We start from the raw sequence: 96,855 nt of genomic DNA, 5'->3' as shown, positions 1-96,855 counted from the left end.
GGTCAAGGGTGGAGCGAAGCTCCATCGCGAAGCGACGCGACCGAAGGGAGCGCCCTTGACGGACCGACCCGGCACGGAAGGACGATGGGACTGACGGGAAACCCCCAGACCCTCCCTGATACCGCTTCATCGAAGCCCGCCCACCGAAGCCACCCCCACCCCTCCCCGCTCCCGCTCCCCTACAGGTATTCGCGAGCGAACTCGACCGCCCACTCGATCGCCGCCACCGGGACGCTGCCCGCCGCGGGGTCGATGGTCAGGCGGGCGGCCTCCCAGCCCTGGCCGTGCTCACGGAAGATCGCGAAGTGCCCCTCCTCCAGGGTCCCCTCCGGCCTGACCAGGAACTCGATCGCCCGGTCGTCCCCATCCGTGCCGACCGTGGTGATCGCCATGTCACCGACTACGAAGTCCACTGCCCCGTGCCCCTTAGTTGCCGCCGTTCAGGCATCGCTCGCCCTGGTTCAGGGCACCAGCCTCCCCCGCGGCCCGGCCCGCCGCATGAGTGCGCGTACTCAGCCCGGGTACTCAGCCCACGGAGTCGATCCACGTGAACCGATCCGCGCCGCGACCCCGTACCCGTCTCGGTACTCAGCCCGGACACAGCCCCCCGCACGCCCCATCCCCGGGCGCTCGCGCCCCCGACCGCAGGGCACCCGCCCGGGGTGACGAGGGCAACACCCGGTTTTCCGCGCAGCTCGGCGCACCCATTCCGCAGGCCGGTCGCGGCTGCGGCCCCGGATTCCAAGGGAAGAGCGCGCGCCTACCCGCCCATCGCGCCAATCGGGATAAATCGACCCTCGCGTCTCTCAGGTAAAAGGCAGGTCCAGCCCGCACCCGGCCCCGTAAGCTCCCGTCATGCAGGTGATCCAGTCAACGAAACTCGCCAATGTCTGCTACGAGATCCGCGGCCCCGTGCTCGAAGAGGCGATGCGGCTCGAAGCAGCAGGTCATCGCATCCTCAAGCTCAACACGGGCAACCCGGCGGCCTTCGGCTTCGAGTGCCCGCCGGAGATCCTTGAGGACATGCTCCGCAACCTGGGCTCCGCCCACGGATACGGCGACGCGAAGGGCCTGCTGTCCGCGCGCCGTGCGGTCATGCAGCACTACCAGACCAAGGGCATCGACCTGGACGTCGAGGACATCTACCTCGGCAACGGCGTCTCCGAGCTGATCACGATGTCGATGCAGGCACTGCTCGACGACGGCGACGAGGTGCTGGTCCCGGCGCCGGACTACCCGCTGTGGACCGCCTCGGTCTCCCTCGCCGGCGGCACGGCCGTGCACTACCGCTGCGACGAGCAGGCCGACTGGATGCCGGACCTCGCCGACATCGAGCGCAAGGTGACCGACCGCACCAAGGCGATCGTGATCATCAACCCGAACAACCCGACCGGCGCGGTGTACGACGAGGAGATGCTGCGCGGCCTGACGGACATCGCGCGCCGCCACAACCTGGTCGTCTGCTCGGACGAGATCTACGACCGGATCCTCTACGACGGCGCCAAGCACTTCAACACGGCGGCGATCGCTCCGGACGTCCTGACGCTGACCTTCAACGGCCTGTCCAAGAACTACCGGGTCGCGGGCTACCGGGCCGGCTGGATGGCCGTGTGCGGGCCGAAGAAGCACGCCACCGACTACATCGAGGGCCTCACGATCCTCGCCAACATGCGCCTGTGCGCGAACATGCCCTCGCAGCACGCGGTGGCCACCGCGCTCGGCGGCCGGCAGTCCATCGAGGACCTGGTCCTGCCCGGCGGACGGATCCTGGAGCAGCGCAACGTCGCGTACGACCTGCTCACGAAGATCCCGGGCGTGACGTGCGTGAAGCCGAAGGGCGCGCTGTACGCCTTCCCGAAGCTGGACCCGACCGTTTACAAGATCAAGGACGACCGGCAGATGGTCCTGGACCTGCTGCGGGCCGAGAAGATCATGGTCGTGCACGGGACGGGCTTCAACTGGCCCGAGCCCGACCACTTCCGGATCGTGACCCTGCCCAACGCCAAGGACCTGGCGGACGCGGTGACCCGGATCGGGAACTTCCTGGAGGGCTACAGCCAGGCCTGAGCGCACCGATCGCGCCACGGGCACACACACCGGCCAACATCAGGATCCAGCTCAACTTTAGAACCAATCCAATGTAGGATGGTCTCCTGACCACGCAGGAGGCCTCCTCATGTACGAGCCGATCCGCACGAAGCCGGTCGTCCAGCGCATGGGCGGCGCCACGGTCGACTACCCCCACCGCAGCCGCGCCGAAGCACTGGACATCCAGCTCGCCGGCCACCTCGCAGCCCTGCTCGCCGTCACCGACGAACTGGGGCTCGACGAGGCCGCCGACGCGATCGCCGCCCAGGTCGCCCGGCTGCGCGGAGCCCAGCCCGCCCGGGCGCCGCAGGCCGGCCGGGTGTCCGGGGCCGACGCGGGGGACGACGCCGCGCTGCACCGCCGCGCGCACGACCTCGCCGCCCGTGCACTCCTCGTCGCCGCGTCCCGCGCCGACACCACCGTCGCGATCCTCGCCGCCGAGCGCATGGACGCGCATGCCGCCGCACTGGAGTCCCCGGACCTGGCCGGCGTCCACTAGACGGCCCCGGTCCGGGGCCGCGGAGGCTCCGGACCGGGTGCCATGGCCGATGCGGTCGGCCCTTCCGGTACCGTCCTGCCGTCGACCGCGGGGCCATGAATTGGACAGATCCCCGTGCTCCGAACACGATGTTGGCTGAAACATCGCGGCAGCACGGGGGAGGCCGCTCATAGGGACCATCTCCTCCACTCCGCTTCGTCCCCGATCGAGCCCCTGGAGAGATGCGCCAATGAGCTTCGGCGATCCGAACAACCCCTACGGCCAGCAGCCCCCGCAGGGCCAGCCCGGCTACGGCCAGCAGGCCCCGCAGGGCGTCCCCCCGCAGTACGGCTACCCGCAGCAGCCGGCGCCCGGCGCCGCCCCGCAGTACGGCTACCCGCAGCAGACTCCGCCGCCGGCGAACTACGGCGCGTACCCGCCCCCCGGCATGCAGGGCATGCCGGGGATGCCGGGCGGGATGCCGCCGCTGGCCCACTGGGGTCTGCGCGTGGGCGCGTACCTGCTCGACCTGCTGATCATCGCCGGTCCGATGTACGCGCTGATCGGCCTCGGCGCGGCGTTCGCCGGCAACGAGGCGGGCGACTCGATCGCCGGCGTGTTCAGCCTCGTCGGCTTCCTGTACGCCATCGGCATGGGCCTCTTCCAGCTCCACAAGGAGGGCACCACCGGCCAGACCCAGGGCAAGAAGATCGTCGGCATCAGCCTGCACCGCGAGGCCGACGGCTCCACGCTCGGCTTCGGCATGGCCTTCGTCCGCAAGCTGGCGCACGCCCTGGACAGCATGGCCTGCTACCTCGGCTGGCTGTGGCCCCTGTGGGACGCCAAGAAGCAGACCTTCGCCGACAAGGTGTGCAGCACGGTCGTCGTCAGGGTGCGGTGACGTCCCACGCCTGAGCGGGCACCCGCCTCGCCCGCCGGGCAGGCCTGACCCGCCCCCCGAGCCCCACCCGCCGGGGTCCGCCGCCCGTCAGGGTGCCGTGGCCCCGGGCGTCGGGGCCGCCGGCGTGAACTCCGCGCCGGCGACCCCGCACCAGGGCACCGTCGCCACCGGCCACACCGGCCCGACGGCCTCCCCGTACTCGGTCGCGGCCGGGGCCACGCCCGGGATGCGCACCAGCGCCTGCGCCGCGCGCCGTCCCGGGTCGGCCTCGGCCCGGTCGCGGAACTCCACCGTCACCACGTACGCGCCGACGCCCTCGCCGCGCCCGGTCGCCTCGACCGCGGCCGTCACCCGCCGGCTGGCCGGGTCCACCCGGCAGCCGGTGACCCGTACGTCCTCCACCGCCGCCCGCGGCGGCTCCGCCTGCGGTTCACCGCCGCTCGCCCACACGTACAGGCCCAGCGGGGCGAACACCAGCAGACCGGCGATCGCCACCAGGCCGACCAGCCAGCCCTGCCACTTCAACGCGCTCACGCCCATGCCCCCGATCCTCCCGGGCGGCCGCCCCGCCCACCAGCACCCGCGAACTCACACAGCATTTCGAAGTGGGACCGCCTGGACACCTGCCGTTCACTCAAGACGGCGCGGAATGTGGGTTTCCGTGAGCACGCTGCACCCGTGAGACGCATCCTAGGAATCGTCCTGGGCCTCCTCCTGATCGGTGGCGTGCTCTACGTCGCACTGCAGGGGCAGGATCACCCAGAATCCACGGCAACGAAGACCGTGCGTGGCGTCATCGGATCCGAGAAGGCGGAGTTCTTCCGCGACCCGGACGTCGTCAAAGCCCTTGCCGCCAAGGGCTACCTCGTCAAGACGGAGACCTCGGGCTCCTGGGCGATGGACCAAATGGCCCTCAAGGAATTCGACTTCGCCTTCCCCGGCAGCAGCGAACCCGCCAAGGAGGTCGCGGCGGCGGTCGGACTCAAGGGAGCCCAGGAGACCAGGCCCTTCTACTCCCCGCTCGTCGTGATCGCCCGCCCGAACGCGGCGGGGGTACTGGCGGCGGGCGGCCTGGCCACCCTGACGGGGAAGAACTCCGGCACCCTGCTGATGGGCCCCTTCCTCAAGGCAGCCGCCGAGGACCGCACCTGGCAGCAGCTGCCCGGCGCCCCCGCCCATCCCGAGCTGACCGGCACGGTGTTCGTCAAGACCACCGACCCGGCCTCCTCCAACTCCGGCGCGCTCTTCCTCGCCGCCGCCTCCAACGTCGCCAACGCAAACACCGTCGTCTCCGACGACGCCGGCATCGAGCGCACCGCACCCCTGATGCGCAAGCTGATCTCCGTCCAGGGCGCGCTGGAGACGAGCAGCGACGACCCCTTCCGGGCCTTCATCAGCGGCAGCGGCGAACCGCTGATCCTGGTCTACGAGTCGCAGGTGGCCTCGCTGCTGCTGCAGAAGCAGGACCCCGGGGAGATGGTGGTGCTCTACCCGGACACCACCGTCAACACGGCGCACACCTTCGTCCCGCTCAGCGAGGACGCGCGGGAGCTGGGCACGCTCCTCGCCACCGATCCGAAGCTGCGCGAGCTGGCCGTGCTGCGGGGGTTCCGGCCGCAGGACGGGGTGGCCGAGTTCACGGCCGCGACCGCTCCGCACGCCGACCGCCTCAACCCGGCACTGACCGGGATCCGGCAGGTCGGCACACCCACCGTCAAGATCCTCATGGCGCTCGCGCAGCGCGCCAAGGGCTAGGGGGACTCGCACACCATGACACTGACACCTCCCGAGGACGCTCCGCTCGTCCTCAGCGCTCCCGAGCCCGTCGCGCCCGTCCGCAGGGACCGGGCCGCCGGCCTCGTACCCCTCCAGGACGGCGTGCGCGAGGAGATGGCCCGCCGGGCCGGGGAGTACGTCGACTCGCTCGCCGGGATCGACGCCCGCTCCCCCGAGTTCGCGCAGCGCATCGGTGAGATCACCGCGCTCGGCTCGGCCGACATCCGCAGCTCCGCCCAGCAGTCCAACCGGATGCTGGAGCGGGCGGTGCGCTCCCTCGGCTCCGACGGAGGCGGCGACGCCCAGGCGCGTGTGGCCGGCTCGCTGGTCGAGCTGCGGCGCACCGTCGAGGACCTCGACCCGCGGGACACGCCCGCGAAGGGGGCCCGCAGGCTGCTCTCGAAGCTGCCCGGCGGCAACAGGTTCCGCGACCACGTGGCGAAGTACGCCTCCTCGCAGGCCACCTTGAACAGGATCGTGGGTGCGCTGCGCAGCGGCCAGGACGAGCTGCGCCGCGACAACGCGGCTCTGCACACCGAACGCTCCCGGCTGTGGGAGACGATGGGCAGGCTCCAGGAGTACGCGGTCCTCACCGAGGCCCTGGACGCCGCCGTCGGGCAGCGGGTCGCCGAGGCCGAGCGCACCGATCCGCGGACGGCGGACGCGCTGCGCGCGGACGTGCTCTTCCCGGTCCGCCAGAAGCACCAGGACCTGCTGACGCAGCTGGCGGTCTGCGCCCAGGGCTACCTGGCGATGGACGTGGTCCGGCGCAGCAACGACGAGCTGGTCAAGGGCGTGGACCGGGCGGCGACGACCACCGTCTCGGCGCTGCGCATCGCGGTGATGCTGGCCTCGGCCCTGGACCGCCAGCGCACGGTGATGGAGCAGGTGGGCGCCCTGAAGGGGACCACCGAGGACCTGATCCGCGGCAACGCGGACATGCTGTCGACGCAGAGCGGCGAGATCCAGCGGATCGCGGCCGATCCGGCGGTGGGCGCGGAGACGCTGCGGACGGCCTTCGCGCAGATCTACCGGACGCTGGACGCGATCGACACGTTCAAGGTGCAGGCGACGCAGAACATGGCCGCGACGGTGGAGTCCCTCGCCGGTGAGCTGCAGAACGCGTCGGCGTACCTGGCGCGGACCCGGACCGCGGACGCGGCCGAGGGCGGTGCCCTGTGAGGGGGCGCACCGGCCGCGCCTGGATCGCCGCCGCGGTCCTCGCCTCGCTCGTGGGCGCGGGCGGCTGCACCTCCGGAGGGGGTACGGCCGGGCCGGAGCAGACGGCGTACCGGGAGGGCGTGCTGCGGGTGCTGGCCTCCAGCGAGCTCGCGGACATGGAACCGGTGCTGGAACAGGCCCGGAAGGCGACCGGGGTGACGGTGAAGCTCACCTGGTCGGGGACGTTGGACGCCGCCGACCAGGTCGCCTCCGGGGAGGCCGACGGCAAGTACGACGCGATCTGGCTGTCCTCCAACGACTACCTGAGGCTGCGGCCCGAGGCCGCCGGGAAGCTGTCCAGCGAGACGCCGGTGATGTCCTCGCCGGTCGCGCTGGGGGTGAAGCCGCAGGCGATGGCCCGGCTCGGCTGGAAGCCCGGGGAGGTCACCTGGCCGGCGGTGCACGAGGCCGTGACCGCGGGGAGGCTGACGTACGGGATGACCGACCCGGTGCGGTCCAACTCCGGTTTCTCCGCGCTGGTCTCCGTGGCGTCGGGGCTGTCGGGGGCGCAGGCGGCGCTGAGCGACGCGGACGTGAGGGCGGCAGCGCCCCGGCTGAAGGAGTTCTTCGCCGGGCAGAGGCTGACGTCGGGGTCGTCGGGCTGGCTGGTGGCCGCGTACGGCAGGCGCGGGGACGTGGACGCGCTGGTGAACTACGAGTCGGTGCTGCTGTCCATGAACCGTGACGCGAAGGGCGGCGGGGAGCCGCTGACAGTGGTCCGGCCGCGCGACGGCGTGGTGACGGCGCACTATCCCCTGACCCTGCTGACGTCGGCTCCGGCCGGGGCCCGTGACGCGGGGCGGGCGCTGACGGACTACCTGCGGGGCGCCGAGGCGCAGCGGGCGATCACCGACCGGACGCTGCGCCGCCCGGTCGCGGCGGGGGTGGCGCCGGCGGCCGGGCTGGACCAGGAGAAGCGCCGCGAGCTGCCGTTCCCGGGGTCGCGGTCGGTGGCCGACGGGCTGCTGGCCAGTTACGAGAACGAGCTGCGCCGGCCGTCGCGGACGGTGTACGTGCTGGACACCTCAGGGTCGATGGGCGACGAGGACCGTATCGGCCGGCTGCGGTCGGCGCTGACCGATCTGACGGGCAGTGGCAGTTCGGGGACCGGGCGGCGCTTCCGGGACCGCGAGGAGGTCACGCTGCTGCCGTTCGGATCGAAGGTGAAGGAGGTGAACACGCACGTGGTGGAGCCGGGCAATCCGGGTCCGGCCCTGGAGGCGATCCGGCGGGACGTGCAGGCGCTGGAGCCGGAGGGGGGTACGGCGGTCTACGGCAGCCTGGAGGCGGCGTACCAGCAGCTGGGCAAGGGCGGCGCGGACGCCTTCACCTCGATCGTGCTGATGACGGACGGCGAGAACACCGAGGGCGTGGGGGCCGGGCACTTCGACTCCTTCTACGCGGCGCTGCCCGAGGCGCAGCGGCGGACGCCGGTGTTCGCCGTGCTGTTCGGCGACTCGGACCGCAAGGAGCTCACCCACATCACCGAACTGACCGGGGGGCGGCTCTTCGACGCCACTGGCGGGAACGGTTCGCTGGCCGGGGCCTTCGAGGAGATCCGTGGCTACCAGTAGGCGCGCGGCCGGGGTGCTGAGGTACCTGGAGTCGAAGAAGAACCTGGCCGGCTGCGCCTGCGGCGTGGCCGGCCTGGCCCTCACCCTGGCCGGGGCGGCCGGGGCGTACTGGCCGGTGGTGGTGGCCGGACTGTACGGGGCGGGTGCGCTGCTCGCGCCGCCGGAGCGGACGGCGCCTCCGGCGTTCGATCCGCGGGAGGAACTGGGCGTGCTGCGCGAGGACTTCCGGCGGCTGCGGGAGTACGTGGCCGAGGTGGAGGTGCCGGCGGGTCCCGGTGAGGCGCTCGCACAGCTGCTGGAGCTGTACGGGGCGCTGCTGGAGCCGGGGTGGGTGGCCGATGTGCTGGTCACCGATCCGGAGGCGGTGCACGCGGTGTCCCGGGGGGTGCGGCAGGACGTGCCGGAGAGCGTGGACGCCTACCACCGGACGCGGTGGTGGAGCCGGATGGCGCCGGGCGGTGACTCGCCGGAGCGGCACCTGGAGCGGCAGCTGGGGTTGCTGCGGGAGGAGGCGCGACGCGTAACGGCGGGCCTCCACGAGGTGGAGGCCCGCCGTCAGCAGACGCACACGACCTACCTGGAGGAGCGCGGACGCTCCTGACCGGGCGGGTCGGTGCTGCGGTGGGCGCCGCTTGGTCGGGGGCTCCCACAGCGGTGGGACGCCGCTTGGTCGGGGGCTCCCACGTTCATCGGCCCTTCTTCAGGGCGTGCCCTTCTGCGAGGGCGTGCCCTTCTTCAGGGCGTGTCCCGGCTCAGCCCAGGCGCTCCACGAGGGCGTGGTACTGCTCCCACAGCTCCTTGGGAGTGTGGTCGCCGTAGGTGTTGAGGTGCTCGGGGACCAGGGCGGCCTCCTCGCGCCAGACCTCCTTGTCGACGGTGAGGAGGAAGTCGAGGTCCTCGGCCGGCAGGTCGAGGCCGTCGAGGTCGAGGGAGTCCTTGGTCGGCAGGATGCCGATGGGGGTCTCGACGCCTTCGGCGGTGCCGTCGAGGCGGCCGACGATCCACTTCAGGACGCGGCTGTTCTCGCCGAAGCCGGGCCACACGAACTTGCCCGCGTCGTTCTTGCGGAACCAGTTGACGTAGTAGATCTTCGGGAGCTTCGCGGCGTCCGCGGAGGCGCCGACCTTGACCCAGTGGGCCATGTAGTCGCCCATGTTGTAGCCGCAGAACGGCAGCATGGCGAAGGGGTCGCGGCGCAGCTCGCCGACCTTGCCCTCGGCGGCGGCGGTCTTCTCGGAGGCGATGTTGGAGCCGATGAAGACGCCGTGGTTCCAGTCGAAGGACTCGGTGACCAGCGGCACGGCGGAGGCGCGGCGGCCGCCGAAGAGGATCGCGGAGATCGGGACGCCCTTGGGGTCCTCCCACTCGGGGGCGATCGTCGGGCACTGTGAGGCCGGGACGGCGAAGCGGGCGTTGGGGTGGGCGGCCGGGGTCCCGGACTCCGGGGTCCAGGCGTTGCCCTTCCAGTCGATGAGGTGGGCGGGGGCCTCTTCGGTCATGCCCTCCCACCAGACGTCGGAGCCGTCCGGGGTGAGCGCGACGTTGGTGAAGACGGTGTTCGCGTACATCGTCTTCATGGCGTTGGCGTTGGTGTGCTCGCCGGTGCCGGGTGCGACGCCGAAGAAGCCGGCCTCGGGGTTGATCGCGTACAGGCGGCCGTCCTCGCCGAAGCGCATCCAGGCGATGTCGTCGCCGACGGTCTCGACCGTCCAGCCGGGGATCGTGGGCTCCAGCATGGCCAGGTTCGTCTTGCCGCAGGCGCTCGGGAACGCGGCGGCGATGTACTTCGACTCGCCCTGCGGCGGGGTGAGCTTGAGGATGAGCATGTGCTCGGCGAGCCAGCCCTCGTCGCGGGCCATGACCGACGCGATGCGCAGGGCGTAGCACTTCTTGCCGAGCAGGGCGTTGCCGCCGTAGCCGGAGCCGAAGGACCAGATCTCGCGGGTCTCGGGGAAGTGCGAGATGTACTTGGTGGTGTTGCAGGGCCACGGCACGTCGGTCTGGCCCTCGGCGAGCGGAGCACCGAGGGTGTGGACGGCCTTGACGAAGAACCCGTCGGTGCCGAGCTCGTCGAGGACGGGCTTGCCCATGCGGGTCATGGTGCGCATGGCGACGGCGACGTAGGCGGAGTCGGTGATCTCGACGCCGATCGCGGAGAGCTCGGAGCCGAGGGGGCCCATGCAGAACGGGACGACGTACATCGTCCGGCCCTTCATGGAGCCGCGGAAGATGCCCTTCTCGCCGGCGAAGATGTCCTTCATCTCCGCGGGGGCCTTCCAGTGGTTGGTCGGGCCCGCGTCCTCCTCCTTCTCGGAGCAGATGAAGGTGCGGTCCTCGACGCGCGCGACGTCGGAGGGGTCGGAGGCGGCGTAGTAGGAGTTCGGGCGCTTCGTCTCGTCGAGCTTCTTGAACGTTCCCTTGGCGACGAGCTCCTCGCACAGGCGCTCGTACTCGCCCTCGGAGCCGTCGCACCAGACGACGCGGTCCGGCTGGGTGAGGGCTGCGATCTCGTCCACCCAGGAGATCAGCTCCTGGTGGGTCGTCGGGATGGTGGGAGCCGCGTTCTCGCGCGCCACGATTGCTCCTTGTTGAGGGGTTTGTTTGGTGTTGGCCCCGTGGGGGCTGCGACCCGGACGCTTCGCGCTCCGCTCATCCGGTGTCGACCGCACTCATCTGATCATCCGGTGGATGTGCGCATATGTCCAGAGGGCCTCTCACGTGAGCATTGCCACGTCCGTCAATCTTCCGTAAAGGCGATCAGCCGGAACCTACGGACCCGTAGGTAGCATGGCGCGCATGACTTCTGACGCCGCCGTCCCGGCCACCGACGCCGCCGTCCCGGCCTCCGAGGCCGCTGCCGCACCGGCCTCCGGGGCCTCCCCCGTCATCGAGGCCGCAGAGGCCGTCGAGTCCGCCATCGAGGCCAAGCCGCTGCTGCGCGGCTGGCTGCATTTGGGGATGTTCCCCGCCGTGATCGTCGCGGGCCTGGCCCTCATGGCCTTCACCGACTCGACGCGCGCCCGCGTCGCCTGCGGGATCTACATCCTCACCGCCTGCCTGCTCTTCGGCGTGAGCGCGGTCTACCACCGCGGCACCTGGGGACCGCGCGGCGAAGCCGTCCTGCGGCGGCTCGACCACGCCAACATCTTCCTGATCATCGCGGGCACCTACACCCCGCTGACCGTGCTGCTGCTGCCGCCGTCGACCGGCCGGACCCTGCTGTGGGCGGTGTGGATCGCCGCCGCCGCCGGCATCGCCTTCCGCGTCTTCTGGGTCGGCGCCCCGCGCTGGCTGTACACCCCCTGCTACATCGCCATGGGGTGGGCGGCCGTCTTCTTCCTCCCCGACTTCCTGCGCACCGGCGGCATCGCCGTCCTGGTCCTGGTGATCGTCGGCGGTCTCCTCTACAGCGCCGGCGGCGTCATCTACGGCATGAAGCGGCCCAACCCCTCCCCCCGCTTCTTCGGCTTCCACGAGGTCTTCCACTCCCTGACCCTCGCGGCCTTCGTCGCCCACTACGTCGGCATCTCGCTCGCCGCGTACCAGCACTGAGCCGCCCGCGGGCCGGGCACCCGGCGGGTCGCCCCGGCCCGGCGGGCGGGGGCGACCCGCCGGGGCGCCACCGTCCATCCGTCAGGGACGCGCCGCCCCCACCTGCTCCGCCAGCTCGGCCGGGTCCGTCGTGGGCCGCGCACAGACGAAGTGCCGGCACACGTACGCCGCCGGCAGACCGTTCACGAGCGTACGGCCGGCCAGCAGCGGGAACTCCCCTTCGCCGTCCTCCGCGGTCTGCGGCTCGCCGACCGCCACCACCGCACCGGGAGCGGCCCCCAGCAGCGCCGCCCGGTGCAGCGCCGCCCGCGCCGGATCCTCCGGGTGTCCGACGACCGCCACCTCGCGCGGCCCGTCCAGGAGCGCCTCGGCGACCGACAGCCCGTGCCCGATGAAGCGCGGCACGCGCGGACCGAGCGCGTGCACCACCGCCAGCGCCCGCTCCGCCGCCGTACGGTGCGCCTCGGACCCGGTGTGCGCGGCGTACGACAGCAGCGCGCCCGCGGCGGCCGTCCACCCCGACGGCGCCGCCGTGTCGGTCGGGTCCTGGGGCCGGCGGATCAGCTTCTCCGCGTCGTGCGCCGTGTCGTACAGCGACCCGTCCTCGGCGGTGAACCGGTCCAGGACCAGGTCCACGAGGAACCCGGCGAACTCCAGCCAGACCCCTTCGCCGGTCACCGCCGCCAGGGTCAGGAAGCCCTCGGCGACGTCGCCGTAGTCCTCCAGCACCCCGGCGTTGGCGCCCACCCGGCCGTCCTTGCTGGTCCGCGCCAGCCGGGCCCGGCCGGCGGCCGCGTCGAAGTGCACCCGCACCAGCAGGTCGGCCGCCTCGGTGGCCCGCTCCACCAGGTCGGGCCGCTCGAAGTACGCCCCGCACTCCGCCAGCGCGGCGATGGCCAGGCCGTTCCAGGCGGCGACGACCTTGTCGTCCCGCCCGGGCGCCGGCCGCTGCGACCGCGCGGCCAGCAGCCGCGCCCTGATCCCGGCGATCCGCTCGGCGTCCACCGCGGGCCCGTCCTGCGGCAGCTGGAGCACCGACCTGCCGTGCTCGAAGGTGCCTTCCTCGGTCACCCCGAAGTACCCGGCGGCGAGCGCCCCGTCCTCCTCCCCCAGCACTTCGCGCAGCTGGGCGGGCGTCCAGGCGTAGTACGCGCCCTCCACGTGCCCGCCGGTCACCGCGTCCTCGCTGTCGGCGTCGAGCGCGGAGGCGAAGCCGCCCTCGGCGGTCCGCAGCTCCCGGACCATGAAGTCGGCGGTCTCCAGCGCCACCCGCCGCGCCGACTCAGAACCGGTGGACCGCCACAGGTGGGCGTAGACCCGGCAGAGCAGGGCGTTGTCGTAGAGCATCTTCTCGAAGTGCGGGACCACCCACTCGCGGTCCACGGAGTACCGCGCGAACCCGCCGCCGAGCTGGTCGTAGATCCCGCCCCGGGCCATCGCCTCACAGGTGTCGGCGGCCATCTGCAGCGCCCCCTCCGCACCGGTGCGGGCGTGGTGGCGCAGCAGGAACTCCAGCACCATGGACGGCGGGAACTTTGGGGCTCCGCCGAATCCGCCGCGTGTGGCGTCGTACTCCCGCGTCAGCCGGAGCAGTGCCTGAGCGAGTTCCTCGGGCCCCGGTGTCCCGGCCCTCCCGTAGTCCAGCTGCCGTCCGGCCAGGTCCTGCGTGATCTTCCGCGCGACGTCGGCGACCTCGTCGGGCCGGCCCGTCCAGGCGGTCCGTACGCCTTCGAGTACCTGCAGGAAGGAGGGCATGCCGTGCCGGGGCTCGGGCGGGAAGTAGGTCCCGAAGTAGAAGGGCTCGGCGTCCGCGGTGAGGAAGACGGTCATGGGCCACCCGCCCTGCCCGGTGGCGGCCTGCACGGCCTCCATGTAGACGGCGTCGACGTCGGGCCGCTCCTCCCGGTCCACCTTGATGTTGACGAAGTGCTCGTTCATGTAGGCGGCGGCGAGCTCGTCCTCGAACGACTCGTGCGCCATGACGTGGCACCAGTGGCAGCTGCTGTACCCGACGCTCAGCATCACCGGCACGCCGCGCTCGCGCGCCTCGGCGAAGGCCTCGGGCGACCACGGCCACCAGTCGACGGGGTTGTCCGCGTGCTGGAGCAGGTACGGCGAGGTCTCGTTCGCAAGGCGATTCGGCATGTCTCCATCCTGCCGCACGGGCCCGGATCACCGCCGTAGGAAGGTGGCCAGGTCGCGGGTCCGGGCGTCGCGGGTCCCGGTGCCGGTACGGGACGCAGGGCGCGGGGTGCGGGCGGGGCGTCGGGTCATCGGAGCACGGCGGCACGGGAGTTGGGAGGGCCCGGGCGATGGGGCAGGGGTGGTCGCTTCCCTCTGAACCAGCTCAGATTCCCTCGCGCGCGGCACAGTCCCGCACGACACTTGGGGGACGTTGCCGGAGCTCTTCGAGGGGGATGCCGATGCGGGACAGCCATCGCGGTGAGGCCGAGCGCCTGTTGGAGCGGGCTGTGGACGAGGCGGTACGGAGGGGGGCGGGCTCGGCGGAGGCCGCGGGCGGGGCCGTGGACGGGGCTGCTCTGCTGGCACGCGGGCGGGAGGCCCTGGACGCGCTGGCCGCGCGTGCGGCACCCGAGTACGAGACGTACGTACGGGCGCTGGACGAGGCGGCGGCCGGGGAGCAGTCGCTGGGCGAGGCGTTCCGGCGGGGGGACACCTCGACGGCGGCGCTGGTGACGGCGGTGGCCGCGGCGGCGGCCGTCGGGGCGGACCTGTCGCTGGGTGTCGCCGCGGGCACGGCGCTGACGGCGGGCGCGGTGGTGGGGATCGCGGGCGCGGTGGCGACGGTGGCGAGGGTGACGGCCCGGCACGTGCCCGCCGCGCATCGGCGGGCGGGTGAGCTGGGCCGCCCCGGTGGGGCGGAGCAGTTGAGGCTGCAGTGGCTGTCGGCGCTGGAGGTGCGCGGGATACGTCCGTTCCTGGAGCAGCAGCGGGCGGTGGCCGCGGCGGCGCGGTTGCCGCGGCCGGTGGCGGCGTCGTCGATGCGGGCGCCCGGGGGGTTGCGCGGGGTGGACCGCAGCGCGGAGGCCAGGCGGCGCAGTGCGCTGGAGCAGTCCTTCGGGCAGTTGCCGGACGTGGCGGGGCGGTTCGCGGGCCGGCGGGCGGAGTTGACGCGGATCGCGCAGTGGGTGCAGGCGGCGCGGGCGAGTACGCAGACCCGGCCGGTGGTCGTGGTGCTGTACGGGGAGCCGGGGGTGGGTCGGACGGCGCTGGCGCTGCGGGCGGCGCACGCGCTGCGGGACCAGTTCCGGGGTGCGTGTGTGGTGGACATGCGGGGTGGTGCGCCCGGCGGCGGGCCCGGGGAGGCGCCGCTGTCGACGCGGGAGGCGCTGCTGCACCTGATGAACCGGCTGGGTGCGCCGCGCGAGCAGTTGCTGTTCCGGGAGGGGGCGTCGGCGGAGCAGCAGGTGCGGCGGCTGGGCGAGCTGTACCACCAGCACCTGCGGGGGTTGCCGGTGACGGTGCTCCTCGACGACGCGGCGGATGCGGAGCAGGTGCGGATGCTGGTGCCGGAGCGCTCGGAGAGCCTGGTACTGGTGACGGCGCGGGAGCCGTTGGAGCTGCCGGGGGACCTGGCGGCGTGGGTGCATCAGCTGCCGGTGGAGCGGCTGGACGCGGACGGGGCGGCGGAGCTGGTGCGGGCGCTGGCGCCGGAGGCAGCCGCGGGCACGGGAGCCGTGGGGGGCGCTGCCGGGGTGGCGGCGGTGGTGGAGCTGGGCGGTGGGCTGCCGCTGGCGTTGCGGATGCTGGCTCCGCTGGTGCGTGACGGCGGGGTCGTTCCCGCGGCGGGGGCGGCCGGGCTGCATCCGGTGGAGGCAGCGCTGCGGGCCGCCGATGCCCGGCTGGCCGAGCCGGCGCGGCTGCTGCTGCGGCGGCTGCCGCTGGCGGGTCGGGCGTCGCTGGGCGGTGCGGCGGCGGCCGCGCTGGCCGGCGTACCGGAGCAGGCGGCGCTGGGGACGCTGGAGGAGTTGTGGGAGGCCGGTCTGATCGAGCGGGTCCGGGGGCAGCGGTTCCGGATGCATGACGCGGTACGGGCGTACGCGGCGGCGCGGCCGGCGTCGGACGAGGACCGGGCGGAGGCGGTGGCGGCGCACGAGCGGTTGATCCGCGACTACGCGCAGCTGGCGGACTCGGTGATCCGGATGGTCGACGGGAAGATGTCGACGCGGGCGAACCACTTCGGGGGGCACGGCTTCGTCTCGCTCGATGCGGCGCTGCGGTGGCTGGACGACGAGTCGAGTGTCATCACGGCGGCGCTGCGGCAGTCGGAGGGGGTGGACCAGCAGGCGGTGCTGGACCTGCTGGGGGCGTTGTGCGATTTCTGCCTGCTGCGCGGCGACCTGTACCGGCTAGGGGAGATCGACGAGCTGACGCGGGCGGTGGCGGCGGAGGGCCGGCCGGACCGGGCGGGGCCGCAGGGCCGGCTGGTGCGGTCGGTGCAGTGGCGTACGGGTATCGCGGCGCGGCAGCTGGGGGAGCTGGACAAGGCCCGGACGACGCTGACGTCGGTGGTGGACCAGTACATGGAGGCCCATCAGGAGGCGGGGGCGGCGATGGCGCTGGTCTCGCTCGGGATCACCCTGCACCACCAGGGGAACCTGCCGGAGGCGGCGGTGCGGATCCGGGAGGCGCTGGTGCTGCAGGAGCCGGCGGAGCTGGCCGGTGACCGGGCGTGGGGCCTGCACGCGCTGGCGGCGGTGGAGCGGGACCTGGCGCACCTGGCGGAGGCGACGCGGCTGCTGGAGGAGTCGCTGGCGCTGCACCGGGAGAGCGAGAGCGTGCACGGGGAGGCGTGGGCGCACTTCCAGCTGGGTCAGGTCCACCTGCGGTTCGGTGAGGTGGAGCGGGCGGAGAGGAAGCTGGAGCTGGCACTGCAGTTGTACGGGCGGACCCGGGACGACCGTGGTGAGGCGTGGGCGCTGACGCAGCTGGGCCGTGCGCGGGTGGTGGACGGGGACCCGGGGCCGGCGGTGGAGCGGCTGCGGGAGGCCCTGGCCCGGCACCGGGAGGCGGAGGACGCGCGCGGCGAGGCGTGGACGCAGTACTACCTGGGACAGGCGCTGGAGGTGGGTGGGGAGCGGGACCGGGCGGTGCGGGAGCTGGAGCGGGCCCGGACGATGTTCTCGCGGATGCGGGACGTGTACGGACTGGCGCACGCCCGGCACCAGTCGGGCCGGGTGACGCGGGACCAGCGGGCGGCGCAGACGGGGAACCTGCGCAATTCGGGGTTCGCGCGGCAGCTGCTGGTGGACGCGCGGGCGGATTTCCAGCGGATCGGGCTGGCGCACGGCGAGGCGTGGACGTGTGTGGAGCTGGCGGTGGTCGACGCGGGGAACGGGCGGCTGTCGCAGGCGCTGGGGCTGTGCGAGGAGGCCGTGCGGCTGTTCATCTCGTACGGGGACCGGCGCGGGGAGGACTGGGCGCGGTTCCTGCGGTGCACGCTGCTGCCGTACGTGGGTGCGGGGGTGCCGGAGGAGGCGCGGGCGGAGCTGGCGCGGCTCGTGGCGGCGCCGCACCCGGCGCGTGACGGGCGGCTGGAGGAGTGCCTGGAGACCTACGGGGTGGTCCTGGGCCGGGGTGTGGACCCGGCCGAGGGCTGGCAGGCGTGGCGCCTGGGCCTGGTCCCGAACCTGCACTCCCGGGAGATCATGGGCGTTCCGCGCCCCTGACCCGGCCGGCCGCCCGGCGGCCCCGGCCCCGGGTGGCGTCGGTGGCCCGGCCCGGCGGCCGCAGGCGGCCTCCGCCCGGCGGCCGCGGGTGCGGTCGGCCGGCCCGGCGGCCGCGGTGCGGTCGCCGCGGCATGGCGGCCTCGGGCCCGCGCGCCCGCGCGCGGTCCGGCGGCCCCGCCGGGGCGGGGCGCCGTACGGGTCGGTGGCTAGTTCGTCGGCTTCGGGGCGGGGGCCGGGGGTTCCGGGGCTTCCTCGAATTCGACGCGGCCCATGTGGCGGTTCATGGACTTCATCAGGGCCCACACGCCGAGTGCGAGGGCCGCGAACACGAGGAAGCCCAGGATTCCGGGGGTCACCTTGTCCTTGTCGAAGGTGTCACCCGCCAGGGGGAGGAGCTGGGTCAGTGCTGCCTGGGTAGCGCTCATGGCTAGGCATTCTCCCGGATGCCCGCGAAGAGGTCGGACTCGGGGAGGGAAGTATCCACGAGCGACTTCGCGAGCTCGTACTCCTCGGTGGGCCAGACCTCCTTCTGGACCTCCATGGGGACGCGGAACCAGCCCCCGTCGGGGTCGATCTGCGTGGCGTGCGCGATGAGCGCCTTGTCACGGATCTCGAAGAAGTCGGCGCAGGGGATGTGGGTGGTCAGGGTCCGCTCCTTGCGCTCGAACTCCTTCCACCGCTCCAGCCACTCCCCGTAGGGGGACTCCAGGCCGCGCGCGAGCATCGCCTCGTGCAGGGCGATGGTGCGCGGCTTGTTGAAGCCCTGGTTGTAGTACAGCTTCTGCGGCTGGTGGGCGGGGCCGTACTCGGCCTCGGGGTACTTCTCGGTGTCGGCCGCTCCGTCGAAGGCGACCATGGAGATCTTGTGGGTCATGATGTGGTCGGGGTGCGGGTAGCCGCCGTTCTCGTCGTACGTGGTGACGACCTGCGGCTTGAAGGCGCGGATCTTCTTGACGAGCTCGCCGGCGGCCTCGTCGACGTCCGCGAGGGCGAAGCAGCCTTCGGGGAGCGGGGGCAGCGGGTCGCCCTCGGGGAGGCCGGAGTCGACGTAGCCGAGCCACTCCTGCTCGACGCCCAGGATCTGGCGGGCTTCCTCCATCTCCTTGGCGCGGACCTCGTGGATGTTCTCCTCGATGTACTTGTCGCCCTGGAGCTTGGGGTTCAGTACGGAGCCCCGCTCGCCGCCCGTGCAGGTGACGACCATCACGGGGACCCCCTCGGACACGTACTTGGCCATCGTGGCCGCGCCCTTGCTCGACTCGTCGTCGGGGTGGGCGTGGACGGCCATCAGTCGAAGCTGCTCGGTCAAAACAGGATCCTCTGCGATTCGGCGCGACACTCGGCTTCTATAGTGACCGAACTGGGGGACGGAAAATTCCAGGGGCGACCCGGTGGCCCCAGCCTCCCCAGCGAGAGGAAATGATCATGAGCGCGGTGCGCGAGGGACTGCCCGAGGGCCGTTACGGCCGGTCGGCGGACGAGCGTACGGACCGGAAGCTCAAGATCATCGGAGCGGCTCTGGGCGCCGTGCTGCTGGGCGTGATCGGCTGGATCGGCTGGGACTACATCGCCGGACGGAGCGTGAGCGCCGAAGTGATCAAGTTCCAGGTGATGTCCGACACCGAGGTGAAGGTGCACCTGGAGGTCCGCAAGGACGCCTCGGTCACCGGTGTCTGCACCATGGTGTCGCAGGACGAGGAGCATGCCGAGGTCGGCCGCGGCGACTTCGTCTTCGCGCAGCCGTCGTCACGGGTGGACGAGGTCGTCTCGCTGAGGACCACCGGCCGCGCCACCATGATCGAGCTGGTCGGCTGCCAGCCCGCCGCCTCCGCCGGCTGACGCGCGACGGCCCGCGGACACCCCCGGGCACGCCCTCCGCCTCCTCCCCCGGCAGGGGCTTGGGAGTGCGGTCCGCGGGGCAATGGCCCTCTGGGGTCCTCCCCCTTTTCTTCCCGAATTGTTAGGCTCGTGGTTTCGCCCGCCGCTGGCGGGCGTGTAGTCCCCTGTACCGACGAGGAGCACCCGTGACCCAGACGAGCGAGAGCGTCACCTGGCTGACCCAGGCGGCGTACGACCAGCTGAAGGCGGAGCTGGACTACCTCTCTGGTCCCGCCCGCACGGAGATCGCCGCGAAGATCGCAGCCGCCCGCGAGGAGGGCGACCTGCGCGAGAACGGCGGGTACCACGCGGCCAAGGAGGAGCAGGGCAAGCAGGAGCTCCGGGTCCGCCAGCTCACGCAGCTCCTGGAGAACGCCAAGGTCGGGACCGCGCCGGCGTCCGACGGCGTAGTGGCGCCGGGCACCCTCGTGAGGATCGCCTTCGACGGCGACGAGGACGACACGATGGAGTTCCTGCTGGCGTCGCGCGAGTACGCGTCCGGCGACTTCGAGACGTACTCCCCGCAGTCGCCGCTGGGCACGGGCGTCATGGGCAAGTCGATCGGCGAGGACGCCGAGTACGAGCTGCCGAACGGCAAGAAGGCCTCGGTGAAGATCCTGGACGTCAAGCCCTTCACCGGCTGATCACTCTCGATCCCGGCGGGTCGCCCGTTCGCGCTCGCGCGTCCCGGATCCGCACATGATGCCCGGCCGGTTCTCCGGCCGGGCATCACGCATGTGCGGGCCGGCCTACGCGGTCGCCGACCGGTACTTGCGGACCGAGAGGGACCGGAAGACCACGATGATCAGCACCGACCAGAGGACGGACGCCGCGACCGGGTGCTGCATGGGCCAGGCGTCCGGGACCGGATAGCCCGGGGGCAGGTTCCCGAAGAGCTCGCGGCAGGCCTGCACGGTGGCGCTGAAGGGGTTCCACTCCGCGATGGTCCGCAGGAACGGCGGCATGTTCTCGGAGGGGACGAAGGCGTTCGAGATGAAGGTCAGCGGGAAGAGCCAGATCAGCCCGCCGGAGGTGGCCGCCTCGGGCGTGCGCACCGACAGGCCGATGAGTGCGCCGATCCAGGAGAAGGCGTAGCCGAGCAGGAGCAGCAGGCCGAAGCCGGCGAGCACCTCGCCGGCGCTGGTGTGGGTGCGCCAGCCGACGAGCAGGGCCACGACGGCCAGGACCACGAGGGTGAGCGACGTCTGCACCAGGTCGGCGAGGGTGCGGCCGGTGAGGACCGCTCCGCGGGCCATGGGCAGGGAGCGGAAGCGGTCGATCAGGCCCTTGTGCATGTCGTCGGCGATGCCCGCACCGGCGCCGGCGGTGGCGAAGGTGACGGTCTGGGCGAAGATGCCGGCCATCAGGAACTCGCGGTAGGCGGCGGGCGAGGTGCTGCCGCCGACGCTGATCGAGCCGCCGAAGACGTAGCTGAACAGCACGACGAACATGACCGGCTGGATCACGCCGAAGATGATCATCTCCGGGATCCGGGACATCCGGATCAGGTTCCGCCTGGCGATCACCAGGGAGTCGCCGATGCCTTGGGCGAGCCCGCCGCGCGGGCTCGGTGCCGCGAGGTCCGGGCGCGGGGAGGTGGTGGTCACTTCGCCGCCTCCTTCCGGGCCGCCCTGCGGCCCCCGGCCCCGGCACCGGTCTCTCCCCCGCTGCGGCCGTCGCCGTCGCCCGCGCCGTTGCCGTCGTCGGCCGCCCCTTCCGCCGCGTGGCCGGTCAGGGAGATGAACACGTCGTCGAGGGTGGGGCGGCGCAGGCCGATGTCGTCGATCTCGATGCCCCGGCCGTCCAGTTCCCGGATGACCTCGGCGAGCAGCTTGGCCCCGCCGGACACCGGCACGGTCAGCTTGCGGGTGTGCTCCTCGACCGTCGTCCCGCCCTTGCCGAAGCCGGCGAGGACCTCGCGGGCGGTGGCGATGTGGTCGCGTTCGTGGACGACGACCTCGACGCGCTCGCCGCCGGTGCGCGCCTTGAGCTGGTCGGAGGTGCCGCGGGCGATGACCTTGCCGTGGTCGACGACGCAGATGTCGTCCGCGAGGTGGTCGGCCTCCTCCAGGTACTGGGTGGTCAGCAGCAGGGTGGTGCCGCCGGCCACCAGTTCCTGGATGATGCCCCACAGCTGCTGGCGGTTGCGGGGGTCGAGTCCCGTGGTGGGCTCGTCCATGAACATGACGGGCGGGCTGACGACGAGCGCGGCGGCGAGGTCGAGGCGCCGGCGCATACCGCCGGAGTACGTCTTGGCGGGCCGGTCGGCGGCGTCGGCGAGGTTGAAGCGGTCGAGGAGCTCGGCGGCCCGCGCCTTCGCCGCCTTGGCCCGCATCTGGTACAGCTGGCCGACCATCTGGAGGTTCTCGCGGCCGGTGAGGTATTCGTCGACGGCCGCGAACTGGCCCGAGAGGCCGATGGCGCGCCGGACCTCGTTGGGGTGTTTGAGCACGTCGATGCCGGCGACGACGGCCCTGCCGCTGTCGGGGCGCAGGAGGGTGGTCAGGACGCGTACGGTCGTGGTCTTGCCCGCTCCGTTCGGGCCCAGCAGGCCCAGGACGGTGCCCTGCGGGACGTCGAGGTCGACGCCGTCCAGAGCCCGTACGTCGCCGAAGGCCTTGACCAGACCCTCGGCGTATATAGCACCTGGCATAGGGATTCTCCCAGTGTGAATGGGGCCAGTGGGGTCACGCTATTCGGGCATTCATCCGCAAATCCTAGGGGCGCGGCGCGGGGTCCGCGCGGCCGAACGAGTGGGGGGCGGGTGGTCGCGGCGGGCGCCGTGGGCACGGTCGAGCGCGGCCGGGTCGTCCCGCAGAGCAGGCCTAGCCCATCACCTTGTATCCGGCCCCGTGCAGCGTGCGCGCCACCTCGGCGCAGTGCTCCGGCCCCTTGGTCTCCAGGTGCAGCTCCACCTCCACCTCCGTGAGCCCCAGCTTCGGGTCGGTCCGTACGTGGCTCACGTCCAGCACGTTCGCATCCACCACCGACAGCACCCCCAGGAGCCCGGCCAGCGCCCCGGGCCGGTCGGCCACGCGCAGGCGCAGCGACAGGTACCGGCCCGCGGCCGCCATGCCGTGCCGCAGGATCCGCTGGAGCAGCAGCGGGTCGACGTTGCCGCCGGACAGCACGGCCACCACCGGGCCCGAGCCGTACAGCTCGGGCTCGCTCAGCAAGGCCGCCACCGTACTGCACCCGGCCGGCTCCACGACGAGTTTCGCCCGTTCCAGGCACAGCAGCAGTGCGCTGGAGAGGGCGTCCTCCGACACCGTGCGCACGTCGTCGAGGAGTTCGGCGATGATCCTGAACGGGACGTCTCCGGGGCGGCCCACCTTGATGCCGTCGGCCATCGTGCTGGGGCCGTCGATGGAGACGGGGTGACCGGCCCTCAGGGAGGGCGGGTACGCGGCGGCGCCCGCCGCCTGCACTCCGACCACCCGTACGTCGGGCCGCAGCGCCTTCACCGCGACCGCGACCCCGGCGGCGAGCCCGCCTCCGCCGAGACCGACGAGGATGGTGCGGACCTCCGGGCACTGCTCCAGGATCTCCAGACCCACCGTGCCCTGCCCGGCGATGATGTCGCGGTGGTCGAAGGGGTGGATGAACACCGCGCCGGTGCGGTCCGCGTACTCCTGGGCGGCGAGGAAGGTCTCGTCGACGACCTGTCCGTGCAGGCGTACGTCGGCCCCGTACTCCTGGGTCGCCGCGACCTTGGGCAGCGGCGCCCCGACCGGCATGAACACGGTGGAGCGGACCCCGAGGAGCGAGGAGGCCAGGGCCACGCCCTGGGCGTGGTTGCCGGCGCTGGCGGCGACGACGCCGGCGGCGCGCTGCTCGGGGCGCAGGCCGGCGATGCGCACGTAGGCCCCGCGCAGTTTGAAGGAGCCGGTGCGCTGGAGGTTCTCGCACTTGAAGTGGACCGGCGACCCGGTGAGGGCGGAGAGGTGCCTGCTGCCTTCCATGGGCGTGACCCGGGAGACGCCGGACAGCATCTTCTGAGCCCCCCGGACGTCGTCGAGGATGACCTGCGGGACGGGCTGGGGCACACGGTAGTTCATGCCGTCAGTCTCGCAGCCCGGCCGCGACCGGGCCCTGAGCGTCCACGGAGGGAAGGGGCGCGGGCCGCCGGTCCGAGGGGCGGGATCTCGCCATCCGGGACGGCCGCGGGACGGCCGCCCGTGCAGGCCGTACCAGTTCTCGTACGAGGCGTACGAGCCGCCGCAGGGCCGCGTACTCTGTCCCCCATCCTTGTCGGACCCACGCGAAGAGAGCCCACGGCCATGCCTTCCTCCCCGGCCAATTCCGATCTGCCCGTGCCGGCCGATGCGCCTGCCGGAGCCGGTCTCCTCGACGCGCTCCAGCACCAGGTGGCGGTCTTCGCCCGCCGCGCCGAGCAGACCCGTCTGGGCGGCGTGGGCCAGGCCCGCAACTCGATGGACCGCGCCGCCTACCTGCTGCTCAACCGGCTCGACCTGGAGGGCCCCATGGGCGTCAAGGCGCTCGCCGGGGGCATGGGCATCGACTCCTCCACGGTGACCCGGCAGGTCGCGCCGCTGGTCGACGGCGGCCTGGTCAAGCGGACCTCGCACCCGGAGGACGGGCGGGCCGTGGTCCTGGCGCTGTCCCCGCGAGGGCTGGCGCGGCTGGAGGAGGTGCGGTCCTCGCGGCGCGAGTTGATGGCCCGGGTGACGGAGGGCTGGAGCGAGGACGAGCGCGAGTCCTTCACCGGACTGCTGACGCGCTTCAACCTGTCGCTGTCGGAGCTGATGGCGGCCGTGACCGAGGCCGGTCCCGCCTCCTGAGCGGAGTCTGTCCGTCCTATTGACCTGACGGGTCCCACCGGCCGCACTATGTGAAGATGCGGGCGGTTGATCAACAGGCGGGCTCCTACGCGGAGTTCGAGGCCTTCGTCGCGGGCGCGGCCGGGCGGCTCCTGCATGTCGCGGTGCTGCTCACCGGAGAGCCGGAGTCGGCCCGCCGGCTGCTCGCGGGCGCGCTGGCGCGTACGTACGCGCACTGGCGGCGGCTGCGCGCGGACGACCCGTACGACTTCACCCGTCACGAGCTGTGCGCGGCCTTCGCCCGCACCGGCTGGCGCCACCACGGCGGGACCGGGGTGCTGGCGCGGCTGAGCCCGGCGGAGCGGCTGGTGCTCGTCCTGCGGCTCTACGAGGGGGTCGCGGAGGAGGTCGCGGCGGCGCAGCTCGGCATGCCGGTGGAGCGGGTCCGCGTGCTGTGCAACCGGGCGGTGTCGCTGATGCGGGTCCGGGAGGCGGCGTGAGCGGGCTCCCGGACCGCAAGGAAGCGCAGGTCAAGCAGCTCCTGGAGGGCCCTTACCCGGTGGTGCCGACGGGCCTTGCCGCGGGGGCGGCGGCCCGCGGGGACCGGCTCCTGCGGCGGCGCCGGGCGCTGCGCCGGTTCGGCTGGGCGGTGCTGTTCGCCGCGGCGGTGGCCTTCACCGTGTGGGCCTCGCTGACCCGCCCCTGGGCGGGGCCCCCGACGGACGTCTCCCCACCCCTGGAAGGCTGGTGACCCCACCGGCTGCACCGCGCGTCCCCCCGCCAAGGCACGGAGCGCCACGGCCGGCGAGGCGGAGGGACCCCGCCGGGCCGGGCAGGTGTCGGTCCGGCGGGGTGCGCGGGGTGGTCAGCCCAGTGCCTGCGTCAGGTCCGCGATGAGGTCGTCGACGTTCTCGATGCCCACCGACACCCGGATCAGGTCCGCGGGGACCTCCAGGGCCGAGCCCGCCACCGACGCGTGCGTCATCCGGCCCGGGTGCTCGATGAGGGACTCGACGCCACCCAGGGACTCGGCCAGCGTGAAGATCTTGGTGCGGCCGCAGATCGCGACGGCCTCCTCCTCGCCACCGGCGACCTGGAAGGAGAGCATGCCGCCGAAGTTGCGCATCTGCTTCGCGGCGATCTCGTGGCCGGGGTGCTCGGGCAGGCCCGGGTAGAGGACCTTGGTGACCTTCGGGTGCCGCTGGAGCACCTCGACGATCCTGGCCGCGTTCTCCGCGTGCCGGTCCATGCGCACGGCGAGCGTCTTGATGCCCCGCAGCACGACCCACGAGTCGAACGGCCCGGCCACTGCGCCCATCGCGTTCTGGTGGTAGGCCAGCTCCTCGCCGAGCGCCTCGTCCGCGGTGACCAGCGCGCCGCCGACCACGTCGGAGTGCCCGCCGATGTACTTCGTCAGCGAGTGGACGACCACGTCCGCGCCCAGCGCCAGGGGCTGCTGGAGGTACGGCGAGGCGAAGGTGTTGTCCACGACCAGCTTGGCGCCGGCCGTCCGCGCGATGTCGGCGACCACGGCGATGTCGGTGATGCCGAGCAGCGGGTTGGAGGGGGTCTCGACCCAGACGATCTTCGTCTTCGGGGTGAGTGCGGCGCGTACGGAGTCGGCGTCGGAGGTGTCGGCCACCGACCACTCCACGCCCCAGCGGGAGACGACCTTCGCGAAGAGGCGGAAGGTGCCGCCGTAGGCGTCGTTGGGGATGACCACGTGATCGCCGGGGGCGAGCAGCGTACGCAGCAGGCAGTCCTCGGCGGCCAGTCCGGACGCGAAGGCGAGGCCGCGCCGGCCGCCCTCCAGTGCCGCGAGGTTCTCCTCCAGCGCGGTGCGGGTCGGGTTGGCGCTGCGGCTGTACTCGTAACCGCCGCGCAGGCCGCCGACGCCGTCCTGCTTGTATGTGGAGACCTGGTAGATCGGGGGCACGACCGCGCCGGTCAGCGGGTCCGCCGTGTTGCCCGCGTGGATCGCGCGGGTCTCGAAGCTCTGGTGCTCGTGGCTGTCGTCGCTCATGGTCCGATGCTATGCCCAGGCCCGCTGTGCACCCCCCCTATTGGCCTGTCGCCCCCTCGGTCTGGTTCGCTGGAGGCATGGAGATTCTGTGGTTCCTGTTCGCGATGCTCATGATCGTGTTCATCGTCGGCCCGTTCGTCCGGCGCCGGCGCGGCGGCATCCGCCTGGTCGCGCCGGGCAGCCCCGACGCCGCCGATCCCGCGAACTACGGGTTCGACCGCCAGGAGGACCTCGACATCCGCATCCCCGGGCCCGACCAGGACCTGATGGACGCCCTCGACAACGTGCGGCGCACCGGGCAGTGGCAGGCGGCCTCGCAGCTGCTCGCCGGGACCCCCCGCGAGGGTGAGCGGCGCTGGCAGCGCGTGCAGGCCTTCGGCGGCTCGGCGGCGCTGGAACTGGCGGCGCAGCCGGGTACGGGCGCGCAGTGGCTGAAGGCGTGGCGGCTGGAGGCGGACAAGGACGCGGGCGGCGCGCAGGTGCACGCCGAGTTGCTGGTGCAGCAGGCGTGGCGGCAGTCGGGCGGGGTCGGCTCCGAGGACCACCGGATCATCCTGGAGGAGGCGCGGGAGGCGTGCCGCAGGGCGGCGCTGCTGGCGCCGGGGGACCCGGTCCCGTACATCACGGAGCTGGCGATCGCCCGGGGACTTGCGTACCCGGAGGCGCAGTTCGACGAGCTGTGGGCGAAGGTCATCGACCGGGCGCCGGAGCACATGGGCGCCCACCTGGCGGCCCTGCACTACTGGTGCGCGAAGTGGCACGGCTCGCGGGAGAAGGCCGACGCCTTCGCGCACGCCGCCGCGGCCCGCGCCCCGCAGGGCTCGCTGCTGGCGGCGCTGCCCCTGTTCGCGCTGTACGAGAACCTGCCGGACATGATCCTGAGCAGCGGTTTCCACCGCAGTGAGGCCGTGACGCGCGCCGTGGAGGGCGCCCTGTACGCGGTGCACACGGCCCGGCAGGACGACCCGATGCTGGCGCACGTACGGCACCTGCTGCTGATGTTCCTGGTGAACATGGAGCGCTGGGCGGAGGCGATGGAGCAGGTCCGGCACGTCGACGGCTACGTGGGCGCGCTGCCGTGGTCGGCGGCGGAGGACCCGGCGGCGCAGTACGCGGTGTACCGGGCGCTGGCGGTCGCCGGCTACGAGGCGAACGGCGGCTCCCCGGCCACGCTCCCCCAGTAGCGGGGGCTACGCGCGGGTACCCCCACCGCGGACGGCGACGAACGGTTGCCCTCGTCAACGCCGACACCGCGATCATGGTGGCGTGGGATGCCTGTGGGGCAGGAGGGGGGCAGGGCGGGGAATCCCGGCCCGCCCGCGTCCGTTGTCCCTTCCACAAGGAGGGAATCCATGTTCTCGTACCGCCGTACGCCCGAGCTCCCCACCCGCGAGGAGGCCCTGACGGGCCGCGCGGAGCCGCTGTTCGCCCTGCCCGAGAAGCACACCGTGCTGGGCAATCCGCTGGCCGGCCCGTATCCGGCCCACCTGGAGGTCGCCGACTTCGGACTGGGCTGTTTCTGGGGCGCGGAGCGGAAGTTCTGGCAGACCCCCGGGGTGTGGACCACGCTGGCCGGCTACCAGGGCGGCTTCACCGAGAATCCGACGTACGAGGAGGTGTGCTCGGGCCTGACGGGGCACACCGAGGTCGTCCGCGTGGTCTTCGACCCCGCGCAGGTCTCCTACGCGGCCCTGCTGAAGCTGTTCTGGGAGTCCCACGACCCCACCCAGGGCTTCCGCCAGGGCAACGACGTCGGCACCCAGTACCGCTCGGCGGTCTACACCCACTCCCCCGCCCAGCAGGCGACGGCGGAGGCCTCCCGGGCCGCCTACCAGCAGGTGCTGTCCTCCTCGGGCTACGGCCCGATCACCACGGCCGTCCTGCCGGCGTCGGACCGCCCGTTCTGGCCGGCGGAGGCGCACCACCAGCAGTACCTGGACAAGAACCCGGGCGGCTACTGCGGCATCGGCGGGACGGGTGTCTCCTGCCCGATCGGTGTGGCCCCGGCAGCCGGCGAGTAGCCGCCAGGCGGTCCCCGCCGGCGCGCGGCGGCCTCCGGGCCCGTGCGGAAGCGGGCGGGGACCCGCGGGACGGCGGGTTCTGGCGCCCTAGAGCTTGATCTGGAAGATGCCGACGCCGCGCTCCCGCCGGTGGCCGAGCGCCTCGTTCACCGCCCGCATGGGGCCGTTCTCGTCGGCCACCGTCGTGGCGATGCGGCGCAGCCGCGGGTATCGGGCGGCGGCCTGGACGGCCATGTGCCGTTTCACGGCGCGTCCGAGGCCGCGGCCGCGGTGGGCGGGGACGACCACCGTGTCGTACTGGACGGCGCCGGTGCCCGCGGGGTCCGGCAGGACGATCTCCGTGTAGGCCGCCACTTCGCCGTCGGGGGTCACCGCCGCGACGGTGACCATCTCCCCGCCCCGGTCGAGGATCAACTGCTGGAGCGTGTGCAGCCGCTGGGCGGTCCACGTCTGGATGCGCTCCTCCATGTCGCCGGTCGGTGCGTCCTCCATGGCCGCGTGCGCGGCCGCCGCCGCGGGTGCCCACGCGTCGGGGACGAGGCCGTGCCAGGTCAGGAGTTCGTAGCCGGGCGTCTCGGGGGCCGGGGCGGGTCCGGCGGGCGGGAGGTCCTGCACGTACCAGGCCATCGGCAGGACGTTCGTGAAGCCCAGCGCCTCCGCGAAGGCCTGACCGGGTCCGTCGAGGGTGACCATGGCGGCGACGGAGGTCCGGCCCTGGGCGAGCAGTTCCTCGCGGACCCGCTCCCACAGGGCGGTGCCGACGCCCCGGCGCCGCTCCTCGGGGCGCACCGTCAGCACGTCCAGGAAGGCGTTGTGCGTGTTGCCCTCCTCGGTGAAGAGCAGCAGGGCCGCCACGCCCGTGTCCTCGCCGGCCGTCCACAGCACGGCCTGCCGCGCGCCGGCGTCACGCGCAGCCGCCCGGCGACCTCCACCCGGGAGGGTGCGGGCAGCTCCGGGCAGTCGGCGGCCGCGGCGGAGGCCAGGACCGCCAGCCAGGCGTCCACCTCGGCGTCGGTCGGGGGCAGGGCGAGGGCGCGGATCGTCATGGGCCGAATCTAGGGGGTGTCCGGACCTGCCGCCCCGGAGTTTTCGGCCGCCCCGGGGTCGTCGGCCGTCCCGGGGTCTTCGGCCGCCCCGGGGTTCGGCCCGCCTCCCCGGCGCCGCCGGGGACGGCGGACGGCAGGGAACGGCGGACGGCGGGGAACCCGTGAGGATTCCCCGCCGTCCCGTGCGGTGCGTACGCGTGCCGGCCGCGTCCTGTGTCAGGCGGCCGAGCCTGCCTTCCACTCGGCCCAGCTCATGTTCCAGCCGTTGAGGCCGTTGTCCGGCTTGATGGTCTTGTCCGGGGAGTTGACCACCGTGACGACGTCGCCGATGAGCGAGTTGTCGTAGAACCAGGCGGCCGGCTGGTTCGGGTCGCCCGCGCCCTTGACGTCGTTCAGGCCGACACAGCCGTGGCTGGTGTTCACGCTGCCGAAGATCGAGTCGGCGCCCCAATAGTTGCCGTGCAGGAACGTCCCGGAGGTCGACAGGCGCATCGCGTGCGGGACGTCCTTGATGTCGTACTCGCCCTTGCCGTCGGCGTCGGTGAAGCCGACGGTCGCGCCGTTCATCCGGGTCTCCTTGAACTTCTCGGAGATCACCATCTGACCGTTGTAGGTCGGGTTGGCGGGGGCGCCCGCGGAGATCGGGATGGTCTTGATGACCGCGCCGTCCCGGGTGACCGTCATCTTCTTCGTCTTCGCGTCGACCGTGGAGACCTGGCTGCGGCCGATCTTGAAGGTGACGGTCTTGCTCTGGACGCCCTGGACACCGGGCGCGCCCTGCACGCCTTCCAGCGCCAGCTTCAGCGTGACGGTCGAGCCGGCCTGCCAGTACTGCTCGGGGCGGAAGTCCAGGCGCTGGGCGCTGAACCAGTGGCCGACGACCTCCTGACCGCTGCTGGAGGAGACGGTGATGCCCGCCTGGACGGCCTTCTTGTCCTTGATCGCCTTGTTGAAGGTGATCGAGACCGGCATGCCGACGCCGACGGTCTGGCCGTCCTCCGGCACGAAGGAGGCCACGAAGCTGTTCTCCGGGGAGATGGTCGTGAAGGAGGCGTTCTCGTGCGCCTCCTTGCCGTCGGCGTCCTTGGCCGTCGCCGACAGGGCGTACTTCGTCGAGCGCTTCAGGGCGCCCTTCGGCTTCCAGCTCTTGCCGTCGGCGGCCATGTCGCCGGCGACGGCCGTGCCCTCGCTCGTCTTGAGCTCCACCTGCGTGAGCGTGCCGTCGGTGACGGCCACGTTCGCCGAGTCGTTGAGACCGACGTTGGTCGCGCCGTCCTTCGGCGTGATGGTGATCTTGGCCTTCGAGGCGTCCTTGGCCGCTGCCGCGTCCACGTCCGCCTGGGACTTGCTGGCCTCCCCGTTGCCCTTCGGGTCGCCGCCGCCCTCGTCGTTGCACGCCGAGAGCACCAGTACGCCGCCGAGCACGACGGATATGGCCGCCAGGGCCCTTCTCCGCCGCTTGCTGTCCGTCCTCACACGCCACTCCATCGTTGCCGGGAACCCCGAGACCGCCGTCCCGGGGTTGGCCCGGCAGGGGGACGCAGCCCCCTGCCTGGTCCTGACAACGCGTTAACGGCGCCGGCCGGTTCCACATTCCGTTGGGATGTGGGCAACCGCACGGTCAGGCGTTGTCGGGTTCTTCGTCGAAGTCCCCATCTTCCTCGTCGAGGTCCCACTCCATCGACTCGGGGTCGTATTCGACGGGCTCGCTGCTCCAGGAGGCCTGCGCCAGCTCCACCCCGGGGATGTCGAGGACCAGGTCGGTGGGGTCGACGAGGTAGGCGAGGGCCTCCGATTCGTCCTCCCGGACGGCGGCTTCCGCATGGCTGCGTTCCTCGTCCGGCATGAACTCGTCGGCCTTGATGTGTTCGAGCGCGGCTCCCGTGAGCGCCTGGGCGTCCGGCACTTCAAGTACCAGATCCACCCGAAGTCGTACATATCGTGATGTCTCAGAAGGGTTCATACGACGGAGAGTAAGCCCGCGGAAGCCCTGACTTTCCCACGACCCGCCCCTTTCCGTAGCATCACCGCACACGGCCAATTCGCTGCTGCCACAAGGGGGATCGCACCGTGTCCGCACGGCGACCGCTGCTCACCGCTCTCGGAGCGACCACCCTCCTCGCCGCCCTGTGGTTCGTGCCCTCGGCTGGTGCGACCGCGCCGGACCCGGCGGAGAGAGCCTCCGGCGTACCCGCGGGCGCGAACACCGCGGTCACGGCCGACGGGGCGGCGGCCACCGGGACCATCACGGGCTCGGCCCCTTCCGCTTCCGGCGCTCGGGCGCAGTCCCTCTCGCTCGCGGACACCGGTTCGGTCGACACCACCCCGTACCTGCTGGGCGGGACCTTCTGCCTCGGTGTCGGGGCTGCCTTCGTGGCCTTCTCGGTGCGCCGCTCCCCCGGGGCGTGACCCCGCGGCAGCCGGCTCGCGGGCACAGGGCAAACGAACGGCGGGGGCCGCTCCGGGATCCGTCCCGGGGCGGCCCCCGCCGTTCGTGCGGTACCGATGCGGAGGGTCAGGCGAGCGGGCCCGTCACCGACTCCACCGCGGCGACCAGCCCGCCCGTACGGACGAACTCGTCGGCGGCGGCCAGGTCGGGGGCGAGGAAACGGTCCGGCCCCGGCCCCTGCACGCCCGCCGCGCGTGCTCCGGCGATCGCGGCGAGGCTGGCCGGGGCGGCCGTCAGCCCGTGCCGCAGTTCGATGGCGCGGGTGGCCGCGTACAGCTCGACGGCGATGATCCGCGTCAGGTTGTCGACGGCGGTACGCAGCTTGCGGGCGGCCGACCAGCCCATCGACACGTGGTCCTCCTGCATGGCGGAGGAGGGGATCGAGTCGGCCGAGGCCGGCACGGCGAGCCGCTTCATCTCGCTGACCAGGGCGGCCTGCGTGTACTGGGCGATCATCAGACCGGAGTCCACGCCGGCGTCCTCCGCGAGGAACGGCGGCAGGCCGTGGCTGCGGTTCTTGTCGAGCAGCCGGTCGGTGCGGCGCTCGGCGATGGAGCCGAGGTCGGCGGCGGCGATGGCGAGGAAGTCCAGGACGTAGGCGACGGGGGCGCCGTGGAAGTTGCCGTTGGACTCCACGCGGCCGTCGGGCAGCACCACCGGATTGTCCACGGCGGAGGCCAGCTCGCGGGAGGCGACCAGGGCGGCGTGCGCCATGGTGTCGCGGCCGGCGCCGGCCACCTGCGGGGCGCAGCGCACGGAGTACGCGTCCTGCACGCGCGGTGCGGACTCCTCCTGGAAGTGCCCGGTCAGCCCGGAGCCCTTCAGCACGGCGGCCATGTTGGCGGCGGAGGCGCCCTGGCCGGGGTGCGGGCGGATGGCGTGCAGCTCGGGCTGCAGGACCTTCTCCGTGCCGAGCAGCGCCTCCAGGGTGAGGGCGGCGGTGATGTCGGCGGACTTGTAGAGCCGGTCGAGGTCGGCGAGGGCCATGACCAGCATGCCGAGCATGCCGTCGGTGCCGTTGAGGAGGGCGAGGCCCTCCTTCTCGCGGAGCTCGACGGGCTCGATGCCGTGCTCGGCGAGCAGCTCGCCGGCGGGCCGGACGGTGCCGTCGGGGCCCTCGGCGTCGCCCTCGCCCATGAGAGTGAGCGCGCAGTGGGACAGCGGTGCCAGGTCGCCGGAGCAGCCGAGGGAGCCGTACTCGTGGACGACCGGGGTGATCCCGGCGTTCAGCACGGCGGCCATGGTCTGCGCCACCGAGGGGCGCACACCGGTGTGGCCGGAGGCGACGGTCTTGAGCCGGAGGAACATCAGCGCGCGGACCACCTCGCGCTCGACGCGCGGACCCATGCCGGCGGCGTGCGAGCGGACGATGTTGCGCTGGAGCTGGGCCCGCAGCTCGGGACTGATGTGCCGGGAGGCGAGGGCGCCGAACCCGGTGGACACCCCGTAGACGGGCTCGGGCTTGGCGGCCAGCGCGTCGACGATCCCGCGGGCGCGGGCGAGGGCGTCGAGCGCCTCGCCGGACAGCTCGACCCGTGCGTTGCCCCGGGCAACGGCGATGACGTCCTCGGCGGTGGTACCGGACGTCCCCACCACGACAGTGTGCATATCCATATTCAGCACCCTACGGATTGAATCGCTGCATGTCACTAGCTGGAACTGTCACGATCGCGCACCCAGCGGGCCCCTTACCCGACGGGGCCGGGCGGGGGGCCGGGCGCGGGGCGCGGCGCGGGGACTGCCGGCGCGGGCAGTGCCGGCGCCGGGCAGGCCGGCGTGGTCATGGCCGGCCGCGGAAGCGCCGCCGCTCGCCGGGCGCCTCCTCCTGGGCGGCGGCGTCCGCGAGGCGTACCACCGCCGTGTCCCGGCCCGCCACCACCGGCCCGGCCGAACGCGCCGCCTTCGCCTTGTACTGGGCCGCGTCCGCGAGGCGGAAGAGGCGCCGGGAGGACTTCAGCGGCCCGATCGGATCGCCGGTGGAGGCCACCCCGCAGGCCACTCCCTCGCCGAGCTCCAGCGCGGCGGCGCGCGTGCACAGCTCCTCGCTCACGCGGACGACGTCGTCGGCCGAGGGCCCGACCCCGACCAGGCAGAACTCGTCACCGCCCAGGCGCGCCACGAGCGCCCCGGGCAGCATGGCCCCGCACAGGCTCAGCACCGACCCGAACCGCTCCAGCAGCCGGTCGCCCATGGCGTGCCCGAGGGTGTCGTTGACCCTCTTCAGCCCGTTGAGGTCGCAGACGACGAGGCTGACGACGACACCGGTCCGCCGGTGCTCCTCCAGCGCCTCGTCCAGGCGCATGTCGACCGCCCGTCGGTTGGCGAGGCCGGTCAGCGGATCGGTGAAGGCGAGCCGCCGAGCCTCCTCCAGGCGCTCGTTCTGCGCGAGGCCGGCCGCGACGACAGCGGCGAGCACGGTGGCGAACTCCGCGTCGTCCTCGTCGAAGTCGGGCAGCCCCTCGTCCCGGGCCACATACAACTCGCCCCAGGCCCGCCCGCTGAGCACGACGGGTGCGACCACGCACGTACCGCGGCCCCGGCGGCGCAGGGCCTCGACGCGCCGCCCCGGCCGGTCGCCCACCGCGCTCTCCACCCAGGCGTGCGGGCCGCCGCCGCCCACCCACCGCTCATGGAGGAACTCGGTGACCTCGGGGAAGTCGTGCACCGGGTAGGACTCGTCCTCGGGGAACTCCTCCTCGCCCACCCGTCGCTCGCCCTCGTTGACGAGCACGCGCAGGCAACCGCGCTCGCGCTCCCACGCGGAGATCGCGGCGAACGAGCCGTCCATCGCCAGCCGTGCGCCCCGCGCGGCCGCACGCACACTGTCGCGCGGCGTGCACGCCGCGGCCATCGCCTGAGCGAGGCCCACCACGGCTCGCAGCCGCCCGTCAGCTCCCATCACCCCAGGTTAGGGACTTTTGTCTGATTTTGAGATAATTGGCGCCAGTTTTTGGCCCGCCCAAGCTCCCCCCGGCCCGCACCGCCCCCGACTCCCGGCGCCGGCCGGCCCCGGCAACCGAGGCGGGCCGAGGGCCGCAGGCGCGGCGATCCGTCCGGCCGGCCACCCACCCGGGCCGAGCCCCGGCCCGTGGCACCGGGGCAGCACCCGGAGTGGGCCGGGCCCCGGCAGGTGGGGCTACTCCCCCGGCCAGTTCGGCTTGCGCTTCTCGTTGAAGGCCGCCACGCCCTCCGCGCGGTCACCCGAGAAAGCGACCGTGCGCCACGCGGCGTCCTCGATCTCCAGACCCGCCGCCAGGTCCATCCCGTGCCCCAGGCGCAGCGCGCGCTTGGCCGCGCGCAGGCCCACCGGGGAGTTCGCGGCCATCCGCGACGCCAGCGCCAGCGCCTCGTCGGTGTCCCGGCCCGCCGGGACCACGGAGTCCACCAGCCCCAGGGACAGCGCCTCCGCGGCCTCCACCCGGCGCGCCGTGAAGATCAACTCGGCGGCCCGCGCGGCGCCCACGCGGCGCGGCAGCAGCTGCGTACCGCCGCCACCCGGGATCACACCCACCGACACCTCGGGCAGGCCGACGACCGCGGTCTCGTCGGCGACGATCACGTCGCAGGCCAGGGCCAGCTCGAAGCCGCCGCCCAGCGCGAACCCGTGCACCGCCGCGATCGTCGGCATGGGCAGCTCCAGCACACCCCCGTACGCCCCGCGCGTGGTCGGCCGCTGCCGTACCAGCTCGGCGTCCGACAGGGAGTTGCGCTCCTTGAGGTCGGCCCCGACGCAGAAGGCCCGCTCCGCCGCGGAGGAGAGCACGGCCACCCGCACGGAGCGGTCCGCGGCCAGCGCGGCGCAGGCCGCGCCGATGGCGCGGGCCATGTCGGTGGACACCGCGTTCATGGCCTTGGGGCGGTCCAGGACCAGCTCCGCGACCCCGCCCTCGTGGCGGCGCACCGCCACGAACTCCGACTCGAACTCGGACGCCATAGGACCCTCCCGGTTAACGAACGTTACGTCGGGATAGTAGGCGCTCTCCCGCCGATCGGTAGGGCCCCCGCCCCCCAGCAGTCCGGTCACAGGGCCCCGCCCGACCCGACCGCCCTACGCCTCTCGGCCACCCGGCCGGGGTACAGGCCGCTCCGGGACACGCCCCCGAGCGCCCGGGGGGTGTGGGGGCCTCGACGCACGGCGGCTTCGGCGCCGCCCGGCCGGGTTCGCCGACGTGCGACCCAAGGACCGGATCGCCGTGGCCGGGTTCGCACAGCCGGCGGGGGGGTCGGGCCCGTCTGGCGGCATCCGGCCGCAGGGCGCCAGTGCCCGGGGGCGGATGCCCGCGCCGGTGGCGCCCGATGGGTTCGGCACCGTCCGCACTCACCCGCGCAGGGCCACGTCCGCAGCGCACGGCGCCGGTGCCGGGGCGCGGGTGCCCGCATCGCCGGAGCCCGGCGGGTCAGGCCCTGCCCAGCGACTCCGGCCCGCCCAGCGGCCCCCGCCGGGCCCTCCCGCAGGCACGTGGGGTCAGCGGCGTTTGCGGCGGGTCAGGGACCAGGGTTCCACGACGCCCAGGCCGCGCACCGGGCGCTGCCACATCGGCTGGAGGGCGAACCGGTAGGCCGCGCCCTCGCCGGGCTCCGCCTCCGCCTCCTTCTCCGACACCGGTGCGGCACCGGTCCGGGACAGCTCCTCCGCCATCGCCCCGTCCACCAGGACGGCGTCCTTGGGGGCTATGGAGGTCAGCCGGCTCGCGAGGTTCACCGTGGTCCCGAAGACGTCACCCATCCGGGTCGTCACCGTGCCGAAGGCGATCCCGACCCGCAGCTCGGGCATCTGCGGGTCCGCCTCCATCGTCTCGATGAGCCGCAGCGCGATCTCCGCCGCCGTCGCCGCGTCGTCGGCGACGTACAGCACCTCGTCACCCAGCGTCTTGATCAGGCGGCCGCCGTACGCGGCCACCAGGTCCGCCGCGGTCGTCTCGAAGGACTCGACCAGCTCGCCGAGCTCCTCCTCCTCCAGCCGGCGCGTCAGGCGGGTGAAGCCCACCAGGTCGGCGAAGCCCACCGCGAGCCGCCGGTCGACCATCTCCTCGTCGTCGGCGACCTGCACCACGCGCCCGGTGGCCGCCGCCAGCTGGCGGCGCCAGACGTAGACGAGGAACTCCTCCAGCTCCGGCAGCAGCAGCTCGACCAGGGGGTACGTGACCTCCGTACGGGTCATCCCCGGCTCGGGCGGCTCCGTGAGGCCCTCCAGGAACGAGTCGATCTGCCACTCCGCCAACCGCGCCGTGGTCTGCCCGGTGGACCGGGCCACCTGCACGGCCATCGGCTCGGACAGCAGCCCGGCCTCCACCAGGCCGGCGAGCCGGCGCAGGGCCAGCACGTCGGCTTCCGTCAGCGCCCTGGCCTGGCCGATGTCGGCGAAGCCCATGGCACGCCAGAAGCGGGAGGCGAGCTCCATCGAGACCCCGGCGCTCCGGGCGGCCTGGAAGGGCGTGTACCGGCGCTCGGCCCCGAGGATCAGCTGCTCCAGGCGGATCGCGAGGGGGTCCGCCGTCGGCTGCACGGTGTGGTCCACCTCGTGGTGGGGGGTGTGCTGGTCGCGCCCGATCGGGGTGCCCGGACCGCTGGGGCCGGGGGCGGACGTGCCGGAAGCAGAGTCGTCGACGGTCAAGGGCCGCCTCCTGTCCATTCCGTGCGCACTGCCCTGCCGAACCGGATGATCACCACGAGCAGCGGGATCGCCTAAACCATACGGCAGGTGTGCCGTAGCTCACTCCCCCGCCCGGCCTCGATCCGGGCACGGCCCCCGGCCCCGCGCCGCGGTCCGGGGGGCGCGGCCGGCCCGGACCCGGCCCGGCGCGCCGGACCCCGCCGGCCGGGCCCCGCCCGGTCAGTGCACGGATCGCAGGTGGACGACGTCGCCGGCGCCCACCGCCTCGTGGGTCCCCTCGGCGGTACGGATCACCAGGCGGCCCTCGCTGTCGACGGCTTCGGCCGTTCCGGTGAGGGAGCGGCCGCCCGGCAGCTCCGCGCGCACGTGCCGGCCGAGGGTGGAGCAGCCCGCCGCGTAGGTCTCCTGGAGGCCGCTGGCGGCGGGGTCGCCCGCGGCGGCGCGCCAGTTCCCGTACCACTCCTCCAGGGACCGCAGGACGGCCTTCAGCAGCGGCTCGCGGTCGGTGACGGGGGCCTTGGCCAGTGCCAGCGAGCCGGCGGTCGGCACCGGGAGCTCCTCCTGGGTCAGGGTGACGTTGAGCCCGATCCCGACGACGATGCCGTCGGCGACCCGTTCCGCGAGGATGCCGCCGGTCTTGCGCTCCTCACCCGCCACGCCGACCAGCAGGTCGTTGGGCCACTTGAGGGCGGTGTCCACGCCGGCGGCCCGGGAGAGCCCGGTCGCGGTGGCCACGCCGGCGAGCAGCGTCAGCCAGCCCCACTGCTCCTGCGGCACGGCGTCACCGGGCTTGAACAGCACGGAGAAGAACAGCCCGGACCGGGCCGGTGCGACCCAGCTCCGGTCGAGCCGGCCCCGCCCGGCGCTCTGCTCCTCGGCGACGAGGACGGCCCCCTCGGGCAGCTGCGGCGCCCGTGCGGCGAGGTCGGTGTTGGTGGACCCTGTGGAGGCGACCACCTCCAGGGAGGTCCACAGCCCGTCCCCGGTGACGAGGGCCCGCCGCAGCGCGGCGGCATTGAGCGGCGGCCGCTCCAGGCTCGACCAACGACCCGCGGAGGTTCCGGCTGATGCATCTGATGGCGTCATGCAACCCAATGTAGGTGTGTCAAACGCCGCACTGCCGAGCGCCATGCCCGCCGATACGCTACGCACCAGTAGCCAGCAGTAGTCAATCAATTGACCAGGCAGTTGACACCATGCAGGGAGCCGCGACCCCGATGTCACATCCGTCAGAGCCGATCGACATGCACACCACCGCGGGCAAGATCGCGGATCTGCAGCGCCGCATCGACGAAGCCACCCACGCCGGTTCCGCCCGCGCCGTGGAGAAGCAGCACGCCAAGGGCAAGCTGACGGCGCGTGAGCGGGTTGCCCTTCTGCTGGACGAGGGATCCTTCGTCGAGCTCGACGAGTTCGCCCGGCACCGCTCGACCAACTTCGGGCTGGAGAAGACCCGCCCCTACGGCGACGGCGTCGTCACCGGTTACGGCACGGTCGACGGCCGACCGGTCGCCGTGTTCTCGCAGGACTTCACCGTCTTCGGCGGAGCCCTCGGCGAGACCTTCGGCCAGAAGATCATGAAGGTCATGGACTTCGCGCTGAAGACCGGCTGCCCGCTCGTCGGCATCAACGACTCCGGCGGCGCCCGCATCCAGGAGGGTGTCAGCGCGCTCGGCATGTACGGCGAGATCTTCCGCCGCAACGTCCATGCCTCGGGCGTGATCCCGCAGATCAGCCTGGTCGTCGGGCCCTGCGCGGGCGGCGCCGTGTACTCGCCCGCGATCACCGACTTCACGGTCATGGTCGACCAGACCTCGCACATGTTCATCACCGGCCCGGACGTCATCAAGACGGTCACCGGTGAGGACGTGGGCTTCGAGGAGCTGGGCGGTGCGCGGACGCACAACAGCACGTCCGGCGTCGCGCACCACATGGCGGGCGACGAGAAGGACGCCATCGAGTACGTGAAGTCGCTCCTGTCCTACCTCCCGTCGAACAACCTCTCGGAGCCCCCTGCCTTCCCGGAGGAGGCAGACACCGAGGTCAGCGACACGGACCGCGAGCTCGACGTGCTGATCCCGGACAGTGCGAACCAGCCGTACGACATGCACACCGTGATCGAGCACGTGCTGGACGACGCGGAGTTCCTGGAGACGCAGTCGCTGTTCGCGCCGAACATCCTGACCGGTTTCGGCCGCGTCGAGGGGCACCCGGTGGGCGTCGTCGCCAACCAGCCGATGCAGTTCGCCGGCTGCCTGGACATCGACGCCTCCGAGAAGGCCGCCCGCTTCGTGCGGACCTGCGACGCCTTCAACATCCCGGTGCTGACCTTCGTCGACGTGCCCGGCTTCCTCCCGGGCACCGACCAGGAGTACAACGGAATCATCCGGCGCGGCGCCAAGCTGATCTACGCCTACGCGGAGGCCACCGTGCCCCTGATCACCGTCATCACCCGCAAGGCCTTCGGCGGCGCGTACGACGTCATGGGCTCCAAGCACCTCGGCGCGGACCTGAACCTGGCCTGGCCCACCGCGCAGATCGCCGTCATGGGCGCGCAGGGCGCGGTGAACATCCTGCACCGCCGCACCCTGGCCGAGGCCGCTCCCGAGGAGCTGGAGGAGACCCGCGCCCGGCTGATCACCGAGTACGAGGACGCGCTGCTCAACCCGTACACGGCGGCCGAGCGCGGTTACATCGACGCGGTGACGATGCCGTCCGAGACCCGGGCGCACGTGGTGAAGGGGCTGCGGCAGCTGCGCACCAAGCGGGAGTCCCTGCCGCCGAAGAAGCACGGCAACATCCCCCTCTAGTCCCTCCAGGAGGTCACCGTGGTGATCAAGGTCGTCAAGGGCAATCCGACCCCTGAGGAGCTGGCCGCCGCACTGGCGGTGGTCCGGGCACGCGCGGCGCAGCTGGCCGCGGCGACGCCGCCGGGCGCCCCGCAGGTCGCGGACGAGTGGTCGACGCCGGCCCGGGTGGCGCGGCGGCGGCTGCCGCAGCCGGGGCCGCGGGCCTGGGGCCGTACGTATTGGCCCGGATAGCCGGATGACGTGAACGCGGGGCGGCGCCTGAGTACCCGTACTCAGGCGCCGCACCCGTTCCCGGGGCCAGGATCGGAACATGCTCTGGTCCGACCCGAAGAACGAGCCGCCCGAGGAGATGCGCGACGCGCAGGCGATGATCCGGCGGCTCACCGTGGTGCTCGCCCTCGCCATGCTCGTGGTGGTGTACGTCCTCGGCGTGAGCCACTTCTGAGCCGCCCCCGGCCGCACCTACGATGGCGGGCATGACTGCCACGCCCCAGCCCCCGAACGCCCGCAAGGTCGTCCTCGCCTCCGCCTCCCCCGCCCGGCTGAACCTGCTGCGGCAGGCAGGCCTCGCCCCGCACGTGATCGTCAGCGGCTTCGACGAGGACACCCTGGACCACGACGAGCCGGCCGCGCTGGCGCTCGCGCTGGCCGAGGCGAAGGCGGCCGTGGTGGCCGGCCTGGACGAGGCCGCCGGCGCCCTGGTGATCGGCTGCGACTCGGTCCTGGAACTGGACGGCGAGGCGCTGGGCAAGCCCGCGGACGCCGACGAGGCCACCGCGCGCTGGAAGGCGATGCGCGGCCGGGCCGGTGTGCTGCGGACCGGGCACTGCGTGATCGACACGGCGACCGGGCGGCAGGTGTCGGCCACGGCGTCGACGACGGTCCGCTTCGGCGAGCCGACGGACGCGGAGGTGGCGGCGTACGTGGCCAGCGGTGAGCCGCTGCACGTGGCGGGTGCGTTCACCCTGGACGGGCTGTCGGCGCCGTTCATCGACGGCATCGACGGGGATCACGGCAATGTGATCGGGCTGTCCATGCCGCTGCTGCGCTCCCTGCTGGGCGAACTGGACGTGTCCATCACGGACCTGTGGGCTTGAGCTCCCCGGGCGGCGGCGGACCACCGGCGTGCCCGGGCGGGCCGCCGCCGTCGCCCTCGCGGCGCTCCGCCCTCTCGCCGTCCTGCCGGGCGGCGGGGTACAGGGTCAGGATCAGGACGAGCAGGCACAGGATCAGCATCAGGGTCACGAAGGCTGCCCAGCCGACCAGTCCGACGGCGAGCATGCCGAGCACCGCGTGGGTGACGGCGGCGCTGATGAGCACGACGCGGGCGAAGCGGCCCGGGGAGCGGTCGCGCAGCGCGGTGGCGGCGGCCAGCACGGCGCACAGCAGCAGGAAGGCTCCCATGCCCGCGCCCATGGCGTAGGTGGCTTTGGACATGACCTCCGGGTCGCTGCCCGCGATGGACATCGACTGGTTGGCCGTGGTGCGGCCCAGCACGATGTGGACGAGCACGAGCACGGCGGCTTCCGCGACCAGCACGATCGCGGCCAGTCCGGCCACGAGTCTTCGCAGCACCATGCGCCCACCCCCCACGTGTCACAAGCCTGTTCGACGCCTGGAGGCTACTAACGGGTAGCTCCGTGGACAAGACGTCGGCGGCGGTGGGATTGCGGTTCCTCCAGGCCTACGGTGCGCGCCGGAGCAGGTCCAGCCGGTAGGTCTCGCCGTAGCGGCTCACGTCCCTGCCGTCGACCTGGACCGTCCCCGGAACGGCACGGAACGCCTCGTGGACCCCGCGGCCGGTCATGACGTCCCCGGGCCCCTCGTGCACCCAGTGCGCGAGCAGCAGGTGGCCGCCGGGCCGCAGCCGGGCGCGGATCCGCCGGGCGGCGAGGTGCAGGTCCGCGTCCGACAGGTAGTAGCCCACCTCGGACATGACGACGAGGTCGAGGTCCGCCTGTCCGTCGGACAGGTCCTCGGGCACCCGCAGCGTCGCGAAGGAGACGCCCTCCAGGTCCGCGCAGGTGGCGCGGGCCTGTTCGACGGCGGCGGCGGAGCAGTCGGTGGCGAGCAGCTCCTCGCAGTGCGGGGCGAGGAGCCGGGTCAGGGCGCCCGCGCCGCAGCCGATCTCCAGTGCGGAGCCGAAGCGCCGCCCGGCGGGCAGCAGGGACGCGGTGTCGGCGAACTTCTCCTGCTCGTAGGGCTTGTGGAGGGTGCCCCAGGGGTCGGTCCGGGAGCGGTAGGCCCGGTCGAAGTGCGCGGTGGACACCGAGGTGCGGCGGGTGGCGGACATCAGGGCTCCGGGGTGTGTGCGGGGGTGTCGGCGGAGTGCTCCAGCTCCCAGACGAGTTCGGCCTGGAGGGGGCCGGGCCTGCGCAGGAACGGGCCGTGGCCGACGGCCACTGCGGCGAGTTGCGAGCCGTGGCAGACGATGGCGGCGCGCTTGGCGGCCCATTCGGCGTCGTCGAGGCGGACGTCGTAGGCCACCCGCATCCGGTGGCGGGCGGCGGTCTCGCGCAACGCGCCCCCGTACGCGGGGTCGACGGTCAGGCGTTCGACCGCGGCGTCCGTGCCCCACCGGCGCACGGCGCCCGTGTAGGGCAGGTCCGCGTAGACGTACGGCCGGGGGCCCGCCGGGTCGGCGAGTGCGGCGAGCGCCTGGTCGCGGACGGCCGCGTGGTCCGGCTGGTTGGTTCCGAGCGGCACCAGGACCCGGGTGTCGGGGTGCAGCTCCCGCAGGAGTTCGTCCAGTCCGGCGAGGGGGGCTCCGCCGTCGCGGTACGGACTGTCGGCATTGGGCAGGGCGAGCTGGTCCGCGCCCATGAGGGCGCAGGCCCGCGCGTCCTCCTCCAGGCGTACCCGGTGGGCCTCCCCGGCCGTGGCGAAGCCGCAGCCGGCGTCCCACCAGGAGGCGGGGGCGCCTGCGGGCGGGGCGCCGCCGTGGACGGTGACCACGGCGGCGGGGCCGTCCAGCCGGCCCAGCAGGCCGGCGACGGACAGGGCCGCGTCGTCGAAGTGCGGGGAGAGGACCACCGTGCGCCAGCGCGGCGAGGTCACCGCTGGTCCTCGTGCGTACGGTCGAGGCCGCCGTCCCCGGCGGCGGCGCCTGCCGTCACACCGGCGGCGTCGAGCAGGAGTCCCGTCGAGGTCTTGCCGAAGGGTCCGGCGATGTACTCGGCGAGAAGCCGGCGGGCCTGGGCCTTGTCGGCCTCGGGTACGGCGTCCGGCAGGACGAAGGTCGGGTCGGTGCGCTTGAGCTCCTCGACGGCCGCGTAGTACTCGTGGCGCAGCAAGCCCCACACCGCGCCGTCGTGGTGGCGGCCGTCGAGGTAGAAGTACTCGCGCAGGATGCCCTCCAGGGTGAAGCCCACGCCGGTCACCAGCCGGAGCACGTTCTTGTTGTAGAGCGCCGTGGTGAACTGCACGCGGTGGGCGTTGCGGGCGTGGAAGAGGTGGTCGATGAGGAGGTCGAAGGCCTCGGCGCCCAGGCCTCGGCGCCACAGTTCGCGGTCGCCGATGGCGCCGCCGAGGACGTAGCCGCCGACCGGCCCCTGGGCCTTGAAGTGCACGGCTCCGACGGTGCGGTCCTCGGCGTCGCGGACGGCGAACTGGCGCAGGCCGCCGCTCTGGTCGAGTCGGCGGAACTCCTCGGCGGTGACGACGTCCCCGTCGGTGGCGGCCATTACGGCGGCGGGGGCGTCGGGCCCGAACCACCGGGCCATCAGCTCGTAGTCCTCGTCCCTGGGCCGTTCGAGCCTGACGAGCTTGCCCTGCATGGCGACTCCCTGAATGAAGGTTCTGGATGGGTGGAGGGGTGGCGGTCAGGTGTGTGCCGCGGCGGGGGCGGCCGACGCGGCCAGGCGTTCCAGCCGGTCGGCGGCCTCGGGAGCGGCTCCGGCGGAGCGCAGTTCGGTGCGCATGCGGGCGGCGTTGGCGCGGATGCCGGGGTCGCCCATGACCCGTAGGAGGGCTTCGCGCAGGGTCTGCGCGGTCAGCCGGTCGCGGTCGAGGCGTACTCCGAGGCCCAACCGGTCGATGCGCTCGGCGACGGCGGTCTGTTCGTGGGTCTGCGGGACGGCCACCATCGGGGTCCCGTGGAGGAGGGCCTCCATGGTGCTGCCCATGCCGCCGTGCGTGACGAAGGCGTCGGCGTGGCGCAGGACGGCGAGTTGGGGGAAGTGCGGCCGGGCGTCGACGTGGTCGGGCAGCGGGCCGAAGTCGGCGGGGTCGAGCCCGGGGCCGTAGGCCATGACCACCTGCCAGGGCAGGTCGGCGACCGCTTCGGCGCACATGCGGAAGAAGTCGGGCCAGTCGTAGCAGGCGGTGCCCAGGGCGATCAGCAGCACCGGCCGGTGGTCGGCGGCGGGGCTCCAACCGCCCTGGAAGCCGCGCTCGCCGGCGCAGGGGCCGACGAAGGCGAAGCGGTCGTCGAAGGTCTCCCCGCGGTACTGGAAGGACCGCGGCAGGAAGACCAGGCGCAGCGGCTCGGTGTGGCCGAGGAAGTCGGCGGCGGAGGTCGCGGGCAGGCCGTGCGCGGTGAGGAACCGGGTCAGTTCCCGGACGAACCGCAGGACCCCGGGGTGCAGCGGCTGGTCCGCGAGGAACTCCGCCTCCAGGGAGAAGTGCTCGTTGGACACGAAGGAGGGCCACATCTCGGCGGCCGGGAGGTGCCACCGGGCGGCGAGCACGCGGCCGGCCCAGGCGATCCCGTCGTAGGCGATGAGGTCGGGCCGGTCCTCGGCCCAGGCTTCGGCCAGCACGGGCAGGGCGGCCTCGGCCTCCCGCAGGAAGTCCGTCGGCGAGATGTCCAGGCCGTCGTCGGTGAGGGCGTCGTCGACGGGGTTGCGGTAGACGACGGGCTCCGCGCCGACGGCCCGTACGGTCTCGGCGAACGCCTCGGTCACTGCGTAGGAGACCCGGTGACCGCGGCGCACCAGCTCTTCCACGAGGCCGAGGGTGGGGTTCACATGGCCGTGCCATGCGATCCCCACGAACCCGACGTGAAGCGGCATGACTCCCCTTTCCATTCGTTGACAAAACTTGACTGCCGACTGAGCATATTCGACAGATCATGACTTTCGGTAGAGGGGTGGGGATGACGACAGGAACCAGGGGGCCCGCCGCCGTGCGGTGGCACCGGGCGCTGGCCGGCACCGACGGGGCGCGGGTGGCCGCCTTCCCGTGGCCGACGGCGGTGGAAGCGGAAGCAGGAGCGGAAACGGCAGCGGCATCGGCTTCCGCGCCGTCCGTGCACCGCAAGCCCCAGGACGCGGCCTCCGCAGCCCTCGCAGCCGCCTTCGGCTCGCTGCCGCCGGACCTGCGCGCGACGGCCGCGCTGTACGTCCTGTGCCACGACTACGGCACCTGGGCAGCCCGGCGCTTCGTCGCCCGCTGCCACGACCCCGCCCGCCGGCTGCGGCCCTCGGACTCCGTCGGGATGGAGGCCTCCGAGCTGGTGCGCACCTGGCTGACCGCCGCCGAGCATCGCGGGGACTGCTACCTGCTGGCGCAACCACCGCTGCCGGGCGCGGAGTTCACCCCTGCTGTCGGCGTCGGGCGCCCGGCCGCCGTCGTACTGGACCTGATCGTGGTCCCCGGCGAGGACCCGCGCGACGCGGACCACCTCGCCCTCGCCACCGCATGGAAGGCGTCCGGCCTGTGAGCGACATCGTCATCAGCGGCCTCGGCCTCGTCACCCCCTTCGGCCAGGGCGTGGAGCCGTACTGGCGGGGCCTGCTCGGCGGACGCTCCGCCCTCGCGGCCGCCCGCCGCTTCACCTCACCGCCCTACCGGGGCGAACCGGTCGGCGAGGTCCCCGAGCAGGGGCCGGGGGCGGGAGGCGCGACGACGCGGCCGGGACCGGGGCCGGAGGAGGGCCCCCGCAAGAGCGCCTACGCGCGAACCGCGCTCCGCGAGGCGCTGCACGCGGCCGGCCTCGCCCGGCTCCCGGACGGCGCCGCCGTGCTCCTCGTCGGCCAGGCGCCCCTCCCCCCGCCGGATGACGGGTGGCACGGTCGGCGGGCCGTCGACGAACGGGAGTTCCTGGGCCCGGACCCGGAGGAGGTCCTCTCCGGGGTCCTCGCAGGCCCCGGCCGGCAGCCCGCGCACCTCTCGCACGCCTGCGCCTCCGCCGTCTTCGCCGTCGGATACGCCCGCGAGCTGCTGCGCTCGGGCGCCGCGCCCGTGGCCGTCGTGGTCGGCTCGTCGGTGCTCAACCGGTACGAGTACGCCAGCATGGACGTCGTCCGGGCCGTCGGCCGCACCGCCGCCCGGCCCTTCGACGTGGACCGGGCGGGCATCTCCCTCGGCGAGGGCGGTGGCGCCGTCGTCCTGGAGGGCGCGGCGCAGGCCCGCGCGCGGGGGGCGGCGGCCGACCTCGTGGTCGCCGGCGCGGCCTGCCGGGTGGCCGGCGCCAAGTCCGCAGCGTCCGACACCGGGCGGATCGCGGCCTGCATGCGCGCCGCCCTCGACGACGCCTCGGTGGACGGGCTGGACCACGTCCACGCGCACGCGACCGGGACCGGTCAGGGGGACGCGGCGGAACTGGCCGCCGTCGAGGCCGTCGCCGCGGACTGCGGCGCCCGCGCCCTGCCCGTCAGCTCCCACAAGGGCGCCATCGGCCACCTGCTGCACATCTCCGGGGTACCGGCGATCGCCGCGGCCGCCGGGACGCTGCGCGGCGGCGTGGTCGCGCCCACGGCCGGCCTCACCGTTCCGGAGCCGACCGACCGGGTGGTGCTGCCCACGGTGCCGATGGAGGTCGCCGGTGCGCGGACGGCCGCCGTGAACAGCTTCGGCTTCGGGGGCAACAATGCCTCGCTGGTCCTGCTGCGGCGGTGAAGGACGGGTCGCTCCGCCCGCGGGGGCCGGGCGGAGCGACCGGCACCGGGGAGGCGGCCGAACGGGATGCGGGCGGCCGGGATGTGTCCGGCCGGGACGGGCGGGCGCTGCGGCCGGCGGCCGACCCGGCCACCCGGGCCCGCAGTGGGGGGCCGGTCAGGCGGCCGCCACGCCGATCATCCTCCGCAGGGCCGCCGTGTCGGTCTTGCCGTTCGCGCTCAGCGGGAAGCGGTCGACGACGTGCACGGCGTTGGGCTGCTCGTATTCCGCCAGGTGCGGCGCCATCCGCCGGCGCCACTGGGCCGGCGAGCCCCCGTCGGGGTCGGCCACGACGAAGTGCAGGGTGCAGCCGCGCCGCAGGTCCTCCACCGCCAGCGCCTTGACCTGCCGGCCGCAGGCCTCGGCCTTGCGCTCCAGGCTCTCCGGGTACAGCGTGAAGCCCGAGCGGTGCACGGCCTGGTTGCGCCCGACGACGTACAGGTGGCCCTCGGCGTCGAAGTGCCCGAGGTCGGCCGTCGGGTACCAGGAGCCCTGCGGTACGGGGTCGAGCGTGCCGTCCTCGCGCAGGCGGCCCTCCATCAACCCCGGTGAGCGCACCTCTATCCCGCCGAGTTCGCCGGGGGCGGCCGGTGCGCCGTCCGGGCGGACGACGCGTACCTCCACGCCGGGCAGCGGCCTGCCGCAGCCGGTGGGCGCCTGCGGGGTGGCCAGCGCGACGTTGCCGAGCTCGGTGAGTCCGTACCCGTCGAGGAGGGGCCGGCCGAGAACGGCCGGGAAGGCCTCCGCGAGGGGCGCGGGCAGCGGGGCGCCGCCAACACCCCAGACGCGTACCCGGCGCAGCGCGGCACGCAGCTCGGGGCGGCGGCGCACCACGCCGAGCAGGGAGTGGTAGGTGGACGGGGCCGCGTCCACGGCCGTGACGCCGTGCTCCACGGACTGGGCGAGGGCCACGTCGAGCCGCTGGTAGGGGGTGACGGCCAGGGTGCAGCCGGCCAGCCACCACAGCAGCACCACGGACAGCCCGTACTGGTGGGAGAAGGGCAGCAGCGGGGCCAGCACGTCGTCGGCGCGGTAGCCCATGGCGGCAATGGTGCGCCGGGTGTTGTCGTGGAGGGCGCGCCCGGACTTCACGATGCCCTTGGGCGGGCCGGTCGTCCCCGAGGACCACAGCACCACGGCGTCGGTGCGGGCGAACCACGCGGCGAGGTCGACCTCCCCGCCGTCGCCCTCCCCGTCGGCCGGGGTGGAACGGGCGCCGAGGCCGGGATAGTCCAGCACGCACTCGCCGGGGAAGTCGGCGGCGTCCGCCGGACGGGTCAGCAGCCAGCGCGCCCGTGCCCGGCGGGCGGCGAACCGCCCGTCCGCGGCCGTCTGGCGGTGGTCCACCGGCACCAGCGAGGCGTCCAGGTGCATCAGGGCGAGCAGGGCGACGACGTAGTCGACGGAGTTGTCGCCCTTGACCAGGACCCGGTCGCCGGGGCCGACGCCGCGTCCGCGCAGCTCCCCCGCGGCGGCGAGCACCCTGCGGGTGAGCGCGGCCCCGGTGAGCGTGCCGGCCGCGTCGGCCAGCGCGGGGGTGGGGGCGGCGGCCGGCCGGCCGGGCGGAGCGGCCGGTGCCGTCCGGGCGGTCGGTGTGCCGGTCGTCGTCGCGGTCACCGCTGTGCTCCTTCCTGCGTTTCCCGTTCCAGCAGCGGGGTGCGCGGGTCCCAGTGCGTGCCCAGGGCCTGGTCGCGGCGGCGGCGGGCGATGCCGGAGAGCGCCTCCAGGACCACCCGGTTGCCCAGGTAGGCGGTGATGTCGGCGTGGTCGTAGGGGGGTGCCACCTCGACGACCTCGACGCCGACCACGGGAAGTTCGTAGGCGATCCGGCGCACCGAGTCCAGCAGTTCGCGGGAGGTCAGTCCGCCCGGCTCGGGTGTGCCGGTGCCCGGCGCCTGGCCGGGGTCGACGACGTCCACGTCCACCGACAGGAACACCCCGTCGCAGTCGTCCATGGCGACGGCGAAGGCCTCGGTGAGGCAGGTCTGCAGCCCGCGCGCGGTGATCTCGGACATCTCGTACGAGCGCATGCCCTCGCCGGCCATCCAGCGCAGCGTCTGCGGGCCGGGCCAGTAGCCGCGCAGCCCGATCTGCAGGAAGCGGTCGCCGCGCACCGCGCCCGACTCGATGAGCTGCCGCATCGGTTTGCCGTGGCCGTACAGCGGGCCGTCCTCCACCTCGCCGGTGTCGGCGTGGGCGTCGAAGTGCAGCATCGCGATGCGCCCGAAGCCGTGGTGGCGCGCCAGCCCGCGCATGTCGGGGAGCGCGATGGTGTGGTCGCCGCCGAGCACGACGGGGATCGCGCCGAGCCCGGCCGTCATCCGCACCGCCCGCTCGATGCTGCGGATGCTCTGCGCGATGTCGCCGGAGTAGCAGGGCACGTCCCCGGCGTCGTAGACCTTCAGTTCGGTGAGCGGGTCCACGCCCATGGCCAGGCTGCGGCGGGCGCCGTTCTGCGGCAGGTAGCAGGCCTGGCGCATCGCGGACGGGCCGAAGCGGGCGCCGGGCCGGTGCGAGGTGCCGCCGTCGAAGGGGGCGCCGAGGATGACCACGTCGGCGTCCTCGGGCGGGTCGGACAGGTCGAGCCGCGGGACGCCGAGGAAGGTGATGTCGGGCCCGTGGGCGGATCCCAGGTGCTGCACGTCAGCTTCCGATCATGTGGTGGCCGCCGTCCGCGTGGACGATCTCTCCCGTGGTGGCGGGGAGCCAGTCGGACAGCAGGGCCAGGCAGGTACGGGCGACGGGGGTCGCGTCGGCGGGGTCCCAGCCGAGAGGGGCGCGGGCCGCCCAGTCGGTCTCGAAGGCGGGAGCGTCGCCGCCGATGCCGCGGGCGGCCAGGGTGCGCACGGGGCCGGCCGCGACCAGGTTGACCCTCGTGCCGTCGGGTCCCAGCTCGCGGGCGAGGTAGCGGCTGCACGCCTCCAGCCCCGCCTTGGCCACGCCCATCCAGTCGTAGCCGGGCCAGGCGCGGGAGGCGTCGAAGTCGACGCCGACGACGGACGCACCGGGGCGGAGCAGGGGCCGGCAGGCCACCACGAGGGCCTGGAGGGAGTACGTGGAGGTGTGCAGGGCGGCGGAGACGTCGGGCCATCCGGCGGTCATGAAGCCGCCGTCGAGGCATGCGGCCGGGGCGTGCGCGATGGAGTGCAGCACACCGTCGACGCCGTCGAGGTGCTCGCCGACGCGGTCGGCGAGGGTGGCCAGCTGGTCGGGCGCGGTGACGTCGAGTTCCACGACCGGCGGTTCGTGGGGCAGTCGGCGGGCGAGCCGCTGCACCAGCGAGGTGCGGCCGTACGCGGTGAGGACGATCCGCGCGCCCTCCTGCTGGGCGAGGCGGGCCACCGCGTACGCGATCGAACTCTCGGTGATCACACCGGTGATGACGAGTCTCTTGCCGTCGAGCAGGCCGCTCATCCGGGTCTCTCCCTCACGGTCCTTCGGGGGCGCCGGGTCGGTCCGGCGCGCACAACGCGCGTGACGCGCGGAAATGGACGAGCTCCGGGGCCCGCCCCGAAGGGCGGGACCCGGAGCTGCTCAGCCCGTTCAGCAGTGGTTGCTGGCGGTGCTGGCGACGCGCGTGGTCTCCTCGGCGGGGACCTCAAGGCCCTGCAGGTCGAGAACGATCGACATGGTGTTTCCTCCTCTCCGATGTGTCGGGGTCAGTGGACGACCGGTCGGCGGGTGCCGTCCGGAACTCAGGGGGCGTGGTGGTCCACGCCGGTGGGGCGGTCCGTGCGCGGCGCCAGGAAGGGCAGGAAGTCCCGCCGTCCGTCCAGTGCCGCGGTGAGGGCCAGCAGGATGCCGGGGCCGCCGGTGGCCAGGTCCATCGAGATCCGGCGCAACTGCTCGCCGGGGAAGGCGAGGTGGCCGCGGTAGGACAGCGCGTGCCAGTGCAGTCGCGACAGGTGTCGCGCCACGGCCGTCGCGGGTGCCGTTCCGGCGGCGCCGGTGCGCAGGCACGCGAGGGTCGCCAGCAGGCCGGCCCGGCCGCCGAACAGGTGCGGCTCGACGGTGAACTCCGGCTCGGCGGCCCGCACCAGCAGCGGCAGCGCCTGTGCCAGTCGGGCGTCCGGGCGGTGGGCGAGGACCTGGTCGGCCACCAGGGCGATGCCCGCGCTGCCCACCTCCAGGTACGGCAGCAGCCGGAACCCGCCGTCCACCTGGAGGGAGCCGTCCTCGGCGGCCCCGCACAGGTCGAGGTCGTGGTGGAGGGCCCGGACCGCCAGGTCGAGGTGGGCGGCGTCCGCCGTGTCCTCGTACAGCCGGAGGAAGAACAGGGCGGGTCCGGACCAGCCGCGCAGCAGCCCGGCCCGACTGCCGCGGCCGGGGCCGGCGGCGATGCCGGGGGCGGTGCCCAGGGCGATCGCGGCGGCCATCCGGTCGGCCAGGTCCAGGGCGCGGCGCCGGTGGTCGTCGCGGCCCGTGCGGGCGGCGGCGTCCAGCAGGTCCAGGCCGATGCCGGCCGTGCCGCGCTGCAGGCTCAGGTCGCTCAGCGCTGCGACGGCCGGGGCACAGCGGTCCAGCAGTGCCTCGGCCGCGTTCCGGTGGCCGAACTCCCGCAGGACGTGGGCGACTCCGTGCGCCCCGTCGTAGAGGCCCGGCCGGGACGGCGGTCGCCGGTCGGCGGCCGCGAGCAGCCACTCCTCGTGCTCGGGGAAACGCCCCGCGCCGCTGGTGTGCAGGGCCCACAGGACGCCTGCCGCACCGTGGGCGAGGTTCAGCCCGTCGGTGAGGAACTGCCGGACGTCGCCGGGGAAGAGCCGGTCCTCGCGGTCGGGGGTGGCCGAGAGCAGGACGGCTTCCGCCAGGGACTTGCGTACCGAGGCCCAGTCGGGCCGGGCCTCGTCCAGGTCGACGCCCGGCCTCTCTCGGAGCACGGGCGGCACCCGGTCGAGGGCCTGCTCGGTGGGGGCCAGTTCGCGGCGTACGGCGTCCAGGGTGCCGGCGGGCAGGGCGAACCGCCGCTCGGCGATGTCGGCCTGGCGCACGCCGCGTCCCGGGTCGAGCTCGGCCAGCCCGGTGAGCGGGAACAGCAGCCACAGGCGCAGGGCGGCCAGGGCGTGCCGGTCGATGGCGAAGCCGGTGCGTCCGGCTCCGGCGAAGCCGGGGTGGCCCAGGCCGAGCCGGTCGGCCTCCTCGACGGGGACGGCGAGTTCGAAGTCGACCAGCGCGACGCGGTCCTCGTCGTCGACGAGGATGTTCGCCGGGTGCAGGTCGCCGAAGACCATGCCGCGGGCGTGCACCTCGGCGACGAGCCGGTCGATGCGGTCGGCGACGGCCTGCGCCCGGCGGGCGTAGGCGGCGAGTTCCTTGTCGGACGGACCGGCCTTGGTCAGCGGGTAGTGCCGGGCCAGCCAGCCCTGCAGCGTGTCGCCCTCCAGGTGCTGGACGGCGAGGAAGTGGTGCTCCCACACGACGCGGTGCTCGTACAGGGCGGGGATGCCGGGGATGCCGGCGAGGTGTTCCATGGCCCGGCGCTCCCGGGCCAGGCGGGTCACCGCGTCCCGGCCGCGGCCGTCGAGGCCCGCGTGGGGGCGGCCCTCCTTGAGGACGACCTGGCGGCCTTCGGCGTCCGTCGCCAGGTAGACGCCGCCGCCGTTGGAGAAGTGCAGGGCCCGCTCGACGCGGTAGGGGAAGTCGGCGGCGGAGCCGCTCGCCTCGCGGGCCGCGAGCTGTTCGGCCAGGAAGGAGGGCAGCTCGATCCACTCGGGCACCTCGAACACGGGACGGCGCCGGTCGGGGACCAGGGTGCCGTCGGGGCGTTCGATCGCCGCGACGGGGGAGCCGTCCTCGTCGGTGCACCAGCGGGCGACGAAGCCGCCGTAGCGCACGTGCAGCGGTCCGGCGTTCCAGCGCAGGTCGGTGAGGATGTACGGACCCGCCTCACCGTCGAGGAGGGTGCCCAGGTCCTCCAGGGCGCGGCGCAGCTGCTGCTCGTCGCTCGGGTAGATGGTGACCAGCTTGCCGCTGGAGGAGCGGGGTGCGTACTTGAGGCTGTGGGTGGTCAGGACGTCGACGCTGCGCAGGAACTTGAACGGCAGTCCCTCGCGGGTGCAGTAGTCCCACGCGGCGTCGACGATGCGGCGGGCGTTGTCCGGGAGGCCGGAGATGTGGATCTTCCAGCCCTGCTGCGGCATGGCGTGGCCGATCGGCGTGTGCACGATCCACACGTCCATCTCGCGGCGCTCGAAGCCCTCGTGGGCCGGGGCGCCGGTCTGGGCGAACCAGGAGGTGTCGTCCTCGCTGTGGCGGCCGGCGATGTCGTAGAAGACGCGGTCGGCCTGGCAGTACTCCTCGGGCTGCGGCCTGGTGCTGGTCATCGCTTCCCTCCCTGGGGCTCCGGCTCGGACGGGGACGGGGACAGTGACGGCTGCGGGGCGCCCCCGGACGGGGCGCGCAGGACGAGTACGGCGTTGTGTCCGCCGAATCCGAAGGAGTTGCTGAGCACGGTGCGCACGGCGTGGGGACGCGCGGTGTGCGGCACGTAGTCCAGTTCCGTGTCCTCCGGGTCGTCGCAGTTCACGGTCGGCGGCACGATCCCGTCGCGGATCGTGTGGAGCGCGGCGATCAGCTCGACCGCTCCGGCGGCGCCGATCATGTGACCGGTCATCGACTTGAGCGAGCTGATCGGGACGCGCAGGGCGTGGCGCCCGAAGACGGCGCGGATCGAGGCGCTCTCGATGCGGTCGTTGAGCTGGGTGCCGGTGCCGTGGGCGGAGATGTGGTCGATCTCCTCGGGCCGTACGCCCGCGTCGTCCAGGGCGTCCGTCATGGCCTGACGGGCGGCCAGTCCCTCGGGGTGGGGGTGGGTGGAGTGGTAGGCGTCGGTGGTGGCGCCGTAGCCGGCCAGTTCGGCCAGAACGGTGGCGCCGCGGCGGTGGGCGTGTTCGGCGGATTCCAGGACGACGATGCCGGCGCCGGCGCCCATGACGAACCCGTCCCGGGCGCGGTCGAAGGGGCGGCTGGCCCGGCCGGGTTCGTCGTCGCGGCGGGAGAGCGCACCGGCGTTGGCGGCCGCGCCGAGGTCGAGGGGGTTGACGGCGTCGTCGGCTCCGCCGGCGATGACGACGTCCGCGTAGCCGTGGCGGATCATGCGCAGGGCGTCGCCGATGCAGGTGGCGCCGGTCGCGCAGGCGGTGGCGGTGGCACCGGAGGGGCCCCGCGCACCGAGCCGGGCGGCGATCTCGCCCGCCGCGCTGTCCAGCGAGCCGCTGGAGGCGAGGTAGGGGGTCATCCGGCGCCGTCCGTGGTCGCGCAGGTCGTGGACGGCCGCCTGCATGAGCTGGCCCGGACCGTAGCCGGAGCCCACCAGGACGGCGGTGCGGGTGGCGCGTTCGGCGTCGACGTCCAGTCCGGCCTGCCGCACCGCCTGGAGGGCGGCGGCGAGGGCGAACTGGGCGTACCGGTCGAGGCGGCGGCCCTGCTTGTTGGGCATGTACGGCTTCGGGTCGAAGTCCACGACCTCGCCGGCGAACCGCGTCGGAAGGGTGGCGGCGTCGTAGCGGGTGATGGTGCGGATCCCGCTGCGGCCGGCCCTGGCCGAGGCCCAGAACTCCTCGGTGGTGCAGCCGATGGGGGAGACGACACCGCTGCCGGTGATGACCACGCCGTGTTCCCGGGAACGAGCCCGTGTCTGCGCCATGTCCGCCTCCCTCCCTGACTGTGGTGAGCATCAACAGCCGTCCGGCGAGGGCCTGTCGGGGCTGCCTGCCGGGCTGATGACCAAACATTGACACACTCTCGACCCACGAGTCAAGAAATATGACTGAGCGATTCTCCGGGCGAGCCCTACCAGCAACCCTTCGCGTTGACGAGGGGCCGTGCGTGCTGTTCACTGTCGACTTCATGGATAGTCATGGACTTGACTCAAGAGTCATGGAGGGTTGATATGCCGCGCTGGAGCACACTGTTACTCGATGACGCCTCCCTCGCCGAGATGCCGAAGCTCCCCCTGCGGGACGTCCTCCGGCACGCCGACCTCGTCACCGAACAGCAGCCACAGCCACAGGCTCTCTACGAGCGCTGGGAGAAGCAGCAGTGGTCGGCCCGGGCCATCGAACTGGGGCCGGACCGCGAGGACTTCGACAAGCGGCTCCCCAAGGCCGCGCGCAAGATGATCGAGGAGTCCATCGCCACCTTCATCATCGGCGAGTACACCGGCCTCGACCTGCTGGGCCCGATCCTCACGGGAGCTCCGGAGGAGCGCGACCACCTCTACCTCGGTACGCAGATCGCCGACGAGACCCGCCACACGCAGCTGATGCTGCGCCTCGGCGAGGAGGTCCTCGGCCTGGACCCCGACCCCGGGCGGATGCTGGTGCAGGCGTGGAACATGGTCACGCCGGCCCACCAGGAGCTGAGCCGCGTCGAGACCGAGGTCATCAGGGAGCTGCAGCAGCACCCCTCGGACTACCGCCGCTGGCTGCGCGCCGTGGCGCTCTTCCACCTGATCACCGAAGGCGTCCTGGCCCTCGTCGGACAGCGCGCCATCGTCAACTCCCTGCACGGCGTGCCGCTGCTCGCCGGGGTGAAGGCCGGCTTCACCGCGATGTGCCGCGACGAGTCCCGGCACGTCAGCTTCGGTCTGCACGCGCTGCGCCAGGGCGTGCAGGAGGGCTACGGCGACGACATCCGGGAGATCATCGAGCTCGCCGCGCCGATCGCCCTCAACATCGAGGAGGGCGGCGAGGCCGACTCGGCCCCGCAGGGACTCACCATGAAGCAGCTCGGCATCGAGAGCCTGTACCGCCAGCTGCGGCTCATCGGCATCGAGAAGAAGTTCGCCGACCACGTCGTCGACCTCTCCGCCCCGAAGCCGCCCGCCGAAGAGGACCGCTGAGCCGCGCCCACCGCCGCGACCGCGGACCCGGCCCGCGCCGCTCCGCGCTCCCCGGCCCCCCAGCCACCACCACCGCCACACAACCCGAGAGAGGTAACCGCCATGACGCGTGAAGACATCATCTCCGGCCTCGCCGAGATCCTGAACGAGGTCGCCGACGTGGAGCCGGCCGACGTGACCGAGGAGAAGTCCTTCATCGACGACCTCGACGTGGACTCCCTGGCGATGGTCGAGGTCATCGTCGCCGCCGAGGAGCGCTTCGGCGTGAGCCTGCCCGAGGAGGAGCTGAAGGAGCTCCGGCTGGTCTCCGACATCGTGATCCGGATCGAGAAGCAGCTGGCCGGCTGACCGTCCGTTCCTCCCGCCGCTGCTTCGGCCCGCCCCGACCCGGGGGCCGGAGCGGCGCACCCACCCACTCCCGGACTCGACCGTACGAGCCCGGGCCAGGAGGCACCATGAGCGACGACCGGGTCCTGGTACGCCGGGCCCTTCGCGCCCTGTTCAGCCCGCTCGGCTGCCCCGACCCCCACCCCCTCTACGCGGTGCTCCGCGAGCGGGCCCCCGTGGCCCGGCTGCCCGACGGGACCGTGGTCGTCACCCGCCACGCCGACTGCGACCGGGTGCTGCGCGACCCGCTCTTCCGGGTCGAGGACGACGAGTGGATCGCCCGCACGTGGCCCGAGGGACCCGAGCACCTGGCCGTCCACTCCCTCATGGGCGAGATGGTCAACCAGAACTCGCCCCACCACGAACGGCTGCGGCGCCTGGTCGGCCGGGCCTTCACCCCGCGCCGGGTGGAGGGCCTGCGGCCGGCGGTGGAGCGGCTGACCGACGCCCTGCTGGACGACCTCGCCGCACACGCCGCGACGGGCCCGGTCGACCTGATGGAACGGCTCGCCCTGCCGCTGCCCATCACCGTCATCGGCGAACTGCTCGGCATCCCCGAGGAGGACCGGGCCTGGTTCGGCCCGCGCGTGCGGGACATCACGTCCGCCATCGAGAACAACCTCACCGGCCCCGACCTGGAGCGCGCCGACGCGGCGACCGCCGAACTGTGGGACCGGCTGGGCCTGCTGGTGGCCCAGCGACAGGCCGATCCGCGCGAGGACATGGTGAGTACACTCATCGCGGTCCGCGACGCGGACGGCGACCGCCTCACCCGTCGCGAACTGCTGGCCAACATGGTCCTGTTGTACTCGGCGGGCTACGAGACGACGAGCAACCTCATCGGCAACGGCACGGCCACCCTCCTCGACCACCCCGGGCTCCTCGACCGCCTGCGCGGCGAGCCCGACAACGTGACCGCCTGGGTCGACGAGATGCTGCGCTTCACCCCGCCCATCCAGATCGCCTCGCGCTGGACCGGCGAGGACACCGAACTGAACGGGGTGCCCATCGGGAAGGGGACCCAGGTCGTGGCTCTCCTCGCCGCGGCGAACCGCGACCCCGAACGGTACGAGTCCCCCGACACGTTCCTGCCGGGCCGGCCCGTGTCCGGCTCGCTCAGCTTCGGCGCCGGTGCCCACTACTGCCTGGGCGCCGCCCTCGCCCGGATGGAGGCCCAGGTGGTCTTCCCCCGGCTGCTGGCCCGCTTCCCGCACATCGCGCACGCCGGCCCGGCCACGCCGCGGACCCGCCTCACCTCGCTGCGCGGCTACGACCGGCTCCCGCTGGAGCTGCATTGAGCCCGGACGGGCGCCGGCCCGGGGCAGGGCGCCCCGGGCCGGATCCGCGCGCCGGCGTACGGCAGGGCTACGACTTCGCCTTCTTCTCCCGCGGCCAAATGGTGTACGACCACGACCAGATGGTGTCGATCACCCAGATGGTCAGCCAGATCCGGCCCAACCAGACCAGCGGCCCCCGCTGGTCGTCGGGCACGCTGCCGTCGGTGATCTGCCATATGAGCCAACTGGAGTCCAGCGCCCACAGGACCAGCTGCCCCAGCACGAACGCGGCCGTGTGGACGTACCAGTCCCGGCGCTCCTTGCGGGCGTGCTCCTTGGGGCCCAGCGAGGGCTTCGCCGAGGGCTGCGCCGGTTCGGGCTTGCTCGTGTCCATGTCTTCTCCGTCCTCTCTCCTGTGTACGGTCTCCGGCGCGGCGCCGGCCCCCGCTCCGGCCGCGGACGCGGACCGGGACCTCTTCCCCTCCGGCGGCAGGCGCAGGACGCGGACCGCGAACGGCACCACGACCGCCCCCACGGCGGAGGTGACGGCGGCCGCCGCGCAGGCGGCGACCCAGCCGAGTTGCTCGTAGAGCACGCCCATCACCAGCGGGCCGACCACAACACCGGCCAGTCGCGCGCTCTCGTACAGGCCCATGCCCCGGCCGATCCGACCGCCGGAGGCGGCGGCCACGGTCGCCTGCTCGACGGGGATCTGTGCCGCGAAGCAGGCGGCGGCCACGGTCCAGAACACGGCGATCGCGAGCGGCGTGGCGACGACAGCGAGTCCCGCCGCGAACAGCGTGCCCGCCGCGAACGAGGCGACCATGGTCGGGGTGCGGCCCAGCCGGTCCGTGAGGTGGTGGGTGTGCTCCGGCAGCAGCACGAACACCACGAAACCGGGGGCGAAGACCAGTGCGATCTCGTTCGGGGACAGCTCCAGGTCCCCCTGCAGCCGCAGCAGCAGCAGCATCCACAGCCCGGCCTCGGCGGCGGCCGTCACCGCGGACACCACCATCAGCGGCAGCAGCCGGCGCTCCGCCGCCCCCCGCCGCAGCGGCCCCCGCGTCCGGCGGTCGCGCCCGGCTGCGGGGCGGGCCGGCCGTCCGCCCGGACCGCGCAGCAGGAGGGCCATGGCCAGGACGCAGGCGACGGCGCCGAGCCAGAACAGGGCCGGATAGCCGGTCCGTTCCAGCAGTGAGAACGTCACCAGGTAGCCGACGAAAGCTCCTTGCCCCTCGGCGGACAGCAACTTCCCGTAGGCGGCCGTCCCGTCGCCGTCCGCCGCCTCCCGTCCGGTCCAGGCCCGCAGCGCGACCCAGAACAGCGCGCCGCCCACGCCGCCCAGGCCGGCCGCGGCGAAGGCCACCGGCAGGGTGTCGGCGAGCGCATATCCCGCGAAGGACAGGGCGTACAGTCCCGCCCCGGCCGCGGCCACCCGCCGCTGGTCGAAACGGTCGGCCAGCTCCCCGGCCAGGGGGCGCACGAGAAGGGACAGCACCGCCTCGAAGGCGATGAGCGCGCCCACCACGGACGGCCCGGCCCGCAGGGTCGAGCCGGCCCACAGGGGTAACAGGAAGTCGAGCACCTCGGCCGGGGCGCTCGCGAACAGCGCGGCCGACAGGACACGGCGGCCCGCCGGGTCCGTCGGCGTCTTCGTGCCGGCGCTCACCCTTCGAGCACCGTCTTCGGGGTGATCACCCGGGTGGGGATGGACTTGTTGGTGATCCGCGCGAACATGTTGCGCGGCCCCGGGATCCACACCTCGTCGACCTCCGCCGCGTGCAGGCCCCGCAGGATGGTCTGCCAGTGGACAGGTGTGGTCCAGCCGTCCAGCAGGTCCTGCTTGATCTCCTCGGGGTCGGTCAGGAGCCGCCCGTCGACGTCGGACAGGACCGGGACGTCCGGGGCGTTCCACGGCACGGTGCCGTAGACCTCGTCGTGCAGGCGGGCGCGCAGCCCGGAGACGGCCGAGCAGTGCTCGGCGCGGTTCATCGTGTAGAAGGGGAATCCGCCCTCCTCGCGTACCCGCTGCTCGAACCGCTCCAGGGTGCGCATCGACGCGGACACCGCGTGCACCTCCTCGTCGAGGACCACCGACAGCTCGATCCACTCACCGCGTGCACGGGTCTCCTCGACCAGCCGCTGGACGGTGTCGTGCGGGAGCCGGTAGAAGAAGTGGCAGCCGATCGGCTCGGTCAGCGACGCGAAGTAGTCCGTCTCGACGGCGACGCTGCGCCGGATCAGCTCCAGTGCGTCCGGGTAGGTCAGGGCCCCGGCCCGGACGGCGGCCATGAAGGCGCCGAAGCTCTGCCCGCCGCAGACGGCGGGCCGGCCGCCGTGGCGGTCCTGCGCGCAGTCGGCGAGGGCGAGGGTGAGCGCCATGAACCCGCTCTCGAAGACCTCCCATTCGTAGATGGACGCCTCGCGGTAGGCATCGGCCAGGGAGTAGCCCAGCACCTCGTCGGCTTCGGCGAATCTGCGTCTGGCGTGGTCGTTCGTGGTGACGAACTCGCTGATCGCGTCGAACCGGGTGGGAATGAGCCCCGGGAAGAAGAGCGCTACGGCCATTGCCTCGTCCTTGTCTCGCAGTCGTTCATTCGTCCTCGCGCAGCGGGAAGTCGCCGCCGGCCCCGGAGGTTCCCGGAGGACTGTCGGCGAGGGACACTCCCACCTCGACCACTCCTGTCGTGTTGTGCTCCACGCAGTGCCGCCATGCCGTATGGAGGACGCCGTGGAGATCGCCGGGGTTGTCGACCCGCCAGTATCCGAGTCCGTACGCGTGGGCCAGGCCCGCGGATCCGGTCGGGCGGTCGGAGGTGAAGGAGAACCGGGAGCCGGGGCCCGAGACCCGGTCCAGGTTGGTCTGCAGCCACCCGTAGCCGCCGTTGTCGAGGACCACGTACAGCAGGGACACGCCCGTGTCGGCGACGGTGGGCAGCTCGGAGCGGAAGAGGTTGAAGGCGCCGTCGCCGACGACCGCGACCACGGGCCGGTCCGGCTGTGCCAGGGCGACGCCCACGGCGGCCGCGGCGCCGAAGCCGAGCGGTGTCTGTTCGCTGGGCACGACGGACCCGCCGAGGGACCCGCAGCTGTAGTGCGGGTGGAAGTACGACCACATGTCCTGCAGGCCGTTCTCCTGGACGAGGACGCGCGTGTCGGGCACCGCGTCGGCGAGGGCCGTCAGCACGCGCGCCACGGGTACGCCCGCGGCCGGTCCGGCGGCCGCCGCGTCGGCGGCCGCCGCCCGCTCGGCCGCACGCACGGCGTGTGCCTGCCGTACCGCGCGGATCCGCCCGGTCCAGTCGGTGTCGCCCGCGGGCCGGTCCAGCATCCGGGTCCAGGCCGCGACGGTCCGCTCGACATCGCCCAGCACGCCGGTGCCCGGCCTGCCCGTGACCAGGCTCTCCTCCCCCGCCACCACCTGGATCACCGGCAGGTCGGCGGCGTTCGGCCAGCCGAAGGTCGCGGTCTCCTCCAGCCGGCTGCCGAGCGCGACCACCAGGTCGGCCTCGTGCCACAGCCGGTCGGCGGGCGCCACCGTGTAGAGCCCCGACACCCCGCAGAAGAGGGGATGGTCCTCGGCGAAGGTGCCCCGGCCGGAGGCGGTGGTGAAGACGGCGGCGCCGAGCCGGTCGGCGAAGTCCTCCAGGAGGCGGCCGGTGTTGCGGTGCCGGGCGCCGCCGCCGACGAGCAGCAGGGGCCGCCGGGCCGTGGCGATGGCGTCCGCGGTGGTCCGCAGGACGTCGGGGTCCGGGGTCGGCCGCTGCGGGGCGGCGGGCCGCCAGGGGCCGGTCCGGGTGACCGGTTCCGCGGCGATCTGCTCCGCGATCTCGACGTACACGGGGCCGGGCGTGCCGTTGACGGCGACGGCGACGGCCTTCTCCAGGACGCCCGCCAGCCGGTCGGGGTGGTCCACCCGGGCCGCCCACTTGACGTAGGGGCGCACCGCGGCGAGCTGGTCGAGTTCCTGGAACGCGCCCGTGCCCAGCCGGTCCAGGGCGGTGCCCCCGGCGATCAGGACGACGGGCGCGGCGGCGGAGGCCGCCTCCAGCACGCCCGTGAGGGTGTTGGTCAGGGCCGGGCCCTTGCCGACCGCGCAGATGCCGGGCCGGCCCGAGGCGAGGGCGTAACCGGTCGCCATGAACAGGGCGTTGCGCTGGTCCCGGCACAGGACGAAGCGGATGTCGGTGCCCTCCAGGGCGCCCAGCAGGTCCATGTCGTCGCCGGGCAGCCCGAAGACCGCGCCGGTGCCGAGGTGGTGCAGGTGGTCGGCGACGGCGTGCCAGGCGCCGGGGTGGGTGCGGTCGGTCATCGGCCGGCCGCCGGGAGGTGCTCGGCGACGGCCTTGGAGACGAGGACCGGTTCGGTCCACATCTGCGTGCCGTCGGTGATGTAGTTCGCCATCCGCCCGTATCCGCCGAAGGGCGCGTTGCCGTCGTCGATGGACAGCAGGGTGGTGTCGACGGTGACGGTGGTGCGCCGTCGCAGGGCCTCGACGAGGGCGGGGGCGTCGCCGTAGACGCTCGATCCGAGGGCGCGTTCGGTGAACACCGCGGTGGTGAGGGTGGCCGCCAGGGCCTCCGGGTCGCGGTAGCCGACGACGTTGAAGACCGGCGCGAAGAACTCCGGCACCGGGGTCCGCGGCGTCACCTCCTCGCCGAGGACGACGGTGGGCTCCATGCGGCGCTCGCGGAAGTCGACGTGGCCGCCGTGGACGATGGCGCGGCGGTTGCGGGCCAGGAACTGGGCGGCCTCCTCCAGTGCCCCGTCGTAGAAGACGGGCCCGTAGTCGGCGTCCGGGTCGGTGTAGGGCCCGTAGCGCAGGGCCTTGAGCTCGGTGACGAGGGCGTCGAGGAACGCGTCGAGGAGGTCCTCGTGGACGCAGAACAGGTCGGGGCCCAGGCAGTCCTGGCCGGCGTTGTGCATCCGGATCTCGACGGCGTCGCGGGCCGCACTGGCGAGGTCGGCGCCCGGGGCGACGACGAAGGGGTTGACCCCGGAGCCCAGGAAGAGGAACAGCTGGCCCGGGGCGAGCTGGGACCTGATCTGCTCGGCGTTGCGGTAGGCGCCGGTGAAGACGACGACGTCGGCCGGCCGTACGTGCTCGCGCAGGAACTCCCGCTGACTGGCGTTGGTCAGCTCGATCGGCAGCCCGTGGTGCGCGGCGAGCAGCCGGTGCAGCCGGCCCATCTGGTCCTTGACCTGGCTGGAGGGGCGGAAGACCAGGCGGTCCGCGTAGAGGGCGGGCACCAGCAGGTACAGGGCGTACGAGTAGAGGACGACGTTGGACGGCATGTAGACCGCCAGTCGCGGGACCCGGCCCGGCCGGTACCTCTCGAACTCGTCGAGCGCGCCGTCCAGCGTGGCGATGGTCGCCTCGATCTCGTACCCGGCGGCGCGGTGCGTGGAGATCTCGCAGAGCAGGTCGTGGACGGCGCCGGGGTCGCGGGCCAGGAAGTCCCGGACGGCGCGGAGTGCCTCCAGCCGTCCGGGGTCGGGGACCTGCACCGGCTCGTCGAGAGCGGTCGGCCAGGCGGGAGCGGAGCTCATGTATCCCTCCTCGGGGCGGAGTCCATGGAGAGCCAGCGTCAACCCCCAGTCATTGATTGTCAAGTTCAGTCATGGCTATCACGGCGATCGGTCGGCCTGCATCCCCCGGAGCGCGGGCGCCGCCCAGCAGCAGCAGACGACCAGCAGATACGCGCAGGCGAGGGTCACGAGCGCAGGGCGCAGGCCGGCGGCGCCGACGAGCACCACGGTCAGCGAGGCCCCCAGCGGGACGGCGACCAGTCCGGCCGTGTCGACGGCCGTCGTGACCCGCCCGTACTGCTCGTGCGGAACGCTGCGTTGGAGCACAGCGGTCCGCACCGGGCCCACCGGAGCGGCGAAGGCGCCGAGCAGCGCGAGCAGGACGGCTCCCACGGTCAGGGAGGGCAGGGCGGCCAGCGCGCCGACCAGCAGGGCCACGCCGAAGCCCGCGCCGAGGTACGTCCGGCGGGCTCCGAGCCGGTGCCCGGCGACGGCATAGCCCACCGTGCCGGCGACCGCACCCAGCCCGAATGCGGTGAGCAGGACACCGAGGCTCGCCGCGCTCCCCAGGTGCTGGTAGGCGTACGTCACCAGGACCACGCCGGCCAGACCGCTGTCCAGCCCGTTGAAGGCGGTCCCCGACAAGGCCACGGCCCGCAGCAGCCGGTGCTCGCGCAGGAGCCGCAGCCCCGACCGCAGCTCGACCAGGTAGCCGCCGACGGCCCGCGCGCCCCGCGGCCCGGCCCGGCCCGCCGTGATGCAGCCGGCGACGAGGGCCGCCGCCGCGAGGCAGGCCGCCGCGTCGACGAGCAGGACGTGCGCGACGCCGAACAGGGCGACCGCGGCTCCCCCCAGGGGCGGCCCGCACAGCTGGGCGACCTGGTGCACTCCGCCGAGCAGCGCGTTGCCCCGCTCCAGCGGCATGTCCGCGTCGGCGGACAGCTCGGGCACCAGACCGGTCACGGCCGCGGTGGCCGGCACGTCCAGGGCGTTCGCGGCGACGACGAGCGCCGCGAGCACGGGGAAGTCCAGCGCCCCCAGTGCGTGCACGACCGGAATGCACGCCGCTCCGATACCGCCGACCGCATAGGAGGCCGCAGCCGTTGCCCTAAAACCCCAGCGGTCCACCAGAGGGCCGGACACGAATCCCACGGCTGCGGAAGCGACGGCCCCGAGCGCCACCAGGAATCCGGTCTGCGCCACGCTGCCGGTCGTCTGCAGCACGAACCACGGGACGGCCACGACCATCATGGCCTCGCCGACCGAGGCGACCGCCACCCCGCCCAGCAGCACATACACGCCCCACCGGCGCCGCCGCCCCCGCCGCCCATCGATTGTCATGGGTATTGACATTAACATGACTCGAATGTGACTACGTGAATACTCCAAGAATGCGCAAAAATCGACACCGGTACCCGACTCCGCCTTACAGCACGAGCCCTGTCAGGTAGAATCCCCTGTCACGCTCCGTAAATATCCGTCCACCCTCCACCACACAGCGAGCCGAACCTTGACGATCGAGCAGCCAGCATTCGGGAAACGCGTCCGGGAAAGCCGTCGCACCCAGGGCCTGTCCCAGGGCGACCTCGCCGGCGAGGGCGTCTCGTCCAGCTATGTGTCGCTGGTCGAGAGCGGGCACCGGATCCCCAGCCTCAAGGCCGCCAAGGTCATCGCCGGGCGGCTCGGGGTGACGGTCGAGGAGCTGTGCGAGCCCGAGGCGCAGGACCGGCAGCGCACCCACCGGCTCCAGCTCGTCGGCATGCTGGTGGCCGCCCGCTCCAGCCAGCTGGCCGGCGACTGGGCCGCGGCCCGCAGCCAGCTCGACGCCGTCGTCCGGCAGGCCGGTGACGGCGGATTCGACGAGGTGCGCTGGGAGGCCCGCTGGGAGCTCGCCACCGTGCTGGACCGCCTCGGCGCCGACGCCGACCGCGAGGCGGTCCTGCGGGAGCTGCTGGACGATCCGATCACCACCGCCGCGCAGCTCATGCGCACCCGCGCCGCGATCGAGCTCGCCGACCTGCACCGGCGGACGGGACGGCTCTCCGAGGCCGTCACCTTCGCCGAGGACGCCTCGGGCGCCGCCGCCGGCCTGGAGCCCGGCCGGCCCGAGCGCGTCCAGGCCCAGGTCGTGCTGCTGACGGCCTACGTCGAGAGCGGCGAGTGGCACCGCGCGAAGAGCCTCGGCGACACCCTGCTCGAAGAGGTGCCCTCGGTGGCGGCCGAGCCGCTGCGCGCCTGCGCGCTCTGGGCGGCGGCCGGCGCCCGCCACCTCGCCGGCGGCACAGAGGCCCTCGGCCTGCTGGCCGAGGCCGACGCGCTGCTCGGCCGGTCGGACGACATCCGGCTGCGCACCCGCCTGGCCCGGGCCCGCGCCCTGCTGGCGCTCGCCACCGGCGACCCGACCGCCGGGGCCCTGCTGGACCGGGTGCGCAGTGCGCCGACGCCGGGGTCCGCATCCGCGGCGCAGACCTGGCTCACCGCCCTGGAGGCGCTGGCCGTCGTACGGTCCGGGCAGGCACCCGCGAGTGAGGCGTCCGCGGCGGCGGATGCGCTCGACCCCTCCGCGCTGGACCCGCTCGACCGGGCGCGCTGCACGGTGCTCCGGGCCCGCGCCCGGAGGGCTGCGGACCAGGAGGAGAAGGCGGCCACGGACCTCAGGGCGGCGGCCGAGGGGTACGAGAAGGCCGGCGCCGTCCGGCTCGCGATGGAGACGTGGCGGGAGCTGAGCGCCCCCGGCCACGTCACCGGCGTCGACCCGCACGCCGTCCTCATGCCGTAGCGGGCTCCGGACATCGCAGTCTGCGCAGCACCGCGCTGCGGACGGGGGCGGAGGCCGCCACGGCCACCGCCGTCCCCGCCCCGGCGGGCAGGTCCCTCACGTACGCGACCCCGCTCCCGCCGAACGGCCCGGACGCGGGCACTGCCACCCGGCCGTCCGGCCCGGCGGCCAGCACGTCCACCTCGGCGGCGCGCGCGAGCGCTCCGCGACCGGCCAGGCGGAGCGCCGCCTCCTTTCGGGCCCACAACCGGGCCAGCACGAGAGGTCGCCGTCCGGCCGCTGCCGCCCCCGCGAAGGCACGTTCCGTCCGGCTGAAGGGCAACAGGGCCTCGGCCTCCACCGAGCCCGGGACGCCGACCGCGCTGAGCGCCACCGACAGCCCCCGGGCGAGGGCCACGAGCAGCCCTCCCTCGTCCCTGCAGACCGCGATCCCCAGCGGCCCGGCGTCCCATCTCTGCCGCCCCAGGTCGTCCCGGGCGAGGCGGATGTCGTCCGGCGGCCGCATCAGCAGACGGCCGAGCAGGGCGCGGACGGTCCGGTCGTCGTCCGCGGAGCCGCCGCGGGGCGGCCGGCGGACGGGCCCGGATTCGCTCCCGTTCAGGAGGGAGAAGACGTGGACCTCGCCCTCACCGACGTCGTACGGGCGGTCCGGCCGCCACCATTCCTCGGCTAAGTACGCTGCCCGTGCATCCTCTTCTGGTCGATGTATGTCATAGAGAAGATCATCCCCCGGCAATTTTCCCTCACATCTTCATTTGCATTCGCCCGGGAAACGGTGCGCACCGTCACCGGGGGAATGAAATGGGTTTTCATGGAAGCGCCCGGTCAAAGCGCTCTTTTGTCAACCGCCCGGCACCGCAGCGCGCGGCGTCGGGGGCGAAAATCCGCCCACGGGACGCCCGGTAGGCTCCGCGCTGTGCCCCGCGGCCGCCCCGCAGCCACTTGCCTCGGCCCGCCCGGCAGGGCACACGGAACAGCAAACCTAACCTGGCGTGTTCACCGCAGTCAACATCGGCAAGGGCCATCTGACTCGGGCTGACCGGCAGTCATATTTCTTTGAAGGATTAACCGCTGACGCTCCGTCCCTCAGCGCCTTCCGGACACCCGCGACCGGTCACAAAGCCCGCGTGGCCTGAAATACCCGCTCGTTCGGGGGAGTGTGTCGGTGCCCCCTCGGCACCTCCCCCTCTTTGCGGCCGCGACGGAGAGCGGCGGCGGTCGCGCGGGCGCCTGTACGGACCCCCGGAGAGCACCTCGCGGCGGGTCGGCGCATCACGGGGCCCTCGCCGCCGGCATCCCGCCCGCGCCGCGCGCCCACCCCGGCCCGCCTCCGGTGTCGACCGTCCGGAGTACACGTCCGGCGCGCTGGCGTCCGTAGGGACCGCCGTCGGCCGCATACCTGTGGGTACGGTGTTGTCCCCGGTTCGCCCTGCGGACGACGGAGCTACCAATCAGTAAACAAGGGGACAACTCCTCTCTCGCCAGCAAAGAAAACGTGGGCCGTTCGTAGGGACTCGACAAAGAATCACCCGGGGCCGCTGACCGGGGAGACAGAGACCTCGCATACATGACGGGGTTACTGTGCAGTCGGGGATCCCCCTGACCTGGGGCGCCACAAGGGTTCCCCGGTGGAGCGGGCCTCGCATCACACTCTGTGTGGGCAAGGTCACCACCTGGGAAGGGTCGAAAGGCCGTGTGGGCAGTCCCTAAACTCAGCTTGTTTCAAGGAGGGAGCCATCGTGCGCAAGGTGCTCATCGCCAACCGTGGCGAAATCGCTGTCCGCGTTGCTCGGGCCTGCCGGGACGCCGGGATCGCGAGCGTAGCCGTCTACGCCGACCCGGACCGGGACGCTCTGCACGTCCGCGCGGCCGACGAAGCTTTCGCGTTGGGCGGTGACACCCCGGCCGCCAGCTACCTGGACATCTCCAAGGTCCTCCAGGCCGCCGCCGACTCGGGTGCGGACGCCATCCACCCCGGATACGGCTTCCTGTCCGAGAACGCCGACTTCGCCCAGGCCGTGATCGACGCCGGTCTGACCTGGATCGGCCCGCCGCCGCAGGCCATCCGCGACCTCGGCGACAAGGTGGCCGCCCGCCACATCGCCCAGCGCGCCGGCGCGCCGCTGGTCGCCGGCACGCCGGACCCGGTCTCCGGGGCCGACGAGGTCGTCGCCTTCGCCAAGGAGCACGGCCTGCCGATCGCCATCAAGGCCGCCTTCGGCGGCGGTGGCCGCGGTCTGAAGGTCGCCCGCACCCTCGAAGAGGTGCCGGAGCTCTACGAGTCCGCCGTCCGGGAGGCCGTCGCCGCCTTCGGTCGCGGCGAGTGCTTCGTCGAGCGCTACCTGGACAAGCCGCGCCACGTCGAGACCCAGTGCCTGGCCGACTCGCACGGAAACGTCGTCGTCGTCTCCACCCGCGACTGCTCCCTCCAGCGCCGCCACCAGAAGCTGGTGGAGGAGGCGCCCGCGCCGTTCCTGACCGAGGCGCAGAACGCGGAGCTGTACGCCGCGTCCAAGGCCATCCTGAAGGAGGCCGGCTACGTCGGCGCCGGCACCGTGGAGTTCCTCGTCTCCGCCGACGGCCTGATCTCCTTCCTGGAGGTCAACACCCGCCTCCAGGTCGAGCACCCGGTCACCGAAGAGGTCTCCGGCATCGACCTCGTCCGCGAGATGTTCCGCATCGCCGACGGCGAGGAGCTCGGCTACGGGGACCCGGTCCTGCGCGGTCACTCCATCGAGTTCCGCATCAACGGCGAGGACCCGGGACGCAACTTCCTCCCGGCGCCCGGCACGGTGACGAAGTTCGTCGCGCCGACCGGCCCGGGCGTCCGCCTCGACGCGGGCGTCGAGTCCGGCTCCGTCATCGGCCCGGCCTGGGACTCCCTGCTGGCCAAGCTGATCGTCACCGGCGCCACCCGCGAGCAGGCGCTGCAGCGCGCCGCCCGCGCGCTCGCCGAGTTCGAGGTCGAGGGCATGGCCACGGCCATCCCGTTCCACCGCGCGGTCGTCGTCGACCCGGCGTTCGCCCCCACCGACGGCAGCCCCTTCACCGTCTACACGCGGTGGATCGAGACCGAGTTCGTCAACGAGATCCCGGCGTTCACGGCTCCGGCCGCTGAGGAGGCCGAGGAGGAGCCGGGCCGCGAGACGGTCGTCGTCGAGGTCGGCGGCAAGCGCCTCGAAGTCTCGCTGCCGTCCTCCCTCGGCATGACCCTGGCCCGTACGGCGGCCGCGGGCGGCGCGAAGCCGAAGCGCCGCGCGGCCAAGAAGTCCGGTCCGGCCGCCTCCGGCGACACGCTCACCTCGCCGATGCAGGGCACGATCGTCAAGGTCGCCGTCGAGGAGGGCCAGCAGGTCACCGAGGGCGAACTGATCGTCGTCCTGGAAGCGATGAAGATGGAGCAGCCGCTCAACGCGCACCGCTCCGGCACCGTCGTGGGCCTCACCGCCGAGGTCGGCGCGTCCGTCACCTCGGGCGCCACGATCTGCGAGATCAAGGACTGACGTCCCGGCCCGCAGCACCACGCGAAGGCCCCGCCCGGTCGACCGGGTGGGGCCTTCGCGATGTCCGGGACGTCCCGGGGTGGGGTGTCCGGTGCCGGCCGGGGGTGTCCGGCCGGCCGGGGTGGCTACCGGCGCCGCATGTCGGCGACCCGGGCCCGCTCCGCCTGCTGCTCCAGCATCCCGCCGGGCGCACTGCGCAGCTGGGCCGTGGGCCCGCCGCGCCGCTGCACCGGCAGCGGCGACTCCCGGCGCGGCCGTCGCCCCTGCATGCCGTCCACCGCTCCGGAGGCCACAGGTCCGCCGGCCACGGTGATCTGCACGCCCTGGTCGGCGAGGGCCTGGAGCTCCGTCGCCGCACGGTCGTCGTGCGGCGGGGGCTCGTCCGTGACCAGACGGGTCATCACGTCCGTCGGTACGGTCTGGAACATGGTGTCGGTGCCCAGCTTCGTGTGGTCGGCCAGCACCACCACCTCCCCCGCCGCCTGCACCAGCGCCCGGTCCACGCTGGCGGACAGCATGTTGGACGTGGACAGCCCGCGCTCGGCGGTCAGGCCGCTCCCGGACAGGAAGGCCCGGGACACCCGCAGCCCCTGGAGGGACTGCTCGGCTCCGCTGCCCACGAGGGCGTAGTTGGAGCCGCGCAGGGTGCCGCCGGTCATCACCACCTCCACGCGGTTGGCGTGGGCCAGGGCCTGCGCGACGAGCAGCGAGTTGGTGACGACGGTCAGCCCGGGCACGCGGGCGAGCCGGCGGGCCAGCTCCTGGGTCGTGGTGCCCGCGCCGACGACGACGGCCTCGCCCTCTTCCACGAGGCCGGCCGCGACATCGGCAATGGCGGTCTTCTCCGCCGTCGCGAGATGGGACTTTTGCGGAAAGCCGGACTCCCGCGTGAAACCGCCCGGCAAGACCGCACCGCCGTGCCGGCGGTCGAGGAGTCCTTCGGCCTCCAGTGCCCGCACGTCCCGCCGTACGGTCACTTCGGAGGTCTGGACGACGCGGGCGAGCTCCCGGAGCGACACCGCTCCGTTGGCCCGCACCATTTCGAGGATCAATTGGCGACGTTCTGCAGCGAACACGAAACTGACAGTAACCCCAACGACCGTCTGCTTTCAGCTCTTTGCGCCGGAATACCGAAGTTGTCCATCAGGCGGGGCGACTAGTGGTATACGCAACCCGATACTTGGGTGAACGTCTCGCCACGCGACCGCGCCCCGTCCCAAATCCCCTATGTGGTAAGGAGGTTGGCCGCGCCTACGCCTCGCCGCCGGCCTTCCGGGTGTGCAGCTGCCGGGCCACCTCGGCGATCGATCCCGACAGCGAGGGGTACACCGTGAACGCGTTTGCGATCTGCTCGACCGTCAGATTGTTGTCGACGGCGATCGAGATCGGGTGGATGAGTTCGCTCGCGCGCGGCGACACGACCACACCGCCCACCACGATGCCGGTGCCGGGGCGGCAGAACATCTTCACGAAGCCGTCCCTGATGCCCTGCATCTTGGCGCGCGGGTTGCGCAGCAGGGGGAGCTTCACGACGCGGGCGTCGATCTTGCCGGCGTCCACGTCCGCCTGGGTGTAGCCGACGGTGGCGATCTCGGGGTCGGTGAAGACGTTCGAGGACACCGTCTTGAGGTTCAGCGGAGCCACCGCGTCGCCGAGGAAGTGGTACATCGCGATGCGGCCCTGCATGGCCGCGACGGACGCGAGCGCGAAGACGCCGGTGACGTCACCGGCGGCGTACACGCCGGGCGCGGTGGTGCGCGAGACCTTGTCGGTCCAGATGTGCCCGGAGTCCTTGAGCCGGACGCCGGACTCCTCCAGGTTCATGTTCCGCGTGTTCGGGATCGCGCCGACCGCCATCAGGCAGTGGCTGCCGGTCAGCACCCGGCCGTCCGAGAGGGTGACCTCGACCCGGTCGCCGACCCGCTTGGCCGACTCGGCGCGCGAGCGCCCCACCACGTTCATCCCGCGGCGCCGGAAGACGTCCTCCAGGACGGCGGCGGCGTCGGGGTCCTCGCCCGGCAGGACGCGGTCGCGGGAGGACACCAGGGTCACCCGGGAGCCCAGTGCCTGGTACGCGCCGGCGAACTCGGCACCGGTCACGCCGGAGCCGACCACGATGAGCTCCTCGGGGAGCTCCTCCAGGTCGTAGACCTGCGTCCAGTTCAGGATGCGCTCGCCGTCGGGCTGGGCGTCGGGGATCTCGCGCGGGGTGCCGCCGGTGGCGATGAGGACGGCGTCCGCCGTGAGGATCGTCTCGGTGCCGTCGGCGGCGGTGACGATGACGTCCCGGGTGCCGTCGATGCCCTGCGGGCCGCCCAGCTTGCCGCGGCCGCGCATGACCTTGGCGCCGGCCCGGGTGACGGAGGCGGTGATGTCGTGCGACTGGGCGAGCGCCAGGCGCTTCACGCGTCGGTTGACCTTGCCGAGGTCCACGCCGACCACGCGCGCCGCCTGCTCGATGTGCGGGGTGTCGTCGGCGACGATGATCCCCAGCTCCTCGTAGGAGGAGTCGAAGGTGGTCATCACCTCGGCGGTCGCGATCAGGGTCTTGGACGGCACGCAGTCGGTGAGGACCGACGCCCCGCCCAGACCGTCGCAGTCCACGACGGTCACCTCCGCACCGAGCTGGGCGCCGACCAGCGCCGCCTCATACCCGCCGGGTCCGCCGCCGATGATCACGATCCGGGTCACGAAAAGTCCGCCTCACGTCTACCCGGCCGGCTGCCGCCCCGGCCGGCGGTCCGGGGGGTCTCCCCGGGGGATGCATTCCGTGCTCCATTGTCCCGCACGCTCCGAGGTGCTTCGCGCCCGGTCCCCGCCGGGGACTCCGTCCGGGTGCAGCCCTGCCTGGCACACGTCCCCGGCCGCCCCTCCCGTACCCTCGACCTCATGTCGCTCTACGCCGCGTACGCCGGCAACCTCGACCCGCGGCTGATGACGCGCCGCGCTCCCCATTCGCCGCTGCGCGGCACGGGCTGGATCAACGACTGGCGGCTGACGTTCGGCGGCGAGCAGATGGGCTGGGAGGGTTCCCTCGCGACGATCGTCGAGGCCCCGCGCCACCAGGTCTTCGTCGCCCTGTACGACATCGCCCCCCTGGACGAGGACTCGATGGACCGCTGGGAGGGCGTCGGGCTCGACATCTACCGGCGCATGCGGATCCGGGTGCACACGCTGGACGGCGACGAGGCCGCCTGGTGCTACGTCCTCAACGGCTACGAGGGCGGCCTCCCCTCGGCGCGCTACCTGGGCGAGATCGCCGACGCGGCCGAGTCCGCGGGCGCCCCGCACGACTACGTGATGGAGCTGCGCAAGCGCCCCTGCTGATGCCCCCTGCCGGGTCCCGCGCACGCGGAGGACCGGTCACCTCCAGGTCACGGTGGGTGGCGACGGACATATGGTCGGAAACGACAAGACAACGATCCGAGCATCGTGAGCTGCGCCATCTACGCGCGTAGGCAATGAGCGGCTACGCTCGTCTGCGTGAACGCATCTGTTACCGATCCCACCGCCGCCGCCGACGCCGCAGCCGCCCGCCTGCGCGAGCTCACCGGCGCCGAGACCCACGATGTCGCCCTCGTCATGGGCTCCGGCTGGGCCCCCGCCGCCGAGGCCCTGGGCGCCCCCGAGGCCGAGTTCCTCGTCACCGAGCTGCCCGGCTTCCCGCCGGCCGCCGTCGAAGGACACGGCGGCAAGGTCCGCTCGTACAAGATCGGCGACAAGCGCGCGCTGGTCTTCCTCGGCCGCACCCACTACTACGAGGGCCGCGGCGTCGCCGCCGTCGCCCACGGTGTCCGCACCGCCGTCGCCGCGGGCTGCAAGACCGTCGTGCTGACCAACGGCTGCGGCGGTCTGCGCGAGGGCATGCAGCCCGGCCAGCCGGTCCTGATCAGCGACCACATCAACATGACGGCCACCTCGCCGATCATCGGCGCGAACTTCGTGGACCTCACGAACCTCTACTCGCCCCAGCTGCGCGCGCTCTGCAAGGAGATCGACCCCTCCCTGGAGGAGGGCGTGTACGTGCAGTTCCCCGGGCCGCACTACGAGACCCCGGCCGAGATCAACATGATCCGCGTGATGGGCGCCGACCTCGTCGGCATGTCCACCGTGCTGGAGGCCATCGCCGCCCGCGAGGCCGGCGCCGAGGTGCTCGGCATCTCCCTGGTCACGAACCTCGCGGCGGGCATCTCCGGTGAGCCCCTCAACCACGAAGAGGTCCTCCAGGCCGGCCGGGACTCGGCCGCGCGCATGGGCAAGCTGCTGACCCAGGTCCTCGCCCGCATCTGAGGCCCGGGACCGTACGAGAGGTAAGGCGGAAGTAGTGCAGGAACAGGACGATCTGATCACCCGGGCGCAGGCCTGGCTGGCGGAGGACCCCGACCCGGAGACCGCGGCCGAGCTCGAAGCGCTCATCGCGGCGGGCGACACGGCGGAGCTCACCGCCCGCTTCTCCGGCACCCTCCAGTTCGGCACCGCCGGACTGCGCGGTGAGATCGGTGCGGGCCCGATGCGGATGAACCGCAGCGTGGTCATCCGGGCCGCGGCGGGCCTCGCGGCCCACCTCAAGGCCCAGGGGCACGCCGGCGGCCTGGTCGTCGTCGGCTACGACGCCCGCTACAAGTCGGCGGACTTCGCCCGCGACACCGCGGCCGTCATGACCGGCGCCGGCCTGCGCGCGGCCGTCCTGCCCCGCCCGCTGCCCACGCCCGTCCTCGCGTACGCCATAAGGCACCTGGGCGCCGTCGCCGGCGTCGAGGTCACCGCGAGCCACAACCCTCCCCGGGACAACGGCTACAAGGTCTACCTCGGCGACGGCTCGCAGATCGTCTCCCCCGCCGACACGGAGATCGCGGCGGAGATCGCCCGCGTCGACACGCTCGCCTCGGTCCCCCGCCCGGAGTCCGGCTGGGAGGAGCTCGGCGACGAGGTCCTGGAGGCCTACCTGGCCCGTACGGACGCCGTCCTGACCCCCGGCTCGCCCCGGGGCGTGCGGACCGTCTACACGGCCATGCACGGCGTCGGCAAGGACGTGGTGATGGCTGCCTTCGCCCGGCACGGCTTCCCGGAGCCGGTCCTGGTCGCCGAGCAGGCCGAACCGGACCCGGCCTTCCCGACGGTGGCGTTCCCCAACCCGGAGGAGCCGGGCGCGATGGACCTGGCCTTCGCCCGGGCCGCCGAGGTCCGGCCGGACATCGTGATCGCGAACGACCCCGACGCCGACCGGTGCGCGGTGGCGGTCCCCACCGCGGACGGCTGGCGGATGCTGCGCGGTGACGAGGTCGGCGCGCTGCTCGCGGCGCACCTCGTCCACAAGGGCGCGACCGGTGTCTTCGCCGAGTCCATCGTCTCCTCCAGCCTGCTGGGCCGGATCGCGCAGGCGGCGGGCGTCGGCCACGAGGAGACCCTCACGGGCTTCAAGTGGATCGCCCGCGTCCAGGGCCTGCGCTACGGCTACGAGGAGGCGCTCGGCTACTGCGTGGACCCCGAGGGCGTCCGCGACAAGGACGGCGTGACGGCGGCCCTTCTGGTCGCCGAACTGGCCTCCGAGCTCAAGGAGCAGGGCCGGACCCTGAACGACCTGCTGGACGACCTGGCGATGGCCCACGGCCTGCACGCCACCGACCAGCTGTCGGTCCGCGTCTCGGACCTGTCGGTCATCGCCGACGCCATGGCGCGGCTGCGCGCGGAGCCGCCGGCCTCGCTGGCGGGGCTGCGGGTGGTCTCGGCGGAGGACCTCACGCAGGGCACGGAGTCGCTGCCGCCGACGGACGGCCTGCGGTACTACCTCGACGGCGCGTACCGGGCGCGGGTCATCTGCCGCCCGTCGGGCACCGAGCCGAAGCTGAAGTGCTACCTGGAGGTCGTGGTCCCGGTGGCCGAGGCCTCGGACCTCGCGGCGGCCCGGGTGACCGGCCAGGAAGTCCTGGACGCGATCAAGAAGGACCTGGCGGCGGCCATGGGCCTCTAGCGGAGCCGCCGGCCCGGTCCCGTCCGACCGGGCCGGCCTGCGGACCCTTCTCCGACGGTCCCCTGAGCCCCGGCTCAGGGGGCCGTCGGCGTACCCGGCCCGCTCCACGAAGCCTTCTCCCCGCCCGTCTCCCGGCTCCGCCCGCCCCCGGTCCTCGAACGCCGGACAGGCTGAACGACAGCCCGCCGACGCGGACGCCCGCGGGCGGAGCCCAATCCAGCCCCGCCGACGGTCGAGGCGCGGAGCCCCGATCCAGCCCCGCCGGCGCTTGAGGCCTGGGGGCGAAGCCCCCGCAACGGCAGCGGGCATGCGTGCGAGCCCGGGGCGTCCCACCCCGCGGCCCGAGCCGCCCCGCGGACCTCAGGGGGCCGGCGAGGGAGACGGGGTCGGGCGGACGATTTCGCCCAGCGTGGGGACCGACTCCGGCCGGGAGCGGACCACGTCGGTGCACTCCCACGCCCGCGGCGGATCCGCATCCGGCCCGCCCAGCACCACCGGCCCCGGCCCGGCGGACACCGCCTCACTGCCCGCCATCGTGCACACGATCTGCGACAGCGCCACCGGCGGCAGATCCTCCGGCTTGCGGCTCAGCCGCACCGTCCCCGCCGGGTCGCCCGGCCGCGGCGCGCCCGCCGTCAGCCCCGCCGGCACCCCGGTCGTGAAGCCGGCGTCCCGCTCCTCCGCGCTCGGCGTCCGCTCCAGCGCCTCCAGCAGCGCCTGCGCGGCCTGCGCGGCGGGATCCCGTACGGTGCCCTTCTCCGGCATCGGGACCATCCGCTCGACGCCCACCAGCTGCGAGCCGCAGACCAGCTCCACCGTGGCCGGGAAGCCGGGCGCCCCGCTCTGCCCGCCCGGCTGCGCCGGGGTGTCGCACGAGACCCGCGACGGTGCCGCGCCCACGTCCACCGGCACGGTCGTCGCCCGGATCCCGCAGCCCGACGTCGCGAGCAGCGCGATCCCGACGAGCGGGACCAGTACGGCCGGCACCGCCGGCAGGGCCCTACGCATCCGGATCACCACTGATCGCCTTTCGTACGTCCATCGGCAGCCGCAGGGTGAACAGCGCCCCGCCGCCCGGCACATTGGCGGCCGTGATGTCACCGCCGTGGATGTGCGCGTTCTCCACAGCGATGGACAGGCCGAGCCCGCTGCCGTCCGACTTCGGCCGGGACGCGCTCGCCTTGTAGAAGCGATCGAAGACGTGCGGCAGGACCTCCTCGGGAATGCCCGGCCCGTTGTCCTGGACGGCGATCACCAGCCAGTCCCCCTCCACCGTGACCGACACCCGCACCGGCGAGCCGCCGTGCTTGAGGGCGTTGCCGATCAGGTTGGCCAGGATGACGTCGAGGCGGCGGGGGTCGAGCCGCGCGACGATGTCGCGTTCGGCGTCGAGTTCGACCGCGTCGAGCCAGGCCCGGGCGTCGATGCAGGCCGTGACCTGGTCGGCGACGTTGACGTCGTCCAGGACCAGCTTGGCGGTGCCGGCGTCGAAGCGGGTGACCTCCATCAGGTTCTCGACCAGGACGTTCAGCCTGCGGGTCTCGCTGACCACCAGCCCGACCGCCGGGGCGATCATCGGGTCGAGGTCCTCGACCTCCTCCTCCAGCACCTCGGCGACCGCCGTCAGGGCCGTCAGCGGGGTGCGCAGTTCGTGCGACATGTCCGCGACGAAGCGCCGGCTGGCCTCCTCCCGCGCGCTCATGTCGGCGACCTTCTTCTCCAGCGCCTCGGCCGTCTTGTTGAAGGTGTGCGACAGGTCGGCGAGTTCGTCCGTGCCCGACACGTCGAGCCGGTGGTCGAGTTCGCCCTCGCCGAGCCGCCGTGCGGCGTCCCCGAGCCGCTGTACGGGCTTGAGCACGGTGCGGGCGGCGGCCTGCGCGAGGAGCGCGGAGCCGAGCAGGGCGAGGATCGTCGCGATCGTCAGGGACCAGGCGAGCGCGTTCAGGTCGTCCCGCTCCTGGGCGAGGGACTTGTACATGTAGCCGGTCGGGCCGCCGCCGACGATCCGGGTGCCGCCGACCAGGTACGGGTGGCCGCGCGGCTTCGTCCGCTGCCAGTACACGTGGTATTCGGCGTCGTTGGCGGTCGTCGTCCTCTGCCGGTCGTTGACCGCGTTCTGCAGGGACTTGGGCACGTCCGTGAGGCGGAAGCTGTCGGGTCCGGCCGCGCCGTAGATCTGCCGGTCGTCCTTGCCCTCCTGGACGAGGAGCACGCTGTAGCCGGGACTGCTGCCCGCCATGAGCTCTGCGGTGCGCTGCAGTTCCTCCGGTGTCGGGTCGACGGGCAGGGCGGCTGCACGGTTCTGCATCTCCTGCCGGAAGTCGCCGAGGGCTGCCTCCTGGACGCGGGTGAGAACGGCCTCGCGGTTGAGCCAGTATGCGATCCCCGACGCGGACACGGCGGCCGTGAGGGCGACCAGGGCGAAGACCACGAGGAGCCGCAGCCGCAGGCTGGTCCAGCGCCGGCCCGCGAGCAACGACCGGATCACTGCGGGGAGTCCAGGCGGTATCCGACGCCCCGGACCGTACGGATCAGGGTGGGCGAGGAGGGCACGTCCTCGACCTTGGCGCGCAGCCGCTGGACGCAGGCGTCGACGAGCCGCGAGTCGCCCAGGTAGTCGTGCTCCCAGACCAGCCGCAGCAGCTGCTGGCGGGAGAGGGCCTGGCCGGGCCGGCGGCTCAGTTCCAGGAGCAGCCGCAGCTCGGTCGGGGTGAGTTGCAGGTCCTCCCCGTTCTTCGTCACCGTCATGGCGGCCCGGTCGATGACGAGGGAGCCGAAGCTCGCCGAGTCGCTCGACTCGCGCTCCCCGCGGCGCAGTACGGCCCGGATGCGGGCGTCGAGGACGCGCCCCTGCACGGGCTTGACGACGTAGTCGTCGGCCCCGGACTCCAGGCCGACGACGACGTCGATGTCGTCGCTGCGTGCGGTGAGCAGGATGATCGGCAGCTGGTCGGTGCGGCGGATCCGCCGGCACACCTCGAAGCCGTCGATCCCGGGCAGCATCACGTCCAGCACGATCAGATCCGGCCGCTGCTCGCGGAGCAGCTTCAGGCCGTCCTCGCCCGTCGCCGCGGTGGCCACACGGTGGCCCTGGCGTGACAGGGAGAGTTCGAGGGCCGTGCGGATGGCGTCGTCGTCCTCGATCAGCAACAGGAAAGGCACGGGCTCATTCTGTCCCATAGCCCGTCGGGAGTTCGACCGTCAGGTCGACCGGATCGCGGGGGAGTCCGCCGGGATCCTCCCGATGGTCGCTGTGACAGTGCTGTGACAGTCGACGGACACCCCGGTTAAGTCGGCCGGGCAATCTTCTTCTCAACGCACAAGCGATCCGGAGCAGAGACACTCCACGACGGGGGGCGCGAGATGAACACGCTGCACAGCACCAGCACCAGCGCGGTTGTCACGCGGCTGCACGATGTGAACCGCCGGGCGGGTGTCCGTACCGTGTCGGTCGCCCGGCCCCGGCCGGCCCACGTCGTAGCCATTGACGCAAAGCAGTACCAGGCGGTTCCCGCCGACCGGCAGACCCCGTCCTCCACGTCGGAGGCGGAGTTCACGGCGTACGTCCAGGAGCGGCGGGCGGCGCTGTACGCGACGGCCTTCCACCTGACCGGTGACCGCTACGAGGCCGAGGACCTGCTGCAGAGCGCGCTGTTCTCCACCTACCGCGCCTGGGACCGGATCAGCGACAAGGCGGCGGTCGGCGGGTACCTGCGCCGGACGATGACCAACCTGCACATCAGCGCGTGGCGTCGGCGGAAGCTGAACGAGTACCCGACGGAGGAGCTGCCGGAGACGGCTTCCGACACGGACGCGATGCGCGGTACGGAGCTGCGCGCGGTTCTGTGGCAGGCACTGGCCCGGATCCCGGAGCCGCAGCGCACGATGCTGGTGCTGCGCTACTACGAGGGCCGGACGGACCCGGAGATCGCGGAGATCCTCGGGATCAGCGTCGGCACGGTGAAGTCGAGCATCTGGCGCTCGCTGCGGCGCCTGCGGGAGGACGAGTCGCTGAGCTTCGGCCGCGACGAGGCGGAGTCCTTCGAGGAGCTGGTCGCGTAACGCGACCTGTACGGACCATCGGGCCGGGGGGCCCGTCCTGCGGGGGTGGGACGGGGGCCGTTGGGGGGAGAAGAGGCGGGATCGAGCGGCCGGGGGTCCGCGCGGTCCCGCCTTTTCGCGTTCGCGGGTTCAGCTGTCCACGGGGGTGCGGACCCCCGCCGGCGGCCCGGTCAGGCCGCGGTCGTCGTGCGGTGGCGGCCCGCCGCGGCGGCGGCCAGGCGGCCGAGGGCCTCGTCGCGGTCGCAGGCGTGGGCGCCCAGGGCGACGTGGCGTGCCACGATGCCGCGTTCGGCGCGCATCAGGCGCAGGCCCCTGCGCAGCAGGAAGGGGACGGACTTGCGGCCCTCGCGCAGGTCGCGGGCGAGCCGGCGGCGGAACGTCGTCGAGGGGCGGCCGCGCAGGCAGATGGCGTCGGCGAGCAGGCCGAGTTCCTGGCAGCGCGCCGCCACGTCCGCGGCGAAGATGCCCTCCGCGATGAAGAGCGGGGTCCGGGCGATGTCCAGGGTGTCCCAGCCGGTGCGGGAGCTGGTGGCGATGTCGTACACCGGCACGTCCGTCCGCCCCGAGGCGCACAGTTCGGCGATCGCGGCGACGGCGCTGTCGGCGTCCCACGACAGCGGGGAGTCCCAGTCGATGTCGGAGCTGCCCTCGACCAGCGGCAGGGTGGGGTCCGCGCACTCCTTGTAGAAGTCGTCGAGGCGCAGCACGGGGAGCCCGGAGCGGGCGGCCAGGGAGGATTTGCCGGAGCCCGACGGACCGGTCAGCAGGACGACCCGGGTCGGCGAAGGAGAGGAAGAGCTCACGGGACACCAGTCTGAACCATTCCCCCGGGTAGGGGATCCTCCCGGTGACCGGTTGGTGTCCAGGAACACACCTCCACTACGCTGCGTGCGCACGCGACCACGACCACAGGCGGGATCCCATGGCACGTCACGCAGGCCGTCACGCAGGCCCTTCGACACCGAACCGGCTCCGCGGCGCGGGGCTGACCCTCTCGATGGCGGGCGCCGCGCTGGCGATGGCCGCGGGCGGCGCGCAGGCCGGTGAACTGGACGTTCCGGCGGCGGTGGCGGGTGTCACGGACCCGATCGCGAACCTCAAGGTGAACCCGCTGGCGCACACCGGTGTGGACCCGCTGGACAACGGGGTCGCCACGAAGGTCGCGGACTTCCCCGCGGTCGGCACGACGGCGGTCACCGGGATCCTCACCCAGGGCCCGTCGGTGGGCGAACTCCCCCGGGCGGCCGTCTCCTCCCTCCTGGGACCCCTCGCCCCCCGCTGAGCGCCCGGCGGGTGAGCCGAAGGCGGCGCGCCGGCGAAGGCGGACCGAGCGCGGAAAGAAGAGAGGCCCCGGCAGCGCGGGGGACGCTGCCGGGGCCGGTCTCGTGCGGGGCGGGGCCGTCCTAGTAGGACGAGCCGCCCGCGCCCAGCGACCCGGTGGGGTGCCAGACGGTCTTGGTCTCCAGGAACGCCGTCATGCGCGACGTGCCCGGGTCGGCGTTCCAGTCGTCCACAGGCTGTGGACGCAGGACGCGCTTGAGGTTGTCGGCCGCGGCGATCTCCAGCTCCTTGGCGAGGGCCGCGTCGGCGCCGGCCAGGTCGATGGCGTTGACGTCCTGGTGGGACGCGAGGTGCGGACCCATTTCGGCGGCCTTGCCGGAGAGGATGTTGACCACGCCGCCCGGCAGGTCGGAGGTGGCGAGCACCTCGCCCAGGGAGAGGGCGGGCAGGGGCGACTTCTCGCTGGCGATGACGACGGCGGTGTTGCCCGTCGCGATCACCGGGGCGATCACGGAGACGAGGCCCAGGAACGAGGAGTCCTGCGGGGCGACGACCGTGACGACTCCGGTCGGCTCCGGGGTGGAGAGGTTGAAGAACGGGCCCGCGACCGGGTTGGCCCCGCCGACGATCTGGCCGATCTTGTCGGTCCAGCCCGCGTACCAGACCCAGCGGTCGACGGCCGCGTCGACGACGGCGGCCGCCTTCGACTTGGACAGGCCCTCGGCCTCGCCGACCTCGCGGACGAACTGCTCGCGGCGGCCCTCCAGCATCTCGGCGATGCGGTAGAGGATCTGGCCGCGGTTGTAGGCGGTGGCGCCGGACCAGCCGCCGAAGGCCTTGCGGGCCGCGACGACCGCGTCGCGGGCGTCCTTGCGGGAGGACAGCGGGGCGTTGGCCAGCCAGTTGCCCTTGGAGTCGCTCACCTCGTACACCCGGCCGCTCTCGGAGCGGGGGAACTTGCCCCCGACGTACAGCTTGTAGGTCTTGAAGACGTTCAGACGCACAGAGGACTCAGACATCGAGGTAGGCCTCCAGACCGTGGCGGCCGCCCTCGCGGCCGAAGCCCGACTCCTTGTAGCCGCCGAAGGGCGAGGTCGGGTCGAACTTGTTGAACGTGTTGGCCCACACCACGCCGGCGCGGAGCTGGTTCGCGACCGCGAGGATGCGCGAGCCCTTCTCCGTCCAGATGCCGGCGGACAGGCCGTACTGGCTGTTGTTGGCCTTGGCGACGGCCTCGTCGGGGGTGCGGAAGGTCAGTACGGACAGCACCGGGCCGAAGATCTCGTCGCGGGCGACGGTGTGCGCCTGGGTGACGTTGCTGAAGAGCGTCGGGGCGAACCAGTAGCCGGCGGACGGCAGCTCGCACGCCGGGGACCAGCGCTCGGCGCCCTCGGCCTCGCCGGTGTCGGCGAGGGCGGTGATCCGGGCGAGCTGTTCCGCGGAGTTGATCGCACCGATGTCGGTGTTCTTGTCGAGCGGGTCGCCGAGGCGCAGCGTGGAGAGGCGGCGCTTGAGGGAGTCCAGCAGCTCGTCGTGGATCGACTCCTGGACGAGGAGGCGGGAGCCCGCGCAGCAGACCTGGCCCTGGTTGAAGAAGATGCCGTTGACGATGCCTTCGACGGCCTGGTCGACAGGGGCGTCGTCGAAGACGATGTTGGCGCCCTTGCCGCCGAGCTCCAGGGTGACCTTCTTGTCGGTGCCGGCGATCGAGCGGGCGATGGCCTTGCCGACGGCGGTGGAGCCGGTGAAGGCGACCTTGTTGACGTCCGGGTGCTCGACGAGGGCCGCGCCCGCGTCGCCGTAGCCGGTGAGGATGTTGACGACGCCCTTGGGCAGGCCGGCCTGGCGGCAGATGTCGGCGAAGAAGAGCGCGGAGAGCGGGGTGGTCTCGGCGGGCTTCAGGACGACCGTGTTGCCGGTGGCGAGCGCCGGGGCGATCTTCCACGCGAGCATCAGCAGCGGGAAGTTCCACGGGATCACCTGGCCGGCGACACCCAGCGGGCGCGGGTTCGCGCCGTAGCCGGCGTGGTCGAGCTTGTCGGCCCAGCCCGCGTAGTAGAAGAAGTGCGCGGCGACCAGCGGAAGGTCCGCGTCGCGGGTCTCCTTGATCGGCTTGCCGTTGTCCAGGGTCTCCAGGACGGCGAGCTCGCGGCTGCGCTCCTGGATGATCCGGGCGATGCGGAAGAGGTACTTGGCGCGTTCGGAGCCCGGCAGCGCGGACCACTTCTCGAAGGCCTTGCGGGCGGCCTTGACGGCGCGGTCCACGTCGGCGGCGCCGGCCTGGGCGACCTCGGAGAGGACTTCCTCGCTGCTGGGCGAGACGGTCTTGAAGACCTTGCCGTCGGCGGCGTCGGTGAACTCGCCGTCGATGAAGAGCCCGTAGGAGGGGGCGATGTCGACGACCGAGCGGGACTCGGGAGCCGGTGCGTACTCGAAGAGGGATGCCATGGTGATCAGTCCACCGTCACGTAGTCGGGACCGGAGTAACGGCCGGTGCTCAGCTTCTGGCGCTGCATCAGCAGGTCGTTGAGCAGGCTGGAGGCGCCGAAGCGGAACCAGGTGTTGCTCAGCCAGTCCTCGCCCACGGTCTCGTTGACCAGGACCAGGAACTTGATGGCGTCCTTGGTGGTGCGGATGCCGCCGGCCGGCTTCACGCCGATCTGGATTCCAGTCTGCGCCTTGAAGTCGCGGACGGCTTCGAGCATGAGCAGGGTGTTGGCGGGGGTGGCGTTGACGCCCACCTTGCCGGTCGACGTCTTGATGAAGTCGGCACCCGCGAGCATGCCGATCCAGGAGGCGCGGCGGATGTTGTCGTAGGTCGACAGCTCGCCGGTCTCGAAGATGACCTTCAGACGGGCCGCGCTGCCGTCGGGGCGGGCGCAGGCCTCCTTGACGGCCTTGATCAGCTCGTACGTTTCCAGGTAGCGGCCGGCGAGGAAGGCGCCACGGTCGATGACCATGTCGATCTCGTCGGCGCCGGCGGCGACGGCGTCACGGGTGTCGGCGAGCTTGACGGGCAGCGCGGCGCGGCCGGCCGGGAAGGCGGTGGCGACGGAGGCGACCTTGACGTCGGCGCCGTTCAGCGCCGCCTTGGCGGTGGCCACCATGTCGGGGTAGACGCAGACGGCGGCCGTCATCGGGGTCGTCCGGTCGGTCGGATCGGGGTTGACGGCCTTGGCGGAGAGCGCCCGGACCTTGCCCGGGGTGTCCGCGCCTTCCAGCGTCGTCAGGTCGATCATCGAGATGGCCAGGTCGATGGCGTACGCCTTGGCCGTCGTCTTGATCGAACGGGTGCCGAGGGAGGCCGCGCGGGCCTCCAGACCGACAGCGTCGACGCCGGGCAGCCCGTGCAGGAAGCGGCGCAGCGCACTGTCGGACGTCGTCACGTCAGCGAATGCGGTGAGGGTGGTGGGCATGGTCACCACATGAGCATATCTACGCGCGTAGCGACCTGTCACCCCCCTCTCCCGGTTCCGGCCGTTCCGCTACGAAATCGACACCTGCCGCCCGGTGCCCCCGTCGGCCTCCCGCGTACGCCGACCTCGTGGGCCGGACGGGCGTGGGGCAGAATCGACCCCATGAGCAGCCAGCAGCCGACCGATGAGCCGGTCTACGCGGACCGGGTCTACCGCTCCTCCATGGGCGTCGTCTCGGGGGTACTGCTGCTCGCGCTGACGGCGTGGCTCTGCGGGGACGCGGTGGTGCGCGGCTCGGGCAACACCCCGTGGATCGCGCTGGCGGTGGCGCTGTGCGTCGTGCCGCTGGTCGTGGCGTTCACGATCCGCCCGGCGGTCTTCGCCAACGACGACCGGATGCGGGTGCGCAACCCGTTCCGGATCATCGAGCTGCCGTGGGCCGCCGTGGACGCCGTGCGGTCCGGGTACTCGGCGGAGGTGCTGGCCGAGGGTGCGAAGTACCAGCTGTGGTCGGTGCCCGTCTCGCTGCGCGAGCGGAAGAAGGCCAACCGGCAGCGCCTGCGCCACGAGGGCCTCAGGGACCGGGAGCAGCGGTCCTCCGGGCGCTCCCCGGGCGAGAAGGCCCGCGTCCCGGCCGAACCGATGCGGGCCAGTGCGGACCGGATCGTCGACGAGCTCCAGAGGATGGCCGAGCGCGGTGCGGAGCGGCCCGGCGCGCAGGGCAGCGTGCGCGTGCAGTGGTCGTACGAGATCATCGCGCCCGCGGTCGCCGGCGCGGTGCTGCTGATCGTCCTGCTCGCCACCCGCTGAGCGGTGCGGCGGAGCGCGGACGGCGAGGTGCCCGTGGCCACACCCGAGAGCGGAACCGGGGCTGCCGGGTGGCGCGTCCTCGCAGGTGTGCAGCGTCTTGAGGCCGACGGCAGTCCCGCCGGCGCCACCGCGATCCCCCTCCGTCTGCGACTCCTGGCCGGGGTCCTGCTCGCCGCCCATCTCCTGGTCGTCGGCTGGCTGACCCTGAGCCCCCTGGACGTCCCCTGGGCGGCCGCCGGCAATCTGACCCCGCTGGAGGGGATCCGGGCCGATCTCGCCCTCGGGCCGCTGGAGGCCGCGCGGCGGATCGGGGAGGGGCTCGCGCTGCTGGCTCCGCTGGGGGTGCTGGTGCCGCTGGTCAGCGGGCGGCTGCGGCTGTCGCGGCTGGCCGCGTGGTCCTCCCTGGTGCGGACGTCCGCGGCGGGTGCGCTGGTGTCGCTCAGCATCGAGATGCTGCAGAGCGGGGTCCCGGGCCGGGTCGTCGACGTGGACTCCGTGCTGCTCAACACCCTCGGGGTGCTGGTCGCGCACGCCGCCGTCGTACCGGCGCTGCGAGCGCGGCTGCGCCGCTCACGCGCCGTTCATCAGGGGGACACCCCGAGGATTTCCAGGGTCGGGCTCGGCCCCTGGACCGACGTCCTGTCGGCGGTCCAGCGGGAGTATTGAGGCATCGAAAGCGGTCCCGACGAAGGAGAACCCCATGAGCGCCCTGGTCCGCCCCCGTGACAGCCGTTGGATCGGCGGAGTCTGCGCCGGACTCGCGCGGCGTTTCGGAATCAACGCGAACACGATGCGGGCGATCTTCGCCGTGTCGTGCCTGCTGCCCGGCCCGCAGTTCCTGGTCTACATCGCTCTGTGGGTCCTGCTGCCGAACGAGAAGTCCGCCTCGGCCGCCTGGTGACGGGTCCGCTCAGCCGGCCTTCCCGATCTTCTCCAACTGCTTGTCGGTCACTTCCTGCGGCACCTGGGTCTTCTGCTGGGCCGCCGCCACGTTGAGCGCCATGAGCCGCACGACCGTGGCTCCTTCACGGACGACGACCAGGTGGACCTGCGCGGAGACGCCCTGGGCGGCTGCGGTCGTGGTCCAGCTGACGCTCTCGTCGCCGCTCGTGCGGTAGTCGACGGCCCGTACGTCGCGGTAGCTGCCGGTCTGCCGGTCGACCGTGGCGGCGAAGCCCGTGCCGCAGGCGGCGACGGCGGCCTTGAGCCGGGCGATCAGGGCCTTGGCGTCGCTCTCGGAGTAGGAGCTGACGGAGGCGGAGACCGCGAGGCCCATCTGCTTCTGGGATCCGATGCCCCGGTTGACGGTCTCGCGGGCGGCGGGGTCCGGCTTGTCGCCCATGATGTCGGCCAGCGGCTGGCAGGCCTTCTTGTCGGCCTGCGGCTGCCCGTCGGGGGCGTTCGGGTTCTTGCCCTGGGCGGAGATCTGGTAGCCGGGCAGGTCGCCCTGGGCCAGCGCGGACCGCTCCAGCCTGGTGCCGCCGGTCTTCGCCGGGGACGGTCCGGACGGGTCCGGGGACGCCGCGGGGGCGCCGGCCGCGCCGGCGGCGGTGCCCTCGGAGCCCTTCGGGTCGGGGGACCGGCCCGTCGCGGGGGTGTCCGTACTGCTGCACCCGACCGCCGCGATCAGCAGGGCCGGGACCAGCGCGACCAGAGTCGCTCGTGCCTTCATGCGCATGACCGAGAACCTCATACCCCGTGCGTCGGCGGGCAGTTGGTGGTGATCGTGGCACACCGCGCGGCGGCACACACACCTCGTCGAAGAGACGTGCGGCCGCCGCGCGTGCGTTCGTACGTGTCGCGTCGACGTCAGCCGTTGAGGGCGCCGGTGACCGGGCCCAGCAGCCCGGTGACGGCGGCGGTGGGGTCGCTCGGCTGTCCCTCTTCGGTCTTCATCTGCTGCTGGCTGGTGACGCCCTCCAGCGCACCGGTGGCGGTGCCCAGCGCATCGGTGATGCCGATGGCGGGAACGGCGGCGGATGCGGTACCGGCGGCGACGGCGGCGAGAGCGGCACCGACGGCGGCGGCACCGAGGAACTTGGCAGCTGACTGCTTCATGAAAGGTATTCCTTGCGACGGGGAATTGAGCGGCTCCGCAAACTAGTCACTTCAAACCCCCGCCCGCAAACATCCTTTTATACGAGAAAGCGCCCGGGATTTGTCGCTCCCGGGCGCTCTCCGTACGTCATGCCATGGCCTACGGCGAGACGGAACCGCTGGTGGAAGCGGTCTGGCGGAACAGCCACTCCGACTTCAGCTCGGCATAGCCCGGCTTGATCACCTCGTTGATCATGGCCAGTCGTTCATCGAAAGGAATGAACGCGGACTTCATCGCATTGACGGTGAACCACTGCATGTCGTCGAGGGTGTAGCCGAAGGTCTCCACCAGGTGCTCGAACTCGCGGCTCATGCTGGTGCCGCTCATCAGGCGGTTGTCGGTGTTGACCGTGAGCCTGAAGTGCAGCTTCCGCAGCAGACCGATGGGGTGCTCGGCGTACGAGGCCGCCGCGGCCGTCTGCAGGTTCGAGGTCGGGCACATCTCCAGGGGGATGCGCTTGTCGCGGACGTAGCTGGCCAGGCGGCCCAGCTTGACCGAGCCGTCCTCGGCGACCTCGATGTCGTCGATGATCTTCACGCCGTGGCCCAGGCGGTCGGCGCCGCACCACTGCAGGGCCTGCCAGATCGACGGCAGGCCGAAGGCCTCGCCCGCGTGGATCGTGAAGTGGTTGTTCTCGCGCTTGAGGTACTCGAAGGCGTCCAGGTGGCGGGTGGGGGGGAACCCGGCCTCGGCGCCGGCGATGTCGAAGCCGACCACGCCGTTGTCGCGGTAGCGGTTGGCCAGCTCCGCGATCTCCAGCGCGCGGGCCGCGTGGCGCATCGCGGTCAGCAGGGCGCCGACGCGGATGCGGTGGCCGTTGGCCCTGGCGCGGCGCTCGCCCTCGCGGAAGCCGTCGTTCACGGCCTCGACGACCTCTTCGAGGGTCAGGCCGGCCTCCAGGTGCTGCTCGGGGGCGTAGCGGATCTCGGCGTACACGACGCCGTCCTCGGCCAGGTCCTCGGCGCACTCGGCGGCGACACGGAAGAGGGCCGCCTTCGTCTGCATGACCGCGCAGGTGTGGGCGAACGTCTCCAGGTAGCGCGGGAGGGAGCCGGAGTCGGCTGCCTCGCGGAACCAGATGCCGAGCTTGTCGGCGTCGGTCTCGGGGAGGTTCTCGTAGCCGACCTCGCGGGCCAGCTCGATGATGGTCCCGGGACGCAGTCCACCGTCGAGGTGATCGTGCAGGAGCACCTTCGGGGAACGACGGATCTGATCCGGGGTCGGCAGGTTGGGGGTCTCGCTCGTCATCTGCGCACTCTACTCCTACGCGCGTAGAGCGTCGTGTCCCCGGCGGCCGTCGATATGTAACAGAGACCGCGCGGACGGATGGCGTACACCCGGAGGTCTGAGACTGTTCCGCCATGGCACAGCATGCGCCGCCGGCGCGCGGGGCCCGCCTGGGGCGGGCGGCCGGCGCGAGAACCGGCTCGGGTCCGACGGAAAGCCCGGTCAACGGGGTGGTGCTCCTGCTTCCCGGGGCGTCCAGACTCACCCCCGGCCCACTGCGCCCGCTCGCCCGGGCGCTGGCGCGGGCGGGCGGCGGGGACGGCCTGGTCACGCACGCCGTCGTCCACGGGGGGCGGTCCCCGCGGGAGGAGCAGGCGCGGTGGGCGGCGGACGAGGCGGTGCGGCGGTACGGGGACGTGCCGGTGTGCCTGGCCGGCTACGACGCGGGGGGCCTGGCGGCGCTGCGCGCGGCGGGGCACGCGGCCGTCAACTCGGTCCTCGCCCTCGCCCCTTGTCTGGGGGACGGGGCGTCCGACGGCTCCCCTGAACCGGTGAAACACCTCTCGGGCCGGCAGGTGCTGATCGTGCACGGCACCAACGACGCGCGCAGTGACCCGGAGGGCTCCTTCCGGCTGGCGGAGCGGGCGAAGAAGGCCAACCGCTCGACGTGCCGGTTCGAGGTGCACTCGGACGGTCACGGGCTGCGCGAGCACCAGGCCGAAGTGGTCGCGCTGGGCGTGGACTTCGTCCTGGGCGCGGTCTTCTCCGGCCGGTACTCGCGCCCCGTGACCGACGCCCTGGCGGCGCCGCCGCCGCTGGGCCTGCGGATGCCGCTGGCCTCGGGTTTCGGCAGGTCCCTGCGGGGCTGAGGGCCGGGGGCCGGGGCGGGCGGCGAGGCGTACCGTGGGAAGTGGACTCGGGGTGCCCGCTCTCCCCCGGAGGCGATCCGCCATGGCAGCGATGGACCGCAAGAACTTCGACGAGCCGGACGAGACCAGGCCGTTCGTCGGCGGCATGGGCAGGCTGGACCTCGTGGACACGGGCCACGGGGCCGTGGGGCGGGCCGTCTTCGAGCCGGGCTGGAAGTGGTCGGAGCACATCAAGCCGCTGGCCGGGACGGACAGCTGCCGGGCCGACCACACCGGCTATGTGGTGAGCGGCCGGATGAAGGTCGTCATGGACGACGGCCAGAGCGCCGAGTTCGGCCCCGGCGACTACATGCGCGTCCACCCCGGGCACGATGCCTGGGTGGTCGGTGACGAGCCCTGCGTGGCGCTGGACTGGACCGGCTTCGCCGACTACGCCAAGCCGTCCGGCTGACGCCCAGGGCCCGGCGCCCGCGCGGGCCCGCCGCACCCCTTCCCGGCCGGCCCGGACGGACCGGCGCGTCCTCGCGCTGCGGGCGGCCGGTGGCGGCGTACGGGGCGGGGACCATGCACCGGACGGGACGCGCAGGGCCCCTCTCAATACGGCCCGCGGCTGCTTTCGTAGTAGGCGCGCAGCCATGGTTCACGGGCGGCGGGCAGGCGCACCAGCGTCCCGGTGAAGGCGACGGGGTTCGGCCGGAAGCGGTACCCGGGAAGGGGCGGGAGCGGATAGTCGTCGCGCAGGACGCCCTTGGGCAGGGTGCCGGTCACCGGTACGGGGGAGGTCTCCCCGGGCCGCGCGAGGTGCGCCCAGACCCCCGCGTCCAGCGGAACGACCGCCGCCGTTGCGGACGGGGGCCGCCACGGCTCCCCGGTCACCGGGTGGCGCGGCACGAGCAGGATGGGGGCGGCGGGCCGGGCAACGGCGACGCCCGGTCCGGCGAGGCCCACGGCGAGGGCCGCGGAGCCGGCCGGGGACCCGGCAGGGAGGAAGGCTTTGGCGGTGTCGCCCAGCAGCTCGGCCAGGGGTCCGGGCAGCGCCACCGGGCGGCCCCCGCAGGCCACCACCAGGTGGGCCAGGGCCACCGCGACGGCGGCCTGCCAGCGGCGGTTCCAGGAGCCGTCGGGTTCGACGGGCGCCACGGCGCACTGCGCCAGGTCGAGCTCGTCCCATCCCGGGACCGGGACGGCGGGCAGGCCCGAGGGCACGCGCCGTACCGCGTCGGGCTCCAGCCACACCGCCTGCCACAGCCCGCAGTCGTCCATCCGGGTCGCGACGGCTCTCCCGCAGGCCGTACAGGCGAGGTTGGGGCCGTCCCGGCCGTCGACGCCCATGCAGTAGCCCTCGCACTTCCCGGGGATGAAGGCCATGCCCCGGGAGTCCCCGGGCGAGACGACGATCCGGTCCCGTGAGCCGAACGACACGGAGTACACCGGCGCGTGGATCCCCTGCCGGGCCGCCAGTTCCTCCCCCACCTGGTCCCAGGGATGCCAGGGCGGCCCGGTCGGCAGGGGGTCCACGGCGTACGTCCCCGGCTCCATCAACGGGGGGTGCAGCTGCTCCCACGCGCCGTAGTGGGTGTGGTCGGGGAGGGCGACCCGGGTCACGGGCGCCGTCAGTTCCGCGCCGCAACCGGCGCACGCGAACACGTCCACACACGTTCCTCTCCACCCGGCGACTTCGGAATTGTCCGGTCCGGGCCGGGGCGGGGCCAGCGGTTTTCCGGCGGGGGCGGCGGGTCAGGGCCCCGGGGGTTCCAGCTCGGGGATGAGGCGGCCGCGGCGGGAGAGGAGGAAGCGCTTGAACTCGGCGACCGGCGGGGTGTCGGGGTGGCCGTCGAGCCAGGCGACGCCGATCTCCCGGACGGCGCGCGGGGCGGTGACGTTCAGCTCGACCACCCCGGGGCGGGCCACCGCGGGGGGCGGCAGCAGGGCCACCCCGAGGCCGGCGGCGACCAGGCCGCGCAGGGTTTCCGCCTCCTCGCCCTCGAAGGCGACGCGCGGGGTGAAGCCGGCCTCCGCGCACAGGTCGTCGGTGATGCGGCGCAGGCCGTAACCGGCCTCCAGGGTGACGAAGGTTTCCTCCGCGGCCTCGGCGAGGCGGATGCGCTTGCGCCCGGCGAGGCGGTGGTCGTCGGGGACGACCAGCCGCAGCCGCTGCTCGTCGAGGCGGCGGGCGACGAGGTCGGGGGCGTCCGGGAGCGGCGAGGTGAGGCAGAGGTCGAGTTCGCCTGCGCGCAGCTTCTCCAGCATGGCCTCGCCGTAGTTCTGGACGAGGGAGAAGCGCACGCGCGGGTGGTCGGTGCGGAAGGCACGGATGAGGCCGGGTACGGTCTCGGGGCCGAGGGTGTGGAGGAAGCCGAAGGCGACCTTGCCGTAGGCCGGGTCGGCGTCCTGCTGGACGGACTCGGCGGCCCGGGCGATGCCGTCCAGGGCCTGTTCGGCGGAGGCCAGGAAGGTGCGGCCCGCCGTGGTGAGGGCGACGGTGCGGCCCTTGCGGGCGAACAGCGTGACGCCCAGGTCGTGTTCCAGGCGGACCATGGCCCGCGACAGCGTGGACTGCGGTACGCCCAGCTCCTGGGCGGCGCGGGTGACGTGCTCGTGCCGCGCGACGGCGGCGAAATACGCCAGCCTGGGCGCCAGCAGGCGTGTCACCGACATGTCTTCTACGTAACGGTTCGTCGACATCCGCCATCCTGACCTGGACTGATGCAGCAATGGATCGATTATCGCGATTCTGTGCATTGGACGCATGAAAAGCACCGGCCTACCGTCGATGGCATGCCTCCCGTTCATACCGGGGCACCCGTCGTCCCGGGTGCCTCCACCGCGTCGTCCCCCGCACCGGAACCCCACTCCCCCGGCCGCCCCGGCTACCGCCGGATGAGCCTCGCGCTCTTCGCCGCCGGACTGGCCACCTTCGCCCTTCTCTACTCCACCCAGGCGCTGCTGCCGGCGATCTCCGAGGACCTCGGGGTGACGGCGGGGCGGGCCAGCTGGACGGTGTCCGCGGCCACGGGCGCGCTCGCGCTGTTCGTCCTGCCGCTGAGCGCCCTGTCCGAGCGGTTCGGCCGCACCCGGACGATGACCTGGTCGATGGCGGTCGCCGTCGGCGTGGCGCTTCTCGTCCCCTTCGCGCCGAACCTGGAGTGGCTGGTGGTGCTGCGCGCCGTGCAGGGTGCGGCGATCGCCGGCATCCCCGCCTCGGCGATGGCGTACCTGGCGGAGGAGGTCCGGCCCAAGGCCCTGGTGGCGGCGATCGGGCTGTTCGTCGCGGGTAACTCCATCGGCGGCATGAGCGGCCGGCTCGTCACCGGCTGGGCGGCGCAGCTGGGCGGCTGGCGGGCCGGACTGGCCGCCGTCGCCGTGATGGCGCTGGTCTGCGCGGTGACCTTCCTGGTGCTGCTGCCGCGGGCGCGGTTCTTCCGGCCGGCGTCGCTGGACCCGCGCGCGATGGGCCGTACCGTCGCCGGCCATCTGCGCGACCCGCTGCTGCTGCGGCTGTACGGGATCGGCGCACTGTTCATGACGGTCTTCGGCGCGGTCTACACGGTGATCGGCTACCGGCTGGTGGACGAGCCGTTCTCGCTCGGCCAGGGCGTGATCGGGTCGATCTTCCTGATCTACCTGGTCGGTACGGTGTCCTCGGCCGCCGCCGGCACGCTCGTGGGCCGTTGCGGGCGGCGCGGGGCGCTGTACCTGGCCGTGACGACGACGGCGCTGGGTCTGCTGCTGTCGCTGTCGGACTCCCTGGTGACGGTCGTCCTGGGGCTGGTCCTGATCACCGCGGGCTTCTTCGCCGGGCACGCGGTGGCCTCGGCGGCGGTCAGCCGGACCGCGAGGACGGGCCGGGCACAGGCCTCCGCGCTCTACCAGTCGGCGTACTACCTCGGTTCCAGCGCGGGCGGCACCCTCGGTGCCCTCGCCTACCACGGGGCGGGCTGGGCCGGCACGGTCGCCCTCGCCCTGCTCGCGGTGCTGGGCGTCGTGTCGATCACCCTGTACGGCACGCACGCGGCCCGCGCGCAGCGGCGCGTACCGGCTTCCGCGGCCGGCGCGCGCTGACGGGACTTCGCTCCAGTCCGAGGCAACCCCTGCTGGTTTTCCGGGCATTGAACACGGAGAACGCAGTGCGGTGAGCAGGGGAGGACCGGATGGGGACGCGAAGGGCACGCGGGCGCGGGGGCCGGCGCGCGGCGGTGTGGGGCGGGGCGGCGGCGCTGGCGGTGCCGCTGGTGGTGGTCGCGGGAGGCGGTACGGCAGAGGCCGCCTCCTGCACCCTGTCCAGCGGGCCGTACCAGCGCCAGGTGGAAGGGTTCCTGGGACGGCCCGTGGACGGACGGCAGTCGGCGGCCGACTGCACAGCCGTCCGGGCGTTCCAGAAGGTCCACGGCATCAGCCCGTCCCAGGGCTACGCGGGGCCGCTGACGTGGCAGGTGATGAGCACGATGCTGGCCCAGCGGGCGGCGGGCAGCACCCCGAACCGGGCCGGTGACTGCCCGGTGGACCGGGGGCGCATCGCCTGCGTGGACCTGACGAGGCAGCTCAGCTGGATCCAGGACGGCCCCGTCCTGACGTACGGCCCCGTACCGGTCCGCACCGGCAAGGACGGCACGGAGACCCGGACCGGCGCGAAGAGGATCTACCACCGCAGCATCGACCACTGGTCGACGATCTACCAGGTGTCGATGCCGTACGCGCAGTTCTTCGACGGCGGCATCGCCTTCCACTCGACCGCCAAGAGCATGTGGAACCCGCCCGGGTCGGGCGGCTGCGTGAACATGCGCCCCGCCGACGCCAAGGCGTACTGGAAGCTGCTCGGCAAGGGCGAGGACGTCTACGTGTACGGGCGCAAGCCCGGCACGTAGCCTCAGGCCCCGGTGGCCCCGGTGGCCGCGGGCAGGCGGGCCGCGGCCGTCAGTTGGTCCAACCGCCGCAGGCTGGCGCGCCGTTGGAAGAGCGACAGGCCCGCCACGGCCGTCCCGAGGGCCAGCCAGCCCGCCGGGCCTGCGGCCATCACCGCGCCCGTCAGCAGCAGCGGTCCGGCGGACTTCTGGACGGACTGGGCCATGCCGGCCACGCCGAGGTACGAGGCGCGCGCCTCCGGGGGCGCGAGGGAGACGGCGAGCTCCCAGGAGCTCACCGAGCGCATCAGCTCGGCCGCGGTGGCCAGCACCGCCGCGGCGAGCAGGGCGGCGGAGGCGGCCCAGGCTCCGCCGCCGGCCGCGGAGGCGAGGAGGACGCAGCACAGGAGGGTGGTCAGCCCGTAGAACGCGACCGCCCCGGCCGCCCGGCGCGGATCGCGGACCGCGGCCGACACGCGCAGTTGGAGGACGACGACGAGCACGGTGTTGATGACCAGGAAGGCGGGGATCAGCTCGTGCGGGGCGCTGGTGCGGCTCACCAGCCAGAGCGGGATGCCGATGCCCAGGATCGAGTCGTCGAGGTTCATCGGGATGTCCAGCAGGACGAACCGGAGGTAGCCGCGGTCCCGCCAGGGGCTGCGCCCTCCGGCGGCGGCCGCGGGCTGCGGTGCGGCGTCGGGAGCGGAGGCGGGGGCGGGGGCCGGTGCGGGTGCGGCCACGAGCCCGCGGCCGTGGGGCTCCCGCGTGCGCCACACCAGGGCGGCGGCCACGAGGAACGACAGCGCGTCGGCCAGGATGAGCACGTGGTAGGCGCCGCGGGTGCCGACGGCGAGGCCGATGGCGGCCAGGCCGGCGCCGAGTGCGTAGCCGGCGTTCGCCGAACTGCGCGACAGCGCCTGGTAGGTGGCGCGCCGCTTGCCCGCGACCCGGGTGGCGAAGAGCATCTCCAGGGTCTTGGCCGCACGGTCTCCCAGGTGGGTGACGGCCACGACGGGCAGCAGGAGCGCGAAGTCGGTGACCAGGAGCAGCAGGCCCAGGGTGACCAGGCGCAGCAGGTGGGCGCCGATGAGCAGGGAGCGGACGGGGAAGCGGTCGGCGAGGTGGCCCGCCAGGGGGGATCCGGCGATGCCCGCCACGCCGGACGCCCCCAGCAGCAGCCCCACCTGCCCGGCGTCGAGGCCGATGACGAAGGTGAAGTAGAGGACGCAGGCCGCGGCCCACACCCCGGTGCCTGCGCGGTCCAGCGCCTGCGCGAGCAGCATGATCCGCGCGTCGCGGCCGCCGGGCGGGCGGCGCAGCTGGGCCAGCAGGCCCGGCTCCCGTTCGCCCCGCCGCCGTGCCTTCCGGATCTCCCTGCCGCGCCGCATCCCTGGCCTCCCCGTCGACCGTCCAGGTATCTCGATGTCGAGATACAGAAGGGAGCCTGCACCAGATAAATCTCGACGTCAAGATACTTGATATCGACAGATCCGGGCGGCTCCGTGCTTCCGGCTGCCGTTGTCGGACCCCTCGGGTAGGTTCCGAAGAAGCCACGAACGTTCAGGGGGACGTACCGACATGAGCGACCTCGCCACCACCGACGGCGACCTCGACGCGGCGATGGACCGGTACCGCGTCGAGCTCACCGGCTACTGCTACCGGATGCTCGGTTCCGCCTTCGACGCCGAGGACGCGGTGCAGGACACCTACCTCCGCGCCTGGCGCAGCTACGACAAGTTCGAGGGCCGCTCCTCGCTGCGGTCGTGGCTCTACCGGATCGCCACCAACGTCTGCCTGGACCTGCTGAACGCCGGGAACAAGCGGGCCCGGCCGATGGACCTGACCGCGCCGCAGCACCAGGCCTCCGCCGTGCTCAACCAGCGGCCCGAGGTGACCTGGCTGGAGCCGATCCCCGACGGCCGGGTGCTGCCGCAGACCGCGGACCCGGCGGAGGCGGCTCTCGCGAAGGAGTCCGTCCGGCTCGCCTTCGTCGCCGCCCTCCAGCACCTGCCGGCCAAACAGCGCGCGGTCCTCATCCTGCGCGAGGTACTGGCCTGGAAGGCGGACGAGGTCGCGCACCTGCTGGACACCACGGTGGCATCGGTCAACAGCGCCCTGCAGCGGGCACGGGCCACGCTCGCCGGGCAGCGGATGCGCGAGAGCGAGCCGGCCGACCCGCTGGACGCGGAGCAGACCACATTGCTCAAGCAGTACCTGGCGGCCTTCGAGTCCTACGACATCTCGCGTCTGACGACGCTGCTGCACGAGGACGCGGTCCTGTCGATGCCGCCGTACGACCTGTGGCTGCAGGGCCCGGCGGACATCGCGGCGTGGCACCTCGACCAGGGCATCGGCTGCAAGGGCTCCCGCCTGATCCCGACGACGGCGAACGGCATGCCGGCCTTCGGCCAGTACCGCCCGCGCGAGGACGGCAGGCCGGGGCACACCCCCTGGGCGCTCCAGGTGCTGGAGGTCTCACAGGGCCGGATCGTCGGCCTCAACGCCTTCCTCGACACGGCCCGCTGGTTCCCGCTCTTCGGGCTGCCCGAGCAGCTCGACGAGTCCCACGAGATGCAGCAGGGCGCGTAGGGCGGGCCCGGCACCGGTCACCCGCAGCGGCCGGCCCCGCGCGGTCAGCCGCAGCCGGGCCAGCACCTCCACGGCGCCCAGGCCCGGCGCGGTGACGGCCCGCGCGTCGCACTCCACCGCGCGGGCCCCGTCCTCGTACAGGCGGGCCAGACGGGCGCACAGCGCGGCGGCGTCGTGGGCGGTCGGGGCGGGTCCGGGCAGCACGAGTCGGGTGGTCTCCACGAGGGGATGACTCCCCGACCCGCCGGAACTCATCGCCGCCCGGCGCAGCGAACCGCTCCCGGGCGGGACCCTGCCGCGGCTCGAACTCAGGGGCGGGGGAAACCGGAGGTGTCGAGGGACAGGGTGAAGGGAGCCGGAAGTTCTACGGTCTCGCCGAACTTGCCCGCCCACAACAGGCGGTACGTTCCGCTCGTCGGCTCGCCGTACAAGTGGATCGCCGGTTCTCCGGTCGCGTGCGGGTCGATGAGGAGATAGAGCGGGATGCCCGCAAGGGCATATCCGTGGAGCTTGGCGACGCGGTCATGGACCGCATTCGACCTGGAAGTGATCTCGACGACGAGTTCGGCGGCGGCCGCGGGAATGTAGTTGGCGTC

92 protein-coding genes (1 of these 92 only partly in view) are annotated in these 96,855 nt (G+C 73.1%); 41 read left to right on the top strand and 51 right to left on the bottom strand.

The window, feature by feature from the left end:
- Positions 1 to 179: 179 nt before the first annotated feature.
- Positions 180 to 413 (bottom strand): hypothetical protein, encoded by a 234-nt coding sequence (locus tag IF89_RS0110750; protein ID WP_030764619.1) that lies wholly within the window; start codon positions 411 to 413, stop codon positions 180 to 182.
- A 442-nt stretch (positions 414 to 855) separates the two neighbouring features.
- Here IF89_RS0110750 and IF89_RS0110745 point away from each other — a divergent pair, with 442 nt between their 5' ends.
- The 3 genes from IF89_RS0110745 (at position 856) to IF89_RS0110735 (ending at position 3,467) form a co-directional block, all read left to right on the top strand.
- On the top strand, positions 856 to 2,067 hold the full coding sequence (locus IF89_RS0110745) for a pyridoxal phosphate-dependent aminotransferase (protein ID WP_030764616.1): 1,212 nt from the start codon (positions 856 to 858) through the stop codon (positions 2,065 to 2,067).
- Positions 2,068 to 2,176: 109 nt separating this feature from the next.
- Positions 2,177 to 2,587, top strand: coding sequence for a hypothetical protein (locus tag IF89_RS0110740; RefSeq protein WP_030764613.1), 411 nt, complete (start codon positions 2,177 to 2,179; stop codon positions 2,585 to 2,587).
- Positions 2,588 to 2,816: 229 nt separating this feature from the next.
- Positions 2,817 to 3,467, top strand: coding sequence for an RDD family protein (locus IF89_RS0110735; protein WP_030764610.1), 651 nt, complete (start codon positions 2,817 to 2,819; stop codon positions 3,465 to 3,467).
- 87 nt (positions 3,468 to 3,554) lie between these two features.
- On the opposite strand, the gene IF89_RS0110730 is transcribed toward IF89_RS0110735, so the two are convergent.
- Positions 3,555 to 4,001, bottom strand: a complete 447-nt coding sequence (locus IF89_RS0110730) for a hypothetical protein (protein WP_158717837.1) — start codon at positions 3,999 to 4,001, stop codon at positions 3,555 to 3,557.
- Between the two features lie 144 nt (positions 4,002 to 4,145).
- Here IF89_RS0110730 and IF89_RS0110725 point away from each other — a divergent pair, with 144 nt between their 5' ends.
- Genes IF89_RS0110725 through IF89_RS0110710 form a run of 4 tightly spaced genes read left to right on the top strand, consistent with a single transcriptional unit; the run spans position 4,146 to position 8,639 of the window.
- Complete coding sequence (locus tag IF89_RS0110725; RefSeq protein ID WP_030764606.1) at positions 4,146 to 5,222, top strand: substrate-binding domain-containing protein; 1,077 nt, start codon at positions 4,146 to 4,148, stop codon at positions 5,220 to 5,222.
- Between the two features lie 15 nt (positions 5,223 to 5,237).
- Complete coding sequence (locus IF89_RS0110720; RefSeq protein ID WP_030764605.1) at positions 5,238 to 6,425, top strand: toxic anion resistance protein; 1,188 nt, start codon at positions 5,238 to 5,240, stop codon at positions 6,423 to 6,425.
- Complete coding sequence (locus tag IF89_RS0110715) at positions 6,422 to 8,038, top strand: substrate-binding and vWA domain-containing protein (RefSeq protein ID WP_043193608.1); 1,617 nt, start codon at positions 6,422 to 6,424, stop codon at positions 8,036 to 8,038. The genes IF89_RS0110720 and IF89_RS0110715 overlap by 4 nt, the downstream gene beginning before the upstream one ends.
- The gene (locus tag IF89_RS0110710; RefSeq protein WP_030764599.1) at positions 8,025 to 8,639 is read left to right on the top strand and encodes a hypothetical protein; all 615 of its coding nucleotides are present in this window, start codon (positions 8,025 to 8,027) and stop codon (positions 8,637 to 8,639) included. The genes IF89_RS0110715 and IF89_RS0110710 overlap by 14 nt, the downstream gene beginning before the upstream one ends.
- Positions 8,640 to 8,790: 151 nt before the next feature.
- Here the strand turns inward: IF89_RS0110710 and IF89_RS0110705 are convergent, their stop codons facing one another.
- On the bottom strand, positions 8,791 to 10,614 hold the full coding sequence (locus IF89_RS0110705; protein WP_030764596.1) for a phosphoenolpyruvate carboxykinase (GTP): 1,824 nt from the start codon (positions 10,612 to 10,614) through the stop codon (positions 8,791 to 8,793).
- A 220-nt stretch (positions 10,615 to 10,834) separates the two neighbouring features.
- Between IF89_RS0110705 and trhA the strand changes: the two genes are divergently transcribed.
- Positions 10,835 to 11,590 carry a PAQR family membrane homeostasis protein TrhA gene (gene trhA, locus IF89_RS0110700; RefSeq protein ID WP_267882092.1) on the top strand — a complete coding sequence of 252 codons (756 nt, stop codon included), beginning with the start codon at positions 10,835 to 10,837 and terminating at the stop codon, positions 11,588 to 11,590.
- Between the two features lie 81 nt (positions 11,591 to 11,671).
- Here trhA and IF89_RS0110695 read toward each other — a convergent pair whose 3' ends face one another.
- Entirely contained in the window at positions 11,672 to 13,735 is a 2,064-nt protein-coding gene (locus IF89_RS0110695; RefSeq protein ID WP_030764591.1) for a thioredoxin domain-containing protein, read from the bottom strand.
- A gap of 278 nt (positions 13,736 to 14,013) precedes the next feature.
- Between IF89_RS0110695 and IF89_RS0110690 the strand changes: the two genes are divergently transcribed.
- The gene (locus IF89_RS0110690; RefSeq protein ID WP_199820486.1) at positions 14,014 to 17,280 is read left to right on the top strand and encodes a tetratricopeptide repeat protein; all 3,267 of its coding nucleotides are present in this window, start codon (positions 14,014 to 14,016) and stop codon (positions 17,278 to 17,280) included.
- A gap of 206 nt (positions 17,281 to 17,486) precedes the next feature.
- On the opposite strand, the gene IF89_RS0110685 is transcribed toward IF89_RS0110690, so the two are convergent.
- Positions 17,487 to 17,705, bottom strand: a complete 219-nt coding sequence (locus tag IF89_RS0110685; RefSeq protein ID WP_030764585.1) for a hypothetical protein — start codon at positions 17,703 to 17,705, stop codon at positions 17,487 to 17,489.
- A 2-nt stretch (positions 17,706 to 17,707) separates the two neighbouring features.
- The gene (gene mca, locus IF89_RS0110680; RefSeq protein WP_043193606.1) at positions 17,708 to 18,589 is read right to left on the bottom strand and encodes a mycothiol conjugate amidase Mca; all 882 of its coding nucleotides are present in this window, start codon (positions 18,587 to 18,589) and stop codon (positions 17,708 to 17,710) included.
- Between the two features lie 116 nt (positions 18,590 to 18,705).
- On the opposite strand from mca, the gene IF89_RS0110675 reads away from it, so the two are divergent.
- Positions 18,706 to 19,119, top strand: coding sequence for a DUF4307 domain-containing protein (locus IF89_RS0110675; protein ID WP_030764581.1), 414 nt, complete (start codon positions 18,706 to 18,708; stop codon positions 19,117 to 19,119).
- A 185-nt stretch (positions 19,120 to 19,304) separates the two neighbouring features.
- Entirely contained in the window at positions 19,305 to 19,802 is a 498-nt protein-coding gene (greA, locus tag IF89_RS0110670) for a transcription elongation factor GreA (RefSeq protein WP_030764578.1), read from the top strand.
- A 105-nt stretch (positions 19,803 to 19,907) separates the two neighbouring features.
- Here greA and IF89_RS0110665 read toward each other — a convergent pair whose 3' ends face one another.
- From IF89_RS0110665 to ilvA, 3 genes are all read right to left on the bottom strand, one after another.
- Entirely contained in the window at positions 19,908 to 20,765 is an 858-nt protein-coding gene (locus tag IF89_RS0110665) for an ABC transporter permease (RefSeq protein WP_030764576.1), read from the bottom strand.
- Positions 20,762 to 21,811, bottom strand: coding sequence for a daunorubicin resistance protein DrrA family ABC transporter ATP-binding protein (locus tag IF89_RS0110660; protein WP_030764575.1), 1,050 nt, complete (start codon positions 21,809 to 21,811; stop codon positions 20,762 to 20,764). The genes IF89_RS0110665 and IF89_RS0110660 overlap by 4 nt, the downstream gene beginning before the upstream one ends.
- A 172-nt stretch (positions 21,812 to 21,983) precedes the next feature.
- The gene (gene ilvA, locus IF89_RS0110655) at positions 21,984 to 23,216 is read right to left on the bottom strand and encodes a threonine ammonia-lyase (RefSeq protein WP_030764570.1); all 1,233 of its coding nucleotides are present in this window, start codon (positions 23,214 to 23,216) and stop codon (positions 21,984 to 21,986) included.
- 222 nt (positions 23,217 to 23,438) lie between these two features.
- Between ilvA and IF89_RS0110650 the strand changes: the two genes are divergently transcribed.
- The 3 genes from IF89_RS0110650 to IF89_RS0110640 are packed head-to-tail and all read left to right on the top strand — an operon-like array spanning position 23,439 to position 24,690.
- Positions 23,439 to 23,960, top strand: coding sequence for a MarR family winged helix-turn-helix transcriptional regulator (locus IF89_RS0110650; RefSeq protein ID WP_051806952.1), 522 nt, complete (start codon positions 23,439 to 23,441; stop codon positions 23,958 to 23,960).
- A 56-nt stretch (positions 23,961 to 24,016) separates the two neighbouring features.
- The gene (locus IF89_RS0110645; protein ID WP_030764565.1) at positions 24,017 to 24,439 is read left to right on the top strand and encodes a sigma factor-like helix-turn-helix DNA-binding protein; all 423 of its coding nucleotides are present in this window, start codon (positions 24,017 to 24,019) and stop codon (positions 24,437 to 24,439) included.
- The gene (locus tag IF89_RS0110640) at positions 24,436 to 24,690 is read left to right on the top strand and encodes a hypothetical protein (RefSeq protein WP_030764563.1); all 255 of its coding nucleotides are present in this window, start codon (positions 24,436 to 24,438) and stop codon (positions 24,688 to 24,690) included. The genes IF89_RS0110645 and IF89_RS0110640 overlap by 4 nt, the downstream gene beginning before the upstream one ends.
- Positions 24,691 to 24,804: 114 nt before the next feature.
- On the opposite strand, the gene IF89_RS0110635 is transcribed toward IF89_RS0110640, so the two are convergent.
- Positions 24,805 to 25,962: a cystathionine gamma-synthase gene (locus IF89_RS0110635; protein WP_030764559.1), complete on the bottom strand. Its 1,158-nt coding sequence runs from the start codon at positions 25,960 to 25,962 to the stop codon at positions 24,805 to 24,807.
- 77 nt (positions 25,963 to 26,039) lie between these two features.
- On the opposite strand from IF89_RS0110635, the gene IF89_RS0110630 reads away from it, so the two are divergent.
- Together IF89_RS0110630 and msrA are read left to right on the top strand one after the other, a co-directional pair.
- The gene (locus IF89_RS0110630; RefSeq protein WP_030764556.1) at positions 26,040 to 27,146 is read left to right on the top strand and encodes a hypothetical protein; all 1,107 of its coding nucleotides are present in this window, start codon (positions 26,040 to 26,042) and stop codon (positions 27,144 to 27,146) included.
- A gap of 168 nt (positions 27,147 to 27,314) precedes the next feature.
- The gene (msrA, locus tag IF89_RS0110625; protein ID WP_030764553.1) at positions 27,315 to 27,983 is read left to right on the top strand and encodes a peptide-methionine (S)-S-oxide reductase MsrA; all 669 of its coding nucleotides are present in this window, start codon (positions 27,315 to 27,317) and stop codon (positions 27,981 to 27,983) included.
- 87 nt (positions 27,984 to 28,070) lie between these two features.
- Here msrA and IF89_RS0110620 read toward each other — a convergent pair whose 3' ends face one another.
- The 3 genes from IF89_RS0110620 to IF89_RS0110610 form a co-directional block, all read right to left on the bottom strand.
- Positions 28,071 to 28,868 carry a GNAT family N-acetyltransferase gene (locus IF89_RS0110620; RefSeq protein WP_051806951.1) on the bottom strand — a complete coding sequence of 266 codons (798 nt, stop codon included), beginning with the start codon at positions 28,866 to 28,868 and terminating at the stop codon, positions 28,071 to 28,073.
- A gap of 377 nt (positions 28,869 to 29,245) precedes the next feature.
- A complete protein-coding gene (locus IF89_RS0110615; RefSeq protein WP_030764544.1) occupies positions 29,246 to 30,517 on the bottom strand; it encodes a L,D-transpeptidase in 1,272 nt (423 codons plus the stop codon).
- Between the two features lie 133 nt (positions 30,518 to 30,650).
- Positions 30,651 to 30,953 carry a hypothetical protein gene (locus IF89_RS0110610; protein ID WP_030764539.1) on the bottom strand — a complete coding sequence of 101 codons (303 nt, stop codon included), beginning with the start codon at positions 30,951 to 30,953 and terminating at the stop codon, positions 30,651 to 30,653.
- A gap of 146 nt (positions 30,954 to 31,099) precedes the next feature.
- Here IF89_RS0110610 and IF89_RS0110605 point away from each other — a divergent pair, with 146 nt between their 5' ends.
- A complete protein-coding gene (locus IF89_RS0110605; protein WP_030764536.1) occupies positions 31,100 to 31,438 on the top strand; it encodes a hypothetical protein in 339 nt (112 codons plus the stop codon).
- A 106-nt stretch (positions 31,439 to 31,544) separates the two neighbouring features.
- Here the strand turns inward: IF89_RS0110605 and hutH are convergent, their stop codons facing one another.
- The 5 genes from hutH to IF89_RS0110580 form a co-directional block, all read right to left on the bottom strand.
- The gene (gene hutH, locus IF89_RS0110600) at positions 31,545 to 33,086 is read right to left on the bottom strand and encodes a histidine ammonia-lyase (RefSeq protein WP_030764533.1); all 1,542 of its coding nucleotides are present in this window, start codon (positions 33,084 to 33,086) and stop codon (positions 31,545 to 31,547) included.
- A 172-nt stretch (positions 33,087 to 33,258) separates the two neighbouring features.
- Entirely contained in the window at positions 33,259 to 34,377 is a 1,119-nt protein-coding gene (locus IF89_RS0110595; RefSeq protein WP_030764530.1) for a GGDEF domain-containing protein, read from the bottom strand.
- A 237-nt stretch (positions 34,378 to 34,614) separates the two neighbouring features.
- Positions 34,615 to 35,412, bottom strand: coding sequence for an enoyl-CoA hydratase/isomerase family protein (locus tag IF89_RS0110590; protein ID WP_030764527.1), 798 nt, complete (start codon positions 35,410 to 35,412; stop codon positions 34,615 to 34,617).
- Between the two features lie 531 nt (positions 35,413 to 35,943).
- Positions 35,944 to 37,092, bottom strand: a complete 1,149-nt coding sequence (locus IF89_RS0110585) for an adenylate/guanylate cyclase domain-containing protein (RefSeq protein WP_030764524.1) — start codon at positions 37,090 to 37,092, stop codon at positions 35,944 to 35,946.
- A 219-nt stretch (positions 37,093 to 37,311) separates the two neighbouring features.
- The gene (locus IF89_RS0110580; RefSeq protein ID WP_030764521.1) at positions 37,312 to 38,178 is read right to left on the bottom strand and encodes a biotin--[acetyl-CoA-carboxylase] ligase; all 867 of its coding nucleotides are present in this window, start codon (positions 38,176 to 38,178) and stop codon (positions 37,312 to 37,314) included.
- Positions 38,179 to 38,309: 131 nt separating this feature from the next.
- Between IF89_RS0110580 and IF89_RS0110575 the strand changes: the two genes are divergently transcribed.
- From IF89_RS0110575 to IF89_RS0110560, 4 genes are all read left to right on the top strand, one after another.
- Positions 38,310 to 39,902, top strand: a complete 1,593-nt coding sequence (locus IF89_RS0110575; protein ID WP_030764519.1) for an acyl-CoA carboxylase subunit beta — start codon at positions 38,310 to 38,312, stop codon at positions 39,900 to 39,902.
- An 18-nt stretch (positions 39,903 to 39,920) separates the two neighbouring features.
- Positions 39,921 to 40,133, top strand: a complete 213-nt coding sequence (locus IF89_RS0110570) for an acyl-CoA carboxylase epsilon subunit (protein WP_030764517.1) — start codon at positions 39,921 to 39,923, stop codon at positions 40,131 to 40,133.
- 79 nt (positions 40,134 to 40,212) lie between these two features.
- Positions 40,213 to 40,347, top strand: coding sequence for a morphogenic membrane protein MmpB (mmpB, locus tag IF89_RS49020; RefSeq protein ID WP_267882091.1), 135 nt, complete (start codon positions 40,213 to 40,215; stop codon positions 40,345 to 40,347).
- 22 nt (positions 40,348 to 40,369) lie between these two features.
- Positions 40,370 to 40,999 (top strand): Maf family protein, encoded by a 630-nt coding sequence (locus tag IF89_RS0110560; RefSeq protein WP_030764514.1) that lies wholly within the window; start codon positions 40,370 to 40,372, stop codon positions 40,997 to 40,999.
- Here IF89_RS0110560 and IF89_RS0110555 read toward each other — a convergent pair.
- From IF89_RS0110555 to IF89_RS0110535, 5 genes are all read right to left on the bottom strand, one after another.
- Positions 40,980 to 41,480 (bottom strand): hypothetical protein, encoded by a 501-nt coding sequence (locus IF89_RS0110555; RefSeq protein ID WP_234327717.1) that lies wholly within the window; start codon positions 41,478 to 41,480, stop codon positions 40,980 to 40,982. The genes IF89_RS0110560 and IF89_RS0110555 overlap by 20 nt on opposite strands.
- Positions 41,481 to 41,586: 106 nt before the next feature.
- Positions 41,587 to 42,195: an SAM-dependent methyltransferase gene (locus IF89_RS0110550; protein ID WP_030764508.1), complete on the bottom strand. Its 609-nt coding sequence runs from the start codon at positions 42,193 to 42,195 to the stop codon at positions 41,587 to 41,589.
- Complete coding sequence (locus IF89_RS0110545) at positions 42,195 to 42,959, bottom strand: PIG-L family deacetylase (protein WP_051806950.1); 765 nt, start codon at positions 42,957 to 42,959, stop codon at positions 42,195 to 42,197. Before IF89_RS0110545 ends, IF89_RS0110550 begins: the two co-directional genes overlap by 1 nt.
- Positions 42,956 to 43,678 carry a GNAT family N-acetyltransferase gene (locus IF89_RS0110540; RefSeq protein WP_030764502.1) on the bottom strand — a complete coding sequence of 241 codons (723 nt, stop codon included), beginning with the start codon at positions 43,676 to 43,678 and terminating at the stop codon, positions 42,956 to 42,958. Before IF89_RS0110540 ends, IF89_RS0110545 begins: the two co-directional genes overlap by 4 nt.
- A 45-nt stretch (positions 43,679 to 43,723) precedes the next feature.
- Positions 43,724 to 44,914 (bottom strand): macrolide family glycosyltransferase, encoded by a 1,191-nt coding sequence (locus tag IF89_RS0110535; RefSeq protein ID WP_030764500.1) that lies wholly within the window; start codon positions 44,912 to 44,914, stop codon positions 43,724 to 43,726.
- A gap of 83 nt (positions 44,915 to 44,997) precedes the next feature.
- On the opposite strand from IF89_RS0110535, the gene IF89_RS40705 reads away from it, so the two are divergent.
- Together IF89_RS40705 and IF89_RS0110525 are read left to right on the top strand one after the other, a co-directional pair.
- Positions 44,998 to 45,564: a hypothetical protein gene (locus IF89_RS40705; RefSeq protein WP_158717836.1), complete on the top strand. Its 567-nt coding sequence runs from the start codon at positions 44,998 to 45,000 to the stop codon at positions 45,562 to 45,564.
- Positions 45,561 to 46,742: a beta-ketoacyl synthase N-terminal-like domain-containing protein gene (locus IF89_RS0110525; protein WP_051806948.1), complete on the top strand. Its 1,182-nt coding sequence runs from the start codon at positions 45,561 to 45,563 to the stop codon at positions 46,740 to 46,742. The genes IF89_RS40705 and IF89_RS0110525 overlap by 4 nt, the downstream gene beginning before the upstream one ends.
- Positions 46,743 to 46,898: 156 nt before the next feature.
- On the opposite strand, the gene IF89_RS0110520 is transcribed toward IF89_RS0110525, so the two are convergent.
- The 5 genes from IF89_RS0110520 to fabF form a co-directional block, all read right to left on the bottom strand.
- Positions 46,899 to 48,398, bottom strand: coding sequence for a class I adenylate-forming enzyme family protein (locus tag IF89_RS0110520; RefSeq protein WP_078628210.1), 1,500 nt, complete (start codon positions 48,396 to 48,398; stop codon positions 46,899 to 46,901).
- Positions 48,395 to 49,423, bottom strand: a complete 1,029-nt coding sequence (gene speB / locus IF89_RS0110515; protein WP_030764489.1) for an agmatinase — start codon at positions 49,421 to 49,423, stop codon at positions 48,395 to 48,397. The genes IF89_RS0110520 and speB overlap by 4 nt, the downstream gene beginning before the upstream one ends.
- Position 49,424: 1 nt before the next feature.
- A complete protein-coding gene (gene fabI, locus IF89_RS0110510; protein ID WP_030764486.1) occupies positions 49,425 to 50,195 on the bottom strand; it encodes an enoyl-ACP reductase FabI in 771 nt (256 codons plus the stop codon).
- A gap of 281 nt (positions 50,196 to 50,476) precedes the next feature.
- The gene (gene lanKC / locus IF89_RS0110500; protein ID WP_051806947.1) at positions 50,477 to 53,101 is read right to left on the bottom strand and encodes a class III lanthionine synthetase LanKC; all 2,625 of its coding nucleotides are present in this window, start codon (positions 53,099 to 53,101) and stop codon (positions 50,477 to 50,479) included.
- Complete coding sequence (gene fabF / locus IF89_RS0110495) at positions 53,098 to 54,423, bottom strand: beta-ketoacyl-ACP synthase II (RefSeq protein WP_051806946.1); 1,326 nt, start codon at positions 54,421 to 54,423, stop codon at positions 53,098 to 53,100. The genes lanKC and fabF overlap by 4 nt, the downstream gene beginning before the upstream one ends.
- Before the next feature lie 246 nt (positions 54,424 to 54,669).
- Between fabF and IF89_RS0110490 the strand changes: the two genes are divergently transcribed.
- The 3 genes from IF89_RS0110490 to IF89_RS0110480 all read left to right on the top strand — a co-directional run bounded on the left by IF89_RS0110490 (position 54,670) and on the right by IF89_RS0110480 (position 57,305).
- Complete coding sequence (locus IF89_RS0110490; protein WP_030764476.1) at positions 54,670 to 55,620, top strand: ribonucleotide-diphosphate reductase subunit beta; 951 nt, start codon at positions 54,670 to 54,672, stop codon at positions 55,618 to 55,620.
- 102 nt (positions 55,621 to 55,722) lie between these two features.
- Positions 55,723 to 55,968, top strand: coding sequence for an acyl carrier protein (locus tag IF89_RS0110485; protein WP_030764473.1), 246 nt, complete (start codon positions 55,723 to 55,725; stop codon positions 55,966 to 55,968).
- A 107-nt stretch (positions 55,969 to 56,075) separates the two neighbouring features.
- Positions 56,076 to 57,305, top strand: coding sequence for a cytochrome P450 (locus tag IF89_RS0110480; protein WP_030764470.1), 1,230 nt, complete (start codon positions 56,076 to 56,078; stop codon positions 57,303 to 57,305).
- Positions 57,306 to 57,372: 67 nt separating this feature from the next.
- Here the strand turns inward: IF89_RS0110480 and IF89_RS37860 are convergent, their stop codons facing one another.
- The 5 genes from IF89_RS37860 to IF89_RS0110455 all read right to left on the bottom strand — a co-directional run bounded on the left by IF89_RS37860 (position 57,373) and on the right by IF89_RS0110455 (position 64,154).
- Complete coding sequence (locus IF89_RS37860) at positions 57,373 to 58,953, bottom strand: MFS transporter (RefSeq protein WP_051806945.1); 1,581 nt, start codon at positions 58,951 to 58,953, stop codon at positions 57,373 to 57,375.
- A complete protein-coding gene (locus IF89_RS0110470; RefSeq protein ID WP_030764465.1) occupies positions 58,950 to 59,852 on the bottom strand; it encodes an ACP S-malonyltransferase in 903 nt (300 codons plus the stop codon). The genes IF89_RS37860 and IF89_RS0110470 overlap by 4 nt, the downstream gene beginning before the upstream one ends.
- A 25-nt stretch (positions 59,853 to 59,877) precedes the next feature.
- A complete protein-coding gene (locus IF89_RS0110465) occupies positions 59,878 to 61,596 on the bottom strand; it encodes a thiamine pyrophosphate-binding protein (RefSeq protein WP_030764462.1) in 1,719 nt (572 codons plus the stop codon).
- Positions 61,593 to 62,834: an aldehyde dehydrogenase family protein gene (locus IF89_RS0110460; protein WP_051806944.1), complete on the bottom strand. Its 1,242-nt coding sequence runs from the start codon at positions 62,832 to 62,834 to the stop codon at positions 61,593 to 61,595. Before IF89_RS0110460 ends, IF89_RS0110465 begins: the two co-directional genes overlap by 4 nt.
- Before the next feature lie 78 nt (positions 62,835 to 62,912).
- Entirely contained in the window at positions 62,913 to 64,154 is a 1,242-nt protein-coding gene (locus IF89_RS0110455) for an MFS transporter (protein ID WP_158717835.1), read from the bottom strand.
- Between the two features lie 169 nt (positions 64,155 to 64,323).
- On the opposite strand from IF89_RS0110455, the gene IF89_RS0110450 reads away from it, so the two are divergent.
- A complete protein-coding gene (locus IF89_RS0110450; protein ID WP_078628208.1) occupies positions 64,324 to 65,592 on the top strand; it encodes a helix-turn-helix domain-containing protein in 1,269 nt (422 codons plus the stop codon).
- On the opposite strand, the gene IF89_RS0110445 is transcribed toward IF89_RS0110450, so the two are convergent.
- The gene (locus IF89_RS0110445; protein ID WP_030764450.1) at positions 65,582 to 66,328 is read right to left on the bottom strand and encodes a hypothetical protein; all 747 of its coding nucleotides are present in this window, start codon (positions 66,326 to 66,328) and stop codon (positions 65,582 to 65,584) included. The two genes, IF89_RS0110450 and IF89_RS0110445, sit on opposite strands and share 11 nt — an antisense overlap.
- A 1,003-nt stretch (positions 66,329 to 67,331) precedes the next feature.
- Between IF89_RS0110445 and IF89_RS0110440 the strand changes: the two genes are divergently transcribed.
- A complete protein-coding gene (locus tag IF89_RS0110440) occupies positions 67,332 to 69,095 on the top strand; it encodes an acetyl/propionyl/methylcrotonyl-CoA carboxylase subunit alpha (protein WP_030764447.1) in 1,764 nt (587 codons plus the stop codon).
- Between the two features lie 125 nt (positions 69,096 to 69,220).
- Here IF89_RS0110440 and IF89_RS0110435 read toward each other — a convergent pair whose 3' ends face one another.
- A complete protein-coding gene (locus tag IF89_RS0110435) occupies positions 69,221 to 70,171 on the bottom strand; it encodes a DeoR/GlpR family DNA-binding transcription regulator (protein WP_078628207.1) in 951 nt (316 codons plus the stop codon).
- 175 nt (positions 70,172 to 70,346) lie between these two features.
- On the bottom strand, positions 70,347 to 71,786 hold the full coding sequence (locus IF89_RS0110430; RefSeq protein ID WP_030764441.1) for an NAD(P)H-quinone dehydrogenase: 1,440 nt from the start codon (positions 71,784 to 71,786) through the stop codon (positions 70,347 to 70,349).
- 198 nt (positions 71,787 to 71,984) lie between these two features.
- Here IF89_RS0110430 and IF89_RS0110425 point away from each other — a divergent pair, with 198 nt between their 5' ends.
- The 3 genes from IF89_RS0110425 (at position 71,985) to IF89_RS0110415 (ending at position 75,066) form a co-directional block, all read left to right on the top strand.
- Positions 71,985 to 72,422 (top strand): gamma-glutamylcyclotransferase, encoded by a 438-nt coding sequence (locus IF89_RS0110425; protein ID WP_030029477.1) that lies wholly within the window; start codon positions 71,985 to 71,987, stop codon positions 72,420 to 72,422.
- Between the two features lie 156 nt (positions 72,423 to 72,578).
- A complete protein-coding gene (locus IF89_RS0110420; RefSeq protein WP_030764436.1) occupies positions 72,579 to 73,385 on the top strand; it encodes a purine-nucleoside phosphorylase in 807 nt (268 codons plus the stop codon).
- Positions 73,386 to 73,419: 34 nt separating this feature from the next.
- Entirely contained in the window at positions 73,420 to 75,066 is a 1,647-nt protein-coding gene (locus IF89_RS0110415) for a phospho-sugar mutase (protein ID WP_030764433.1), read from the top strand.
- Between the two features lie 360 nt (positions 75,067 to 75,426).
- Here IF89_RS0110415 and IF89_RS0110410 read toward each other — a convergent pair whose 3' ends face one another.
- From IF89_RS0110410 to afsQ1, 3 genes are read right to left on the bottom strand one after another with little or no spacing between them, the layout of a single operon-like run.
- Complete coding sequence (locus tag IF89_RS0110410; protein WP_030764430.1) at positions 75,427 to 76,074, bottom strand: hypothetical protein; 648 nt, start codon at positions 76,072 to 76,074, stop codon at positions 75,427 to 75,429.
- Positions 76,067 to 77,554 (bottom strand): sensor histidine kinase, encoded by a 1,488-nt coding sequence (locus IF89_RS0110405; RefSeq protein WP_030764427.1) that lies wholly within the window; start codon positions 77,552 to 77,554, stop codon positions 76,067 to 76,069. The genes IF89_RS0110410 and IF89_RS0110405 overlap by 8 nt, the downstream gene beginning before the upstream one ends.
- Positions 77,551 to 78,228 (bottom strand): two-component system response regulator AfsQ1, encoded by a 678-nt coding sequence (afsQ1, locus tag IF89_RS0110400; RefSeq protein ID WP_063754818.1) that lies wholly within the window; start codon positions 78,226 to 78,228, stop codon positions 77,551 to 77,553. Before afsQ1 ends, IF89_RS0110405 begins: the two co-directional genes overlap by 4 nt.
- A gap of 201 nt (positions 78,229 to 78,429) precedes the next feature.
- On the opposite strand from afsQ1, the gene IF89_RS0110395 reads away from it, so the two are divergent.
- Entirely contained in the window at positions 78,430 to 79,128 is a 699-nt protein-coding gene (locus tag IF89_RS0110395) for a SigE family RNA polymerase sigma factor (protein WP_030764424.1), read from the top strand.
- A gap of 170 nt (positions 79,129 to 79,298) precedes the next feature.
- On the opposite strand, the gene IF89_RS0110390 is transcribed toward IF89_RS0110395, so the two are convergent.
- Complete coding sequence (locus IF89_RS0110390; RefSeq protein WP_078628206.1) at positions 79,299 to 80,000, bottom strand: uridine kinase family protein; 702 nt, start codon at positions 79,998 to 80,000, stop codon at positions 79,299 to 79,301.
- A 50-nt stretch (positions 80,001 to 80,050) separates the two neighbouring features.
- Between IF89_RS0110390 and IF89_RS0110385 the strand changes: the two genes are divergently transcribed.
- Entirely contained in the window at positions 80,051 to 80,410 is a 360-nt protein-coding gene (locus IF89_RS0110385; protein WP_030764419.1) for a hypothetical protein, read from the top strand.
- A 121-nt stretch (positions 80,411 to 80,531) separates the two neighbouring features.
- On the opposite strand, the gene IF89_RS0110380 is transcribed toward IF89_RS0110385, so the two are convergent.
- From IF89_RS0110380 to deoC, 3 genes are read right to left on the bottom strand one after another with little or no spacing between them, the layout of a single operon-like run.
- Positions 80,532 to 81,428, bottom strand: a complete 897-nt coding sequence (locus IF89_RS0110380; RefSeq protein ID WP_030764416.1) for an aldehyde dehydrogenase family protein — start codon at positions 81,426 to 81,428, stop codon at positions 80,532 to 80,534.
- The gene (locus tag IF89_RS0110375) at positions 81,421 to 82,857 is read right to left on the bottom strand and encodes an aldehyde dehydrogenase family protein (RefSeq protein WP_030764413.1); all 1,437 of its coding nucleotides are present in this window, start codon (positions 82,855 to 82,857) and stop codon (positions 81,421 to 81,423) included. The genes IF89_RS0110380 and IF89_RS0110375 overlap by 8 nt, the downstream gene beginning before the upstream one ends.
- A gap of 5 nt (positions 82,858 to 82,862) precedes the next feature.
- Complete coding sequence (gene deoC / locus IF89_RS0110370) at positions 82,863 to 83,825, bottom strand: deoxyribose-phosphate aldolase (protein ID WP_030851201.1); 963 nt, start codon at positions 83,823 to 83,825, stop codon at positions 82,863 to 82,865.
- A gap of 162 nt (positions 83,826 to 83,987) precedes the next feature.
- Here deoC and IF89_RS0110365 point away from each other — a divergent pair, with 162 nt between their 5' ends.
- The 3 genes from IF89_RS0110365 to IF89_RS0110355 all read left to right on the top strand — a co-directional run bounded on the left by IF89_RS0110365 (position 83,988) and on the right by IF89_RS0110355 (position 85,536).
- Positions 83,988 to 84,635 (top strand): PH domain-containing protein, encoded by a 648-nt coding sequence (locus IF89_RS0110365; RefSeq protein WP_030764410.1) that lies wholly within the window; start codon positions 83,988 to 83,990, stop codon positions 84,633 to 84,635.
- Between the two features lie 87 nt (positions 84,636 to 84,722).
- Positions 84,723 to 85,301: a VanZ family protein gene (locus IF89_RS0110360; protein ID WP_030764407.1), complete on the top strand. Its 579-nt coding sequence runs from the start codon at positions 84,723 to 84,725 to the stop codon at positions 85,299 to 85,301.
- A 34-nt stretch (positions 85,302 to 85,335) separates the two neighbouring features.
- Positions 85,336 to 85,536, top strand: coding sequence for a PspC domain-containing protein (locus IF89_RS0110355; protein ID WP_030764405.1), 201 nt, complete (start codon positions 85,336 to 85,338; stop codon positions 85,534 to 85,536).
- Positions 85,537 to 85,545: 9 nt separating this feature from the next.
- On the opposite strand, the gene IF89_RS0110350 is transcribed toward IF89_RS0110355, so the two are convergent.
- From IF89_RS0110350 to IF89_RS0110340, 3 genes are all read right to left on the bottom strand, one after another.
- A complete protein-coding gene (locus IF89_RS0110350) occupies positions 85,546 to 86,307 on the bottom strand; it encodes a hypothetical protein (protein WP_234327716.1) in 762 nt (253 codons plus the stop codon).
- Positions 86,308 to 86,444: 137 nt separating this feature from the next.
- Entirely contained in the window at positions 86,445 to 86,693 is a 249-nt protein-coding gene (locus tag IF89_RS0110345) for a hypothetical protein (protein ID WP_030764401.1), read from the bottom strand.
- Positions 86,694 to 86,832: 139 nt separating this feature from the next.
- Positions 86,833 to 87,981, bottom strand: coding sequence for an adenosine deaminase (locus tag IF89_RS0110340; RefSeq protein ID WP_030764399.1), 1,149 nt, complete (start codon positions 87,979 to 87,981; stop codon positions 86,833 to 86,835).
- 113 nt (positions 87,982 to 88,094) lie between these two features.
- Here IF89_RS0110340 and IF89_RS0110335 point away from each other — a divergent pair, with 113 nt between their 5' ends.
- Together IF89_RS0110335 and IF89_RS0110330 are read left to right on the top strand one after the other, a co-directional pair.
- Positions 88,095 to 88,829 carry an alpha/beta hydrolase gene (locus tag IF89_RS0110335; protein ID WP_078628205.1) on the top strand — a complete coding sequence of 245 codons (735 nt, stop codon included), beginning with the start codon at positions 88,095 to 88,097 and terminating at the stop codon, positions 88,827 to 88,829.
- An 82-nt stretch (positions 88,830 to 88,911) separates the two neighbouring features.
- On the top strand, positions 88,912 to 89,280 hold the full coding sequence (locus IF89_RS0110330; protein WP_030764395.1) for a cupin domain-containing protein: 369 nt from the start codon (positions 88,912 to 88,914) through the stop codon (positions 89,278 to 89,280).
- A 143-nt stretch (positions 89,281 to 89,423) separates the two neighbouring features.
- Here the strand turns inward: IF89_RS0110330 and IF89_RS0110325 are convergent, their stop codons facing one another.
- Positions 89,424 to 90,482: a hypothetical protein gene (locus IF89_RS0110325; RefSeq protein ID WP_030764393.1), complete on the bottom strand. Its 1,059-nt coding sequence runs from the start codon at positions 90,480 to 90,482 to the stop codon at positions 89,424 to 89,426.
- A gap of 84 nt (positions 90,483 to 90,566) precedes the next feature.
- Complete coding sequence (locus IF89_RS0110320; RefSeq protein WP_051806942.1) at positions 90,567 to 91,514, bottom strand: LysR family transcriptional regulator; 948 nt, start codon at positions 91,512 to 91,514, stop codon at positions 90,567 to 90,569.
- Between the two features lie 93 nt (positions 91,515 to 91,607).
- On the opposite strand from IF89_RS0110320, the gene IF89_RS0110315 reads away from it, so the two are divergent.
- Positions 91,608 to 92,891, top strand: a complete 1,284-nt coding sequence (locus IF89_RS0110315) for an MFS transporter (RefSeq protein ID WP_030764385.1) — start codon at positions 91,608 to 91,610, stop codon at positions 92,889 to 92,891.
- Between the two features lie 89 nt (positions 92,892 to 92,980).
- Positions 92,981 to 93,694: a L,D-transpeptidase family protein gene (locus tag IF89_RS0110310; RefSeq protein WP_030764384.1), complete on the top strand. Its 714-nt coding sequence runs from the start codon at positions 92,981 to 92,983 to the stop codon at positions 93,692 to 93,694.
- 2 nt (positions 93,695 to 93,696) lie between these two features.
- On the opposite strand, the gene IF89_RS0110305 is transcribed toward IF89_RS0110310, so the two are convergent.
- The gene (locus IF89_RS0110305) at positions 93,697 to 95,058 is read right to left on the bottom strand and encodes an MFS transporter (RefSeq protein WP_107047242.1); all 1,362 of its coding nucleotides are present in this window, start codon (positions 95,056 to 95,058) and stop codon (positions 93,697 to 93,699) included.
- 190 nt (positions 95,059 to 95,248) lie between these two features.
- Between IF89_RS0110305 and IF89_RS0110300 the strand changes: the two genes are divergently transcribed.
- Complete coding sequence (locus tag IF89_RS0110300; protein ID WP_030764380.1) at positions 95,249 to 96,259, top strand: sigma-70 family RNA polymerase sigma factor; 1,011 nt, start codon at positions 95,249 to 95,251, stop codon at positions 96,257 to 96,259.
- On the opposite strand, the gene IF89_RS41935 is transcribed toward IF89_RS0110300, so the two are convergent.
- Both IF89_RS41935 and IF89_RS0110290 read right to left on the bottom strand, forming a co-directional pair.
- Positions 96,146 to 96,481 carry an STAS domain-containing protein gene (locus IF89_RS41935; RefSeq protein ID WP_030764379.1) on the bottom strand — a complete coding sequence of 112 codons (336 nt, stop codon included), beginning with the start codon at positions 96,479 to 96,481 and terminating at the stop codon, positions 96,146 to 96,148. The two genes, IF89_RS0110300 and IF89_RS41935, sit on opposite strands and share 114 nt — an antisense overlap.
- An 86-nt stretch (positions 96,482 to 96,567) precedes the next feature.
- On the bottom strand, positions 96,568 to 96,855 hold the 3' end of the coding sequence (locus IF89_RS0110290; RefSeq protein WP_030764378.1) for a Uma2 family endonuclease. Its footprint extends 306 nt past the window's final position; 288 of the gene's 594 nt are visible here — the last part of the coding sequence; its start codon lies beyond the right edge, outside the window — the gene reads right to left on this strand; its stop codon occupies positions 96,568 to 96,570.

It is taken from the genome of Streptomyces sp. NRRL F-2664, from assembly GCF_000719345.1.
Classification (GTDB): domain Bacteria; phylum Actinomycetota; class Actinomycetes; order Streptomycetales; family Streptomycetaceae; genus Streptomyces.
The sequence above is the reverse complement of the archived record's forward strand: the minus strand, read 5'-3'. Positions and strand labels throughout refer to the sequence as shown.

Coding starts and splice junctions, on each gene's coding strand:
- IF89_RS0110745 (WP_030764616.1), top strand. CDS start 856: ATGCAGGTGATCCAGTCAACGAAACTCGCCAATGTCTGCTACGAGATC.
- IF89_RS0110740 (WP_030764613.1), top strand. CDS start 2,177: ATGTACGAGCCGATCCGCACGAAGCCGGTCGTCCAGCGCATGGGCGGC.
- IF89_RS0110735 (WP_030764610.1), top strand. CDS start 2,817: ATGAGCTTCGGCGATCCGAACAACCCCTACGGCCAGCAGCCCCCGCAG.
- IF89_RS0110720 (WP_030764605.1), top strand. CDS start 5,238: ATGACACTGACACCTCCCGAGGACGCTCCGCTCGTCCTCAGCGCTCCC.
- trhA (WP_267882092.1), top strand. CDS start 10,835: ATGACTTCTGACGCCGCCGTCCCGGCCACCGACGCCGCCGTCCCGGCC.
- IF89_RS0110695 (WP_030764591.1), bottom strand. CDS start 13,735: ATGCCGAATCGCCTTGCGAACGAGACCTCGCCGTACCTGCTCCAGCAC.
- IF89_RS0110690 (WP_199820486.1), top strand. CDS start 14,014: ATGCGGGACAGCCATCGCGGTGAGGCCGAGCGCCTGTTGGAGCGGGCT.
- IF89_RS0110685 (WP_030764585.1), bottom strand. CDS start 17,705: ATGAGCGCTACCCAGGCAGCACTGACCCAGCTCCTCCCCCTGGCGGGT.
- IF89_RS0110675 (WP_030764581.1), top strand. CDS start 18,706: ATGAGCGCGGTGCGCGAGGGACTGCCCGAGGGCCGTTACGGCCGGTCG.
- IF89_RS0110660 (WP_030764575.1), bottom strand. CDS start 21,811: ATGCCAGGTGCTATATACGCCGAGGGTCTGGTCAAGGCCTTCGGCGAC.
- ilvA (WP_030764570.1), bottom strand. CDS start 23,216: ATGAACTACCGTGTGCCCCAGCCCGTCCCGCAGGTCATCCTCGACGAC.
- IF89_RS0110650 (WP_051806952.1), top strand. CDS start 23,439: ATGCCTTCCTCCCCGGCCAATTCCGATCTGCCCGTGCCGGCCGATGCG.
- IF89_RS0110645 (WP_030764565.1), top strand. CDS start 24,017: ATGCGGGCGGTTGATCAACAGGCGGGCTCCTACGCGGAGTTCGAGGCC.
- IF89_RS0110635 (WP_030764559.1), bottom strand. CDS start 25,962: ATGAGCGACGACAGCCACGAGCACCAGAGCTTCGAGACCCGCGCGATC.
- IF89_RS0110630 (WP_030764556.1), top strand. CDS start 26,040: ATGGAGATTCTGTGGTTCCTGTTCGCGATGCTCATGATCGTGTTCATC.
- msrA (WP_030764553.1), top strand. CDS start 27,315: ATGTTCTCGTACCGCCGTACGCCCGAGCTCCCCACCCGCGAGGAGGCC.
- IF89_RS0110615 (WP_030764544.1), bottom strand. CDS start 30,517: ATGGAGTGGCGTGTGAGGACGGACAGCAAGCGGCGGAGAAGGGCCCTG.
- hutH (WP_030764533.1), bottom strand. CDS start 33,086: ATGCACACTGTCGTGGTGGGGACGTCCGGTACCACCGCCGAGGACGTC.
- IF89_RS0110595 (WP_030764530.1), bottom strand. CDS start 34,377: ATGGGAGCTGACGGGCGGCTGCGAGCCGTGGTGGGCCTCGCTCAGGCG.
- IF89_RS0110590 (WP_030764527.1), bottom strand. CDS start 35,412: ATGGCGTCCGAGTTCGAGTCGGAGTTCGTGGCGGTGCGCCGCCACGAG.
- IF89_RS0110580 (WP_030764521.1), bottom strand. CDS start 38,178: ATGACGCCATCAGATGCATCAGCCGGAACCTCCGCGGGTCGTTGGTCG.
- IF89_RS0110575 (WP_030764519.1), top strand. CDS start 38,310: ATGTCACATCCGTCAGAGCCGATCGACATGCACACCACCGCGGGCAAG.
- mmpB (WP_267882091.1), top strand. CDS start 40,213: ATGCTCTGGTCCGACCCGAAGAACGAGCCGCCCGAGGAGATGCGCGAC.
- IF89_RS0110560 (WP_030764514.1), top strand. CDS start 40,370: ATGGCGGGCATGACTGCCACGCCCCAGCCCCCGAACGCCCGCAAGGTC.
- IF89_RS0110555 (WP_234327717.1), bottom strand. CDS start 41,480: ATGGTGCTGCGAAGACTCGTGGCCGGACTGGCCGCGATCGTGCTGGTC.
- IF89_RS0110550 (WP_030764508.1), bottom strand. CDS start 42,195: ATGTCCGCCACCCGCCGCACCTCGGTGTCCACCGCGCACTTCGACCGG.
- IF89_RS0110540 (WP_030764502.1), bottom strand. CDS start 43,678: ATGCAGGGCAAGCTCGTCAGGCTCGAACGGCCCAGGGACGAGGACTAC.
- IF89_RS0110535 (WP_030764500.1), bottom strand. CDS start 44,914: ATGCCGCTTCACGTCGGGTTCGTGGGGATCGCATGGCACGGCCATGTG.
- IF89_RS40705 (WP_158717836.1), top strand. CDS start 44,998: ATGACGACAGGAACCAGGGGGCCCGCCGCCGTGCGGTGGCACCGGGCG.
- fabI (WP_030764486.1), bottom strand. CDS start 50,195: ATGAGCGGCCTGCTCGACGGCAAGAGACTCGTCATCACCGGTGTGATC.
- lanKC (WP_051806947.1), bottom strand. CDS start 53,101: ATGACCAGCACCAGGCCGCAGCCCGAGGAGTACTGCCAGGCCGACCGC.
- fabF (WP_051806946.1), bottom strand. CDS start 54,423: ATGGCGCAGACACGGGCTCGTTCCCGGGAACACGGCGTGGTCATCACC.
- IF89_RS0110490 (WP_030764476.1), top strand. CDS start 54,670: ATGCCGCGCTGGAGCACACTGTTACTCGATGACGCCTCCCTCGCCGAG.
- IF89_RS0110485 (WP_030764473.1), top strand. CDS start 55,723: ATGACGCGTGAAGACATCATCTCCGGCCTCGCCGAGATCCTGAACGAG.
- IF89_RS0110480 (WP_030764470.1), top strand. CDS start 56,076: ATGAGCGACGACCGGGTCCTGGTACGCCGGGCCCTTCGCGCCCTGTTC.
- IF89_RS0110470 (WP_030764465.1), bottom strand. CDS start 59,852: ATGGCCGTAGCGCTCTTCTTCCCGGGGCTCATTCCCACCCGGTTCGAC.
- IF89_RS0110465 (WP_030764462.1), bottom strand. CDS start 61,596: ATGACCGACCGCACCCACCCCGGCGCCTGGCACGCCGTCGCCGACCAC.
- IF89_RS0110460 (WP_051806944.1), bottom strand. CDS start 62,834: ATGAGCTCCGCTCCCGCCTGGCCGACCGCTCTCGACGAGCCGGTGCAG.
- IF89_RS0110455 (WP_158717835.1), bottom strand. CDS start 64,154: ATGACAATCGATGGGCGGCGGGGGCGGCGGCGCCGGTGGGGCGTGTAT.
- IF89_RS0110425 (WP_030029477.1), top strand. CDS start 71,985: ATGTCGCTCTACGCCGCGTACGCCGGCAACCTCGACCCGCGGCTGATG.
- IF89_RS0110410 (WP_030764430.1), bottom strand. CDS start 76,074: ATGCGTAGGGCCCTGCCGGCGGTGCCGGCCGTACTGGTCCCGCTCGTC.
- IF89_RS0110395 (WP_030764424.1), top strand. CDS start 78,430: ATGAACACGCTGCACAGCACCAGCACCAGCGCGGTTGTCACGCGGCTG.
- IF89_RS0110385 (WP_030764419.1), top strand. CDS start 80,051: ATGGCACGTCACGCAGGCCGTCACGCAGGCCCTTCGACACCGAACCGG.
- IF89_RS0110380 (WP_030764416.1), bottom strand. CDS start 81,428: ATGTCTGAGTCCTCTGTGCGTCTGAACGTCTTCAAGACCTACAAGCTG.
- IF89_RS0110375 (WP_030764413.1), bottom strand. CDS start 82,857: ATGGCATCCCTCTTCGAGTACGCACCGGCTCCCGAGTCCCGCTCGGTC.
- deoC (WP_030851201.1), bottom strand. CDS start 83,825: ATGCCCACCACCCTCACCGCATTCGCTGACGTGACGACGTCCGACAGT.
- IF89_RS0110365 (WP_030764410.1), top strand. CDS start 83,988: ATGAGCAGCCAGCAGCCGACCGATGAGCCGGTCTACGCGGACCGGGTC.
- IF89_RS0110355 (WP_030764405.1), top strand. CDS start 85,336: ATGAGCGCCCTGGTCCGCCCCCGTGACAGCCGTTGGATCGGCGGAGTC.
- IF89_RS0110350 (WP_234327716.1), bottom strand. CDS start 86,307: ATGAAGGCACGAGCGACTCTGGTCGCGCTGGTCCCGGCCCTGCTGATC.
- IF89_RS0110345 (WP_030764401.1), bottom strand. CDS start 86,693: ATGAAGCAGTCAGCTGCCAAGTTCCTCGGTGCCGCCGCCGTCGGTGCC.
- IF89_RS0110340 (WP_030764399.1), bottom strand. CDS start 87,981: ATGACGAGCGAGACCCCCAACCTGCCGACCCCGGATCAGATCCGTCGT.
- IF89_RS0110335 (WP_078628205.1), top strand. CDS start 88,095: ATGGCACAGCATGCGCCGCCGGCGCGCGGGGCCCGCCTGGGGCGGGCG.
- IF89_RS0110330 (WP_030764395.1), top strand. CDS start 88,912: ATGGCAGCGATGGACCGCAAGAACTTCGACGAGCCGGACGAGACCAGG.
- IF89_RS0110320 (WP_051806942.1), bottom strand. CDS start 91,514: ATGTCGACGAACCGTTACGTAGAAGACATGTCGGTGACACGCCTGCTG.
- IF89_RS0110315 (WP_030764385.1), top strand. CDS start 91,608: ATGCCTCCCGTTCATACCGGGGCACCCGTCGTCCCGGGTGCCTCCACC.
- IF89_RS0110310 (WP_030764384.1), top strand. CDS start 92,981: ATGGGGACGCGAAGGGCACGCGGGCGCGGGGGCCGGCGCGCGGCGGTG.
- IF89_RS0110305 (WP_107047242.1), bottom strand. CDS start 95,058: ATGCGGCGCGGCAGGGAGATCCGGAAGGCACGGCGGCGGGGCGAACGG.
- IF89_RS0110300 (WP_030764380.1), top strand. CDS start 95,249: ATGAGCGACCTCGCCACCACCGACGGCGACCTCGACGCGGCGATGGAC.